Genomic DNA, 113,818 nt, shown 5'->3' with positions numbered 1-113,818 from the left:
TCTGAGTGAAGTGCGCGCCGCCGTCGACCCGGTACAGCCTGCCCGGCTCCGTCGACCCGGTGGGGCCGCGCAGGCCCACCAGGTCGCTGCCGAGCCCGGCGGGGTGCGACGTGCGGAACGCGGCGAACTCCACGCCGGTGATGCCGAGCCCGGCCAGCGCCTCGCGGGTCAGCGGGAACTCCGCGGGCACCTCCTCAAGCTCGCCGCACTCCGCCAGGCCCTCGGTGAAGGCGTCCATCCTGGCCGACAGCGCCGCGGGGTCCGCCCAGTCCCAGTCCACTCAGGACCTCCAGAGGACCGGGCAGTAGTCCGGGTCGGTGTAGTCGGGCAGCCCGTCGGCGTCGCGGCGGACCAGGACGTCGTGGTTGTAGCCGACCGGGGTGCCGTCGGGCTTGCGGTACGGGCGGTGCCGGTTCGCGCCGTCCTGCAGGTGCATCGACAGCGCCCGGCGCGGGACGTCGGCCAGGTTGGGCCCGCTGCCGTGGTAAGTCTTGCAGTGGTGGAAGCTCATGTGCCCCTTGGGGATCAGCATGGGCACCTTGCGCACCTCGGCGCCGTTGTGCGCGGCGTTGGCCGAGAGCAGCCGCTCCAGCTCGTCGCGGTCGCGGTGGGCGAAGTGGCGGGTGGAGTCGTCGCCGGGCAGCTCGGCCCACCGGTGGCTGCCGTCGACCATGGTGATGGTGCCGAAGCGCTCGTCGCAGTCGTGGAACGGGATGAACGCGGTGAGCATGTCCTCGGAGGTGCAGTTCTGCCAGTAGTGGCGGTCCATGTGCCAGGGCACCCGGTTGCTCGGCTCGTCCGGGCGCGGCGGCTTGTAGATCAGGGTGCACTGCCAGACGCGGATCTCCTCGGCCTGGGCCAGGCGGGCGGCCACGGCGCCGATCAGCGGCTTGCGCAGGATCGCGGCGATCTCGTCGTTCTCGTAGTGCACGTAGTCGTTGTGGCGCTGGACATCGCCGTCCTCCGGGGTCCAGTAGGCGAGGTTCGGCGGGCGCACGGGCAGCGTCCGGTCCGTGTGACCGGCGTAGAAGCGCTCGGTCGCCTCGACGAGGGCGTCCACCTCGTCGTCGGTGAACAGCTTGCGGGTCAGGTACCAGCCGTCGCGGGCGTACTCGGCGACCTCGGCGTCGGTCGGCAGCAGCGCCCGCTCCGCCGCGGTCAGGTCGAAGGTCAGCTCAGTGGTCATCGGGCTCCTCCTGCGGGCAGCGCCGCGCGGGCCTGCTCGCGTTCGACGGCTCGGTAGAGCGCCTTGATGTTGGCGCTGCCGAAGGTCAGCGCGCCCATGCGCTCGATCACCTCGAAGAACAGCGTGCGCCGCGGGTGGGTGGTCTGGGTGAAGATCTGGAACAGCTCGCCCTCGCTGTCGCGGTCGACCAGGATGTTCAGCTCGCGCAGCTGCTCCACCGGCACGCCCGCGCTCTCCAGTTCCTCGTAGTAGGCGGCCGGGGTGGCCAGGAACCGCACACCGCGCTCGGCCAGGGTGCGCACCGCCGTGGCGATGTCGTCGGTGCGGAAGGCCAGGTGCTGCACGCCCGGACCGGAGTGCGCGGCCAGGAACGCGTCGATCTGGCCGGGTTCGGCGGTCGCGTCCGGTTCGAGCAGGGTCACGGTGACCTCGCGGGAGGCGCTCTGCACCACCTTGGAGTTCATCGCCTGCCCGCCGACGACGATGCGCTCCTCGAAGATCTCCGTGAACCCCAGCACCTTCTCGTAGTAGGCGACCGTCGGGACCAGCTCGCCCGGCGGGACGCACGCGGCCACGTGGTCGACGGCCACCAGCAGGTCCAGCGGCGCCCCGCCTGCCACGGCCGGGCCCACCCGCTCCAGCAGCGCCCCAGGGCGGACGAACTCGTGCGCCACGTCGCCGAACCCGCGGATGCGGCCCGGTCCGACGACGGCGGCGCCGCGGCGCTCGGCCTCGGCGAAGGCCGCCACCGGGTTGTCGGTGGCCAGGGCGATCATGGCCAGGCCGTCGCCGTGGCGGTCGACGTAGCCGGTCGCGGGGTGGTCCGGGGCGCGGCCCTCGGTGAGCAGGATCAGGACGCGGCCCTGGCCCACCAGCACCGAGCGGCTGTCCGGCCGCTCGGGCAGGGCGCCCAGCGCCCGGAACCCGTACTCGGCGCACAGCTGGGCTGCCACGCCGTCGGCGTCGGCGACGTGGAACTCGACGTGATCGATGTCGTGTACGCGCATCATCAACCTCTGCTGTGCTGGAAGCGGGCCAGTCGGGTGGACGCGGGGCCGATCAGCAGGCTCACGTTGTGGCCGCCGAAGGCGAAGGTGTTGGTGAGCGCGGCGCGGACGGTGGTGGCGCGGGCGCCGCCGCGGACGTGGTCGAGGGCGCACCCCGGGTCGGGGTCGTCCAGGTTGTGGGTGGGCGGCAGCACCCCGGTGGCGACCGACAGCGCGGTCGCGGCCGCCTCCACCGCGCCGGAGGCGCCGAGCATGTGCCCGGTCAGCGCCTTGATGGAGCTGACGGCCGGGCCGCCGTCGGCGCCGAACACCGCGCGGATGGCCGTCGCCTCGGCGGCGTCACCGAGCTTGGTCGAGGTGCCGTGGGCGTTGACGTAGTCCACATCGGACGGGACGAGCCCGCCGTCGGCGATGGCGCGGCGCATGACCGCGGCGGCGCCGGAGCCGTCCGGGCGCGGTGTCGTCGGGTGGTGGGCGTCGGTGGTGACGCCCCAACCGAGCAGCTCGGCGTAGGCGGGGACGCCGCGGGCGTCGGCGTGCGCGGTCCGCTCGACGACGAAGACCCCCGCGCCCTCGCCGAGCACGAACCCGTTGCGGCCCGCGTCGAAGGGCCTGCTCGCCGCCGCGGGGTCGGCGAACCCCCTGGCCAGCGCCCAGGCGTTGGCGAAGGCGCCCGCGACGGTCGGGTGCAGGGCGGTGTCGCTGCCGCCGCAGACGACGACGTCGGCCTCGCCCGCGCGGATCAGCCGCACCGCCTCGGCGATGGACTGCGCGCCCGCCGCGCACGCGGTGGCGATGCAGGAGCTGTAGCCGCGGAAGCCGTGCTTGATGGCGATGCGGGCGGCCGCCATGTTGGCCAGCATCCCGGGCAGCAGGTACGGGCTTACCTGTTTGCCGCCGCGCCTGGCCGCGGCGTGGTTCTCGTAGGTCTCCAGGCCCGCGCCGCCGGTGGACACCACGACCGCGACCCGCTCGGGGTCGGCGTCGGCGGTGGTGAGCCGGGCGTCGGCGATGGCGTCGTCGGCCGCGGCCATGGCCAGGAGCACGAACCGGTCGACCCCGCGGGCCTCCCTGGCGGGCAGCACCTCGCTCGCGGCGATGTCCGGGGCGATCCCGGCCGCGGCGAGCACCCCGGCGAGCGGGTGGCCCTCCGGTGGCGCGGACAGGCCGGTGCGGCCCGTGCGCAGCGCGTCGAACACGTCATCGGGTTTGCGCCCGACCGGGGTGACCAGGCCGATCCCGGTGATCGCCGCGGTGGCCCTCATGGCCGCCGCGCCTGTGCGCGCAAGGCGACCTTGCGGACCTTGCCGGTGGGCCCCAGCGGGAGGTGTTCGTCGTCGACGACCAGGATTTGGCGGACGGTGGCGGCGACGTCCGGGCCCAGCGCGGCGCGGATCGCGGCGTCGCGGTCGGCGGCCGGATCGGCGGCGGCGTCGAGCTGGAGCAGCACGTCGGTGGCCACCGCGCCGTCCACCCTGACCGCGACGACCGTGCAGTCGGCCACGTCGGGGCAGGCCATGAGCACGCGCTCCTCGGACATGGCGGTGTGGAGGCGTTTCCCGCCGCCGAGGTCGACGGTGTCGACGAGCCGGTCGACGTGGTAGTAGTAGCCCTCCTCGTCGCGGTAGACGAGGTCGCCGGTCAAGAAGTAGCCGCGCACGCGGGTCCGGTAGGTGGTGGCCGAGTCGTTCCAGTACCCCAGGGACAGGGTGGGCGACTTGGTGCCCAGCTCCCCCACGGTGTTCGGCGGGAGCTCGGCGCCGTCGGGGTCGAGGACGGCGGTCTCGGCGAAGGCGTGCGGCTTGCCGATGCAGCGGCCGTAGCGGCTGGTCTCGGTGGTGTGGGTGATGAAGAAGTGCGAGTGGCCCATCTCGCTGGAGCCCAAGCCGTCGATGAACGCCGAGCCGGGCCTGCGCCGCCTGCCCTCCCTGGTGGCGACCTCGCGGTAGCCCAGGGAGATCAGCCTGCGGATGTGCGCCTCGTGCGCGCAGTCGCCGGTGTTCCACCACAGCGACACCGAGTCGAGGTCCCGGCCGCGCAGGTCGGCGCGGGCCAAGTCCGACCAGGTCGCGGCGAAGCCCAGCACGGCGCTCGGGCGCCAGCTCTCGACGGCGTCGACGACGGACGTGCCGCTCTGCTTGGACAGGGCCAGCAGCTGGCTGTCGATGGACAGCGCCAGGTTGAGCGCGATGAGGGTGGCCGCGTGCGGGGCGGGCAGCGCGGAGAGGATGCGCTCGGTGCCCTGGGCCTTGGGCAGGCGCAGGCGGTGGCGGTTGGCGGCGTAGAGGCTCGCGTGGGAGTGCACGACGGCCTTGGGCACGCCGGTGGTGCCCGAGGAGTGGGTGATGGCCACCGGGTCGTCGCCGTGGAAGCGGTACGGGGCGGGCGCGTCGTCGGGGTCGGCGGCGCCGAGGGTCTCGATCGGGGCCAGCGCGGTCATCCCGTGGTCGGCGAGCGCGGCGCGGCGCTCGGCGTCGGCGAGGAACCCCACGGCGTTGAGGCGTCCGATGTAGAGGGCGGCGATGTCGGCGGGGACCTTGGCGTTGACGAGCGCCGGGATCGCGCCGATGCGGGCCAGGGCCAGGAAGGTGAGGATGTTGTCCGCGGCGCTGGTCGCGGTGAGGGCGACCGGGTCGCGCCTGCGGATGCCCAAGGCGTGCAGGGCAGCGGCGCGGGCGCGGACGCGCTCGTCGAGGACCCCGACGGTGAGGGCGGTCCACGCGGGGACGCCGTCGGTGTCGGTGTCGAAGGTGAACGCGGGCCGGTCCAGGCCGACGCCGCGCTCGACCAGCGTGGTCAGCACGTTCCCCGCGCCCACGGTGGGGTCCTTGGCCAGGTGGGCCCTGGTGTTCGTCATGCGGCTCCCATCGCGGTGACCAGCAGCGCGTGCGCGTGGTCGGTTTCCCCGGGTTCGGCGGCCAGGTCGGCGACGATGACCAGGACGGCGTCGAGGTCAGCGCCCATGCCCGCGCCCATGTCAGCGCCCATGTCGGCGTCGGCGGCCAGCAGGTCGGCGCACGCCAGCGCGTCGGCCAGCGGGTCGCCGGTGGGACTGGTGCACACCAGCGGGCCGACCAGCCCGTGCAGCGCCGCGATGTGGCCGAGCACGGCGTTCGGATTGGACTGGAAGAACAGCAGCGGCGGCACCCGCCTGCCCGCCGTGACCGCCTCGGTGATGGCGCGCGCGGTCGCGGTGTCACCCCGGGCGCTGGCGAGGACGATGCCGGTCCGCGGGGTCGGCGGGGCCAAGCCGAGGCACCGGCGGGCCACCTCGGCGACCATCGGGCTGAAGGCAGAGACGACGAAACCCGCGATCGGCGGGACTGTGTTGCCCACGTGCTCTGGGTTGCCCACGTGCCCTGGGGTGCCCGGGTGTTCTGGGGTGCCCGGGTGTTCTGGCCAGTGGGCCTCGGCGAGGACGGCCCGGCCGGTGACGGTGGTGGTCATGGGGCACCGACCAGCAGGGCGGTGTTGGCGCCGCCGAAAGCGGTGTTGACCGTCAGCGCGTGCCCGGAGGTGGTGGTCCTCGGGGTGAGCACGACGTCGAGCGCGCAGTCCGGGTCCTGGCCCAGGTAGCCCGCGTTCACCGGCAGGCGGCCCGACCGCAGGGCCAGGATGGTGACCACCAGTTCCACCAGGCCCGACGCCTCCAGGGTGTGGCCGTGGACGGACTTGGTGGAGCTGACCGGGACCGTGCCGAAGACGTGGCGCAGGGCGGCGGCCTCGGCGGCGTCGTTGTGCCCGGTCCCGGTGCCGTTGGCGTTGACGTAGCCGATGTCCTCCGGGGACAGCCCGGCCCGCGACAGCGCGGTGGAGATCGCGCCCGCCAGGCCGGAGCCGTCGGGGCGGGGGCGGACCACGTGGTAGGCGTCGCCGCGCCTGCCCCAGCCCGGCAGGCGCGCCACCACGGCCGCGCCCCGGGAGCGGGCGGCGGGCGCGGACTCGACCACCACGGCGGCCACGCCGTCCCCCAGGACCATGCCCTGCCTGCCCAGGCTGAACGGGCGGACGCGGCCGTCGCGGGCCAGCGCGCGCCCGGCGTCGAAGGTGGCGAACATGTCCGGCTCGACCAGGTACCCGGCGGCCACGGTGACGCGGTCGGCGCGGCCGAGGGCGACCATCGCGGCCGCGTCGGCGACGGCGGTGCTCGCCGCCACGCAGGCGCCGGTGTACGTGCGCGCCACGCGGGTGCGGAGGCGGCCCGCCACCGCATCGGCGACGGCGGCGTTGTCCGCGCCCGCGTGGGCGGCCAGCAGCAGGGGGGTGTCCGCGGGCGGTCCCGCCTCCTCGATCACGCCGATCAGCTCGTCCACAAGGGACGATGGGGCGGGCATCACCGACGCCTGGTCGGTGCGGTACCCGGCCGTGTCGAACCGGGTGAGCGGGCCGAACGCGGGAATGCCCGCGAACCCGTCGGCCACCAAGGCGCCCTCGGCGAAGCCGGTGCGCAGCGCGGCGCCGGTCACGACCACCTCAGGCACCGGCGGCCTCCGTGATCGCCGCCCGCAGGGCGCCGACCGCCCCGCTGACGGTGGTCATGGCGGCGAACACCTCGTCGGTCAGGTCGAGTTCCACGCCGTAGCGGCGCTCGACCTGGGCCAGCAGCCAGGTCAGCTCAAGGGAGTCCAGCCGCTCGCCGACCTCGCCGGGGTCGCGGTCGCCGTACTCGGCGAGCATCGACACCACGTCGGCGCGCTCGGGAAGCATCTCAGGTCGCCGGGGCGAGCCGCGCCGCCAAGGCGCCGGTGAACTCGTCCAGGGTCATCAGGGCCAGCGTCTCCATGTCGTCGTCGCCGAACTTGATGTGGTACTCGTCCTCGACCTGCACGGCGAGGTCGGCCAGGGCCAGCGACTCGAGGTCCAGGCCCGCGGGGCCCAGCTCAGTGTCGCCGGTGACCTCGCTGACGTCGTAGTTCATCTCGGCCAGCGCGCTGACCACGAACTCGCGGAGCCGCTCGTTCATCGCTCACCCTCCATCCGGTCCTCCCGCGCCCGCAGCACCGCCGCGTCGCGGACGATCTTCCCCGTGGCCGTCCTTGGCAGCGCCGCCATCGCGACGATCTCGCGCGGGCGCTTGAACGGCGCCAGCTCGACGGCGAGCGCGGCGGCCACGTCGTCCACTGTGGAATCCCCGTCGAGCGCCACGTACGCCCGGATGCCGCCGTCGAACAGCACGACGGCCTCGCGCACACCCGCCAGCCCGGCCAGGGTCTGCTCCACCTCGGTGAGGTCGACCTTCAGCCCGCCGAGGGAGACCTGGGAGTCCAGCCTGCCCAGGACGGTGAGCCGGGACCCCTCGACCCGGCCCGCGTCCCTGGTCGCCAGCCAGCCCTCGGCGAACCGCGTCGGGTCGGACAGGCCGAGGTACGGGGACTCGGCCAGCGAGATCCACAGCTCGCCGCCGTCCACCCTGGCCCGCAGCCCCTCGGTCAGCTCGACCGAGGGCCACAGCCCGCCCGAGAGGTCGGTCGCGATGACCCCGACCTCGGTCATCCCGTACATCGTGCCCAGCGGGACACCGAAGCGCTCCCGGAACCGCGGCGGCACCTCGGGCCGCACGAGTTCCCCCGCGACGATCATCCGGCGCAGCGCGGGAACCGGCCCCGCGGCGCCCGAGGTCAGCAGCTCGGCGTGGAACGGCACGCCGATGACGGTGGTCGGGGCGCCATCGCCGACCGCGGCCAGGACGCCCTCCGCGGTGAGCCGCCGCGGCAGCACCAGCTCGGCGCCGGTGTGCAGGGCGTTGAGGAGCCCGCCCACCAGGCCGAGGACGTGCACCATGGACGCCAGCAGCACCACCCGCTCCCCGCGGCGGGGGAACTCCGGCAGCCGGTCGTAGCGGGCCAGTTCGGCGACCAGGTCCTCGGCGGTGCGCGCGATCACCTTCGACGGGCCGGTCGACCCGGAACTGAACTGCACCAGCGCGTGCGCGGTGGTCGCGGGCGAGCCGCCGGGACGGGCGCGGAGTTCGGTGTCGACGTCGGCGTAGCCGCACAGCCGGTGGCCGCGCACCGCCGTCGCCTCCACGACGTACTGAGCGCCGACCCGCTCCAGCGCGCGGTCGACCTCGCGCTGGGTGAGGCGGTGGTCGAGCAGGCTCACCTGCGCGCCCAGCCGCCAGGCGGCCAAGAGGGTGCCGACATAGGCCAGAGAGGGCGGGACGCGCAATGCGATTGTGCCGCCCGGACCCAGACCGGCACTTTTCAGGAATTGTTCCCTCTCGGCCACCAGTCGACGCAGTCCCGCCCGGTCGACGAAATCGCCGAGACGCAGGCAGCGGTCCTGACCAGGGCCGTCGAGAAGGGCGTCGTCCACCCATTCCCCCACGCGCGGCGGGATCGCCGGACAGATTAGACCGGCATTGTTCATCGCAGACCACGACCTTGTTCGACCGGTCGACAGGGGACAGCTGATTCGGTATCCATGCTGGTAGGAGGGAACACTTACATACCGGCGCACACCAGTCAATGCCAGCCGAAAGGACTAGCAGGCGCTCGTACGGTCGCCCCATTACCAGCCCGTAGGGACCTTCTTTTTCCGCACGCGCACAATGGGTGCGATAATTTCCTCGGCCATCGAACGGAACCGCCGGTACGACCGAATGGACCAGCCAAGGTGAATGCAGTGCGAATCGACGACTTCGCCGCCGCGGCCGAAAGCGCTCTCCACCCCGCCGTGTGGGACTACATTGCTGGTGGCGCGGGCGCGGAATGGACGCTGCGGGCCAACCGGGCGGCCTTCGAGCGCCACACCCTGCGCCCCCGGGTGCTGGTCGACGTGTCCGGGTGCGACACCGGCACCACGCTGCTGGGCGCCGAGCTGGCCGCCCCCATCGGCGTCGCCCCCATGGCGTACCACCGCCTGGTCGCCCCGGACGGCGAGCTGGCCACCGCCGCGGGCGCGGCGGGCGCGCTGTTCGTCGTCAGCATGTTCGCCAGCACCGGCCTCGCCGAGATCGCCGCGGCGGCGAGGGGTCCACTGTGGATGCAGCTGTACTGGCTGCGCCGCCGCGACGTCCTGCTCGACCTGGTGGCCGCGGCGGAGGACGCGGGCTACGGCGCCCTGGTGCTGACCGTGGACGCGCCCACGGTCGCGCGCAGGCCGCGCGACATCGCCAACGGCTTCACCATCCCCGCCGACGTCCGCGCGGTCAACCTCGACACCTCGGTGATGGCCGCCAGCCACCAGGCCGAGGCGGGCACCTCGGCCATCGAGCGGCACTCCCGCGAGCAGTTCGACCAGACGATCACCTGGGCGGACCTGGCCTGGCTGCGGGAGCGGACCCGCCTTCCCCTGGTGCTCAAGGGAATCCTCACCGCCGAGGACGCCGAGGCCGCGCTCGCCCACGGGGTGGACGCGATCGTGGTCTCCAACCACGGCGGCCGCCAGCTCGACGGCGCGCCCGCCACCCTGGACGTGCTGGCGGAGATCGCCGACCAGGTCGCCGACCGCGTGCCGGTCGTGGTCGACGGCGGCGTGCGCACCGGGGCCGATGTCGTCAAGGCCCTCGCGCTGGGCGCCCGCGCGGTCCTCCTCGGACGGCCGGTGCTGTGGGGGCTGGCGCACTCCGGGGCCGACGGCGTCGCCGCGGTGCTCGGCCTGCTGCGCGCGGAACTGGCCGAGTGCCTGGCCCTCTGCGGCAGGCCGACCCTCGCCGACGTCGACCGCACCCTGCTCAGGCCGTCTCCGCCGCGATGAACCCCGCCAGCCGGGAAACACCCGCCACCAGCTGCCCGGCGTCCACGTAGCTGCACGACAGGCGCAGCTGGTCGGCGCCGCCGCCGTCGAGGTGGAACGCGCTCATCGGGGTCCACAGGACGCCGTGCTCGCGCGCGCAGCGCTCCAGGGCGGCCTCGTCCGCGGTGAACGGGACCGTCACCACCACGAAGAACCCGCCGCCGGGGGCGTTCCAGCGCACACCGCCGCCCGGCGGGAAGTGCCGGGCCAGCTCGGCGAGCAGGAGCCTCATGTTGGCGCGGTAGAAGGCGATGGTGCCTGCGTTGGCCGCGCGCAGCCTGCAGCCGGAGCGCAGCAGCAGCCCGCCGATGACCGCCTGGCTCAGCGACGGCGTGTTCACCGTCGTCATGCTCTTGACCTTGGCCAGCTCGTCGGCGAGGAGGTGGTCGCCGACCGGCTGGTCGGCCAGCACGTAGCCGAGGCGGGCGCCGGGGAAGCAGGTCTTGGCGAAGGAGCCGACGTGGATGACGGCCTGGCGGGTGTCCAGCGCCTTGAGGGTCGGGACGGTGACGTCCCCGGCGGTGAAGAACCCGTACGGGTTGTCCTCGATCACCAGGATGCCCTCGGCGGCGCAGGCGTCGAGCAGCCGCCGCCGCTCCCGCACCGCCATGCTCGCGCCGGAGGGGTTGGCGAAGTCCGGGACCACGTACAGCGCGCGCGGGCGCTTCCCGTCCGCGCGGACCGCGGCGGCCGCGGCGGCGACCCGGTCGGCCGAGGGGCCGAGCGGCCCTTCCGGCACCGGCACGGGCACGATGTCCAGCAGCCGGGCCGCGCCGGTGATGCCGACGTAGCACGGCGAACTCACCAGCAGCACGTCGTCCGGGCCGGTGAACAGGGCGCGCAGCACCAGGAGCAGGCCCTCCTGCGCGCCGACGGTGACCACCACCGCCTCGGGCGGGACGTGGATGTCCTCGTCGTTGGCGACGGTGCGGGCGATGAGGCCGTGGATCTGGCCGTTGGTGCGGCCGTACTGGAACAGCGCCGTCCGCTCAGCCGCGGCGTCCATCCCCTGGTCCTGGCGCAGGTGGTCCCGGTAGGTCTGGAGGTACTCGACGATCAGGTCCGGGTCGAACAGTCCCTCGTGGGGCCTGCCCGGGGCGAGGGAGATGGCGTCGGGGAAGCGGTGGGTGACCTCGTTGAGGAAGGTCATGGCCGACAGCAGCGGGTCGGCGAGGCTGTGGTGCAGGTCCGCCGGGTCGATCACCCGAGCGCCGCCCGCAGCCGGGCGGCGGCGTCGGCGACCGCCTGCCGGGCGGTGTCGACCGTGCCGAACATGGCGAAGAAGCCGTGCGCCATCCCGGGGTACCGGGTCAGCGCGGTGGGCACCCCGGCGGCGGCGAGGCGCTCGGCGTAGCGCTCGCCCTCGTCGCGCAGCGGGTCGAACTCGGCGGTCAGCACGGTGGCGGGCGGCAGGCCGGACAGGTCGGCCGCGCGCAGCGGGGAGGCCAGCGGGTCGGCGCCGTCGGCCGGGCAGGCCAGGTAGTTGTCCCAGTACCAGGCGACGGAGGTGCGGTTGAACAGGTACCGGTCGGTGTTCTCCCGCATCGACTCGGTGTCCGCGCCGTACTCGGTGTTCGGGTACACCAGCAGCTGGTGGGCCAGGGTCGGGCCGCTGTCGCGGGCCAGCAGGGTCACCGCCGCGGCGAGGTTGCCGCCCGCGCTGTCCCCGCCGACGGCGATGCGGCCGCCGTCGAGGTCCAGTTCGTCGGCGTGCTCCGCGATCCACCGCACGGCGGCGTGGCAGTCGTGCACGGCGGCGGGGAACTTGTGCTCGGGGGCGAGCCGGTAGCCGACGGACACGGTCGCGCAGCCCGCCGCGACGGCCAGCCGCCGGGCGATCGGGTCGGCGGTATCGATCGTGCCCAGGGTCCAGCCGCCGCCGAAGAAATAGACCAGCACCGGCAGCCTGCCGGTTGTCGGCCGGTGGATTCGAATGCGCAGGGCGCCACCGGGTCCGGGAATATCGCGCTCGGTCACCTCGGCGACCGGTTCCGGTGCGCCTGCTCCGTCCTGAATGGACTTCAGGTCCGCGGCCCGCGCCTCGGCCAGCGTCATCTCGTAGAGCGGGGTGGCCCGGTCGCGGACCCGTCGCTCACGCATCAGGCTGACCTGCGGATTCAGCGGCATCAGGGCTCCTGCTGTGCAGGACGTGGCTACGAGGTCCGTAGCCACGTCCGGTGGTGGATCAGACCTCTCGCACATCGCGGGCTTCGACGCTGCGCATGACGAATCACCTCCCGCCCTGGGTAAGGCAAAACCGATGGCGAGAGCATAAGCGCGTCCCCGAGAGAGCGTCGATACGCCAAAGGAACGAACACTTTCACGGCAGGAAAAGCAAACCGGCACAAAGACCGGCACATTCCATTATAATATGTCCTCAGTGGACTCTTTCGTCCTCACCAGGTGACGGGCAGCGTCTTGGGGTAGTGGTTGAACGGGTTGCTCGCCATGACGACCTCGTCCGGGCGCACCGCAAGCCGCAGGTCCGGGAAGCGGCGCAGGAGGCGGCCGAAGCCCTCCTGCAGCTCGACGCGGGCCAAGGCCGCGCCGACGCAGAAGTGCGGGCCGCTGCTGAAGCCGAGGTGCCTGCGCGCGGAGTCCCGGTCGAGGTCGAGGCGCTCCGGGTGCTCGAAGTGGCCGGTGTCGCGGTTGGCGCAGTCGATGGAGACGTAGACGGTCGCCCCCTCGGGAATCCGCGCCCCGCCCAGCTCGACGTCCACCGTGGCGAAGGTGGCGCCGGAGTAGCCGGTGCCGGACTGGGCGTACCGCAGGATCTCCTCGACGCCGTGCTCGATCAGCGCGGGGTCGCGGCGCAGCCGGTCGAACTCCTCGGGGTGGTAGGCCAGCGCCAGCAGGGCGTTGCCGAACTGCACGGCGACGGTCTCGTACCCGGCGACCACCAGCAGCAGGACCGAGGAGACCAGCTCGTCGTCGGTGAGCAGGGTGCCGTCGTCGTCCGGGGTGCGCGTCAGGATGCTCAGCGCGTCTTCCCCCGGCTCGATCCGGCGCTTGGCGACCAGCTCGGCCGCGTACTCCCCCAGCGACTCCATCGCCGCGCCGAACCCGGCCAGCGAGCCGCTCGCCATGCGCAGGCCGTCGGCCCACGCCTCGACCTGCGGGCGGTCGGACTCCGGCACCGCGAACAGCGCGCAGATGACCCGCAGCGGGAGCGTGACCGCGAACTCGGCCATGAAGTCCACCGGCAGCGGCCGCGCGGCCATGTCCTCGATCACCTCGTCGACGAGCGCGCCGACCCTGGTCCGCATGGCCTCGGCGCGGCGGGCGCTGAACGCCTTGTTCACGATCCGCCGCCAGCGGGCGTGCCCGGCGCCCTCGGCGATGGACATGGTGAACCGGGCCGCGCCTCCGCCGCTCGGGCGGGCGCCCGGCGGACGGCGGCTGAACCGCGGGTCGCTGAGCACCGCCCGGACGTCGTCGTAGCGGGTGACCACCCAGACCTCGCGGCCGTCAGCGGTGCGCACCGGGCAGACCGGCGCCTCCCGCTGCATCGTGATGAACTCGGCGGGCAGGGTGAACGGGTGCTCGCGGGGGAACGGGTAGGTCGAGTCGACCGGGCAGCCGCTAGGCACTGCGCCTCCAGTAGACCGCGCAGTCGTCCACGCGGATGATCTCGTCGGTGATGCCCATGCGGTCGCGGAACTCGTGGGTCGCCTGGGCGCAGGCGGCGATCAGGTAGTCGTCGACGATCACGTACCCGCCCGGCGAGAGCTTCGGGTACAGGCTCTCCAGGGCATCCATTGTGGACTCGTACAGGTCGCCGTCGAGCCGCAGGACCGCCAGCCGGGAGATCGGCGCGGTGGGCAGGGTGTCGCGGAACCAGCCGGGCAGGAACCGGACCTGCTCGTCGAGCAGCCCGTAGCGCTCGAAGTTGGCCTTGACCTTCTCCACCGACACGCCCAGCACGTCGTTGGCGGTGTGCAGCCGCATTCCCCGGTCGAGCAGGTGCCCGTCCTCCCCCACCTCGGGGATGCCCTCGAAGGAGTCGGCCACCCAGACCGCGCGGTCGGTCATGCCGTGCGCGCGCAGGTAGCCGCGGGCGAAGATGCACGTCCCGCCCCGCCAGACACCGGTCTCGATGATGTCGCCGGGGACCCCGTCGAGGCGGACGCGGTCGAGGCAGTGGCGCAGGTTCTCGATGCGGCGCATGCCGACCATCGTGTGCGCCACGCTCGGCCAGTCGTTGCCGCGCTCGCGGGTGGCCAGCACGAAGTCCTTGACCGGCTGCCACTCCGAGGAGATCGGCGCGTCCTGGTAGATCAGGTTCGTGACCGTCCTGGCCAGCAGGTCGAGGTAGGCCTCCGCGGTGTCGGTCCGCGCCAATGTGGTCACTGCCCGTCCCTCCGCCCGGTGGGGATGCCGATGTGCTTCATCCGCACGCCGCCTTCCTGGTTGTGGCCCTTCTCGATGAACACGATGTTGTTGTAGAAGAAGACACCGGTGACGTGCCGGTCGGTGTAGCTGGGCTGGGGCCGGTGCTCCTCGTGGTGCAGGCCGTCGAGCAGGGTTTTCAGGAACCCCACCGTCGTCCTCGGCGAGGTGAGGTCGGTGTCGCCGCCGAAAGTGGGCCAGTACGAGGTGTGCAGGTCCTCGATGACGTAGTAGCCGCCCGGTCGGACCGCGGGGAACAGGTGGGTGAAGGAGGCGATGACGTCCTCGCTGCGGTGGCTGCCGTCGTCGACCACGATGTCCAGCGGCCCGAGGGCGGCGATGTCCCGCAGCGAGTCCGGGTCGCCCTGGTCGCCCTGGATGGTGCGCACGCGCAGGCTCTCGACAGCGGTCTTGTCCACGATGTCGAGCCCGTACACCAGGCCGCGCCGGAAGTAGCGCTGCCACATGCGCAGCGACGCGCCACCACTGGCCGGGTCGGTGTAGCCGCCGATCCCGATTTCCAGCATCCGCACGGGCTCCGCGCGCAGCCGCTCGAAGTGGCGCGCGTAGTGCGGGGTGTACCAGTGCATCCCGCCCCACTTGTCCGAGCCGTAGCGGGTGGCGAGCTGGTCGAGGTCGGCGCGGGTGTCCGAGGCCGCGGCCAGCAGCGCCGCGGTGGCCCGGCTGATGGCCTGGACCCCGGCGAAGCCGCCCGCGACCTTCTCGACCCGGAGCGTGCGGCTCACCGGGGGGCGGTCCAGCGGCGGGCCGTAGAGCGCGCGCAGGATGTCCTCCACGGCGAAGCTCAGCGTGCACAGCCCGTCGGCCCAGCCCGGCTCGGCGGCGCAGGCGCCGTCGCCGAAGCGGAACACGTGGGCGACGGTGTCCTCGCGGTGGGTCAGCTCGAACCCGATGGCGAACCCGTCGGGCAGCCCGGACGGCGGCTCGCAGCGCAGCAGCAGCTCGGCCACGACCACCTCGGCGGTCTGCTTCAGCCCGATCCCGTCGACCGCGGCCAGCAGCTGCTCGTCGCGGCCGCCGACGGCGAGCACCAGCTCCCCGACCGGTCCCCACGGGGTCATGAGACCTCCCCGCGGTAGGGCACCTCGACCGGCGGGGCCAGCGGCGGCCCGCCCTCGTAGGCCAGGCCGATCCCGGCGGCCAGCGCGCCGAGCGCGCTCGCGCCCTCGGTGGCGGCCTCGACGCTGAAGTAGCTGCGCCGGGTCGGCATGTAGCCGATCAGCTCCTTGACCCTGGAGACCCCGGGCGGGCGGCCGTAGATGGACTCGGCGTTCTCCCACAGGTACACCGCGCCCCAGGTCTCGCCGTCCGGGCCGGTGGAGGACACCCACACCTTCTGCCGCAGTCCCTCCACTGTGGAGTAAGCGTCGACGGCGTAGTCGCGCAGGTACTCGCGCAGCGATTCCACCGTCTGCTCGGACATCGACAGGTCCCAGAGGATGATCGTGCAGTACATCAGGCGTCCCCCTTGGGGAAGGTGTCCATCAGCTCGTCGTAGCTGCCGGGCATCCAGGGCGGCACCCCGCCCTCGGCGTTGTGGCCCTTCTCGACGAACGCGACGTTGTGGTAGACGTGCACGCCCACCACGCTCTGGGCGACCGCGCCCGGGTCGGCGCCCGCCGGGTGCTCCTCGTACTGGATGGCGTCCACAAGGGACTTGAGCAGGCCGACGGAGGTGTGCGGCGGGGAGTCCTGGCTGTCCGCGCCGCCCCAGCCCGCGCGGTAGGCCGTCCACAGGTCCTCGACCACGTAGAAGCCGCCCGGCCGCACGTGCGGGAACAGCGCGCGGAATGAGGTCAGCACGTGCTCGTTGACGTGGCTGCCGTCGTCGATGACCACGTCGAAGGGCCCGTGCTCGGCGGCCATCGCCGCCAGGTACGCCGGGTCGTTCTGGTCGCCGCGCAGCGTGCGCACGCGCGGCTCGTCCAGCCCGGACTTGTCGTGGATGTCCATGCCGAAGACCAGCCCGCGCGGGAAGTACCGCTTCCACATCTTCAGCGACCCGCCGCCCCAGGCCGGGTGGGTGTAGCCGCCGACGCCGATCTCCAGCACGCGCACGGCCTCGCCGCGCAGATCGCGCAGGTGGCGGTCGTAGTGCGGGGTGAAGTAGTGCATGCCGCCCCACTTGTCCGAGCGGTAGCGCACGGCGAGTTCACCGAGATCGGGGCGCTTGCCGGAGAACGCGGGCAGGACCGCCTCGGCCGCGGCGTTGCCCGCCGCCACCAGCTCGGGGCCGTCCTCGGCGCGCATCCGCTCGGGGTCCGGCCACATCCGGATGCGGCAGGCGCCCGCGGGGCGCTCCCTCGGCGGGCCGAACAGCTGGCCGATCAGGTCGGCGGCCTCGAAGGTCAGTCGCAGCGCGACGCTCTCCCCGGCGCCGTCGACCACGGCGACCGGCTCGTCGCGCACCACGCGGAGGCGGTGCACGAGCGTCTCGGCTCCGTGGGTGAGCGCGACCTCCACCAGCACCGGCAGCCCGTTGCGCGGGGCGTCGGCCCGGAAGCCCAGCTCGGCGGCCAGCACCGGGGCGAGGTCGGCGAGCCCGACGCGGCCCACCAGGTCCGCGATGTCGGCGGCCCCGCCGCCCGCGGCCCGGATCAGCTCCCCGGTCAGCCCGTTCACCACAGCCTGTTCCACATCGTCTCCTGGTCTAGTCGGCTCGCCCGATGTGGGCTTCGATCACGTCGGCGGCCCTCGGCGCGCCCCCGGCGGCCCTGGCGCGCCGCCGCATCTCCTGGACCCTGGCCCGGGTCGCGGTGTCGGCGGCCACCTCGGTGACCGCCGCGTACACCGACCCGGCGCTGACCTCCTCGGGCGGCAGCAGCCTGCCGAGGCCGAGTTCGGCCACCCGGGCGCCGGTGAGCTGGCGGTCCAGCGGGTGCTGGGCGACGACCATCGGCACCCCGGCGTACAACGACTCCATCACGCTGCCGACCCCGCCGTGGGTGAGGAACACCTGGGCGTGGTCGAGCACGTCGAGGTGCGGCACCCAGCGGCGCACCTCGACGTTGGGCGGGACCGGACCGAGGTCGGCGGGGTCGACGCGCTGCCCGACGGAGATCACCGCGTGCCACGGCGTGCCGGTGAACGCCTCGGCGCAGGCGCGGAAGAAGTCCGGCCTGCCGTTGAACATGGTGCCCAGCGAGATGAGCACCACCGGCACCCCGGCTGCAGGCGGGGTCCACGCGCCCAGGAACGCCCGGCGGCCCACCGAGGGGCCCACGAAGGCGAAGCGCTCGTCGAAGGTCTCCTCGGCGAGCTGGAACTCCCGGGGCAGGAACACCACGTTGAGGTCCTCGACCACCGGCCGCGGCGGCCGGACCGCGGGGGCGCCCGCCGTGACGCCCGCGGTGGCCATCATCCGCTCGGCCAGCGAGAACTGCTCGTTCGAGGCGAACACCGGGACCAGCTGGGCGGCCCGGCACCCCCATTCGGCGGCGAGCAGTCGGCCGGTGCGCGCGGCGAGCTGTTCATAGACGACCAAATCAGGACCGGGCACACCAGGTCGGGCGTGCGCCGCTCCGGTGGCGGTGATCGCCCTGGCGGCCTCGGCCATGGCCGCGCCCTCCCGCGCGAACAGCTCGAACGGTGGGGAGTCCCCGCCGCCGGTGGGGCCCATCCCGGCGAGCACCGAGTGGTAGCCGGCCACCCGGGCGCCGGTCTCGGCCACCACGTCGGCCAGCCCGTCGGCCACGACGCAGTCCACGCGGTGGCCGCGGGCAACCAATTCGGCGATCACCGCGAGTGCCGGAATCACCCGACCGTGTGCCGCCGAACTCAGAAACAGCAGATGGGCCATCGAGACGCTTTCCCTCGCGTGCGGAACGGTCTGTCGAACGACATTTCTCGAACTGGACAAAGCGTCGGAATTAGTTCACATCCCGACCCCGCCGACCGTAGCAGCGAAACGGCCGACGCCCGGAGAACGTTTATTGGACCCCCATCCGCCCGAGAGCGGTTTTAGAGCACGATTATATTGGCCGTATAAGCGTGATCCCGCGGCCAGTTGCTTGACGCCTCAAATACTTCTGCCTCACCGGGATTGCCCGACCGCCGTGATCCGACCCGGACGGTTTCGGTCCTGGATCACGCCCGCCAGGAACCGGCGGCCGTTGTCGTCTCGACCGGATGGGCGTTCCACGGCATCGCCGCGAGCTCGGGGGAGATTCCGCCGAAACGTCCGGTCGCGGGGGCGACCTGACGACCGCCCGCGCCTTGCCACAGATCGGTGAGGTCGGCCGAGCCCCGATCGGAGACCAGCATCGATCTGTGCAGTCTGCGCAGCGCGGGCGAGGGCTCCAGCGCCTGCTCGTCGACCATCCGCGCGTGCAGCCTGCGGTAGACCTCCAGCGCCTCGGGGCGCCTGCCCGAGCGGTACAGCGCGAGCATCAGGTGCGCGCACAGGCCCTCGTGCGTGGGGTGACGGGCGACCAGGGCGGTCAGCTCGCCGAGCAGCTCGTGGTGCCTGCCCAGCCGCAGGTCGACCTCGATCTTGCGGTCGAGCACGTTCAGCCAGGCCTCCTCGAGCCGCTTGACCTGGAAGGACAGCGACTCACCGGTCTGGATGTCGAGCAGCGGGCGGCCCTGCCACAGGCTCAGCGCCTCGGCGAAGTGCTGCGACGCCTCGGTCAGCTCACCCGCCTCCCTGGCCCGGTGGCCCGCGGCGGCGCGCTGGTCGAAGTTCCACATGTCGACGCTGGCCTCGTCGGCGTCGAGCATGTACCCGCCCGGGCGGGTGGCGACGAGCTTCTTGCCGACGGCGGCGCCCGGCAGCACCGAGTCGACCAGTTTCCGTAAATGCATGATATAGGTTTGAACGACCGGTTTCGCGCTCCGCGGAACCTCTTTACCCCAGAGTTCGGCGACCAGCGCGTCCACTGGAACAACGGTTTTCGCATGCACGGCCAGCAGTGCCAGGATTATCCGCGGCTTGGCCGCGGACGGAACGATGGCAACACCGCAATGGCGTACATCAAGCGGCCCCAGAATCTTGATCTCCAAAGCGCCCCCAACTCCCTCACGGCGACCCGCTGCGGCCGGTGGGCCCAGCGGCGATCCCGAGTCTGCCACAAAAAGTGGAAGTCGAGACGGCGGTTTGTGAACGCCTTTGACCGCAATCCCCTGCCTAGTGCATCCGGTTACACCGTGTCAACCCGTACAGTCGCGGGGTGCGTGGTTCGGGTGAAGGAGGTCACCAATTCAGCGGTCGGCTATTCCGCGTGGCCTGTTCCCGCACGGCGTCCGCCACACGCGGCGGTTGGGCACACCGCTCCCCCTACCTGCGGTACGGCATGGCCCGCAGCACTTGCGAGAAGCCGTCGTCGTCCATGGCCACGGGACCGATGCCGAGGGGGCCCGTCCCGGCCAGCGCGGTGAGGGCGGCGGCGACCTGCGCGCGGGCGCTGGTGGCGCCGAGGCAGTAGTGCGCGCCCTTGCCGAAGGTGATGTTGGCGCCGCGCCCCCGGACCGGGCAGAACTCGGTGGGCCGCTCGACGTGCTCGGGGTCGGTGTTGACCGCGGCGATGTCGACCAGGACCGGGGTGCGGGGCGGCAGCCGCACGCCGAGGCAGTCGCAGGTCTGCGTGGTCCACCCAGCAACGACCAGGAACGGCGGCGCCAGCCGCATGGCCTCCTCCGCGACCTGCTCGACGGTGACCTCGCCGCCGCGGACCCGCTCCAGCAGGCCGTCGGCGAACAGGGCCCTGATCGAGACGCCCACCCCGGTGTTGACCTGCGGCACCCCGGCGGCGAGCAGTTGCCCGATCGTGGCCACGTCGGCCCACACCGAGTCCTGGGCCGTCGCGGCGTAGTCGGTGAAGGCCCGGACCAGCGGCGTCGGCTCGGGCGCGGCCTGCGCGGCCAGCACCGCGGCCCGCAGGTAGCGCATGGTCGCGGTGAAGGCGTCCTGCTGGCGCCGCGGCAGCTCGAGCACGCCGCGGAAGCGCTGGCGGATCACGAACATGATCACGTGGTACGCCTTGCCCAGCCGCGGCCACTCGGCCTCGGGGAAGCCCATCAACGCGAACGTGCTGCCCAGGCAGTACGGGGAGATGAAGGACTCGACGAGGTCGCCTTCCGCGGGCAGCGCCGCGCCCAGGCCCCCGGCGATCCGCTCGAAGACCGGCGTGAACGGCGCGATCGCCGCGGCGCTGTACGCCCCGCGCAGCGCCTTGCTGAACGCCGGGTGGTTCGCCCCGCGCTGGTACCAGAGCTCGAAGAACTGCGCGACGGAGGGCACCTCGTCCGGTCCGGGCAGCGCGACGCCGCGCCGGTCGGGGTCCAGGGACATGCCGATGTGCGGGTCGCGCAGCGCGATGTCGGCCAGCGCCTGGGTGCGCACGACCCACTGGCCGGTGTCGGGGCGGTGCTCCAGCCCCTGGGGAAGGGTCCGCACGGTCACCTCACCGCCATGGGCATCGAGACGAATCCCCTCGTCATGAACTCCCCGAACGGCTGGGGCCCGGCCGCCGGGACGAGGTCGTGCTCCACAAGGGACGCGAGCATGTACCCCAGCGCGCGTCGCGACATCGCGGCCCCCAGGCAGGACGTCGCGCCGTGGCCGAAGGAGAGGTGCCTGCCGCTGGAGCGCAGCGGGCGGGTGACGTCGAAGCGCTCGGCGTGCGGCCACTGCCGCTCGTCGCGGTTGGCCGAACCGGTCACGCAGACCAGCAGGCTGCCCGCGGGGACGCGCACGCCGCCCAGCTCGGTCTCCGCGCGGCAGAGCCTGCCCAGGGCCTGCGTGGAGGAGTCGTAGCGCAGGCCCTCCTCGACCGCGGTGGGGATCAGCTTCGGGTCCGCGCGCACGGCGGCGTGCTGCTCCGGGTGGGCGAGCAGGGCGTTCAGCAGCGTGCTGAAGCTCAGGACGAGCCCCTGGTGGGTGACCATGGAGACCATCAGCCCGGTGCCCAGCACGAACTCCAGGTGTGCGCCGACCCCCGGGCGCCCGCCCGGGAGTTCGCCCGCGTTGGCGACCAAGTGGCCGACGAAGTCGTCGACCGGGTCGGAGATCCTGCTGACGGCCTGCTGCGCCAGCAGGTGCCGCACGTCGCGGACCGCGGTCCGCGACGGCGTCCCGCCGTAGCCGCTCTCGGCCCACGCGGCGAACACCGGCAGGTCCGCGGCCCCGACCGCCATCAGGTCGGCCAGCAGCCGGGTGGCCACCGGGATGGCGTAGTCGCGCACCAGGTCGGCGCCGGAGCCCGGGGAGAACAGCGTCGCGGCGGTGGCGAGGCAGTCCTCCTCGAAGCGCGGCCACAGCGTGTCCACGAACCGGCTGCCCAGCGCCCGGCCGGTGGTGCGCCTGCCCGCGGTGCGCGCGGCGCCGTCCGGGGACGGCGGCGCCGACGGCGTGCGCCACGACGTGCCGCCGCGCAGGACCTCGGCCTGGAGCATGCGCAGGAAGGGCTGGCCGACCGCGTCGAAGCGGGTCGCGTCGGAGAAGACCTCGTGGCACAGCTCGTGGCCGGTGACGAACCAGGCGTCCCAGCGCGACGAGCGGTGCAGGCCGCCGTCGGCGCGCAGGCGGGTGTACGCCGGGTACGGGTCGGCGATCAGCGCCGGGTCCGCCAGGTCGAGGGGTTCGGTGATGGCGTGGCTCACGGCCGCCTCGTCATGCGGTACCAGGTCGGCCCGGCGTCCGGGGTGCGCCGGACGCTGCCGGGGGTCGCCGAGACCAGGTCCCAGTGCGGGCCGAAGGCGGCGTCGACCTCGGCGGGGCGCACGCTGAGCGGGCCCTTGGTGAAGGCGTAGAGGACCAGCGTCGCGCCGGGCGCCGCCAAGCCCGCGATGCCCTCGGCGTAGCGGGCCTTGGCCTCGTCGCGCAGGCTGTGCGCGCAGCCGAAGTCCAGCAGGAAGTCGAACTCCCCGCCGATCGCGGCCGCGGGGTCGTCCAGCAGGTCGCACTGGAGGAACCGCACGTCCACTTCGGACTCGGCCGCCTTGGCCATCGCCTTCTTCACCGCCTCGGGCGACATGTCCACCCCGGTCACGGTCCAGCCGTGCTGGGCCAGGTACACCGACTTGGTGCCGGTGCCGCAGCCGAGGTCGACCGCGCGCCCCGGGGCCAGCCGGTCCGGCCCCTCGATGAGGTCGACCAGCTCGGGCATGATCGGGCCGGAGTCCCACGGCGCGTACCCGACCTTGTAGGCCAGGTCGTACGACTTGGACACCAGTTTCGACGACTGCGGTGGCTTGCTCATCGCGCTGGGCTCCCTCAGTTGGTGATCCGCACCGGGCGGTCGTCGGCGAGGACGCTGTCCTTCAGCTCGGTCCACGTCCTGGCCCGGTCGGCGACGGTGGTGAGCACGACGACGTAGCCGTCGGGGTCGGTGGCCTCCACGTCGATGGTGTTCCACGGCGTGGCCAGCGGGCCGTTGACGCTGCCCTGCGGCAGGGCGGCCAGCCGCTCGGCGATCTCGCGCATCGACGCCTCGGTCTCGGCGTTGACGGTGAAGCTGAGGCGGATGCCGCGCCCGAGCGGGCCGTCGAGCTCCTCCCGCGCCGGGCGCAGCAGCATGTCCCGGTACTGGGCGCGGCGCAGGTGCACCACGGCGAGCTGCCCGTCGGGGCCGGTGAGCTGCTTCTCGACCCAGAAGCCCAGGCCCTCGGTGTACCACCGCAGCGAGCTGTCCAGGTCGCTGACCAGGAGCACCGCGAAGTTGGGCATGTCCGGGATGTCGTCGAAGCCCACGCCCTCCGGCGCGGCCTCGTGGCTGGGGTGGTTGGCGTGCGTGGTCATGCTTCCTCCGTGGTGTAAGGCAGGGCGCGGACCTCTTTGAGGTTGTTGCGCGTGTCGACGCGCACCGCCGCGGGGTCGACGCGCACGCGCGGCTCCCGGCCGACGAGCGCGCGCAGGCCGGTGGCGACCTGCAGGCGCGCGCTGTTCGCGCCCAGGCAGTAGTGCGTGCCGCGGCCGAAGGTGAGCACGGCGCTCGGGCGCACGGGGCAGCCCTGCGCCGGGTCGGCCGCGGAGGCCTCGGCGAGGTTCACCGCAGCGGTGTCGATGGCCACGACGGTGCCCGGCTCCAGCCGGACGCCGAGGCAGTCGCAGGGCTCGCGGACGAACCGGAAGATGTTGCCGAAGGGCGGCTGCTGGCGCATGACCTCCTCGGCGACCTCCCCCGCGTCGACCTCGCCCGAGCGCAGTCGGGCGGGCAGGGCCTCATCGCGCCAGATCTCCCGGGTGGCGATGGCCGACGCGGTGATCATCGGCTCGATGCCCGCCATGAGCAGCTGGCCGACGAGCGCGGCGATCGGCCACGTCCCGTCCTGCATCGCGGTGAGCCCGCGGGCGGCCCGCAGGAACGGCGAGTCGTGCTCGGCGAGCAGCCGGTCGGTGAGCGACTTCAGGTACAGCATCACCGTCTCGAAGGCGGCCACCTCCGCGGCGCTGTGCTCGGTGACGCCCAGCAGCTGCTGCTTGAACAGGTGGATGACCAGCCTGGCCACCTTCGTCAGGTTCGGCCAGTCCGTCGCGGGGACACCGATCATGGCGAACGTGCTGTTCGTCAGGTATGGCCCGAAGTACTCCCGGGCGAGGTCGCCGTCGCCGGGCATGGCGCGCGCCTGGAGTTCGGCCAGCTCGCCGAACCTCGCGGCACAGTCGGCGGCCGAGCGGGCGGTGAACACCTTGCGCAGCTCGGTGTTGAAGGGCGTGTAGTTGTCGTTGACCGTGTACCACAGCTCGAAGAACTGCACGATCGACGGCGCCTCGTCCTCGGCGGGCACGAGCTTGGCCATCGACTCCTTGCTGCGGTCGACCCCGGTGATGATGTGCGGGTCGCGCAGCACGACGTCGGCCAGCTCGGGGGTCAGCACCTTGAGCCTGCTCCTGGTCGGGTCCCAGCGCAGTCCCGGCGGCACGGTCGGGGTGCTCACGGCAGCACCGGCAGCGCGCGCGGGTAGTAGGTGAACAGGTTGCTCGCCAACACGACGTCGTCGAGGTCGCCGTCGTGGCGCAGGTCCGGGAAGCGGGCGAACAGCCGGGAGATGCCCTCCTGCATCTCCGCGCGGGCCAGGGCGGCGCCCAGGCAGAAGTGCGGGCCGCTGCCGAAGGCGAGCTGGCGCACGGCGGCCTGCCTGCTCACGTCGAGGACGTCGGAGTCGGCGCCGAAGACGTCCTCGTCGCGGTTGGCCGAGCCGAGCGAGACGAACACCGTCGACCCGGCCGGGATCGTGGTCCCGCCCAGCTCGATGTCCTCGGTGGCGAACTTGGCCACCGCGAAACCGGTGCCCATCTGGGCGAAGCGCAGGACCTCCTCGACCGCGGTGCCGATCAGCGCGGGCCGCTGCTTGAGCAGGGCCAGCTGGTCGGGGTTGCGGAACAGGGCGTAGAAGGCGTTGCCGAACTGCACGGCGGTGCTCTCGTACCCGGCCATCAGCAGCAGGATGACGGTGGAGACCAACTCCTCGTTGGACAGCTGGGTGTCGTCCTCGTCGTGCAGGCCGATGAGGGTGCTGAGCAGGTCGTCGCCGAGGTCCTTGCGCTTGCGCACGATCAGCCCGATGGCGTAGCGCCCGATGCCCTGCAGCGCGGCGCCGAACTCGGCGAACCCGGACTGCATGTCCCTGCGGGTGAGCTTGGATGCCAGCTCGGCGAACTCCGGCCTGCCCTGCTCGTCGATGCCCAGCAGCTCGGCGATCACCCGGATCGGCAGCTGGTAGGCGAAGTCGGCCATCAGGTCGAACCCGCCGCCGCGCGCGGCGATCTCGTCGAGCACGTCCTCGGTGTGCGCGGCGATCCTCGCGCGCATGGCGTCGGCCTGGCGCTGGGTGAACGCCTTGTTGACGATGCGCCGCCACCGGGTGTGCCCCGGCGGCATGGAGATCGAGCCGCCGAAGTTGAACACCGGGCTGGAGCTGTCGGCCTTGAAGCCGGTGTCGACCCTGGCCGCGCCCTCCTGGTTGATCGAGCGGCTGAAGCGCGAGTCGGTCAGCGCCGCGCGCACGTCCTCGTACTTGGTGACCAGCCAGGCCGGGTCGCCGCTCTCCAGCTTGACCCTGGCGACCGGCTGGTTGCCGCGAATCCAGGCGAACTCCTCCGGCATGTCGAAGGGCCGCTCGCGCTTGAACGGGTAGGTCTTCGCAGTCAGGTCCACTTGCGCCTCCAGATCGTGCCCGCTCAGCTCGCGCCGAGCCGTTGTTCCCGGTGTCCCCGCACGGCCGCCGGCAGGTCGGGGTCCGGGGTGGTGCCCGCGCACTCGCTCAGCACGTGGTGGCCGAGGAAGCCCAGGAAGGACTCGTGCTCGGGGATCAGCCCGAGCCGGTTGTTGTGGGTGTGCAGGTAGCTCACGAGCAGCACCTGCTCGCGCCGCTCCGCCGGGGCGTCGGCCCCGGCCAGGGTGACCGCGTCCAGCACCTCGTCGCGGTCGGACCGGACCCTCCGCCACACCTGCCCGACCGCGTCGTGGAACGGCTCGCCCGCCAGGCTGTCCGCGTTGGCCAGCAGCGCCTCGGCGTGCGCGCGCAGGGCGGGGGCGCGGGCGGCGAGCAGCTCCGGCCAGGCGTCGAGGAACTGGTCGAAGGTGTAGGGCGACCAGAGCAGGCAGTAGTGCTTGAGGAACGCCGCCATCTGCGCCGGGGTGCGGCCCGCGGCGCACAGGCCGCGCAGCATCATCGAGAACCCGGCGCCGAGCCGCTTGCTGGAGCTGCCCGCCGCGCCGCGCAGGGCGTCGATGACGACGTCGCTGCTGCGCTCGAAGAACTCCTCGGCCGCGGCGACCCCGCGCGGGCCGCCGTACTTGGCCAGCTCGGGGGTGTACTCGGCGTGGCGGATGGTGTCCGGCGGCTGGACCTCCTCGACCCGCTCGTCCTCCAGCGCGGCCATCGTCGGCTGCGCCTCGGCGAACCCCGCGGCGTCGAAGTCCGCGCCGCTGGGGTACTCGGCCAGGTAGGAGCCCAGCTTGGCGGCCACCTCCTCGACCACCTCGCCGGTGGTGCGCAGGCGCAGGCGGATGTGGTGGCCGCCCTTCCAGTAGCGCAGGAAGAACCAGCCCGAGACCGCGCCGGAGTCCCGGTACGGGGCGAGCACCGGGGCCAGGCCGTCGACCAGGAACTCGTCCTGTCCGCCGTACCGGTGCACGTGCAGGCTGTGCCACCGCTCACCCGGCATGGGCGTCTCCTTCCAGGTTGTACTCGACGAAGAACTCCTCGGCGCTGTGCTCGCCGGGGCCGGGCAGGCACTCGTGGAAGACCACCGAGCCGCCGTCCTTGGCCTGCTTGGCCAGCACGTGCAGCAGGAACGGGTTGTGGGAGTCGAGGTGGTGCGGCTTGTGCAGCCGGGCGCTGCGGGCCTCCAGCGCCCACTGCCGGGTCTCGGCCAGCAGGTCGCGCTCGCCGGTGACGGGCCGCGGGTGCCAGACCCGGAAGAAGGTGTGGCGGGGCAGGCCGTGCTCCCGCCGCCAGCGGTCGAAGGCGGCCAGCGCGGACAGCTCCTGGCGCTCAAGGCCGTCGAGGGCGGGCAGGTCGGCGGCGGCGAAGCGCCAGGACCGCCGGTCGAGGACGAGGTCGCCGAGCAGGACCCTGGGGCGCCCGGTCGTGGCGGGCTCGACGCGGTCGAGCTGGTCCCAGAGCCCGCCGCGGTAGGTGCGGGTGGGGGCGAAGGCGCAGAGGAACCGGTAGAGCATCGGCGCGGCGGCCGGGTACAGGAAGTTGAGCGGGACGAGGTCGACGGGCTGGTCGTCCTGTATGGACACCAGGACCAGGCGCCGGGTGGCGGGGTCGGCGCGGACGACCAGGTCCGCCAGCGTCAGGGTGTTCTCGGCCCCGTCGCGGGCGACCGAACCGGGGTAGACCAGCTCGTGCGGGCTGAGCCGCGGGTGCAGGTTGAAGTTGAGGCCGAGGGCGGCGGTGATGTCGGTCTGGCGCGGCGAGGTGGCGGCGATGTGCGTGGCCAGCTCGGTGCGCAGGTTCCAGCCGTGCCCGGTTTCGAGCAGGTCGCAGTAGCGGGAGAAGAAGACGCCGTGCCCGGTGGTGACGCCGTTGACGACCAGGCGGTCGCCGACCTGGACCCGGTAGGCCGCCGAGCGCCACGGCACGACGGTCGCGGGCAGCGTGTCGGCGAAGGCGCGCAGCCGCTCGACGTCCAGGCGCACCTCGGGGCCGCCGTCGAGGTGCTCGCGCAGCATGGTGAAGAACTGGGCGCGGAGTTCGCGGACCCGGTCGGACTCGGGGTCGCCGACACCGCACATGACGGAACTGGCGTCCTGGGGCGCGAGGTCGGCGAAGGCGCGGTACAGGTCGAGGAACGGCACGTCCTGGTCACCGAAGCGGCTGGTGGCGAAGGCGTAGAGGCCCAGCTTCTCGATGGTGGCGTCGTCCAGGACGGGCACGACGCGCTGGAACAGGGCGAGGGCCGCGCCGTTGGCCTCGAACAGGTCGGGGCGCCAGGTCGCGGCGGGGGCGCGGGTGCCGACGTCCTCGTACATCGCCGCCCGCATGGCCTCCTTCGCCGGTGGCGGGCAGCCGAGGATGTCGACGTAGCGCGCGACGAGGGCGCGCAGGTCGGCGAGCAGGCCGGTGCGGCGCTCGGCGTCGGCGTCGGCGTAGCCGTCCTCGATGTCGCGCAGGCCCTCGAACACCTCCGCGCACCGCAGCGCCTGCGCGGTGCCCGCGGCGCGCAGGCGCCGGGCGATGGCGTCGGCCTGGCGGGTCTCCTGGTCGGGGAAGCCGAGGCCGCGGTGGCACAGCCCGAGCTTGACGAGCTGGTCGATGGTGTTCCGCGCGGCCTGCTCGGCCAGGCCCGCCTCGACCAGGCGCCCGCACAGGTCGCGCTCGGTGCGGTCGTGCTCGCCGAGCAGGGTCCTGAGCAGGGTGACGAGACCGGAGTTGCGCGCGGTGATCACCCGGTCGGGGGTGAAGCCGTCGTCGGCGCCCTCCAGCGGCCTGCGGGCGAAGGTCGCCTGCTCGCCGCGGACGATCAGGGAGTTGTTCAGGCGCACATGCAGGACGTCGGCGGCGCAGTCGAGCCGGTGGAGCTGGTGGGCCATCCAGGCGATCAGGCCGACGCTGAGCCGGGTCTGGGCCACCCGCCCGCCCGCCCGCTCCGGGGTCCACCCGTGCGCGCCGATCTCGGTGAACGAGCCGAACGGCGAGGGCTTGAACACCACGCGGTAGGCGAAGCTGGTGATCGTGCTCTCGGCGCGGCGGCGCCTGCTCGGCTTGCGGGAGGTGTCGAACGGGTCGGCGGCGTAGGCGCGGACCTCGCGGTAGACGTCCTCGCCGGAGAGCTGCACGCCGCGCTGGAAGTCCTCGGCGACGGCGACCTCGGCCAGCGCCTTGCGGGCGGCGTCCAGCTCGGCGGCGTACGCGGCGGCGGCCTCCTCGGCCAGGTGCTCGCCGCGGGCGCGCTGTTCCGTCCACTCGGCCAGGAGGTCGGCGCACTGCGCGGGGAGCGCGGTGGGGTCCGGCGGGGTGGGGACGCGGTCGTTGTGGACGTCGCGCTTGACCTTCAGCCAGGCGCGGCGGCTGTCCGCGGGCAGGGCGGGGATGGCCGCGTGCAGCGCGTCGGCCAGCCGCTCGCGCAGGGCGGCGCGCTCGGCCCTGGCGGCGTCGGCCTCCGCCATGAGCGCCCAGGTGCGCTCGGGGACGAGCCCGTCGAGCGCGGCGGGGGCCAGGGTGCCGCGCCGGAACAGGACGTAGGGGCTGAAGCTCATCGCGGCGTCACCGTCACTTCCACGGTCGCGGGCGGGCGCACGGCGCCGACGGAGACCTGCGCGTGCGTGCCGCGGCCGGTGCCGTCGAGGCCGTAGGCGCGGTCGACGCGGGGGGCGTCGAAGCCGAGGACGGGGTGACCGCCGAGCCCGGTGGCCGCGGCGGCCAGGGTGACGGCGTCGACGGCGGCGCCGATGGCGAGTTGCTGTTCGCGGTAGCCGCGCGCGCCGCGGCCTGCCCACTCATGACCTGCTCCGCCGTGGCCTGCCCCGTCGTGGCCTGCGCCTTCGTGGCCTGCGCCTTCGTGGCCTGCGCCTTCGTGGCCGGTGTCGGCGACGACGTGGACGGTGAAGGCGGCCAGGTCGAGGTTGACGGTCTCGGCGAACAGCGCGGCCTGGAGTTCGCGGGCGGTCTCGCCCGGGGTGCCGCTCAGGTCCCGGCGGTACCAGCCGCGGGGGACGCCGTCGACGTTGTGGACGGCCACGCACACCTCCACGCCGCCGCCCAGCAGGCCGTCGGAGGCCCAGCGGAGGAGGCCGACGGCGTCGGCGGCGTACGCCAGGACGGCGGTGAGGACGGCTTTCCCGACCGGCCGACCGGTGAACAGCCGTCCGTTCGAGGTCCGCCGGAGCATCGCGTCGCGGTCGGGTGCGACGGAGCTGGTCGAGGTGGGCGGCGTCGGCTTCGGGCCGAAGGGCACGGCTTCCGGCGTGCCCCGGTAGGCGTCCGTGCGCAGCGCGTCGAACCGGGGCGACGGGGTGACCACCGTGGACCGTTCCAGGGTGGCCGGTGGCCGGGCGGTCCCGCTGGCGGGCGCCGGGTCGGCGTCGGCCGGGGCGCCCAGGCCGAGGACCGCCAGCGCGGTCTCCTCGGCGCCGTCCAGGCCGAGCAGGGCGTTGAGGTCGGCGTCGGCGAAGTCGACCCGCAGGTCGACCCGGTCGTAGGCGGCCTGGCCCAGCCGCACGGCGCGGCCGAGGGCGACCCCGGCGTCGACCATGCCGAGGCGGGCGGCGAAGTCGCCGTACTTGGCGTAGTTCTTGGCGGGCCGGTTGGTGATCACCAGCAGCTCGGGCGGCAGCGCGCTGCCCGCGGGCAGGCCCAGCGCGTCCCGCAGCGCGGCGTGCGGGGCGGGGTGGCGCAGGTCGACCAGCTCGTGCCGGTAGGGGTCGTAGTGGTGGACCCGGCCGCCGCGCAGGACGTACACCTCGGTCGGGTACATCCCGCCGCCGGATGGGATCGGGCGGCGGCACAGGTAGCGCGGGTGCGCGGGCCTGGGGTTGGCCGGGGTGGGCGGCAGCCCGCCCGCCGGGTCGAACCGCACCCGGCTGACCCCGAAGGCCAGCCACAGCAGGCCGCCCAGCCGGTCGCCCGATGAGTCGCCCGATGAGTCGCTTAGCGGGTCGCCCACGCCGAGCGGGACGCGGTCGCCGCCGGAGTACACCTTGACCGGCCACGGCGCGCGGCTCCAGTCCACCCGCCGGCCCGGCGGGTTCACCGATTGCGGCGCGCACCGCAGCGCGGCGGTGAACTCCCCGGCGGTGAACTCCCCGGTGTCGGACTCTCCGGTGTCGGACTCTCCGGCGGTGAACTCCCCGGTGTCGGGCTCGGCGATCACGGGAACGGATGGGGAACGCACCCGATCTCCTCCCCCCGGGCGAGTCCGGAGTCGTACGGCAGGCCGGTGCCCTCGGTCAGGCGGGGCAGCCCGACCGTGCGGCGGTTGCGGTGGCCGAAGGTCATCGGGACGGCGCCGGGCACCAGGACGCGGACGCAGGTCAGCCCGTTGCGGCGCAGCTCGGGCATCGTCTGGTCGACGACGAGGACGTCCAGCCCCGCGGTGAGCACGCCGGAGACCGCCAGGTCCAGGTCGGCGCGCAGGTCGGGGTCGGTGGTCTGGAGCAGGCCGGGGACGTCGGCGAGCCGGACCCGACCGTGGGCGGCGTCGAGCAGGAAGGCGTAGCGGTCGCGGGCCTCGGGCAGGGCGCCGACGAGCGAGTGGTCCTCCATGCGCAGGATGCCGGTGGGGTCGGCGAGCATGGCCAGCCCGTGCGCGCGCTTGTTCTGGTAGCTGTGCGCGGTGGCCAGCACGCTGCCGATCAGCTCGTGCAGGCCGCCCGCGATGGCCTGCGCCGGGTCGGGGTGCGCGCCCGCGCCCGCGAGCACGCGCGGGCCGCTGTCACCGGTGTTCTCGGCGGTCAGCCAGAACGTCGGCATCCCGTATTCCATCGTGGACTGGAAGGCGCGGAAGTCGAAGCCGGTGAACAGCCTGGCCTTGCGCAGCAACTCCGCCAGCGGGGCGGGCGCGTCGGCGAGGTCGACCTCGGGCAGCGCCAGGCGCCGGTACCAGGCGAGCAGGAACGAGTCGCGCTCGGCGACCTCGCGCAGCCCGTGCAGGACCGCCTCCTCGACGGAGTTGCCCAGGGCGCAGCCGTTGGAGGTGTCGTAGGTGAAGGCGGTCTCGCCGTCGTGGCGCGGTCCCCAGAACGCGGCCCGCTCCGGGACCAGGACGCGGTCGGCGCGGCGGAAGGAGTACGCCCACACCCAGTCGACCACGGTGTCGGGGTGGAACTCCCGGTACCGGAAGCCGGGCTCGCGGTAGGACTCGCGGGGGTGGGTGCCGAGGTCGGGCGGGTGGATGGCCTGGTCGGCGAGGTCGGCGTAGCTGGCCCGGACCGGGGCGCGCCTGCCGCCGCGGTGCAGTCCCGCGTAGCGTTCGAGCCCTTCCAGCACGGCGATGGTGCGGCTGGTGCGGTAGGTCCGGCCGCGGCCGATGGCGGGTTCGCGCCTGCCCCAGCGGGTGGACAGCTCCACCGAGCAGGCGCCGACCGGACTCTGCAGGTCCTGGCGGACCTCGTTGAACAGGCCGAGGCCGCTGAACAGGTACTCGCGCTCGACGGTGTCGGGGTCGAGTTCCGCGGTGCGCAGGACGGTGGGGGCGAGCTTGGTCAGCGGTCCGTCGGTGAACGCCGGGACGGTGTCGCCGGTGGTGACCCCGCAGCTCGGGCACGTGGAGTCGGGCAGCAGCCGCTGGCGCTCCACGGTGCCGGTCTGCCCGTCGACCACGATCACCGACCCGTCGCGCTGCTCGCTCAGGCACGCCGTGGCGTAGACCTCGACCATGCCCAGCGCGGCCGGGCCGAGGGTGCAGACGCCGAGGTCGCGGGCCCCGGACTCGGCGAGCGCGTCGCCGTGGAAGTCCGGGCCGAACGGCGAGTTCGCCGCCCGGGTGACCAGGCAGTTCGGGCAGCCCGCCGCACCGGGGGTCCAGAACGGTCCGATGTAGACGAACGAGCGCCAGGTGCCGATGAACAGCAGCGGCCTGCCGGTGCCCAGGCACTCGACGATGGTGTCGTTGTGCTCGCCGAGGCGGTTCAGCTCGGCGACCAGCACGAGCGCGGTCGTGTCCGGGAGCCGGGACGCCAGGTGGGCGGCCAGGAAGCCCTCGCCGATGACGGTTGGGGCGGCCAGCTGCGGAGCGGCGGTCACGGGGCGGCCTCCAGCGCCACGACGGCGGCGTCCGCGCCCAGGAACGGCAGCAGCCCGGCCAGGTCCACCACGTCACCGTCCACCACGTCGCCGTCCGCCGCGGGCCACGCGGACCCGGGCGGGGCGAGGTGGGCGGTGCAACCGGCCTCTGGGGCCGTCACGGCGTGCAGGAGCGCGCCGCGGACGGCGTGGTCGGGGTCGACGCCGATCGCGGTGGCGACCTCGAAGTCGGTGGTGCGGACCCGGGCGCGGACCAGCCCGGTCGGCAGCACCTCCACGGAGGTGGCGCACCAGGCTCGGTTCTCGGCGCGCAGCGTCTCGGCGAGGAAGTCGGCGACGGTGTGCCCGGTGTCGCCCTGGGCGGGCCGCCACGACAGCGAGGTCGGGGGCAGCGCGGCGGACTGGGCCAGCCGGGCCCGGTACACCGCCTCGTCCCGGGTCCAGCCCGCGCCGATGGCCAGGCGCCCGACCGGCTCGCCCGCCAGCTCGGCGGTGCGCCGGGCCAGCCACTCCAGCGCGAACAGCACCGCCTGGTTGCGCGCCTCCCTGGCCGAGACCGCCCGGCACACGATGAGCCGGGTGGCCGGGGCGTCGGCGGTGCTCGCCGGGTCGGCGACCCGGCAGCCGCTGGCCGCGACCGGCAGCTGGTCCAGGTCGTCCTCACCCAGGGCGTGCAGGGGCCCGACGACGTGGTCGGTCCAGCGCGTCGAGGCCGCGACGACGCGGTCGGAGACGGCGATCAGCTCCGGCGGGTCGTTCGACGCGGCGATGTCGGGCCGCACGGGCTCGACATGGCCCGCGCCAGCCAGACCCGCGGGTTCGCGGACGGGCACCACCGGGTGCCCGGCGCACAGCGGGTGCCTGCGGGCGGTGTGCGTGCGCACGGCCGGGGCGAGCGGCTCCACCGAGGTGATGGTCTCGGCGTTGGGCAGGGCCACCCCCGCCAGCCGCGCGAAGGCGTGCTGGACCAGGTGCAAGGCGCCGATGGCCGCCGGGGCCGCCGCGACCGGCAGGCCCGCGGCGTCGCCGGTCACCGGGACCGCGATCGTCCGGTGCGCGCACTCCCAGCACAGCTCCGCCGAGGGCGGCAGGGCCACGACGTACTCGCCGCAGCGGCCGAGCACCCCCACCGGGACGCCCTCGGCGCGGTGGCGCCGCTGCAGTTCGGCGGTGGCGGCCACGTCGCCGTGGTCGGCGGCCAGCAGGACGACATCGGCGCCCGCCACGTCGCCGGTCTCCCAGCGGAACTGCGGATCACCGGCGGGCAGGTCCACCTCGTCGGAGGTCTGGACCCGGACGCGGGCGAAGCCGAACTCGGCGAGCGCGCCCAGCAGGCCGCGCAGTGCCACGCCCTCCCCCACGCAGCCGACCACGGCCGAGCGGGCCCGCAGGAACCGGCTGACCGGCCGGTCGGCGTGGTGCTCGATGAAGGCCAGGTGCGCGGCGTAGCGCTCGGACATCCAGGCGGGCACCGGCTCGGGCTCGTGGCGCACTTCGCGCAGGAAACCGTTGCCCGCCAGGGTGTCCACCAAACGCGACACCGACGAGCGGGCGCTGTCGGGCAGGCCCGCGCAGACGTCGGCGACCGTGCGCCTGCCGTCGAGGTTGGCGAACAGGGCGCCGACCAGCTCGTAGGCGCCCGCGCCGCGGATGGAGAACGAGCCGATGTTGTTGCGCAGCCAGACGCCGTCGTCGTGGCGCACGTAGAAGGCGTCGGCGCGCACGGCGAAGCGGCGCGTGTCGGTGGTGGTGGCGGCAGTCATCACAGCTTCCCGTTGGCGCTGTAGGCGGCCAGGGCCGCGGTCTCGGGGACGCACTCGATCCGGGCGTCGGCCAGTTCCGGGCAGTGCGCGCGGACGGCGGCGGCGTCGACGGCGCCCACCACCCTGACGGCCAGGTGCTCCAGGCCGGTGTCCGGGCGCTGGACGAGGACCCGCACGTCGGCGACCCCCTGCAAGGTGAGCAGGCGCCGTTCGATGGCGCGCGGGTAGACGAGGACGCCCTTGAGCTTCTCGCCGTCGTCGACGCGGCCCTCCAGGCACAGCCTGCCCCGCTCGTCGAAGCGGGCGTAGTCGGTGCCGGTCACGTAGCCGGGGTTGGGGGTGACGGCCTCCCCGGGGCGCCAGACGTACTGGCAGCAGTCGGGCCCGGCGACGGCGACCGCCCCGACACCGCGCTCGTCGCGGCCCGCGAGCCACACCGCCTTGCCCGGGATCGGCGTGCCGACGTGCTGGTTGTGGCCCGGGTCGTCGTCCACGGCGATGGCGCCGGTCTCGGCGGTCCCGTAGAGGTTGGCCAGGGCGACGCCGTCGAACCGCGAGCGGATGAGCCGCACGCGCTCGGCGCTGAGGTGCCCGCCCCCGAGGAACATGCGCACGCGGCGCGCGTCCGCCGGGGCGGTCATGCCCAGGGCCGCCGCCGCGGCCAGGGCGGGCACACCGAGCACGAAGACGTCCTCGCGGGCGGCGGCCCTGTGCACCGGCTCCCAGTCCTGCGTGGGGAAGACGACCAGGTCGCGGCGCAGCAGCAGGCTCGGCAGGACGGTCATGAAGAACGCCGCGGAGAACTGCAGCGGGAGGCAGGTGGCCAGCACCGGCGGCAGGCCATCGGGGAACATGGCGCGCTCATAGTGCAGCGCGACCAGCTCCCACGAGTCGGCGTGGCCGAGCGCCAGTTTCGGCGTGCCGGAGCTGCCCGAGGTCGCCACAGCCCACAGTGGACGCTCCACCGGACCGGGCACCGGGGACTCCACCTCGGACAGGGATGGGGCGAGCTGGCGGCCGGGCAGGCCCAGCGCCGACGCCCACACCAGCACCGTGTCCGGGACGGTCGCCACGGCGAGCAGCGACACGATCGCCTCCAGCCCGCCCGCGGGGTCCACCGCGTAGGCGCGGCCGGGCTCGACCGCCGAGGCGCGCTCGCGGCCCGAGCGCAGCAGCGCGTCCCAGGAGGCGAAGTCCGTCCCCCAGCGCACGCCCCGGGAATCCCCTGCGGTGCCTAGGAAACGAGTGAACGCTGGGCGGCCCATGCTCCCCATCCTTCGATCGTCGTGGGACGCTCGGGCATCGACTCGTCCGGCGCCAGGCCCAATCCCTTGAGGTAGGTCACGACCGTGATCGTCTCCAGCGAGTCGAGCGAGCGCCCGGAGTCCTTCTCCTGCAACAGGTTCCCCAGATCGGCGCGCAGCCAGAACTCCTCGACCGCCCGGGTGAACTGCTCGGGCGCGTCGTGGCTGGCGATGTGCCCCGCCCCGTCCAGCACCCGCCCGCGCACGCGGGGGCCGAGGTCGCCCGCGCGCTCGGCGGCCTCCCGCTCGACGGACTTGAGCGTGCCGTTGACCAGGATCGTGTCCGCGGCCAGCGCCCCGAGGCGCGCGCCGCGCACCAGTGCGCGCTCCTCGAAGGCCGCCTCGGCGTGCGCGCTGAACATCGCGAGGGTGTGCCGCCACCGGGGGGTGTGCAGCCGGTCGTACTCGCGGGCCAGCTCCGGGTTCGCCGCCACCAGTCGCGGGAAGTTCTCCAGCAGCCGCAGGAAGGTCTCCCGGTCCATGTCGGGGGCGAACCCGGTCAGCGCCAGCGAGGTGACCAGCTCCGGGTGCCGCTCCGCGCACCGCACGGCCAGCGGGCTGCCCAGATACGACGCCGCGACCATGCGGCCGGGGCCGAAGCGCGCCACCAGCGCGGCGAGGTACTCATACGCCTGGTCCAGGTACTCCTCCCCCGCGTCGAGCGGGCACCGGCCGTGCCCGGGGAGGTCGACGGGGACCACCTGGTAGCGGCCGTCCCACGCCCGAATCTGGTGGCTGAAGTGCCCGTACGCGGTGCCGAGCAGCCCGTGCAGGACGTAGACGATCGGTGCGCCGCGCATCGCCTCAGCCGATCGGGATGACCGCGGCCCCCACCGCCGGGTCGGCGAAGTGGGCCACCTCGGTGCCGCCCGCCTGGATGCGGCTCAGGATGTGCCGGGGCCTGCGCAGGTCGGCGACCAAGAACTGGGAGGTGTTCTCCTCGTTGCGCGCCTGGGAGTCCGCGCGGTACGGCGCGACGTCCGGGCTGCCGGGGCTGATCACCCCGGCCAGGCCCAGCGCGCGGTCCTGGAACTCCTGCGGCTCGCGGGTGGTGAGCACCAGCCGCTGCTCGGGGCAGACGAACGCGACCACCGCCATCATCCGCAGGTAGTCCTCGTCGTTGATCCGCGTGCTGTCCCGCGAGCTCATCGCCGGGCGCATCCTCGGCACCGACAGGTCCACGACCGCGCCGCGCTTGCGCAGGTGGTCGCCGTGGGCGACCAGCGCGACCAGCTCGGCCTCCACGTCGACGTGCAGCCCGACCAGGACGCCCGGGTTGACGTAGCGGAACCCGGCGTCGAGCCAGCGGTCGAAGGACACCACCCTGCGGTCGTAGTCGGCCTTGGGCACGCCGACGGCGGTCTCGCCCATGAACCGGCGGTAGGACTCGCGGTCGTAGGTCTCCTGGAAGACGCACATGGTGACCGGCTCGTCGTGGCGGACCCACTCGGCGAGCACGTCGATCTCGTCGGGCTCCATGCTGCCGATGTTGAAGTAGATGCGCTCGAAGCCCATGTCCAGCGCGGTCCGCATGGCCCAGCCGATGCGGAAGGCGGTGCTGAGGCGGGTGTACTTGTCCTCGTACTCGCCGGTGAGGAAGCCGATCCCGCGCACCCCCTCGTGGTGGTACAGGATCTCCATCTGCTCGATGATCTCGTCGCGGCCGGAGAACTTGCGCTCCATGCGGTCGTTCCCCTTGCGCATCGAGCACATCTTGCACTCGGAGTCGCAGTGGTTGGTCGTGTAGAGCGGCACGAACGTGTGCAGCCGCGGCGTGCGGGCCGCGCAGCGCTCCTCGGCGAGCGCCTGCAGCTCGGCGGTGCTGATCGACCGGTCCGCCCAGAGGGCGAGGGCGGCCGCGGCCCGCGACACCCCCGGCTCCTCGCCCGCCCCCAGGCCCAGAATCGCCCGGGTGTCCACCGCTGCGGCCTCGGCCCGAATGGCGGCCACGTCGGGGAGTACGAAGTCGCGCATTCCTGCCTCCGGATAAACGCTCATTGAGTTCCTTTCGATGGCACCCACCGAAGTCCTACCCGCACTGCCCGAACAGCGGCAAGGACCCCGAATTCCAGCCACAACGGCTTGACCTGCGCAGACGAGCGCCGGGATACTGCCACTTCAGGTGGCTTACAGACCCGTTGAGCGGTCTTTGCAGTGCTTCTATAGCGGCCTTCTACGGCACGCGCGGAGATGCGGACAAAGGAACCGGTTTCCTTGACACCGCTGGCCGCCGATCCATAACTTCGGTTGCGGGGCCAGGCTTCACAGTCATTGCGAACAAGACGGAAGAGGTGCGCACAATGGCAGCAGATCTGTCCGCGCTGAACATCGACTCCCTGGAGATCTCGGAGTTCCTGGACGACAGCAGGCTGGAGGACAGCGAGGTCGTGGCCAAGGTCATGTCGGCCTCCTGCACCACCTGCGAGTGCTCCTGCAGCTGCTCGTCCTGATTTCGCAGGCCGTTCGCGGCCGCTGATCAGCAGTAGTTCCTGAGGAGGCGGCTTCCGCGGGGTCCGGCCCCGACCGCGGAAGCCGCCTTCCCAGGTGTCATTGATCCTTGGCGAAAGGACCACCGATGCCGCCCATCGCGACCGCCACCGCCGAAGCGGCGCTGTCGGGCCTGCCATCAAGCACCGACGAGCGGCACATGCTGATGATCTACGTGCATGTGCCGTTCTGCCATTCCAAGTGCACGTTCTGCGACTGGGTGCAGGCGATCCCGACCAAGGACCTGCTGCGCAAGCCCGAGGACTCGGTGCGGCAGAACTACATCCGGGCGCTGTGCGCGGAGATCGAGGCCCGCGGCGCCGCGCTGGGCGGGCAGGTCCCCTATGTCCTCTACTGGGGCGGCGGGACGGCGAGCAGCCTCGACGAGAACGAGGCGACGCAGATCATGGAGTCGCTGCGGTCGGCCTTCGACCTCGGCGGGGTCGCCGAGGCGACCATCGAGTGCAGCCCGGACACCGTGGACCGGGCGAAGCTGGCGTTCTTCCGCGACCTGGGCTTCAACCGGGTCTCCAGCGGCGTGCAGTCCTTCAGCGACGCCCGGCTGCGCCAGCTGGGCAGGCGCCACACCGCCGACCAGGCGGGCCGGATCGTCGACGCGGCCCGTGACGCCGGGTTCGACGAGGTGTCCATCGACATCATGTCCGGCTTCCCCGACCAGGAGATCGACGAGCTGCGCGACACCGTCGAGCAGGCGCTGTCGCTGCCGCTGACCCACCTGTCGCTGTACTCGTTCCGCCCGACGCCGGGCACGTTCATGCGCAAGAAGATGAACGGCGAGGAGAAGCGCGGCTACCTGCGCCGCCAGCAGGTGCTATTCAGCGAGGCCCGCGCGATGATCAACGACGGCGGGCTGGCCGAGTACGCCTCCGGCTACTTCGGCAAGGTCTCGCCGTTCGCGGCGATGTACTTCCAGCTGCGCGCCGACACCGTCGGCCTCGGCTCCGGCGCGATCTCCCTCGTCGACCGCAAGTTCCTGTCCCACAAGAAGGGGATGCTGCACCAGTACATCAAGGACCCGCTGGCGTTCGACATCGACGTGCCCGCCAGCCAGGACCGGGTGCTCGTGTCGTTCCTGCAGGCGGGTCTGGCCATGTTCGACGGCATCCTGCGCGAGGAGTGGCGGGTCTCCACCGGCACCCACCTCGACGAGGTCCTGACACGGCCGAACATCGCCCCGCTCGCGGAGTTCCTGCGCAAGCGCGGCCTGGTCGAGGACGAGCGCGGCATCCGGCTGGACCCCCGGCTGGCCGGGCTGACGCTCATCGAGCTGGCCTTCGAGATGGCGATGTCGCAGCCGGAACTGGGATGAGCGCACCCTGGACGGAGTTCGCCCTGCCCGGCGACCGCCTCGCCGACGCCGTGGCGTTCCTGCGCGGCGCGCTCGCCGACGGCACCGTGACCGAGGGCCTGTTCCTGCGGGACCTGGCCGCGGGCGGGCGGCTGCTCGTCCAGGTGCGCGCCGCGGGCGAGTCCGCCTTCGAGCCCGCGAGTGAGGTCCCGCTGGCGGGTCCGGTGTTCTCCGGAGCGGGCCTGGCGCCCGTCACCCGCGGTTTCCTCGCCCGCTTCACCCCGGTCCTGCTGGAGGCGCTGCCCGAGGACCGCACGGCGATGATGGCCGCGGCGCTGGACCTGATGGCCGCGCACCTGCCCGCGGTGTCCCGGCGGGCGGCGCCCGGCGGCCCGCCGCTGAGCTTCCTGAGCTTCCGGTCCCACGCCGAGGCGTTCTTCGTGACCAGCCGTGACCCGGTGGCGACCCGCGGGGCCATGGACGAGCGCTACGCCGCGGTGCGCGAGTCCGTCGAGGAGCGCGTCGGCGCCGTCTTCGCCCAGGTCGCGGGCGAGGGCCCGGTCGTGGCCCCGGCGGCGCAGGCGTGGTACGAGCTGGCCACCGGGGATAAGCCCGCCATCGCCGAGCGGTTCCGAGCGGGTGACATCCGCGCCCACACCGAGTACGCGGGCGATCACCTGCGCGAGCGCGACGACTTCGCGGGCAGCCGCTTCCACCGGATCGCGGGCGCCTCGGCCGACCTGCAGGACTACCTCGGCGGCGACCCGGAGTTCCTGGCCACCCGGCTGCTGACCAGCCTGCTCTACCTGACCCTGCACAACATCGGCCTGTCCCTTGTGGAGCGCTACTTCCTCTGCCACGTGACGAGCCGGGCGTGTGAGGCCATCTACGGCGTCGAGAGCGAGGCCGTCCTGGCAGGCCTCACCGCAGGCCGGACCCCAGGCCGGTGAGCGAGCGGACCTCCATCTCGGCCTGCTTGCCCTGGTCGGCCCGCTCCTTGCTGAGCACGGTGCCGAGGTAGCCGAACAGGAACGACAGCGGGATCGAGACCAGCCCGGGGTTGCTCAGCGGGAACCACTGGAAGTCGGCGCCCGCGATGATCGACTGCGGGGTGCCGGAGACCGCGGGCGAGAAGGCGATCAGGACGACGCAGGAGCCCAGCCCGCCGTACATCGCACACAGGGTGCCCTGGGTGTTGAAACGCCTCCAGAACAGCGAGTACAGGATCGTCGAGAGGTTCGCCGAGGCGGCGATGGCGAAGGCCAGCGCCACCAGGAAGGCGACGTTCTGGCCGTTCGCCGCGATACCGCCGACGATGGACAGCACGCCGATCACGACCGCGGTCGTCCTGGCGACCCTGACCTCCGAGCGGGTGTCGGCGTCGCCGTTCTTGATGACGTTGGCGTACACGTCGTGGGCGAAGGACGCCGACGCGGTCAGGGTCAGGCCCGCGACCACCGCCAGGATCGTCGCGAAGGCCACCGCGGCGACGATGCCGAGCAGCACCGTGCCGCCGATCCGGAACGCCAGCAGCGGGGCGGCGGAGTTCTCCCCGCCGGGCGCAGCGGCGATCGCCTCGGGACCGACCAGCGCCATCGCGCCGAAGCCGATCACCAGCGTGCACAGGTAGAAGGTGGCCATCATCCAGATCGCCCAGGTCACCGACCGGCGGGCCTCGCGGGCGTTGGGCACGGTGTAGAAGCGCATGAGCACGTGCGGCAGGCTCGCGGTGCCGAGCACGAGGGCCAGCGACAGGGAGATGAAGTCCAGCTTGGTGGTGTCGGTGGCCCCGTACTTGGCCCCCGGGCTCAGCACGGCCTCGCCCAGCGGGCTGCGCTCGGCGGCGCCGCGCAGGATCGCCGAGAAGCTGAAGCCGAACTTGCCGAGCAGGAACACCGTGATCATGGTGACGCAGAGCAGCAGCAGGACGGCCTTGATGATCTGCACCCAGGTGGTGCCCTTCATCCCGCCGACGAGCACGTAGAACAGCATGACCGCGCCGACGACGGCGATGACGACGGCTTGCCCGCCCGGGGTGTGCACGTCGAGCAGCAGCGCGATGAGGCCGCCCGCCCCGGCCATCTGGGCGATCATGTAGACCAGCGAGATCACCAGGGTGGCGTTGGCGACCGCGGCGCGGACCGGGCGCTGGCGCATCCGGAAGGCCAGCACGTCGCCGAGGGTGTAGCGGCCGGTGTTGCGCAGCCGCTCGGCGATCAGCATGAGGCCCATCAGCCAGGCGACGACCCAGCCGATCGAGTACAGGAAGCCGTCGTAGCCGGTGACCGCGATCGCGCCGGAGATGCCCAGGAACGACGCGGCGGAGAGGAAGTCGCCCGCCAGCGCGATGCCGTTCTGCCTGCCGGTGAAGCCGCTGCCCGCGGCGTAGTAGTCCGACTGCGAGACGTTGCGGCTGCTCGCCCGGTAGACGACGTAGAGGGTGATCAGCACGAACACCGCGAAGACGCCGAGGTTCAGCGCCTGGTTGCCGGTGGGGGTCCCGGTGGAGGTCACCGCCGCTGCCCCGCGAGCGCGCGCACCGCGTCGGTCTGCGGGTCCAGGATGCGCCGGGCGTGGCGGCCGTAGAGCAGCGTGATGACCACAGTGGACACGAACTGGAGCACCCCGAACAGCAGTCCGATGTTGACCGCGCCGAACACCGGCCTGCTCATGAACTCCGGGGCGTAGGCGGAGAACAGCACGTAGGTCATGTACCAGAGCAGGAACAGCACGGTGGCGGGCAGCGCGAACCGCACGGCGCTCCTGCGCAGCCGCTGGAAGTCCGGACTCTGCTGCAGGGCAACGAAATCGGGCTCGCCGTTGGCGTCGAGGTAATCGGGGCCGGGGTCCGCGTCGAAGGTGGCGAAACCCGGGCGGGCGCCGGGCCGCGGGCGCGCGGGCGGCATCGACTTCGGCATCGACTTGGTCATCGACCCTCCATGCGAGACCCCGGGGGCGCGGACCGGGCGGAGCGATCAGCCTAACGATCGGCGTCGCCCAGTCAAGGAACGAGATATCCCAATGTTCGGAAAACAAGTTTCGAGCACTCATGTCGTTGTCGCCGAAGGATCTTTCACTTACTATGCCTGTCCGGTGGTGTGGCCGCGACATCCGGGAGGTTGGCCAGATAGTGGGATTCTCAGCGCCGTCCCGGTCCTGCGAGCCGCGGACGGGATGACCGTGGCAGCCCTGGAAGTTGATCAACAAAAGCGCGGTCGTCCCAGCTGGACAGCGGTCGCCGACTGGCGCAACTGGCGGCTCCCGGTGAAGCTGGCCGCCGTGCTCGTGGTGCCGGTGCTCGTCGCCATCGGCGCGGGGGCGCTGCAGATCCAGGGTTACGTTGCCCGCTCGGCCAACTACGCACAGATGCGGGACCTCGTCGCGGTGCGGACCGCGCTGATCCCGCTCACCGCCAGCGTGCAGCAGGAACGGACGATGGTCGCGCGCGGCGTGCCCGAACCGGAGGTGTTCCAGACGCGGGGCCGCACGTCGGAGACCCTGCGCCTGCGGCTGAGCGCGGCGAGCGCGGCGACCACCGGCTTCGGCGAGGTGTCGGCGAACCGCTACTACGAGGCGGCCAAGCTGCTCGACGGGCTCCCCGCGGCGCGCGTGGCCGACCCGACCACCGCGATCACCGCCTACACCCTCGCGGTGAAGGCCCTCCTCGATTTCGACCAGGCGCTGGTCAGTCAGTTCGGCGACCCCCTGCTCTCGGGCACGGCCACCGCGCTGCACCACGCCGAGGTCGCGCGCGAGCAGGTCACCCTGCAGCAGGCCGTGGTGCTGGCCGGGATCAGGCGCGGGAAGCTGCTCGGCGCGGAGATCAGGACGCTCGCCGAGTCCAGCCTGCGGCTCAGCGACCGGGAGAGCGATTTCCAGGCCGTGGCCACCCCGCGGCAGAACCGGGAGTACCAGGCACGCATGGAGGCGGGCGACGTGGCCGTGCGCGACGGCTTGGCGCTGTCGGCGGTCAACGCGGGCGGCGCGATCGCCATTGAGCCCGCGGAGTGGAGCCGCGTCTCGGAGACCACCGCGGCGCTGCTGTCCGATGTGGTCTCCGACCTCGCCACCGAACTGCGCACGACCGCCGACCGGTTGCAGGACCAGACCAGCGACCGGGCCGGGCTGGCCTCGGTGGTGCTGCTGGGCATGCTGTTCGCGGCGGGGGCCATCGGCTGGGTCGTCGGCAGGCAGCTGCTGCGCTCGCTGGGCGCGCTGCGCCGGGCGGCGCTCGAGGTGGCCGACCACCGCCTGCCCGCCGTCGTCGCGGGCATCCGCGCGAACGCCGCGCCGGACACCCACATCGAGCCGGTCCCGGTGCACACCACCGACGAGCTGGGCCAGCTGGCGCGCGCCTTCGACGCCGTGCACCGGCAGGCCGTGCACTCGGCGACCGAGCAGGCCGAGCTGCGCTCGGACATGCGCAACATCTTCGTGAACCTGTCCCGACGGAGCCAGGGCCTCGTCGAGCGCCAGCTCAAGCTCATGGAGGACCTGGAGCGCAAGGAGGAGGACCCCGACCAGCTGGCCAACCTGTTCAAGCTCGACCACCTGGCGACCCGGATGCGGCGCAACAACGAGAACCTGATGGTCCTCTCCGGAACCGAGGTCTCCCGCCGGTTCACCCGGCCCGTGCCGCTGGTGAGCGTGCTGCGCGCCGCGGTCTCGGAGATCGAGCAGTACCAGCGGGTGGTCCTGCGCCCCGCCCCGCCGGTGGAGGTCGTCGGGTACGCCGCGGGCGATCTCGTGCACCTGGTGGCCGAGTTGCTGGACAACGCGACGGCGTTCTCCCCGCCGCGCGCGCGGGTCGTCGTCGGGGCACAGCCGCACCCGGAGGGCGGGGTGCTGGTGGAGGTCGTGGACGAGGGCGTCGGCATGGCCGAGGCCGAGCTGGCCGCGGTCAACCGGCGGCTGGCCGAGGACGCGCCCACAGAGCTGCCGGTGTCGCGGCAGCTGGGCCTGTTCGTGGTGGCCCGGCTGGCGGCGCGGCAGGGCGTTCGGGTGCGGGTCCAGGAGACCGGGCTGGAGCACGGCCTGCGGGCCTCGGTGCTGGTGCCCGCGGAACTCGTGCGGACACCGGCCGTGCGCGTGGCGCCTGCCGCCCCACCGGCGCCCGCGAGGCCGCCGGTCCCCACCGTCGCGTCAGTGCCCGCGGCCAAGTTCACCGGCTCCGGCGGTCAGGACCCGGCGTGGTTCGGCTCGGCCCTGCCCAAGCGCCCGACCCGGTCGGTGTCCGCCTTCGCCGCGCCGTCGCCCACCGCGGCCCGGCGGCGCGATCCCGAGCGCGTCCGCGGGTTCCTGACCAACTACCAGTCCGGGGCACGCCGGAGCGCGCCCGAGGCCAACCACCGGAATGAGCAGTCATGAGCACATCCCCCTCGCGCCAGGTGAACGAGTTCGGGTGGCTGGTGAGCAACTTCGCCGACCGCGTTCCCGGGGTCGCGCACGCGGTGGTGATCTCGGTGGACGGCCTGCTGCTCACCAGCTCGGACCAGTTGCAGCGGGAGCGCGCCGAGCAGATCGCGGCCATCTCCGCGGGGGTCAACAGCCTCACCGAGGGCGCGTCGCGCTGCTTCGGCGGTGACCGGGTGCTGCGCACGATCATCGAGATGGACGGCGGCATCCTGCTTCTGCTGTCCATTCAGGACGGCTCTTGCCTCACCGTCCTCGCCGAGACGAGCTGCGATGTCGGCCAGGTCGCCTACGAGATGAACGTCCTGGTCGACCAGGTCGGCCAGCTGCTCACCCCCGAACTGCGCGCCGAGCTGCGCGGCGCCCGGCAGGCCGCGGCAGCCCACAGCGGGTGAGGGCGCGATGAGCCCAGCGGGACCGGACAGCGGGGACCACGCCTTCGCCGACCTGCTCAACGGGCTCACTCTGGACGGCGCCCGCCGCCGGACGCGGGAGGAGTCCCGACCGGACCGCGCCCCGGCTCCCGAACACCCGCCGACACAGCCGGAGCCGACCGCCGAGGAGTCCGCCGACCTCGTCCGCGCCTACGCGTGGACAGCCGGGCGAACACACCCGGCGGCGCGCCTGGAGGTCGAGACCCTGGTGTCGACCGCGGACATCCCGCCCCCGCTGCCTGCGCGGCTGCCCGCCGAGCACCACACGGTGGTGGAGCTGTGCCGCTCGACGCGCTCGGTCGCCGAGGTCGCCGCCCTGCTGTCACTGCCGCTGGGCGTGGCGAAGGTGCTGGTCGGCGACCTGGCGGAACGCGGGCTGGTGGTGGTGCACGAAATGGACGCGGGCGGCGCGGCGCCGGATCTCGGGCTGATGGAACGGGTGCTCAGCGGCCTGCGCGGGCTGTAGGCGGCGTTGTCCGAACCTGGGCGCGCGGGTCGGCCACCTCCTCGGCGAGCATCGGAAGTGGTGTTTCCCTGCAACGCCTGGACGTGCCGTCGAGCCACCGCTCCCACCCCACGGCTACGTGAGGAACTTGCCCCCGGTCACCGCCAGGGTCTCCCCGGTGATGTAGCCGGACTCCGGTGATGCCAGGAAGACGTAGGCGTGCGCCAGCTCGGCGGGCTGGGCCGCCCGGCCCATCGGGGTCTGCTCGCCGAAGCCTGCGACCTTCTCCTCGGGCATCGTCGCGGGGATCAACGGGGTCCACACCGGGCCGGGCGCCACGGCGTTGACCCGGATGCCCCTGCTGATCAGGTCGCCGGACAGGCCCTGGGTGGCGTTGAGGATGGCGGCCTTGGTGGCGGCGTAGTCCATCAGCTCCGGGGACGGGTCGCGGGCCTGGATGGAGGTGCTGTTGACGATCGTCGACCCCGGCGGCATGTGCGGCGCCGCCGCCTTGCACAGCCAGAACAGCGCGTACAGGTTGGTCTTGAACACCCGGTCCAGCTGCTCGGTCGGGATGTCGGTCACGCCCTCGCGGGACATCTGGTACGCGGCGTTGTTCACCAGGATGTCGAGTCCGCCCAGCTCGCTGACGGTGCGCTCGACCAGCTCGGCGCAGTGCGCCTCCTCGCGGATGTCCCCGCGGACGAGGACCGCCGTCCGGCCCGCCTGCTCGATCAGCGCGGCGGTCGCGGCGGCGTCGGCGTCCTCCTCCAGGTACGACACCACGACGTCGGCGCCCTCCCTGGCGAAGGCGATCGCGACGGCGCGGCCGATGCCGGAATCCGCCCCGGTGATCAGCGCCTTGCGCCCGAGCAGGCGGTCGCTGCCGCGGTAGGTGTTCTCGCCGTGGTCGGGCTCCGGCGACATCCCGGCCGTGCTGCCCGGCGCGGACTGCTTCTGCGGCTTCTGGGCGTCCGGTCCCGGGTACTGCGTCCGCGGGTCCTGGAAGGTGTACTGGTCCATTGTGGCCTTTCAGGTGGTGGAACGCCCGGCTCAGGGAACCCGCTTCTCCAGCGGCTTCGTCGCCGGGCCTTCGAGGACGGAACCGTCCACGTCGAACCGGGAGCCGTGGCACGGGCAGTCCCAGCTGTGCTCGGCGGTGTTGAAGCGCACGAGGCAGCCGAGGTGGGTGCAGCGCAGGGAGACCGCGTGCAGCGCGCCCTCGGCGTCGCGGAAGACGCCGGTCTTGCCGAGGCCGTCCCGGCGCACGCAGGACTCGCCGGGCGCCAGCTCGTCGAGGTTCGTCGTGCCGGTGGGCGCGAGGTGGTCGGTGACCATGTCCAAGCCGACCTTGCTGTTGACGCGGGCCAGCGTCGGCAGCCCGCGCAGGGTGAGCCGGTGCGGGGAGAACAGGTCGGCGGCCTCGCCGCCGGTGACCATCTCGGCGAGCAGCGCGCCGGCGAACGACCCGGTGGACAGCCCCCACTTGGCGAACCCGGTGGCCACGTACAGACCGCGCACGCCCGGCCGGTACGTGCCGATCATCGGCAGCCGGTCGTAGGGCACCGGGTCCTGGGCCGACCAGCGGTGGGTGATCTCCCTGACGTCCCAGTGCTCGCGGGTGAAGTCCTCCAGCGCCTGGTACCGCGTGGCGGAGTCGCCGCGCTCCCCGACGTGGTGGCCCTGCCCGCCGACGATCAGGCGCTCGCCCGCCGAGGAGACCGACCACGAGGGACTGCCCGCCCCGATCGCCATGCTCGACGGCGGCGCGCCCGCGCGCAGCGTCGCCGCGACGCAGTAGGACCGCGCCGGCTCCAAGCGGGCGAAGTACAGTCCGCGGTCGAGGATCGGGTAGTGCGTGGCGATGATGACGTGCTCGGCGCGCAGCTCGCCGTGCTCGGTGCGCACCGTCGCCGGTGACCCCTCGCGCACCTGCTGGACGCGGCTGTGCTCGAAGACCCGGCACCCGTCGCCGTCGACGGCGTCGGCCAGGCCGATGGCGTAGCGCAGCGGGTGCAGGCGGACCTGGTCGTCCAGCCGCACCGCGGCGTGGGTGGGGAAGGGCAGATCCGGCGCCGGGTCGCTGACGGCGGGCAGCCCGGCGCGCACCGCGGCGGCCAGCTCGGCCTCCACCGACTCGCGGTCCCGCGGGCTCATGGCGACGGTGTGCGCGGGCCGCCGCTCCAGGTCGCAGTCGATCCCCGCCGCCAGCTCGGCCACCAGCTCGACCCCGGCGGCGCTGGCCGCGGCGTACCCGGCGGCGGCCTCGGCGCCGTGCAGGCGCTCCAGGTCGGAGTACACAGTGGCCTGCAGGGCGGTGACCTTGGCGGTGTTGTTCCCGGTGACCCCGCGCCCGACCTGCGCGGCCTCCACCACGGCCACGCGCAGCCCCGCCCGCTTGAGCAGCAGGGCGGCGGTGAGCCCGGTGATCCCGGCGCCGACGACGGCGACGTCGAACAGCGCGCCCCCGGCCTCGGCCACCGTGGGGAAGCCAGTGGGCGCGACGGAGTCCAGCCACAGCGACTGGCGAGCGGTCGTGGTCTGCATGCGGCGGGGATACCCGCAGGTAGCACCCGCAAAACTCGGCGCGGGTCAGCGTCCACCCGGCCATCCCTTGACAGGGGCCCAGGCAGGCGGATCAATAAAGGATCACTCGGCTGACGGGGGCGACGTGCGCGACGACGACGAACGCAGGCTGCACGAGCTGGGGTACGCCCAGGAGCTCTCCCGGTCGATGTCGGGATTCTCCAACTTCGCGGTGTCGTTCACGATCATCTCGGTGCTCTCCGGCTGCCTGACCCTCTACGGGTTCGGCATGAACACCGGCGGCCCCGCGCTGATCGTCTGGGGCTGGCCGCTCGTCGGGCTGATGACGCTGCTCGTCGGCCTGGCGATGGCCGAGGTGTGCTCCAGCTACCCGACAGCGGGCGGGCTGTACTACTGGGCGGCCAAGCTGGCACCCCGCAACGGGCCCGCGTGGTCGTGGTTCACCGGGTGGTTCAACCTGCTCGGCCAGGTCGCGGTCACCGCGGGCATCGACTTCGGGGCGGCGTCGTTCATCAACGCGTTCCTCGACCTGCAGTTCGGGTTCGACGCCACGCCCGGCAACACCATCCTGATCTTCGGGATCGTGCTGGCGGTGCACGGGCTGCTCAACACGTTCGGGGTGCGGCTGGTCGCCCGGCTCAACCAGGTCAGCGTGTGGTGGCACCTGGGCGGCGTGGCGGTCATCGTGGGCGTCCTCGCGCTGGTGCCCGCCAAGCACCAGTCGGCGGACTTCGTGTTCGGGACGTTCGTCAACAACACCGGCTGGGAGTCGGCGTTCTACGTCGGGCTGCTGGGGCTGCTGCTGGCCCAGTACACCTTCACGGGGTACGACGCCTCCGCGCACATGACCGAGGAGACCCGCAACGCGGCCCGGTCCGGGCCGCGCGGGATCGTCATGTCGATCGTGGTCTCGCTGGTGGCGGGCTGGGTCCTGCTGGTGGGCATCACCTTCGCCATCCAGGACTACGACGGCGCGCTGAACAGCGAGACCGGCGTGCCGCCCGCCCAGATCTTCATCGACGCGCTGGGGCTCACCGGGGGCAAGCTGCTGCTGCTCATCGCGATCGGCGCGCAGCTGTTCTGCGGCATGGCGTCGGTGACGGCCAACTCGCGGATGATCTACGCCTTCGCCCGGGACGGGGCGCTGCCCGCGGCGGGCTTCTGGCACCGGATCAACAAGCGCACCCGCACGCCCACCAACGCCGTCTGGCTGGCCGCGGGCGGGGCGTTCCTGCTCGGCCTGCCGTACCTGTGGAACGAGACGGCCTACGCGGCGGTGACCTCGATCGCGGTCATCGGCCTCTACATCGCCTACGTGCTGCCAACCCTGCTGCGGCTGCGCCAAGGCGACCGGTTCGAGCCCGGGCCGTGGAGCCTCGGGCGCTGGAGCAGGCCGATCGGGATCGTCGCCGTGGTGTGGGTGGGGTTCATCGCGGTGCTGTTCATGCTGCCGCAGGTCAGCCCGGTGACAGCGGAGACGTTCAACTACACCCCGGTCGCGGTGCTGGTGGTGCTGGGCTTCGCCGGGATCTGGTGGCTGGTCTCGGCCCGGCACTGGTTCACCGGCCCCAAGGTGGAGGGCACGCCGGAGGAACTGGCCGCCATCGAGCGCGACCTCGACGCCATCTGAGGGTTTCGGCGGGCCGCTGGCCGGGAACAAGTCCCAGGACGACCAACGGAGGCCCGCCATGCCCGCACGGGAGGAACTGCCGAGCACGGTCCGCCGCTCGTCCAAGAAGGCGCAGCGGACGTGGGGCAAGGCGCACGACTCGGCCGTGGACAGCTACGGCGAGGGCGAGCGCGCCCACCGCACGGCGTATTCCGCGCTCAAGCACACCCACGAGAAGGTGGGCGACCACTGGGAGGCCAAGGACGAAGCCGGTCCGTCGGACGCCCAGGCCGCCCGCGGCGCGGGCGCCAAGACCGGGAAGACTGCGGGCGGCGTGGACGCCAACGCCAGCAAGAAGCACCTCTACGACCTGGCCAAGCGCCTCGGCGTGCCGGGGCGCTCGACGATGACCAAGTCCGAACTGGTGGACGCCCTGGAGAAGGCGAACCGCCGGGCCACGGACCGGGCCCGGCGCCAGCGGTGATCACTGGACGGTATTTCGACTGGGGGACACACGGCCGGGCCGTGTACCCCACAGCCGGAACACCGTCGCGGCTACTCGCGCCCGCGCACGATGGTCGGTTCGAATCCCTCGTCCTCGGGCGGAGCCGGATCGGCCCACGTCAGCGCCCGGCCGCCGATCAGCTCAGCGGTGACGGCCTCCCGCGGGGCCGGGACCAGGCTCATCTCCTGGGTGGTCTCCATCATCTCAAACGCACCTCCGTTGTTCCCCTCGGCGTACCCCGTATCGGCCAGGGAAAACATCAGCCTCCCAGCAGCCGCAGGACCGCGCGCTCGATGGCGGTGCGGGTCACGACGTCGGCGAGGTCGGCGCCCGCGCGGTCCAGGGTGCGCCGGATCGTGCGGCCCTCGCTGAAAGCGTCGACCACCCGAGAGTCCACATAGGACTTACGCGCGATGGTCCTGGTGTTGCCCAGCTCCTCGGCCACCTCGTCCATCACCGCGACCTCGACGCGCTTGTGGGCGCGCTGGGTGCCCGGCGGCTCGGCGCGGGCGAAGGCGATGGCGGCCACCACGGTCGCGTGCCAGGTGCGCAGGTCCTTCACCGTGTACTCCGAGCCGGTCAGCTCCTTGAACCGCTCGTTGATCTCCCCGGAGCGCACGTCCTGCCAGGCACCCCGGCCCAGGCGGTAGGCCAGCAGCCGGTCGGTGCCGGTGCGGGCCCGCTTGAGGCCGCGGATGAGGTTGGCCAGCTCGGCGTCGGTCAGCCGCAGGTCGCGGTGGACACCGCTTTTCGCCGGGTAGCTGAACACGATCGCGCCGCGATTGAGGGTCACGTGGTCGCGCTGCAGGGTGGCGACGCCGAAGCTGCCGTTCTCCTCGGCGTACTCCTCGCCGCCGGTGCGGAAGACACCGTGGTCGAGCATGCGCAGCGCGCCGCTGACCACGCGGCGGCAAGTCAGGCCCGGGGAGGACAGGTCGTCGTGGACGGCGGCGCGGAACCTGGGCAGCCGGACGGCCAGCTCCCGCACCCGCTCGTGCTTGGCCTCGTCGCGCTCCTGGCGCCACCGCTCGTGGTAGAGGTACTGGCGCCTGCCCGCGTCGTCGGTCCCCACGGCCTGGATGTGCCCGCCCGCGTGCGGGCAGATCCAGACGTCGCGCCAGGCCGGGGGAATGGCCAGGTGGCGCACGCGCTCCAGCGTCTCCCGGTCGGCCACCGCGGCGCCGGTCGGGTCGAGGAACCGCCAGCCGCGGCCGTACCGCCTGCGGGTCAGCCCTGGCCTGTGGGGATCGCTGCGTCGCACGACCCCAGGTACCCGGTTTGGCCCATGTCACGCCGGGTAGCTCGTGTGGGTGGACCCCTTTCCCGATGTGCGCCGCGTCGCCGTGCTCCGCGGCGGCGGCCTCGGTGATCTCCTGTTCGCCTATCCCGCGATGGACGCGCTGGCCGCCGCCTACCCCGACGCCGAGATCGTGCTGCTCGGCTCCCCGCTGCACGCCGAGCTGCTGGCCGAGCGCCCCGGCCCGGTCGACACCGTGATCCCGCTGCCCCGCACCGAGGGCGTGCACGGGGGCGGCGGCACCGATGACGAGGAGGTCGAGGCGTTCCTCGAGCGCGCGGGGAGCTTCGACCTCGGGGTGCAGGCGCACGGCGGCGGGCGGTGGTCCAACCCGTTCCTGCTGCGCCTGCGCCCGACGTGGACGGTGGGCAGCCGCACCGGGGACGCGCCCGCGCTCACCCGCTCGCTGCCCTTCCGCTACCACCAGCACGAGGTGCTGCGGGCGCTGGAGGTGGCGAGCCTCGCCGGGGCGCAGCCGATGGTGTTCGAGCCCAGGGTCGCCGTCACCGCCGCCGACCTCACCGAGGCCAAGGCGGCACTCGGCCCGTCGGAGCGCCCGCTGCTGGTGGTCCACCCCAGCGCCACCGACCCGCGCAGGCGCTGGCAGCCCGAGCGGTTCGGCCGGGTCGCCGCCGAGGTGGCCGAGCTGGCCGACACGGTGGTCGTCGGCACCGCCGAGGAGGCCGACCTCGCCGAGGACGTGGTCCGCCACGCCCTCGCCGCCCGGCCGGACACCCCCATCAGGTCCCTGGCGGGCAAGCTCACCCTGAGCGGCCTCGTCGGCGTCCTCGCCTCGGCGCGAGTCGTGCTGGCCAACGACAGCGGCCCCCGCCACCTCGCCCAGGCGGTCTGCACCGCCACGGTGTCGGTCTACTGGATGGGCAACGTCATCAACGCCGGGCCCTTCGGCAGGCTCCGGGACCGGGTCCACATCTCGTGGACCTCCAGCTGCCCGGTGTGCGGCGTCGGCTGCACCCGCCCCGAGGTGGCCCGCTGCTCCCACGACATCACCCATGTGGGCGACGTCGAGGTCGGCGACGTGCTGGCCGACACCCGGGAGCTGCTGGCGTGATCCTGGTCCTGCGCGCCCTCAAGCTCGGCGACCTGCTGGTCGCCGTCCCCGCCCTGCGCGGGCTGCGGGCCCACTGGCCGGACGAGGAGATCGTCCTGGCCTGCCTGCCCTGGCTCAGCCCGATCATCGACCTCACCGGCGCCGTCGACCGCGTCCTGCCCGTGCGCGGCTTGGAACCCCTGCCACCCGAGGCCGCCCGCCCCGCCGTCGCGGTCAACATGCACGGCGCGGGCCCCACCAGCACCGCGATCCTGGACGACCTCGACCCGGGCCTGCGCATCGGCCACGAGGGCCACGGCTGGCAGGGCCCGGCCTGGCGCGACGACCTGCCCGAGCGCGAGCGGTGGTGCGGGCTCCTGAGCGCCCACGGCATCCCCGCCGAACCGAACGACCTGCGCCTGCGGCGCCCGCCCGTCCCCTCCCCCGCTCCCGGCGCGGTGGTCATCCATCCCGGCGCCGCCTACGGCAGCAAACGCTGGCCGCCCGCCCGTTTCGCCGAGGTCGCCACCTGGTTCGGCGACCGCGGCCACCGCGTGGTGATCACCGGCACCGCCGCCGAGCACGACCTGGCCGCGGCGGTGGCCGAACCCAGCGGCGCGGAAGTGCTGGCGGGAAAGACTTCCCTGCACGAGCTGGCGGCCCTGATCGCCGACGCGGCGGTGGTCGTCACCGGCGACACCGGCACCGCGCACCTCTCCTACGCCTACGCCACGCCCTCGGTGGTCCTGTTCGGACCGGTCGGGCCGGAGATCTGGGGCCCGCCCGCCACCGGCCCGCACACGCCCCTGACCGTCGCCCACCTGAGCCGCCCTGACGAACCCTTCGCCGACGACCCGGACCCCGCCCTGCTGGCGGTCACGGTGGACGACGTGCTGGCCGCTCTCCCGGTGACGACAACGCGCTGAGCCATCACCGGCGGCGACGGCAGGGCGCCGGGTCACTCGGTCACGGAAGTCTCCTCGTCGGCGGGCTCGCGGGTCGGCGGGCTCACAGCACGAGCCGCACGGCGTCCAGGATCGTGGGGGCCACCAGCGGCGCGCTGTCCACCTCGGCGGGCAGCGTCCGTGGCGTGGGGACCAGCACGGCCCGCGCCCCCGCGGCCGCGGCGGCCTCGACGTCGGCGCCGATGTCGCCGATCACCACCGCCTCCGCGGGCGAGACGTCGAGGTCGGCACAGGCCGACAGGACCATCCCGGGCGCTGGCTTGCGGCAGTCGCACCCGTCGGCCGGACCGTGGGGGCAGAACCGCCAGGTGTCGAAGCACCCCAGCAACTCCTCCACCCTGGCGTTGACCGCCGCCACCTGCGCCAGGCTCAGCAGCCCCCTGGCGACACCCGACTGGTTGGACACCACCCCGGTGCGCACGCCACGCAGCCGGACCTCGTCCAGGGCCTCCCGGGCGGAAGGCATCAGCCGCACCAGCGCTGGATCACCGTTGTAGGGCACGTCGTGCACCAGGGTGCCGTCCCGGTCGAACAAGACCGCCATCGTGCGCATACGGCGACATACCCCGATACGCCGCTGCCTAGACATCGGCGTTGCCCTACTCGGTCACCGCGCCGCCCTGGTGACGATGCGATCGATCACCGCGGAGGTGGACTGGTCGGGCACGTAGTCCACGATGCGCACCTCGCCGCCGCAGGCGCGCACGACGGCGGCCTCGTCCAGCATCGACTCGGTGTAGTCGCCGCCCTTGACGTAGCAGTCCGGGCGCAGCGCGCGGATCAGCTCGGCCGGGCTGTCCTCGTCGAAGACGGTCACGTGGTCGACGCAGCTGAGCGCCGCCAGCACCTCGGCGCGGTCGGCCGCCGGGTTGACCGGCCTGCCCTCGCCCTTGAGCCTGCGCACGCTCGCGTCGCCGTTGACCGCGACGACCAGCACGTCACCGAGGCGGCGGGCCTGGGTGAGGTAGGCGACGTGGCCCCGGTGCAGGACGTCGAAGCAGCCGTTGGTGAACACCACCCGCCTGCCCTCGGCGCGGTCGCGGGCCACCCTGGCGCCCAGCGCCTGCGCGCCGATGGCGGCGCCCTGGTGGATGCCGAGGCGGGCGACCAGGTCCGCCGTCGTGCACACCGCCGTGCCCGGCCGGTGCACCACGATGTCGGCGGCGGCCTGGGCCAGCTCGGCGGCGGTGGACAGCGGCAGGCCAGCGGCGGCGGCGATGGTCAGCGCGGCGCAGAAGGTGTCCCCCGCGCCCGCGGCCTGGCTCTCCGGGGCCGGGTCGGCCCAGGTGCGGTGGCCGGGCCCGTCGTCGAGCAGCACCGAGCCGTCGCGGTCGAGGGTGACCACGACGGCCGCGCCGCCGGCCGCCGCGCGCACCTGGTCGCGGGCCTCGATGAGCACCCGGACGCGCTCGTCGGCGCCGTCGGGCAGCGCGGCGCCGAGCAGGTCGGCCAGCTCGCCCGCGTTCGGGGTGAGCAGGTCGGGCCGCACCACGGCCCACCGCGCGGGCTGGTGGGCGTCGACCACCAGCAGCGGGATGGAGTCGCGGCGCTCGGCGAGGAACCGGGCCAGGTGCGGGCCGCAGACCCCGAGGCCGTAGTCGCAGACGACCACGGCGTCGGCGCCCGCGATGGCCCGGCCCGCCGCCTCGGTGAGCGCGTCGGCGGTGTCCTGGCCGTGGTTCTGGGCCTCCCCCTCGTCGTAGCGGACCATGAGGTGGTCGGCGGCGAGCACCCGGTGCTTCACCACGGACTGGTGGCAGGCGACCAGCTCGCTCGTGTCCACACCGGACGCCTGAAGCAGCTCGCGCAGCTCGGCGCCTGCCGCGTCGGCCCCGACCGCGGCGACCAGGGCCGTCTCGGCGCCGAGGGCGGCGAGGTTGACGGCGGTGTTCGCCGCCCCGCCCGCCGCGGCGTGCCGGGAGTGCACCGACACCACCGGCGCGGGCGCCTCCCGGCAGAGCCTGCCCGCCTCGCCTTCGAGCCAGACGTCGAGGATGGCGTCGCCGAGCACGACGACCTTCGGCCGGCGCGCGGCCAGGGCGCGCGGCAGGTCCGGGGTGAGCGAGTGGGTGCTCACGACGCGCTCCCCGGCGGGCTGAGGTGGACGACCTTCGTCGTGGTCATCTCGTCCAGCAGCTCCGGGCCGTAGCCGAACCCGGTGCCGCTGAGGCGCCGGGGCTGGGCCGCGCCGCCGGGCGCGCCGCCGAAGACGGCGTTGACCTTGACCGTGCCGACGTCCAGGGTGCGCCAGGCCAGCTGGGCGTTCGCCATCGACGCGGTCAGGACGCTGCCCGCCAGGCCGTGGCGGTCCTCCGCTGCCAGGGCGAGCCCCTCGGCGAAGTCGGCGACCACCGCGACGGGCGCCACCGGGCCGAAGGTCTCCTCCGACATCACCGACATCGCCGGGGAGCAGTCGGAGAGCACCGTGGCCGGGTACCAGGAGCCCTGGCCCGAGGGCAGCACCCCGCCGGTCTGGAGCGTGGCGCCCGCGTCGATGGCCTCGGTGACGTGGCGGTGCACGCCCGCGCGGTGGTCCACGTCGACCAGCGGGCACAGCCGGTCGTTCCAGCGCTCGGCCTCGGCGACCAGCGCGGCCGTGAACGCCGCGGCGATGGCCTCGTGCGCGAAGACGCGCTCCACCGACGTGCACACCTGGCCCGCGTTGGCGTACGCGCCCAGGGCGACCTGTTCGGCCGCCCAGCGCGGGTCGACGTCGCCGTCGACCACGACCGCGTCGTTGCCGCCGTTCTCCAGCAGGGCCTTGGCCCCGGTGGCGACCGCCGCCGCGGCGATCGCCCGGCCGGCGTGGGTGCTGCCCACGTGGGCGACGACGTCCACGCGCGGGCTGCCCGCCAGCGCCGCGCCGGTGTCGCCGCCGCCGAAGACGGTCTGCAGGACGCCCTCGGGCAGGGCGTCGGCGAGCAACTCGCCGAGCAGCGCCCCGGTGCGGCAGGCGCGCTCGCTGGGCTTGTGCACGACGGTGTTCCCGGTGACCACGGCCGCGCCGAGCAGTCCGCAGGCGGTGGGCACGGGGTCGTTCCACGGCGTCAGCGCCACGACGACACCGCGCGGCTGCGGGATCATCAGGTCGGTGGCGTTCCACCCGCCCTGCAGCGAGCGCCCGCGGTGGACCGGGCCCAGTTCGGCGTACTGGTAGAGCGTGCCGATGCCCGCGCGCACCGACGCCTCGGCCTCGTCCAGCGGCCTGCCGGTGTCGTCGTGGTTGGCCTGAGCGAGGTCGCCCGCGCGGGCCGACAGCGCGTCGGCCGCCGCGCGCAGCGCCGCGCCGCGCTCGGCGGGCGCGGTGGCCGCCCACGCCGGGTACGCCCGGCGGGCGCGCTCGAGCACGTGGGCGGGCTCGGTGTCGATGACGGTGGGGACGAGGTCGGTCACGGCCACGACGGCTCCTGGTCCGGGCAGACGACCAGTTCCCTGATCTCGCACCCGGGCGGCGCGGTGAGCGCGTGCAGCACGCTGGCGGCCACGTCCTCGGGCCGGTTGAGCACGGCGTCGGCGCCCGGGCGGTACTGCTCGGGGCGGTCGTCGAAGAAGTGGGTGCGCATCCCGCCGGGGATCAGCAGCGTCACCCCGACCCGGCCCGCGGTCTCCATCGCCAGCGCCCGGGTGAACCCGACGACGCCGAACTTCGAGGCGCAGTAGGCGGTCGCGTCGCCCGCCGGGCGCAGGCCCAGGGTGGAGGCGACGGTGACGACCCGGCCGTGCGAGCGCAGCAGCGCGGGCAGCGCGGCGCGGACCACGGCGGCGGTGCCCATCAGGTTGACCCGCACCACCCGCTCCCAGTCCGCTGTGGACACCTGGTCCAGCCCGCCGCACGCGTCGGTGCCCGCCGCGGTGACCACGGCGTCGAGCCCGTCGGCCGAGAGCTCGGTGACGGCCCGCTCGGTTTCGACGCTGTCGGTCACGTCGACGGTCCGGTAGTCCCCCGCGGCCAGCGCGGGCGCCTGCTTGTCGAGCACCAGCGCCACACCGCCCGCGGCGGTGACCGCCTCGGCGACGGCGGCGCCCAGGCCGGACGCCCCGCCGCTGACCAGAACGCGGCCAGGATTGGTTGTCACGTCGTGTCCTCCCTCTTTGTCAGCCCGCCTCGGCCAGCGCGCAGGCCAGGCGGGTCGTGGAGCGGCCGGGCAGCAGCGGGGTGGTGACGATCCGGCCGCCCCAGCCGCGCACCAGGTCCGCTTCGGGCAGGTCGTCGGGGGCGTAGTCGCCGCCCTTGACCCAGATGTCGGGCCGCAGCCGGGCCAGCGCCCTGCGCGGGTCGTCCTCGCCGAAGACCACCACGGCGTCCACACAGGCCAGTGCCCGCAGCAGCGCGGCGCGGTCGGCCTCGCCCATGATCGGCCTGCGCGGGCCCTTGAGCCTGCGCACCGAGTCGTCGGAGTTCAGGCACACGATGAGGCAGTCGCCCAGCGCGCGCGCCGCGGCGAGGGTCTGGGCGTGGCCCGCGTGCACCAGGTCGAAGCAGCCCCCGGTGGCCACGACGGTCCCGCCGCGCGCCCGCACGGCGGCGATGAGCGCTTCCGGCGACGGCTCCGGCCCGCGCGCGGCCGACCCATTCCCAGCCGACCCATTCGCGGCCAAGCCGTTCCCAGCCAAGCCATTCGCGGCCAGGCCATTCGCCGACAACCCGCCAGCGGCCAACCCGCCAGCAGCCAGGCCGCCCCCAGCAAATCCAGCAGCAGCCAGCCCGCCCGCAGCCAGGGCCCGCGCGGACAGTCCACCCGCGGCCAAGGGGCCAGCGGACAGGCCGCCCGCGGCGAGGAACCGGCTCGCGGCGGCCACAGCGGCCGCCGTCGCCTCGCGGACGTCGGCGCCGTGGCGCAGCGCCTCGGCCGCCGCGGCGGCGAAGCGGTCACCGGCGCCGCAGGTGTCGCCCGCGTCCACCGCGGGCGCGGGCAGCGGTTCGGTGCCCAGCCCCCGCTCCAGCAGCGCGCCCCGCGCGCCGGTGGTCACCGCGACCGCGTGGGCCTGCCAGCGCTCGCGCAGCAGCAGGGCCGCCTCGGGCCCGGCGGTGCCCGCGAAGGCCGCCGCCTCGGCCTGGTTGGGCGTCACCAGCGTCACCCCCGGCACGGGCGCGGGTCCGCGCGGGTGCGGGTCCCACACGATCGGCACCGTGGACCGGGCGAGCAGCGCGCGCACCCGTTCGCAGGCGGCCAAGCCGCGCCCGTAGTCGGACACGAGCACCGCGTCGGCGTCCCGGATGGCGTCGAGCATCTCGTCGGTGGCCCGCGGCGGCGGCCCGTCGCCGCCGCGGTCCAGGCGCACCAGCGACTGGCCCGAGCAGCGGACCCTGGCCTTCACCGGGGTGCTCGACGCTTGCCCCGCCACGACGTCGATGCCCTGGAGAGCCGCGCGCAGCCGGGCGCCGTCGGCGTCCCCGGCGATCGCGGTCACCAGGCGCACGTCGGCGCCGTCCACGGCGGCCAGCGTCGCGGCCAGGCCCGCGCCGCCCGCGCGGTCGGTCTCCTGGGACACCTCGACCACCGGCACCGGCGCGTCCGGGCAGAGTCGGGTGCTGGTGCCGATGATGTCGATGTCCAGCAGGCAGTCCCCCACCACCACCAGGCTCATGACGCCCGCACCGCCTTCCGCGGCAGCGGCACGTCCAACGCCTGCTCGAACGCCGAGCACAGCAGGTGCACCAGGACCAGGTGCATCTCCTGGATGGTCGCCGTGCAGCCCGGCACGCACACCGCCTCGTCGCACATGGGGACCAGCGGGTTGGGCGCGGGGCCGGTCAGCCCCCACACCAGCGCCCCGGCCCTGGTGCCCGCCACGGCGGCGCGGCGCAGGTTCTCGCTGCGGCCGCTGGTGGACAGCAGCACCAGCACGTCGCCGGGGCGGGCGTGCGCCTCGACTTGGCGGGCGAAGACCTCGGCGTAGCCGTAGTCGTTGCCGATGGCGGTCAGGGTGGAGGTCTCGGCGTGCAGGGCCAGCGCGGAGAACGGCCTGCGGTCGCGGTCGAAGCGGCCGACCAGCTCGGCGGTCAGGTGCTGGGCCTCCGCGGCCGAGCCGCCGTTGCCCGCGGCCAGCAGCCGCCCGCCCGCGTCGAGCCGGGCGGCGAGGGTGCGGCCCCACCGGGTCAGCGTGTCGACCTGGCCGCGCACCGCGCTCAGCGCGGTGGCGATCTCGTCGAGGCGATCGCCGATCATCGTCCCTCCGCCACGGCTTCGCGGACGGCGGGGGTGCTCGGGCGCGCGCAGCGCTCGTAGACGCGCTCGGTGTCGGCGGCGACGCGGTCCCAGCCGTAGCGGGCGTGGGCGCGGTCGGCGCCCGCGATGCCGAGCATGGCGCGGCGCAGGTCGTCGGGCAGCAGCTCGCGCAGGCGCGCGGCCAGCGCCCTGGGGTCGCGCGGCGGCACGAGCACGCCGGTGATCCCGTCGACCACGGTGTCGGTCAGCCCGCCGACCGCGGCGGCCACCACCGGCACCCCGCAGGCCATCGCCTCGAGCGGCACGATCCCGAACGGCTCGTACCAGGGCACGCAGGCCACCACGTCGGCCGAGCGCAGCAGGGCGGGCATGTCCGCGCGGGAGACCTGTCCGATGAGGTGGACCCGGTCGGCCACGCCGAGCTGCCCGGCCAGCGCCATCAGCCCCCGCGCCCCGGGGTCGTCGGGCCTGCCCGAGCCGCCCGCGATGACCAGCTCGGTGTCGGGCACCAGGGGCAGCGCCCGCACCAGCGTGCCGTAACCCTTGCGCGGCACCAGCCTGCCGACGCTGACCACGCGGTGGGGCAGCCAGCGCGGCGCGCGCGGCCCCTCGGAGGTGAACCGGGCGAGGTCGACCCCGCACGGCACCACCGAGATCCGCTCGCGCGGCACCCCCATGCGCACCAGCTCGAACACCTCGTCCGAACAGGTCGCCGCGACCCGGTCGGCGCGGGCGCCGACCATGCGCTCCACGCGCAGCCGCTCGGGCGGGCTGGTGTCGGCGGCGCCCTGGTGGCGGCGCTTCACCACGCCGAGGGCGTGGAAGGTCTGCACCGTGGAGGTGGGCAGGTCGCCGGCGGCGACCACCGTCGCCAGGCCCGACATCCAGAAGTGTCCGTGCGCGACGTCCGGTGGTCGGCGCTGCCACCGGTCCCGCAGGCACTGGGCGAAGTCGCCCATGTGCGGGAGCAGGTCGTCCTTGGGGACCGGGCGGGGCGGACCCGCCGGGACGTGGACCACCCGGTACCCGGCGCCGGTGTCGACCTCCTCGGCGCTGTCCGGGTCGTCGCGCCGGGTGTAGACGGTCACGTCGTGCCCGCGCCTGGCCAGCGCCGCTGACAGTTCGGCGACGTGCAGGTTCTGACCACCCGCGTCCACCCCGCCGAGCGCGGCCAACGGGTTGGCGTGCTCGGACACCATGGCGATCCTCATGCTGCACCTCCGGTTCCGGCCACGGCGTGGCGGAGCACGCCGTTCCATGCGTCAAGGAAGGGGGCCAGCCCGTGGTGGGCGAGCGCGTGCTCGCGGGCCCGTGCGCCGGTGTCGGCTGCCAGGACTTGGTCCCCGATGAGTTTCGTGGCGGCCTCGACCAGGTCGGCGACCCGCGTGGAGACGAACCCGGCACCGGGCGGCACCGCCCGCGCGGCCTCGGTGGTGCCGAGCACGACCGGCGGCAGGCCCGCGTGCATCGACTCCAGCAGCGACAGGCCCAGCGAGGTCCACCGGTTGACGTGCAGGTAGACCCGGCGGCGGGCGAGTTCGGCGTGCAGCCGCGCGCTCGGCAGGTCCCCGACCGCCCGCAGCGCGTCGGTGTCGAGGCCGACCAGGTCGTTGAGCCCGGCCAGGCCCATCCCGAACACGTCGAGCCTGCCCGCCTCGGCGAAGCGGGGCAGCAGGTCGGTGCCGGTGACCCGGCCGCGCCGGACGGGCTCGTTGAGCACGACCGCCGCGGCGGGCAGCTCCCCGGTGAACAGGTGCCCGGGGTCGGGCACGCCGTGCTCGACGACGGTGGTGGGCGTGCTCCCGCAGTCCCACATCAGGTCGTTGAAATGGGTGACGTGCACCAGCGGCAGGTCGGGCCGGTCGGCCAGCGGGTGCCGGGTGTCGGGCACCGTCCCCTTGGGCGTGTTGTGCTCCAGGAACACCGCGGGCAGGTCGTGGCCCGGGGTCCGGCCGGTCAGCCCGCGGACCAGCTGCTCCTCCTCGGGGCGCTGCAGGACGACGACGTCGATCGGCTCGTCGGCCAGCGCGGCGAAGGGCACCTCGCGCACGGCGGCGGGCCAGTCCCGCCCCGCGCGGCCCAGCCCGTAGGCCCCGGCGCCGGGGGCGGTCGGCAGCAGGTACTCGTGCTCCCCCCGGACGAAGCCCTCCATCCAGCCGCCGTGCACGTGCCAGAGCAGGACCCTCACGCCGCCACCCCCACGAGCGCGTCGACCGCGTCGACCACCTCGGCCGCGCTCACCCCGTCCAGGCAGGGGTGTCCTGGCACCGGGCACTCCCGCGCCCGAGTGCCCGCGCACGGCGCGGCCTGGTCGCCGAGCAGGACCACGCGCCCCCGGTAGGGCGCCCACTTCACCGCGGGCACCACCGGCGCGAACAGCGAGACGATCGGCGTGCCGACGGCCGCGGCCAGGTGCGCGGGCCCGGTGTTGCCGACCACCACGGCGTCCGCCCCGGCCAGCACCCCGGCCAGCCGCGGGTACGACGTCCGGCCACCCAGGTCGAGCCCGTCGCGCCCGGCGACCCGCGCGGTGAGCTCCCGTTCGTCCGGCCCGCCGGTGACCACGACCCGGCGGCCCCGCGCGGCCAAGGCGGAGACCGCCTCGGCGCAGCGCGGCGGCGACCACGCCCGCGCGGGCGCGGCGGCTCCGGGGTGCACCACGACGTACGGATCAGCGCCCACCAGTTCGCCCACGTCCTCGATGCCCCGCACCCGCAGCCCGCCGTCGTCGCCGGGGGGCAGCGCGAACCCGGCCGCAGCGGCCACGGCCAGCGCCCGCTCGGGCTCCGGAACGCACTCCTCCACATCGGACCCGGGCCGCAGCCGCACGTCCAACAGCGACCCCGGGTAGTCCTCCGACACCGCCGCGATGAACCCGACGCCCGCCATCCGCAGCATCAGCGCCACCGGCAGCGGCGACTGGTGGAACGAGGTCAGCACCAGCGCGACGTCATACCCACCAAGCCTTTCCACCATTCCGGGCACATCAGACAGCTCCACCGCCTTCGGCCGCGCCGAGATCCACGGGCAGTCCCAGACGACGACCTCGGCGACCCCCGGCAGCATCCGCGCCGCCCGCTCCCCCGCGGGTCCACACAGCAGGGTGACCCGCCCACCGGCGGCCGCCGCCCGCACCGCGGGCCCGGCCGTCAGCACGTCCCCGTCGCTGTCCAGCCGGACCACAAGCACCTTCCGCTCCATGGTCGGCCGGATTGCCGCCGGAGGAGAAGTCGAAACATTGAGTAGCAACTACTACGGAACGTGACGCCCCGAGCCTCAACGCGACAGAAGTTGCCGATCGCCACCTCGACCCGAATGGCTCAGGCACCGCCCGGGGACACGGATGGTCGAGGCATGACCCCCGTCCCGGGAGGCCGATCCGACCAGCACGACAGGCCCTGCTGGGCGCGCTGTCCGCCGCCGACATGCGGGCATCATCGTGCGGCGTCATCGTTCTGGCGCCCTCGGGCGGTCATTACCGGACGGGCATCACCGGGCGGGGTCATCTGGCGAGGTCATCTGGCGGGCGGGGTCACGGGCGGCTGGCCTCACCGGGCGGTCAGCCTGGCGGTCACCTCCGCGATCATCTCCGGGGGGTCGGGCAGGGCGGCGTTCTCGGCGGCGACCTCGGCCACCGTGGCGTGCAGGTCGGTGTCCGCCAAGAGGGTGCGCATCGCGGACCTGAGGGTGTCCACAGTGGCCTCATCCGGCATCTGGACCAGGCCGACGCCGCGGCGGTGCAGGGCGTCGGCGATGTCGAACTGGTCGGCCATGTGGGGCAGGGCGAGCTGGGGCACGCCCGCGGCCAGGGCGTTCGCCGCCGAACCCGGGCCGCCGTGGTGCACGACCGCCGCGCACGTCGGCAGCAGGGCCGAGAGGGGGACGTACCCGGCGAGGCGGACGTTGTCCGGCAGGTCGATGGCCGAGAGGTCGGCGTGGCCGTTGGCGACCACCACCTCGACGTCCAGCTCCGCCGCGGCGGACAGGAGCCGGGCGAACATGCCGGTGCCCGAGGCCCACGGGACGACGGTGCCCAGGGTGACGCACAGCCGTGGCCGGGCGGCCTGGTAGATCCAGCCCGGCAGCTCGCCACCGCCGTTGAACGGGATGAAGCGGCACGGCACCACCGCGTCCGGGGTCGACGGGCGCAGGCTGCGCGGGCCGGGGTCGACCACGGCGAGCGGGGTGACCGGGTCGTCGGCGATGTTGTGCTTGCGGCGGAAGGGGTCCAGCTCCCGCCAGACGCCTCCGATCATCGCCGGGCCGGTCTGGCCCATGGCGAAGGTGTGCTGCACCAACGGGATGCCGTGCGCCTTGGCGGCCAGCGGTCCCGCGCCGTCCAAGGCCGAGTGCACGACGCAGTCTGGGCGCCAGTCGGCGGCGAGGTCGACGGCGGCCTCGGCCATGTCGGCACTGCACGCGCCGAACAGGCGGACCACCAGTGCCTCGGGGGTTCCGCGGGCGCCGTCGGCGGCGGGGGCGGGCATGGGCGGGGGCGCCTGTGCGCGGAAGCGGGTCATCGGGTTCTGGCCGTCGGCCAGGTCGACGGCGGCCAGGCCCGCGCCCCGGGCGGCGGCGAGGGCGTCGCCCGCGGTCGCCACCACGACCTGGTGCCCGGCGGCCGAGGCGGCCCACGCCGAGGCCACCAGCGGGAAGACGTGGCCGACGAGCGGGGAGGCGACGAACAGCAGCTTCATGCCCGCGCCTTCCGCCAGTACACCGCGTCCTCGTCGATGACCTCCAGCTTGGGGTCCTCCTCGACCGACTTGAGGTAGTCGTGGACGGCCCTGCGGCACTGGTCGACCGACTGGTAGTCGTCGATGATCACGTACCCGCCGGGCGACACCTTGGGGTACAGCGCTTCCAGCGCGACGTGGGTGGAGTCGTAGAGGTCGGCGTCGACCCGCAGGACGGCCAGGCGCTCGACCGGGGCGGCGGGCAGGGTGTCGTCGAACCAGCCCGGCAGGAAGCGGACCTGGCCGTCGAGGAGCCCGTAGCGCTCGAAGGTGTCGCGCACCTCCTGCTCGGAGGTGCCGACGAGGAACTGGCCGTAGAGGTCGTCGCCGGTCACCTCGCGGCCCGCCATGGCGTCCTGGAACTTCTCGAAGTCCTCGGCCAGTTCCGGGTAGAAGGTCTCCAGCGGCTGCATCTGCTCCGCCGACGGCTCGGGGAAGCCCTGGAAGGAGTCGGCCAGCCAGACCACGCGGTCGGTGACGCCGTGGGCGAGCAGGACGCCCCGGGCGTAGACCATCGCGCCGCCGCGGGCGACACCCGCTTCCAGCAGGTCGCCGGGAACCCCGTCGGCCAGCACGCTTTCCACCAGCGTGCGCAGATTCTCCAGGCGGCGGAACCCGATCATCGAGTGGGCCTGGCTCGGCCAGTCCCTGCCCAGCTCGCGGGTGGCCAGGTCGAAGGTGTCGTCGGGGCGCCACGGGGTGGGGATCGGCGGGTCCTCGTAGATCGTGTTGGTCACCGTGCGCTTGAGCAGATCGAGATACATCTCGCGGCTGCTGTCCATGCCCGTCCTCCTGCTTCGTCTGCTCAGGCCCGCGCGACCGCGGTGCACGTGAGTCGGATGCCTTGCGCCAGCGGGGTGGTCGGCAGCCACCCCAGGGTGGCCCTGGCCAGCCCGATGTCCAGCCACACCTGCCGCCGGTCGACCGCCCGCGCGCCGTCGCGGTCGACCACCGGCTCGTCCTGGCCGGTGGCCGCGGCGACCAGCCGGGCCACGTCGCGCAGCGCGGTCGGCTCGCCGCTGCCGACGTTGAGCACCGGCGCCGCGGGCCGCCCGCGCCGGTGCAGGCGCAGCAGCAGGTCCATGAGGTCATCGATGTAGAGGTAGTCGCGGACGGTGTCGAGGCTGCCGAACACCCGCAGCGGCTCGCCGCGGCCCGCGGCGTCCAGCCAGTGCGCGATCACGCCCTGGCCGGTGCCCGCGCGCTGGCCCCGGCCGTAGAGGTTGGCCAGCCTCAGCACGGTGGCGGGCAGCGCGGACTCGGTGATCAGCCGCTCCTGGGCCAGCTTCACCCTGGCGTAGGCCGTGGTGGGCCGGACCGGGTCCGACTCCCGGTAGGGCGGCAGGCCCTCCGGGTCGTAGCAGGCGCCCCCGGAGCCTGCCAGCACCACGTGCGGCGCGGCCGTGCCGCCGAGCCGGTCGAGCACCCGGCGCACCAGGTCCACGTCCTCGGCGCAGCGCTGCGGGCTGGTCTCCGCCGACAGCGGGGTGACGCTGCCCGCCATCAGGTACACCGTGGCGGCCGCGCGCAGCTCCCGCGCCGAGGGCAGCGGATCGGAACGGGTGACCGCGCGCACCGGAACACCGTGTGAGGTCAGCGCCGCGCACAGGCGGGCGCCGAGGAAACCAGCGCCGCCTATCACGACTGCCGACTGATCACTGGTCATGGTAGCCCATTTCCACCCGCCGTCCGGACGCCGAATTCACCCAGAACACAAATATCACCGACCACCAGGACAGCCGGGTCCCCGGCACACCCCGCAGCCATCACCGCGCACTGAACCACCAGCTCAGAGCCCATGGGCACACCGCACATACATCGCGGTTCCAATGACCCGACAGTCAATTTATAGAGCACTTCCAGCGTCCTTTCAGAGATGCTATTCGACGTCGGAGTACTCCTTGACAACACCTGGCGGCAAAAGCATCCTCGGACCTGAGCTGAATCGACGAGCCGGGGTAAGGACACCATTTACATGACAACGGAAGCGCCCCGCGAGGCGACCGCCGCCTACCCGTTCCCCGCCCGCTGCCCGTTCCAGCAGCCCGAGGAGCTGGCGTGGCGGCGGCGCAACGCCCCGGTCGCCCCGGTCGTCCTCGGCACCGGCGCCCGCGGCTGGCTCGTCACCCGCCACGACGACGTGCGCGCCGTGCTCGCCGACGAGCGCTTCAGCAGGCGCCCGGTCCGCGACGCCGCCGTCAGCAGGCAGCGGGGACCGGCGCCCGCCTTCGACTTCGGCGCCTCGATCGCCGATCCCGAGCAGCACGCCCGCTGGCGCAGGCTGACCGCGCGGGTGTTCAACCCCCGGCAGGCCGAGGCCATGCGGCCCCGGGTCGCCGCCGTCGTCGAGGACCTGCTCGACGAGACCGAGGAGCGGGGCAGGCCCGCCGACCTGATGGACACGCTGGCGTTCCCGCTGCCCCTGCGGGTCCTGCTCGCGCTGTTCGACGTCCCGGACGACCTGCGGGTGGGCTTCCTCGACTGGGCCACCGCCCTGCGCACCTCCGGCGCGTCGATGGCCGCGTTCAGCGAGGCCATGAACGCCCTGCACGCGTCGGTGCGGGAGCTGGTCGCCCGCGCCGGGACCGAGCCGCGCGGCGTCGTCGGCGAGCTGCTGGCCGTCCGGGGCGAGGACGGCGAGTCCTGCTCGGAGGACCTGGCCGTCTCGACGATGATGCTGATGACCGTCGCCGGGTACGAGACGGTCGCCACCCAGTTCGGCAACGGGCTGCTGGCCCTGTTCCAGCACCCCGACCAGCTCGACCTGCTGCGGCGCGGCGGGGTCGGCGTCGAGCCCGCGGTCGAGGAGGTTCTGCGCTACGCCCAGGCGGGCACCGGCTTCGCGGGCATGACCTTCCCCTCGACCGAGGTCACCCTCGGGACCACGACGATCCCGGCGGGCGAGCCGGTGCTCATCTCGATCGACTCCGCGGGCCGCGACGAGGACCAGGTGCCCGACCCGGACACCTTCGACCTGACCCGCGGCGCCGCCCGCCACCACCTGACCTTCGGCTTCGGCGCGCACTTCTGCCTCGGCGCCCCGCTGGCCCGCGTCGAGCTCCAGGAGGCGCTGGGCCGGACCCTGCGCCGCTTCCCCGGGCTGCGCGCCGAGTGCGATCCCGCCGCTCCCGAGATGACGGCGAACCGGTTCACCCGCTACCCGCTGCGGTTGCCGGTCAGCTGGTGACGCGCAGTTGTTATCGCTAACAAGCATCGCTGCGCGACCCGGTTTCCGCCTGTTGAGTTAACACAACCCTGCTGTTAGCGTTAACAGTCAAGTCGCGGCCCGACGGGAAACGTCCGCAAGCACCCCGCCACGGGACCGCTGTGCCCCACGCACGGCGGTCCCGTGCTCGGAGCTGCACAGGAGGGCCCCGATGCCTGCTCGCGATCGCCGACGTCCGCTCCGCACCTGCCTCGCCGTGACCGCCGCCGCGGTCGCCGCGGCCGTGCTGGTCCCCGCCCCCGCCGCCGTGGCGGCGGGACCCGCGCCGCACTACCTGATGACCGCGTTCACCAACAGCAGCGAGTCGAACATGTACGTCTACGACTCCGCGAACGCCACCACCTTCGACCTCGTCCGCGCCAACGCCTACCAGCCGCCGTCCGGGCTCATCCGCGACCCCAGCGTCATCCGGCACAGCGACGGCTACTACTACCTCGTCTACACCACCGGGTGGACCGGCAACACCATCGGCTTCGCCCGCAGCGCCGACCACACGAACTGGACGTTCCTGCGCACCGTCACCGTCGGCCTCAACGGCTCCACCGGCAGCACCTGGGCGCCGGAGTGGTTCAAGGACAGCGACGGCAGCGTGCACGTCGTCTACTCCGCCTCGACCGCCGGGACCGGCGGGCAGTTCCGCCCGTACCGGATCACCGCGACCAACGGCGACCTCTCGGCGTGGAGCGCGCCCGCCCTGCTGGGCATCCCCGCCAACTACATCGACAGCTTCATCGTCAAGGTCGGCGGCACCTACCACAACTTCCTCAAGAACGAGAACACCAAGTACATCGAGCACGCCACCGCCACCTCGCTGACCGGTCCCTGGCGCTTCGTCGGCACGGGCAACTGGGCGGGCTGGGGAGCGGGCCTGGAGGGCCCGGCCCTGGTGCGGCTGCCGGACGGGCGCTGGCGCCTCTATTTCGACCAGTACGGCAACGGCCGCTACTACTACACCGACAGCGCCGACCTGAACTCCTTCTCCGCCAAGGTCGAGCTGCCCGGCCTGTCCGGCACCGCGCGCCACTTCACCGTGCTGCGCGAGGACGTCGGCGACAGCACGGCCGTCCCCACGGGCAGCCGGTCCCTGCGCTCGGCGAACTTCCCCGACCGCCACCTCAGGCACCGCGACTCGGCCGCCCGCATCGATCCACTGGGCACGTCCAGCCCGCTCGCCGACCGCCGCGACGCCACCTTCACCATCAGCGCGGGACTGGCCAACAGCGGCTGCTATTCCCTGCAGTCGGCCAACGTCCCCGGCCACTACCTGCGCCACTTCGACCGGCGGCTGGTCCTGGCCGCCAACGACGGCTCGGCGACCTTCCGCAACGACGCCACGTTCTGCGGGCGCGCCGGGCTGAGCGGGGCGGGGACCGTCTCGTTCGAGTCCTACAACTACCCCGGCTTCTACTTGCGGCACTACAACTACGAGCTGCGCCTGGACCCCCGCGCGAGCGGCTCGGTGTTCGCCGGGGACGCCTCGTTCACGGTGACCTCGCCCCTGTCCTGACCCCTCGCTGTCCTGCCCCCTCGCTGCCCTGACCCCTCGACCAAGAGGACCAGCCATGCCCAGATCCCAATGGATCGGCGTGCTCGCGCTGACGTTGCTCGCCACGCTCGTCTCCCCGCTACCCGCCGCCCAGGCCTCCCCAGCCGTCCAGCACACCAACCCGATCGCCAACAACCGGGCCGACCCGCACATCGTCAAGCACACCGACGGCTACTACTACTTCACCGCCACCGCACCGGAATACGACCGGATCATCCTGCGCAGGGCCACCACCATCCAGGGCCTGTCGAGCGCGCCGGAGACGGTGATCTGGCGCAAGCACGCCAGTGGCGAGATGGGCGCGCACATCTGGGCGCCGGAGATCCACTTCATCAACGGCAAGTGGTACGTCTACTTCGCCGCGGGCAGCACCAGCGACGTCTGGCGCATCCGGATGTACGTGCTGGAGACCTCCGCCGCCAACCCGCTCACCGGCGCGTGGACCGAGCGCGGCCGGATCACCACGCCGTGGGACACGTTCTCCCTCGACGCCTCGACCTTCGTGGCCAACGGCGTGCGCTACCTGACCTGGGCCCAGGCCGAACCCGGCATCTCGACCAACTCCAACGTCTACATCGCCAGGATGGGCGCGAACCCGTGGACCATCACCGGGACGACGACCCGGCTGACGGTCCCGACCCTGGCCTGGGAAACCCGCGGCGGCGTCCGGGTCGCCGAGGGGCCGTCGGTGATCCAGCGCAACGGGCGCGTCTTCATGACCTACTCGGCCAGCGCCACCGACGCCAACTACTGCCTGGGCATGCTCACCGCGTCGGCCTCGGCGAACCTGCTCAGCGCGTCGTCGTGGACGAAGTCCCCGAACCCGGTGTTCGAGAGCAACGCGGCGACCGGGCAGTACGGCCCCGGCCACAACTCCTTCACCGTCTCCGAGGACGGCCAGAGCGACATCCTGGTCTACCACGACCGCAACTACCGCGACATCTCCGGTGACCCGCTGCGCGACCCGAACCGCCGCACCCGGGTGCAGAAGGTCTACTGGAACCCCGACGGCACGCCGAACTTCGGCATCCCGGTCGCCGACGGCGTCACCCCGGTGCGACTGAAGGCTTACAACGTCGCCAACGGCTTCGTGCGCCACTGGGAGTACCAGGGCCGGGTGGAGGCCAACCCGCTGCCGCTGGCCGACTCCCAGTTCCGGATCGTGCCCGGCCTCGCCGGTTCCGGCACGGTGTCGCTGGAGTCGACCAACTTCCCCGGCTACTTCCTGCGCCACCGCGCCTACGAGATGTGGGTGGAGCGCAACGACGGCTCCGCGGTCTTCCGCGGCGACGCCAGCTTCACCCGCCGCGCCGGGCTGGCGAGCGGCTCCGCGGTGTCCTTCGAGTCGCAGAACTTCCCCGGCCGCTACCTGCGCCACAGCGCAGGCAGGCTGTACCTGCAGGCGACCCCGGACACCCAGTCCCGCGCCGACGCCACGTTCATCCTGGAGTAGGCGAAAGGCCCTCGGGAGGCGCGCCTCCCGAGGGCCTTCGCGGCACAGCGGTCAGCGGGTGGCGCCGCCGCGGCGCTTGGTCCACACGTCGTAGGCGACCGCGGCCAGCAGCACGATGCCCTTGACCAGCATCACCTGCTCGCTCGGCGCGCCGATCAGCGACATCCCGTTGTTGATGACGCCCATGATGAGCCCGCCGGTGATCGCGCCGATGACCTTGCCGACGCCGCCCTGCACCGCGGCGCCGCCGATGAACGCCGCCGCGATGGCGTCGAGCTCGAAGGACGTGCCCGCGGTCGGACCGGCCTGGTCGAGCCTGCCCGCGAACACCACGCCCGCCAGCGCGGCGAGCACGCCCATGTTGACGAACACCCAGAACGTCACCTTCGGCACCCGCACGCCGGAGAGGGTCGCCGCCTGGATGTTGCCGCCGATCGCGTAGATGTGGCGGCCGAACACCGACCGGTTGGCGAGCAGGGTGTACCCGAGCACCAGCACCGCGAGCAGGACCAGCACCCACGGGAGGTTGTTGAACCGGGCCAGCTGCACGACCACGAACAGCACCACCGCGGCGGCGAACAGGATTCGGGCCAGGAACAGCGGCATCGGGTCGACGTTCTGCCCGTAGCCCAGGCGGGCCAGCCGGGTGCGCCACTGCGCGGCGGCGAAACCGGCCACCACCAGCACGCCCACGACCAGGCTCACCAGGTCTGCCCCGCCCAGCGGGCCGAGGCCGACGTTGCCGAGGTAGCCGCCGGTGAAGCCGTTGGCCAGGGTGCTGATCTCCTCGGGGAACGGCCCGATGCCCTGGTTGCCCAGCACGCTCAGGGTGAGCGCGCGGAAGACCAGCATGCCGCCCAGGGTCACGATGAACGCCGGGATGCCGAAGTACGCCACCCAGTACCCCTGCGCCGCGCCGATGAGCCCGCCCGCCGCCAGGGTGGCCAGCACGGCCAGCCACCACGGCAGTCCCATTTGGACGGTCAGCACCGCGCAGATCGCCCCGGTGAGGGCCACCACCGAGCCGACCGAGAGGTCGATGTGCCCGGCGATGATCACCAGGATCATGCCGATCGACAGGATCAGCACGTAGGAGTTCTGCACGATGATGTTGGAGATGTTCTGCGGCTGCAGCAGGTCGCCGTCGGTGAGGACGGCGAACAGCGCGACGATGATCCCGAACGCGACGTAGATGCCGCTCTGCCGCAGGTTGACCTTGAACCTGCGGGGCGCGGCGGCGGCGGGCTCGGTGGGCCGGGTCGCGAGGTCGGCGCTCATCGGCGGGCCTCCTGCCCCTGGGTCATGTACCGCATCAGGCGCTCCTGGGTGGCTTCCGCTCGGGGCAGCTCGCCGGTGATCCGGCCCCCGGACAGCGCGTAGACGCGGTCGCAGAGCCCGAGCAGCTCCGGCAGTTCCGAGGAGATGACCAGGACCGCCTTGCCCTGGTCGGCGAGGGAGTTGACGATGGTGTAGATCTCGTACTTCGCGCCGACGTCGACCCCGCGGGTGGGCTCGTCGAGGATCAGCACGTCCGGCTCGGTGAACATCCACTTGGCCAGCACGACCTTCTGCTGGTTGCCGCCGCTGAGCGTGCGCGTGGAGGTCAGCACGTCCGGGGCCTTGATCCGCAGCGCGCCGCGGAACCGCTCGGCGGCGCGGTACTCGGCGTGCTCGTCGACCCAGCCGCGGCGGGCCAGCGAGCGCAGGCCCGCCGCGGAGACGTTGCGCCGGATGTCCTCGACCAGGTTGAGGCCGTAGCGCTTGCGGTCCTCGCTGACGTAGGCGATGCCGTTGCGGATCGCCGCGCGCACGGTCCGCACGTCGATCTCCCGGCCGTCCTTGATGACCCGCCCGGAGATGCCCACCCCGTAGGAGCGGCCGAACACGCTCATGGCCAGCTCGGTGCGCCCGGCGCCCATCAGGCCCGCGAGGCCGACGATCTCCCCGCGCCGCAGGCTCAGCGTGGCGTTGTCGACCACCACCCGCCCGGGGATGCTCGGGCTGTGCACCGTCCAGTCCTCGATGCGCAGCACCTCCTCCCCCACCCGCGGCTCGCGGGGCGGGAAGCGGTGTTCGAGGTCGCGGCCCACCATCCCGGCGATGATCCGCTGCTCGGTCACCTCGCCCGCGTGCACGTCGAGGGTCTCCACGGTCCGCCCGTCGCGCAGGATGGTGACGCGGTCGGCGATCTCGGTGATCTCGTTGAGCTTGTGGGAGATCACCACGCAGGTGATGCCGTCCTCGCGCAGGCCGCGCAGCAGGTCGAGCAGGTGCGCGGAGTCGTCGTCGTTCAGCGCGGCGGTCGGCTCGTCCAGGATGAGCAGGCTGACCTTCTTGGACAGGGCGCGGGCGATCTCCACCAGTTGCTGCTTGCCCACGCCCAGCTCCCCGGCCGGGGTGACCGGGTTCTCCCGCAGGCCCACCCGGCGCAGCAGGGCCTCGGCCGCGTGGTTGGTGCGGTTCCAGTCGATCAGCCCGCGGGTGGCGCGCTCGTTGCCGAGGAACAGGTTCTCGGCGACGGAGAGCGCGGGCACCAGCGCCAGCTCCTGGTGGATGATCACGATGCCGCGGGCCTCGCTGTCGCGCACGGTGGAGAACGCGCACACCTGCCCGTCGAAGTCCACCTCGCCGCTGTAGGACCCGTGCGGGTACACGCCGGAGAGGATCTTCACCAGGGTGGACTTGCCCGCGCCGTTCTCCCCGCAGATGGCGTGGATCTCGCCGCGGCGCACCGACAGCTCGACCTCGGCCAGCGCGGTCACGCCGGGGAACGTCTTGGTGATCCCGCGCATCGACAGGATGTCGGCGCTCACCACTACCTCAGCTGCTCGGCGGTGTAGTAGCCGGAGTCCACCAGCACCTGCTTGTAGTTGGCCTTGTCCACGGTCACCGGCTGCAGCAGGAAGGACGACACGACCTTGACGCCGTTGTCGTAGTCCTTCTCGTTGTTGACCTCGGGCTTGGTGCCCTTGAGGACCGCGTCGGCCATCGCGACCGCGACCTTCGCCAGCTCGCGGGTGTCCTTGTGGATGGTGGAGTACTGCTCACCGGCGATGATCGACTTCACCGAGGCGACCTCGGCGTCCTGCCCGGTCACCACCGGGTGGGGCTGCGCCGATGAGCCGTAGCCGCTGCTCTTGAGCGCGGAGAGGATGCCGATGGAGAGCCCGTCGTACGGGGAGAGCACGCCGTCCACCCGCGAGCCCTGGTAGGTGGAGGTGAGGACGTCCTCCATGCGCCGCTGCGCGGTGGCCGGGTCCCAGCGCAGGGTGGCCACGGTGGCGAAGTCCTTCTGCCCGCTCTTGATCACCAGCGTGCCCTTGTCCACGTACGGCTGGAGCACCGACATGGCGCCGTTGAAGAAGAAGGTGGCGTTGTTGTCATCCGGCGAGCCGCCGAACAGCTCGATGTTGAACGGGCCCTTCGCCTCGCCTTCGCCCCCGTCGGCGTTGCGCAGCTTCAGGCCCGTCAGCAGCGAGTTCGCCTGCTCGACGCCGACCTTGAAGTTGTCGAAGGTGGCGTAGTAGTCGACGTTGGGGCTGTTGCGGATGAGCCGGTCGTAGGAGATCACCGGGATCTTGGCGTCGGCGGCCTGCTGCAGCTGGGAGGTGATCGCCGTGCCGTCGATGGAGGCCACGATCAGCACCCTGGCGCCCTTGGTGATCTGGTTCTCGATCTGGTTGGCCTGCGTCGGGATGTCGTTCTCGGCGTACTGCAGGTCGACCTTGTAGCCCTTCTCCTCAAGGGCGGCCTTGATGTTGTCGCCGTCGTGGATCCAGCGCTGCGAGGACCGGGTGGGCATGGTCACCCCGACCAGGGCGCCCTCGGTCGACTGCGGCGCCTCGTCGGCGGTCTTGACCGACGAGCCGCAGCCCGCCAGCACCAGCCCGGCCGCGAACAGCGCGGCGATCGGTGCGGGCCTGGGTGGAAACCTCATTGTTTCTCCTCGTCCTTCAACGTCGTCCTTCAACGTTGTAATCCAGCGCTGAGCATCGGTGGTCCCGTGGTGCCGTCTTCCAGCGTGTCCGCCTGCGTGGTCGCGCGACACCGTCATTCAGCGCCGTTCGTCAGCGCCGTTCGTCAGCGCAGGCCCTGCGCCAGTCGGTGGTACGCCTGGTTCCAGCGCAGCCGGTCGGCGAAGTCGTCGGTGGTGGTGGCGCCGTCGATGAGCAGCAGCTCGGTGTGCGCCATCTGGGCGAAGTCGCGCAGCACCGACGCGTCCACCGCCTTGCTGAGCACCGTGTGGTGCGGTCCGCCCGCGGTGAGCCAGCACTCCGCCGACGTCGACAACGACGGGCTCGGCCGCCACACCGCGCGCGCCACGGGCAGGTTCGGCAGCGGCTCGTCCGGGGCGACGACCTCGATCTCGTTGGCGACCAGCCGGAAGCGGTCGCCGAGGTCGGCGAGCCCGACGACGACGGCGGGGCCCGGCTCGGCGTCGAAGACCAGCCGCACCGGGTCCTCGCGGCCGCCGATGCCCAGCGGGTGGATCTCGCAGGACGGCCGGTCGGCGGCGATGCTGGGGCAGACCTCCAGCATGTGCGCGCCGAGGATCTTCGGCTCGCCGGGGCCGAAGTGGTAGGTGTAGTCCTCCATGAACGACGTGCCCGCCCCGGTGCCCGCGCCCATCGCCTTGACCGCGGCGAGCAGGGCCGCGGTCTTCCAGTCGCCCTCGCCGCCGAAGCCGTAGCCGTCGGCCATCAGCCGCTGCACGGCCAGGCCCGGCAGCTGGCGCAGCCCGCCGAGGTCCTGGAAGTTGGTGGTGAACGCGCCGAAGCCGCCCTCGGTGAGGAAGCGGCGCAGCCCGGCCTCGATGCGCGCGGCGTAGCGCAGCGACTCGTGCCGCCCGCCGCCGCGGGCCAGCTCGGGGGCGAGCCGGTAGGTGTCGGCGTAGTCGGCCACCAGCAGGTCGATCTCGTCGTCGGCCACCCCGTCGACCAGGGCGACGAGGTCGTTGACGCCGTAGGTGTTGACGCTGACCCCGAAGCGCAGCTCGGCCTCGACCTTGTCGCCCTCGGTCACCGCGACGTCGCGCATGTTGTCGCCGAAGCGGGCCAGGCGCAGGCTCTTCATGTGGTGGTGGCCGACGGCGGCGCGCACCCACCCGTCGATGCGGCCCGCGAGGGCGGGGTCGGAGGCGTGGCCCGCGACGGTCTTGCGGGCGACCCCGATGCGGGTCTGGATGTAGCCGAACTCGCGGTCGCCGTGCGCGGCCTGGTTGAGGTTCATGAAGTCCATGTCGATGGACGACCACGGCAGCGCGGCGTTGAGCTGGGTGTGCAGGTGCAGCAGCGGCTTGCGCAGCACGTCGAGCCCGGTGATCCACATCTTGGCGGGCGAGAACGTGTGCATCCAGGCGATCACGCCGACGCAGTCCGGGTCGGTGTTGGCGGCCTGCATCACCGCGCGGATGGCGGCGGCGTCGGTGAGCACCGGCTGCCACACCAGCTCCGCGCCGATGCGCCCGGACTCGGCGAGCATCCGCTGGATCTGCTGGGACTGCTCGGCTACCTGGGCCAGCGTCTCGGCGCCGTAGAGGTGCTGGCTGCCGGTCAGGAACCAGACCTGGGGCTTGGACGACATGCGGGTTCCCCCTCGTGGGCTCACTGCCCGTAGACGTTCTGGTAGCGCTCGTAGAGGTGGTCGACGTGCGCGGGATCGATGGGCGCGGGCGTGCCGAGCTGCTGTGCGAAGTGGACGGTGCGGGCCACGTCCTCCACCATCACCGCGGCCTTCACCGCCGCGCGCGCGTCGCGGCCGATGGTGAACGGGCCGTGGTTGCGCATCAGCACGGCCGGGGACCGGCTGCCGCGCAGGGTCTCCACGATCCCCCTGCCGATCGAGTCGTCGCCGATGAGCGCGAAGGGCCCCACCGGGACCTCGCCGCCGAACTCGTCGGCGATCATGGTCAGCACGCACGGGATCGGCTCGCCGCGCGCGGCCCAGGCCGTGGCGTAGGGCGAGTGCGTGTGCACGACCCCGCCCACCTCCGGCATGTGCCGGTAGACGTAGGCGTGCGCGGCGGTGTCCGACGACGGGGCCAGCTCGCCCTCGACGAGGACGCCGTGCAGGTCGGTGACGACCATCGCGTCCGGGCCGAGGTCGTCGTAGGACACCCCGGAGGGCTTGATGACCATGAGGTCGGCGCCGGGGACCCGCGCGGAGACGTTGCCCGCGGTCCAGATCACCAGCCCGTAGCGGGTCAGCTCGCGGTGCAGGTCCGCGACCGTGCGGCGCAGGGCCGCCAGTGCCTCCGGCATCTACTTCCCCCCGTCCACCGCGGCCCGGCGGATCGCGCGGAGCCTGCGCATCACGTCGTTGCCACCCCGGCCGAAGTGGTCGTGCAGGTCGGCGTACTCGGCGAAGAGCCCTTCGTACGCCTCGACATTGGCCGGGACGGGGTGGTGGACGGTCTCGCCGAGCGAGCCCATCGACGCCGCCGCGGCGCGGATGTCGGGATGGGCGCCCGCGGCGACCGCGGCGTGCATGGCCGAGCCGAGCGCCGGGCCCTGCGCCGAGCCGATGGTCGACAGCGGCAGGTTGGTGACGTCGGCGTAGATCTGCATCAGGAACGGGTTGCGCACCAGGCCGCCCGCCACGATCAGCTCGGTGACCGGCACCCCCGAGTCGGTGAAGGCGTCGATGATGACGCGGGTCCCGAAGGCGGTGGCCTCCAGCAGCGCCCGGTAGACGTCCTCGGCGCGGGTGGCCAGGGTCTGGCCCAGGACCAGGCCGGAGAGCTCGTGGTCGACGAGCACCGAGCGGTTGCCCGAGTGCCAGTCCAGCGCGACGAGGCCGTGCTCGCCGACGTTCTGCTCGGCGGCCAGCTCCGAGAGCAGCTCGTGCACCGAGAGCCCGCGCTCGCGCGCCAGGTCGTGGTAGCGCGGCGGGACCTGGTTGTCGATGTACCAGGCGAAGATGTCGCCGACCCCGCTCTGGCCCGCCTCGTAGCCCCACAGGCCGGGCACGATGCCGCCGTCGACCACCCCGCACATGCCAGGGACCTCGCGGAGCACGTCGCTGCTCATCACGTGGCAGGTGGAGGTGCCCATGATCGCCACCATCTGGCCGGGCTCGACGGCCCGCGCCGCGGGGGCGGTGACGTGCGCGTCGACGTTGCCGACCGCGACCGCGATCCCCTCCGGCAGCCCGGTCCAGGCCGCGGCCTCGGCGGTGAGCCCGCCCGCGCGGTGGCCGAGCTGCCCGATCGGGTGCTCGACCTTCTCGGCGACGAAGCCCGCGAAGGCCGGGTTCAGCTCGGCCAGGAAGTCCGCCGACGGGTACTCGCCGTCCTGGAGGATGCCCTTGTACCCGGCGGTGCAGGCGTTGCGGACGTAGGTGCCGCTCAGCTGCCAGACGATCCAGTCGGCGGCCTCGACCCAGCGCGCCATCGCCGCGTAGACCTCCGGGGCCTCCTCCAGGACCTGCAGGCCCTTGGCGAACTCCCACTCCGAGGAGATCAGGCCGCCGTAGCGGGGCAGCCACTTCTCCCCGCGCCGGGCGGCGAGGCGGTTGATCCGGTCGGCCTGCGGCTGGGCGGCGTGGTGGCGCCACAGCTTGACGTAGGCGTGCGGGTCCTCGGCGAACTCGGGCAGCTCGCACAGGGGCGTGCCGTCGGCCGTCGTCGGGACCATGGTGCAGGCGGTGAAGTCGGTGCCGATGCCGACCACGTCCCGCGCGTCCACCCCGGCGTCGGCGATCGCGGCGGGGACCGCGGCGCGCAGGACGTCGCGGTAGTCCTGGGGCACCTGCAGCGCCCAGTCCGGCGGCAGGGCGCGGCCGGAGCCGGGCAGGGCCCGGTCGATGACGCCGTGGCGGTAGTCGTGCACCGCGGTGCCCAGCTCCGCGCCGTCGCGCGCGCGGACCACGACGGCGCGGCCGGAGAGGGTGCCGAAGTCGACACCCACCACGAGCGCGTCGGAGATGTTGGCCATGAAGCCACCTTGTCAGGCGGGGAACGTCGGTCCAGCCGAGTGTTATCGTTAACATCGATCGCGTCAAGAGGGCGGCTCGGCTAGGAGATAACTGGTTGGTGAACGTGAACAACGAAGGCCCCGTGACAGCGTCACGGGGCCTTGGGGCTCCCTGGCGTCCTAACGGGACGGCGGTGGTGCCACGCTAGCCCGTTCGACAAGCGCGGGGGCGATGGTGCGCTGGCTCATCGGGCTGATGTCGCCGCTGGTGATCTGGGCGAGCAGCAGGGCCAGCGTCTCCGCGGCGACCGCGTCGAAGTCGGGGCGCACGGTGGTCAGCGGCGGGATGAAGTACGCCGCCTCGGGGACGTCGTCGAACCCGACGACGCTCACCTCGCCGGGCACCGACCGCCCGCGCTCGCTCAGCGCCCGCAGGATGCCCAGCGCGAGGTGGTCGTTGGCGGCGAACACCGCGGTCACCTCGGGCATCCGCGACAGCATCTGCCCGACCAGGTAGCCCGACGCGGCGCTCCAGTTGGCCGCGGTCAGCGGCGGGACCTCGGCGCCCGCCTCGACCAGCGCGGTCTCCCAGCCGCGCACCCGGCCCGCGCTGTCGAACCAGTCCGCGGGCCCGGAGACGTGCCAGACCGTGGCGTGCCCGGCGTCGAGGAGGTGCCTGGTGGCGGCGTAGGCGCCCGCGACCTGGTCCACGGTGACCAGCGGCGTCTCCCGGGTGGGGTCGCCGTCCACAGTGACCATCGGGACCCCCGCGGGGACGTCGGCCAGCGCCTCGTTGGCCGACGCGGTGGGGGCTATGGCGACGATGCCCGCGACCCGCTGGTCGCGGTGGTGCTCCACGGCCGCGGCGATCGACTCGCGGTCGAGCACCTTGACCCGGCGCACGCTCACCGCGAACCCCGCGGCGGCGGCGGCCAGCTCGAAGGCGGCCAGCAGCGAGGACGGGCCGTAGAGGGTGGACGCCTGCGCCACCACGCCGATCAGCTGGGAGCGCCCGGTCACCAGGGCCCGCGCGGCCTTGTTCGGCCGGTACCCCAGCTCCTCGACCGCGGCGCGCACGCGCAGCCGGGTCTGCTCCCGGACGTTGGGGTGGCCGTTGAGCACGCGGGAGACCGTCTGGTGGGAGACACCGGCGAGCCGGGCCACATCCGTCATGGCCGGGTCGCGCGCCACCCGTCCCACCGCCGTGTTCTCCACTGCCTGAACCTCGTCTCGGATCATGACGACACCACTGGTTGTTAACGATAACACCGTTTCGGCCATCCTCCGTGGACGACCGCCAGCAGTGTCCCACTGTCCTGCTCAGACGGTCCGCATTTGGCCCCCACTTGCGTCAATGTGCCGCAGGCCATCAAAGTGAGCGTTAACATTACTGACCCATGCCCGATGTGTCAATGATGCAAAATCGTGCTTTGGAGAGGGTTGACGGGTCGATTGTGAACGCTCACTCTTGCTGCCAGTGACCGCGATCACGCGCCCCGCCGTCCGCGGGCGCCACGGTTCGACCATGGAGGAAACGCAGTGTTGAAAAAGATCACGGCGGCCGTCGGCGCGGTCCTGCTCTCGGCGCTGGCCGCCTGCGGCGGCGGCCAGCAGGGCGGCGAGCAGAACGCCGCCGCACCCGGCGACGACAAGATCACCATGGGCTTCGCCCAGGTCGGCGCCGAGAGCGGCTGGCGCACGGCCAACACGAAGTCGATCCAGGAGTCGGCCACCGCCGCGGGCATCGACCTGCGCTTCTCCGACGCCCAGCAGAAGCAGGAGAACCAGATCAAGGCGATCCGGTCCTACATCCAGCAGAAGGTCGACGTCATCGCCTTCAGCCCCGTGGTGGAGACCGGCTGGGACACCGTGCTGCTGGAGGCCAAGCGCGCCAACATCCCGGTCATCCTGACCGACCGCTCCATCGACTCCGACGACACCACGCTCTACAAGACGTTCCTGGGCTCGGACTTCGTCGAGGAGGGCCGCAGGGCCGGCCAGTGGCTGGTCGACAACAGCCAGGGCGCGGTCAACGTCGTGGAGCTGCAGGGCACCACGGGCGCGGCGCCCGCCATCGACCGCAAGAAGGGCTTCGAGGAGGTCGTCGCCGCCCGCCCGGACATCAAGGTGGTGGCCACCCAGAGCGGTGACTTCACCCGCTCCGGCGGCAAGCAGGTCATGGAGGCGTTCCTCAAGTCCAACCCGGACATCGACGTGGTCTACGCCCACAACGACGACATGGGCCTGGGCGCCATTGAGGCGATCAAGGCCGCGGGCAAGAAGCCGGGCGTCGACATCAAGATCATCACCGTGGACGCGGTGAAGGACGGCATGACGGCGCTGGCCGCGGGCGAGATCAACTTCATCGTCGAGTGCAACCCGCTGCTGGGCGAGCAGCTGATGGACCTGGCGAAGAAGGTCGTCGCCGGTGAGGAGGTTCCCGCGCGGGTGGTGACCGAGGAGGGCACGTTCACCCAGGAGCAGGCCAAGGCCGCGCTTCCCGAGCGCAAGTACTGATCCCCGGCGACCATGGGGCCGCGGTCGCCGGACCGCGGCCCCACCCCCACGACGAAGGCAGGCACATGAGCGAGTCCCCGGTGGTGGAGCTGCGGGGCGTGTCCATCGAGTTCCCCGGCGTCAAGGCGCTGCAGGCCGTCGACTTCCGCCTGTTCCCCGGTGAGGTCCACGCGCTGATGGGCGAGAACGGCGCGGGCAAGTCCACGCTGATCAAGGCGCTCACCGGCGTGCACACAGTGGACTCCGGTGAGATCCGCCTGCACGGCGCGCCGGTCTCGTTCACCGCTCCCGGGCAGGCCCAGGACGCGGGCATCAGCACGGTGTACCAAGAGGTGAACCTCTGCCCGAACCTCTCCGTCGCCGAGAACATCCTGCTGGGCCGCGAACCGCGCCGCCTCGGCCGGATCGATGGGCGGGCGATGCGCGCGCGGGCAGCCGAGCTGCTGGCCCGCATCGGCCTGGCCGTCGACCCGGCCTCGGTGCTGGGCAGCCACCCGATCGCCGTGCAGCAGCTGGTGGCCATCGCCCGCGCCCTCGCCGTCGACGCGCGGGTGCTCGTGCTCGACGAGCCCACCTCCAGCCTGGACACCGACGAGGTCGACGAGCTGTTCCGCATCATGCGGGTGCTGCGCGAGGACGGCGTGGCGATCCTGTTCGTCTCCCACTTCCTCGACCAGGTCTTCCGGATCTCCGACCGGATGACCGTGCTGCGCAACGGAAAGCTCGTCGGCGAGTACGACACCGCGACGCTGGGTCGAATCGAGCTGGTCTCGGCGATGATCGGCCGCGAGCTGGGCGTGCTGGCCGAGGTCGAGCGCCGCGCCGAGCGCCGGGTGCCGGGCACCGAGGCCGTGCTGCGCGCCGAGAAGCTGGGGCGCGCGGGCGCGATAGCGCCGTTCGACCTGGAACTGCACGCGGGCGAGGTCGTCGGGCTCGCCGGGCTGCTCGGCTCCGGGCGCACCGAACTGGCCCGCCTGCTCTTCGGCGCCGACCGCCCGGACACCGGCAGGCTGCTCATCGACGGTGTCCCGGTGCGCTATCGCGGGCCGCGCGCGACGATCGCCAAGGGTGTCGCGTTCTCCTCGGAGGACCGCAAGGCCGAGGGCGTGGTGGCCGACCTCAGCGTCCGCGACAACCTGGTCCTGGCCCTGCAGGCCGCCCGCGGCTGGGCCCGCCCGCTCCCCCGCCGCGCCGCCGACGCGCTGGTCGAGGAGTACGTGGCCAAACTCGACATCCGGCCCGCGAACCCCGACGCCATCGTGGGCACGCTCTCCGGCGGCAACCAGCAGAAGGTGCTGCTGGCCAGGTGGCTGGTGACCAAGCCCCGGCTGCTCATCCTGGACGAGCCCACCCGCGGCATCGACATCGGCGCCAAGGCGCACATCCAGAAGGTGGTGGCCGACCTGGCCGCCGAGGGAATGGCGGTCCTGTTCATCTCCGCCGAGCTGGAGGAGGTGATCCGGGTGTCCGACCGGGTGGTCGTGCTGCGCGACCGGCACATCGTGGCCGAGCTGTCGGGCCAGGAGGCGGGCGTCGACGAGGTCATGGCCCTGATCGCCGCGCACACCGAGCCGCGGGAACAGGCGGTCGTGTCGTGAGGAACCGACTGCTCTGGCCGCTGGTCGCCCTGCTCGCGCTGATCGCGCTCAACGTCGCCGTCACCCCGTCCTTCCTGGAGATCCGGCTGCAGGACGGGCACCTGTTCGGCAGCCTCATCGATGTCCTGCGCAACGGCGCGCCGACCCTGCTCATCGCCGTCGGCATGACGCTGGTCATCGCCACCCGCGGCATCGACCTCTCCGTCGGCGCGGTCGCCGCGATCGCTGGGGCGCTCACGTGCACCTACATCGCCGCCACCGGGGACGCGGTCACCGGGATGGTGCTGGCGCTCGGCCTGTGCGTGCTCCTGGGACTGTGGAACGGGTTCCTCGTCTCCGTGCTCGGCATCCAGCCGATCATCGCCACCCTGGTGCTCATGACGGCCGGGCGCGGGGTCGCCATGCTGATCACCGAGGGCCAGATCGTCACCGTCGACAGCGACCTGTTCCGCCAGGTCGGCACCGGCTTCCTGGTGCTGCCCATCGCCATCATCATCAGCCTGGCCGTGCTGGTCGGCGTCGCGCTGCTGACCCGGCGGACCGCGCTGGGCATGCTGATCGAGGCGGTCGGGGTCAACCCCGAGGCGAGCAGGCTCGCCGGGGTGCGCTCGCGGACGATCATCTGGACGGTCTACGTCTTCGCCGCGCTCTGCGCCGGGGTGGCCGGGCTGATGATCAGCTCCAACGTCAGCGCCGCCGACGCCAACAGCGCGGGGCTGTGGATCGAGATGGACGCGATCCTGGCCGTCGTCATCGGGGGCACCTCGCTGGCGGGCGGGCGGTACTCCCTCGCGGGCACCCTGGTCGGGGCGCTGGTGATCCAGACGCTGACCACCACGGTCTACACCATCGGGGTGCCGACCAACGTCACGCTCGTGTTCAAGGCGATCGTGGTGATCGCGGTGTGCCTGCTGCAGGCGCCGCGGATCGCCCGGCGTCGTCGGCCAGTTCTGGAGGTCAGCCAGTGACCGCATTGGCGCCCGCGCGGCTGCCCGCGCGCTTCCTGCCGGTGATCGCCACCTTCGTGGTGTTCGTGGTGACCTTCGGCGCGGGCTCGATCCGCTACGAGGGGTTCGCCTCCGGGCAGGTCGTGGCGAACCTGTTCATCGACAACGCCTTCCTCATCGTGGTCGCGGTCGGGATGACCTTCGTGATCCTCACCGGCGGCATCGACCTGTCGGTCGGGTCGGTGGTGGCGCTGTCGACCATGATCGCCGCGGCCACGCTGCAGGCCGGGTGGCCCGCGTGGCTCTCGGTGCTCACCGTGCTGGCCGCCGGGTCCACCCTCGGGCTGCTCATGGGGCTGGTGATCCACCACTTCCAGGTCCAGCCGTTCATCGTGACCCTGGCGGGGATGTTCCTCGCCCGCGGGCTGTGCTTCGTGATCAACGTGGAGTCGGTGTCCATCAAGGACCCGGCGTTCCGCGCGGTGGCCACCGAGGTCGTCACCCTGCCGGGCGGGGTCACCCTGACCTACAGCGTGCTCATCGCCGTCGCGGTGGTCCTGGCCGCGGTCTACGTGCTGCACCTGACCCGCTTCGGGCGCACGGTGTACGCCGTGGGCGGCAGCGAGTCCTCCGCCCGGCTGATGGGCCTGGCGACCGGCCGGACCAAGGTCGGGGTGTACGTCGTCAGCGGGCTCTGCTCGGCGCTGGGCGGGCTGCTGTTCAGCCTCTACATGCTCTCCGGCTACAGCCTGCACGGCGTCGGCCTCGAACTGGACGCCATCGCCGCGGTGGTGATCGGCGGGACGCTGCTGGCGGGCGGCTTCGGCTACGTCGTCGGGTCCGTCGTCGGGGTGCTGGTGCTGGGCACCGTGCAGACCCTGATCTCGTTCGAGGGCACGCTCAGCTCGTGGTGGACCAAGATCGTGATTGGCGTGCTGCTGCTCGCCTTCATCGCGCTGCAGCGGCTCATCGTCCGCCGCAACGGCAAGCTCGGTTAGCGCTAACACGAGTACTGCCCAGTAAGACCTTGATTGTTTCAGGGAAGTGTTGTTAGCGTTAACACATCCTGAGCACCCAAGGAGGGCAACGATGCCCGCTCGTGTTCACCGACGTCTCCCGCACATCCTCGCCGCCGTGCTGGCGGGCTTGACGGTGCTCATGGCGCCGCCGAGCCCGCCCGCCGCCGCGGCCCCCGGCAGCCCGGCCGTGACGCCGCCGCTGGGGTGGAACACGTGGAACACCTTCGGCTGCAACATCAATGAGACGCTGATCCGCCAGGCGGCGGACGCGATGGTCAGCTCCGGGATGCGCGCGGCGGGCTACCAGTACGTCGTCGTCGACGACTGCTGGTTCGACCCGCAGCGCGACGCCCAGGGCAACCTGCGGGCGCACCCGACCCGCTTCCCCAGCGGCATGAAGGCCCTCGGCGACCACATCCACGGCCGTGGCCTGAAGTTCGGCCTCTACCAGGTCCCGACCGAGCGGACCTGCGCGCAGCGCGTGGGCACCCACCCCGGTTCCACCGGCAGCGCGGGCCACGAGGCGCAGGACGCCCGGCAGTTCGCCGCGTGGGGCGTGGACTACCTCAAGTACGACTGGTGCTCCCCCGAGGGCACCCGCGACGAGCAGGTCGCCCGCTTCACCCTGATGCGCGACGCCCTGCGCGCCACCGGCCGCCCGATCGTCTACAGCATCAACCCCAACAGCTTCCACGCCATCACCGGCGACAAGTACAACTGGGGCCAGGTCGCCGACCTCTGGCGCACCACAGAAGACCTGCTCGACATCTGGCAGAACGCCAACACCAACAGCTACCCCATGGGCGTCGGCAACGTCATCGACATCAACGCCCCCCTCGCCGCGCAATCCGGACCGGGCCACTGGAACGACCCCGACATGCTCGTCGTCGGGCGGCCCGGCCTCAGCCTCACCGAGTCGCGCGCCCACTTCGCCCTGTGGTCGCTCATGGCCGCGCCGCTCATGGCGGGCAACGACATCCGCACCATGTCCGCCGACGTCAGCGCCATCCTGCGCAACCCGCGGCTGCTCGCGGTCAACCAGGACCCGCTGGGCGCGGGCGGGCGCCGCGTGCGCGACGACGGCCAGACCGAGGTCTTCGCCAAGGCGCTCGCCGATGGCTCGGTCGCCGTCGGCCTGTTCAACCGCGGCGGCGCGAGCACGACCATCAGCACCACCGCGGCGCAGATCGGCCTGAGCGGCGGCTCCTTCACCGTGACCGACCTGTGGACCGGCTCCGCCACCACCACGAGCGGCCAGGTCTCGGCGAGCGTCGCGGCGCACGGGGTCGCCGCGTTCCGGGTCAGCGGCGGGAGCACCCTGGCCAACACCACTTCCAGCCTGCGCGGTACCGCGTCCGGGCGCTGCGTCGACGTCGACAACGCCAGTTCCGCGCCGGGGGCGACCACCCTGGTCTGGGACTGCCACGGCGCGGCCAACCAGCTGTGGACCAGGTGGGCGGGCGGCGAGGTGCGGGTGTTCGGGAACCTGTGCCTGGACGCCGAGGGCGCGGCCACCGCACCCGGCACGCGGGTGATCACCTGGTCCTGCAACGGGCAGGCGAACCAGCGCTGGACCTTCGGCGGCGACGGGACGATCCGCTCCGTCCAGTCAGGACTCTGCCTGGACGCCTTCGACGGCGGGACCGCCAACGGCACCTCCCTCGTCCTGTGGAACTGCAACGGCCAGGCCAACCAGCGCTGGACGTGGTCCTAGATGGGAGCGAGCGTGACAGTCCGTTCCCTCTCCCGGCGCCTGCGCGCGGGCATGGTCCTCGCCACGACGGCGGCCATGCTCGGCACCGGCCTCGCCCTGACCGCGCCCGCCGCGTCCGCCGCCGTGGTCGACCCAGCCGCCTGGTACGTCCTGGTGAACCGGAACAGCGGCAAAGCCCTGGACGTCTACAACCTGTCCACAAGTGACGGTGCGCAGATCGTGCAGTACGCCCGCAACGACGGCGCCTGGCAGCAGTGGCAGTTCGTCGACTCCGGCGGCGGCCACTACCGGCTCAGGTCCCGCCACAGCGGCAAGGTGCTCGACATCTCCGGCGGCTCGACCGCCGACGGCGCGAACCTCGTCCAGTGGGCCGACAGCAACGCCACCAACCAGCAGTTCCGGCTCGCCGACAGCGCCGACGGGCACGTGCGCCTGATCAACCGCAAGAGCAGCAAAGCCCTCGACGTCTACAACTTCTCCACCGCCGACGGCGCCCGGGTGGTGCAGTGGGCCGACCTCAACGGCGCCAACCAGCAGTGGCGGCTGGAGCGCGTGGGAGGGACCACCCCGGCCGGGACGTTCGCCAACCCCATCAAGCGCAACGGCCCGGACCCGTGGTTGCAGCACCACAACGGCTACTACCACCTCGCCACCACCACCTGGAACTCCACCATCACCATGCGCCGGTCAAGGACGCTGGCCGGGCTGGCCACGGCGCCGGACACGGTGGTGTTCAACCTGACCAGGCCCAACGGCTGCTGCAACATGTGGGCCCCGGAGTTCCACCTCGTCAACGGCCGCTGGTACCTGTACTACGTCGCCGGGCAGAACGTCCCGGACTTCAACCCGACCCAGCGGCTGCACGTGCTGGAGAGCGCGGGCTCGGACCCGATGGGCCCCTACAGCTTCAAGGCCGACCTCGGCAGCACCTGGGAGCTCGACCCGAGCATCCTGCGCGTCAACGGGAACCTGTACCTGATGGGCAGCGCGATCGACGGCAGCCAGAGCCTGACCATCACCCCGCTGAGCAACCCGTGGACCATCAGCGGCGCCCGCAGGACGATCAGCCAGCCCACCCTGGCCTGGGAGCGCCAGACCCACCCGGTCAACGAGGGCGCCGAGCCGCTGTACCGCGACGGCCGGGTGATGATCGTGTACTCGGCCAGCGCGTGCTGGGGCCCGGACTACAAGCTCGGCCTGCTCACCCTGACCGGCGCCGACCCGCTCAACCGCGCCCACTGGACCAAGTCCGCCAACCCGGTCTTCCAGCGCAGCGACGCCAACGGGGTCTTCGCGCCCGGCCACAACGGGTTTTTCACGTCCCCCGACGGCACCGAGGACTGGATCGTCTACCACGCCAACGACTCCGCGGGCGGCGGCTGCGACATGAACCGCTCCACCCGCGCCCAGAAGTTCACCTGGAACGCCGACGGCACCCCCAACTTCGGCACGCCCGTGCGGCTCGGCGCCGTCCTCGCCGCCCCCTCCGGCGAACCGGCGAGCTGAGTCCCCCGCGCCGGTGGCGGCCACCGCCACCGGCGCCCTCCCGGAAGGCCCCCCATGCTGCAACGACGCACCCTGCTGGCGGGCGGAATGTCCGCGCTCGCGCTCGCGGGCCTGGCCAGGACCGCCACGGCCGCCCCGGTGTACGCCGGATACGTGATGGGCTACTTCACCGAGTCGCCCTCCCGGACCGCCAACCGCTACGCCCTGCACCTCGCCGTCAGCCCGGACGGCCTGACGTGGACCCCGCTCAACCAGAACAACCCGGTCGCCACCCCCACCGCGGGGACCCGCGGGCTGCGCGACCCGTTCATCCTGCGCAGGCAGACCGGCGGGTTCGTCGTCCTGGCCACCGACCTGACCGGCACCGACTTCACCCAGCAGAACCAGTACATCCACGCCTGGGACTCCGCCGACCTGCGCTCCTTCACCGGCTACCGGCGCCTGCGGATGCACTCGATGCCGACGCACACCTGGGCGCCGGAGGCGTTCTGGGACGCCGCGCGCGGCCAGTACGGCATCGTCTACTCCGCCAACAGCGGCGGCCGCGACGCGCTGTGGGTCAACTACACCAGCGACTTCGTCACCATCGGCGCCCCACAGGTGTTCTTCGACCCCGGCTTCAACGTGCTCGACGGGACGGTGCACGTCGGCGCGGGCGCGAACTACCTGTACTACAAGAGTTTCGTCGACGGGCGCCTCTACGGCGCCCGGTCCAGCACGCTGAACCCCCGCAGCTTCACCACCTACACCCGGGGCGTGGTCACCGGCGGCATCGAGGCGCCGATCGTGGTCAAGGCCAACGACCGCACCGAGTGGCACCTGTGGGGCGACAGCTTCTCCCCCGTCAACGGCGAGCTGTACGCCTGGCGCAGCGGCGACATCAACGCCGACGCCTGGACCCCGCTCACCAAGGCCCAATACACCCAGCCGCTCAACGCCAAACACCCCACCATCGCGCCGATCACCGCCACCGAGCACGCCAACCTGCTCTCCCACTGGGGCGCGCCCGCGTGGCACCGGATCAAGTCCTACAACTACCCCGACCACCTGATCCGCCACGCCAACAACGCCGCCCGCATCGATCCCTACCCCTTCGACCCCCACGCCGACTCCCAGTGGCGCCTCGTGCCCGGCCTCGCCGACGCCGCGGGCGTCTCCTTCGAGTCGGTCAACTTCCCGGGCCGCCACCTCCGCCACGCCGACCACGCCATCGTCCTCGCCCCGAACGACGGCACGGCGGCCTTCCGCGCCGACGCCACCTTCCACCGCGTCCCCGGCCTGGCCGCGTCGTCGTGGACGTCGTTCCGCTCGCACAACTTCCCCACCCACCACCTCCGCCACGCGGGCTTCGCCCTGCGCATCGATCCCATCTCCACCGCGACCGACCGCCAGGACGCCACCTTCGGGATCGGCCACTGACGGATTCACCATTGACAGGTCGGCCGCCGGCAGGTCGGCCACTGAGGAAATTCGGTCGCCGCCGCGTCGGGCCACTGCCACCATTGCCGGATGGGTGAACTCCGGCAGTGGCTTGACGGGCGGGTAGGACGGCACGAGTTCAGCGGTGTCGTCCTGGTGTGGCGCGACGGCGCGCCCGTGTTCTCCTACGCCGGTGGGACGGCGCACCGGGGTCACGGGGTCCCCGTGCGGGAGGACACGCGGTTCGCCGTCGCGTCGGTGACGAAGATGGTGACGGCGGCGGCGGCCCTGAAGCTGGTCGAGCGGGGGGCGCTCGGGCTGCGGCAGCCGCTGGTGGAGATCCTGCCCGAGGAGCACCGGCCCGCGGCCCTCACCGACCGGCACACCCTGCACCACCTGCTCTCCCACACCTCCGGCCTCACCAACTACTTCGACGACGAGGACGAGACCCACGACTCGTTCATCGCGTGCTGGGACCGCGTCCCGACCTATCACATCCGGCGGGCCGCGGACATGCTCCCGCTCTTCGCCGACCTGCCCGCGCAGTCCGAGCCGGGTGAGCGCTACCAGTACAGCGACGTCAACTTCCTCCTCGCCGGCCTGGTCATCGAGGCCGTCACGGGCAAGCCGTACGCCGAGGTGGTCGCGGCGGAGGTGCTGTCCCCCGCGGGCATGTCCGACTCGGCCTTCGACGCCCTCGACGAGGACCCCGTCCGCCTCGCCACCGGCTACCTGCACAGCGACGCGCCCTACGAGACCTGGCGCTCGAACATCTTCAGCGTCACCGCGACCGGCATGCCCGACGGCGGGATGATCACCACGGCCCCCGACCTCGCCCGCCTCGTCGACGCCATCCTCGGCGACACCCTGGTGGGCGCGGACCTGCGCGGGCAGATGACCAGGCCGCAGGGCCCGCCGTCCGACGACGACGAGCAGTACGGCTACGGGATGCTCCTCAACCTCGACGACGGCGAGGTCGCCGTCCTCGGCCACGGCGGCGGCGACCCCGGCGTCTCCGCGGTCGTGGCCCACCACCGCGCGGCCGCCACCACCGTCGTCGTCATCAGCAACCACGACCGCGGCGCGTGGGCGGCCTACCTGGGAACCACCCAGGAGTTCGGTCTGCGCGACCCGCGGGCGTGAGGGCCCGGCGCCGGTCACACGGGCCTGACGCGCCCCTCCCCGCCGGGGCGCATCGCCGGTAGCCTCACGGCGACCGGCGAAAGGGGAGGTGGCCAGTGGGGCTGACCGAGATCGGCGACGGCGTTCACGCCTGGGTGCAGTCCGACGGCACGTGGTGGATCAACAACGCGGGCGTGGTGCGGGGGCGTGACGGGGTCGCGCTGGTGGACACCTGTGCCACCCGCAAGCGGACCGAGCGGTTCCTCGCCGCGGTGCGCGAGGTCGCCGGGGCCGCGCCGATCCGGTTCGCGGTGAACACCCACCTGCACGGCGACCACTGCTACGGCAACGCCCTGCTGCCCGCGGAGACGGCGATCATCGGGCACGAGAAGACCCGGGAGGGCCTGCTCGCCGACACCCTGCTGACGGTCACCCCGCCGGTCTGGTCGCCGACGCCGGAGTTCGGCGTGGCCACTGTCCGGGCGCCGAGCGTCGTCGTGCACGACCGGCTCACCCTGCACCTCGGTGAGCACCGCGTCGAGCTGCGCCACCCCGGCCACCCCGCGCACACCGAGGGCGACGTCGTGGCCTGGCTGCCCGACAGCGGCGTGCTGTTCGCGGGCGACCTGCTCTTCCACGGCATCACCCCGATGGTCCTCATGGGCTCCCTCGACGGCGCGCTGCGCTCGCTGCAGTGGCTGGACGACTTCGGCGCGAGCACGGTCGTGCCCGGTCACGGCCCGATCATCGAGGACTTGGCGCCGGTGCTGGCCGCCCACGAGCGCTACTACCGCTTCGTGCTGGCGACCGCCGAGGCGGGCAAGGCCGAGGGCAAGTCGCCGCTGGAGGCAGCGACCGGGGCCGACCTCGGCGAGTTCGCCGACTGGCCCGACCCCGAGCGCCTCGTCCTCAACCTCCACCGCGCCTACGCGGGCGCCGGGCCCGTCGACCTGCTCGCCGCCTTCGCCGACGCCATGACCTGGAACGGCGGCCCGCTGCGGTGCGCGGTCTGAGATACCGCTAGGCCCGCTTCTGGCCGCTGATCACCTTGGCGTACCAGTCGAAGCTGGACTTCGGGGTGCGTTCCAGAGTGGAGTAGTCCACGTGGACGAGCCCGAAGCGCGGGCCGTACCCGTGCGCCCACTCGAAGTTGTCCAGCAGGGACCAGTGGAAGTACCCGCGCACGTCGACACCGGCCGCGATCGCCTCCCGCAGCGCGGTGAGGTGGGCCGCCAGGTAGGAGACGCGCTCCGGGTCGTCGTACGGGGGTCCCTCCGGCGACGGGTACGCGCAGCCGTTCTCGGTCAGGTAGACCGGCGGCAGGTCCGGGTACCGGGCGGTCAGGTCGGTCAGCGCCTCGACCAGCCCGTGCGGCTCGATCGGCCAGCCGAGCCCGGTCCGGGGCACCTCGGGCAGCCGGGTCACGTCGACGCCGAGGTCGTCGGCGGTGCGCCGGGACGGGTCGGGCTCGGCGGCGGGGGCGGCGGCGACGTGGCGCCGGTAGTAGTAGTTGATGCCGACGTAGTCCAGCGGCGTGCCGATCACCGCCAGGTCGCCGTCCTGGCGGAAGGACAGGTCGCTGATCGCCCCGAACGTCTCGGCGTAGTCGGCCGGGTACGCCCCGCCGAACAGCGGCTCGGTGAACTGCCTGCGCAGCAGCAGGTCGAAGCGGCGGGCCGCGTCCGCGCCGCCGGGGCCGACCGGCACGGTGGGCGACTGGTTCAGCACGATGCCGAACGCGTGCCCGGCGGGCGCCTGCTCCCGCATGGCCCGCACCGCCAGGCCGTGGCCCAGCTGCAGGTGGTGCGCGGCGGCGAGGGAGCCGTGCCCCTCGCGCGCCCCGGGCGCGTGCCGTCCCTCGGCGTAGCCCGCGACCGCCGAGACGAACGGCTCGTTCATCGTCGTCCAGAACCGCACCGAGTCGCCCAGCTCACCGTGGACGTGGGCGGCGTAGTCGGCGAAGCGGTGGGCGGTGTCCCGCGCGCGCCAGCCGCCGGTGTCCTCCAAGCCCTGCGGCAGGTCCCAGTGGTACAGGGTCACGAACGGCTCGATGTCGCGGCGGCGCAGCTCGTCGACCAGCCGCCGGTAGAAGTCGATGCCGCGCCGCTCCGGGGTGCCCCGCCCGGTGGGCTGCACCCGCGTCCACGCGATCGAGAAGCGGTAGCCGCCCACCCCCAGCCTGCTCAGCAGGGCGAGGTCCTCGGGCCAGCGGTGGTAGTGGTCGCAGGCCACCTCGCCGGTGCGGCCGTCCTTGGTCGCGCCCGGCCGCGCGGCGAAGGTGTCCCAGATGGACGGTCCACGGCCGTCCTCGGCCACCCCGCCCTCGATCTGGTAGGCCGAGGTGGCCACGCCCCACACGAAGTCGGCGGGGAAGTCGTCGGGGGCGGATGCGTCGATGCTCACGTGGTCTCCAAGAAAGAGGGTCTCCAAAGGGGGTCAGCCCTTGATCGCGCCTTGCATGATGCCGCCGACGATCTGCCGCCCGAAGAGCAGGAAGATCGCCAGGACCGGCACCGTGGCGAGGGTGGCCGCGGTCAGCACGAGGGTGTAGTCGGTGGTGTAGCCCGATGCCAGCTCCGACAGCGCGGTCTGCACGGTCGGGTTCTCCGGCGTTAGCACCACGAGCGGCCAGAAGAAGTCGTTCCACGCCTGCATGAACGTGAACAGCCCGAGGACGGCGGCGGCGGGCCGGGCGGCGGGCAGCACCACGTGCCACACCAGCCGCAGCGTCGAGCAGCCGTCCATGCGCCCGGCCTCCAGCAGCTCCATCGGGATCGCCCGGTCGAGGTACTGGCGCATGAAGAACACCCCGAAGGCGGTCACCAGGCCCGGCACGATCACCGCGTGGATCTCCCCGGCCCAGCCCAGTTCGCTCATCATCATGTACAGCGGGATGACGCCCAGCTCGTGCGGGATGGCCTGGCTGGCCACCACCAGCACCAGCAGCGCCGAGCGCCCCCGGAACGGCAGCCGGGCGAAGGCGAACCCGGCCAGGGTGGAGAACGCCACCACCGAGACGGTGATCGTGCCCGAGATGACGAACGAGTTCAGCATCGCCACCGCGAAGTCGGTCTGGTCGAAGACGCGGGAGATGTTGGCGAACAGGTGCCCGCCGGGCACCAGCACCGGCGGCAGCGAGTCCACCTTGTCGTTGGTCTGCGAGGAGACGACCAGCGACCAGTACACCGGGAAGGCCGAGCCCGCGAGCACCGCGAGCAGCCCGGCGTAGACCCACGGGCTCACCCGGGGCAGCCGTGGCCGCCGCCGGGCCCTCGGCGGCGCTGGAGCGTCCTGCAACAGGGTCATGACTGTCCTATTCGGTCCGGATGCGGCGGGTGATCAGGTAGTTGATCCCGGTCACCAGCAGCGTCGCGGCCAGCAGCAGCCAGGCGATGGCCGAGGCGTAGCCGAACTCGAAGAGCTGGAACCCCTGCTCGTACAGGTACAGCGCCACGGTCTGGAACTGCCGGTCGGAGCCGCCGGTGTAGGCGCCCGCGCCGGGGGCGAACAGCAGCGGCTCGGCGAGCAGCCGCATGTTGCCGGTGGTGGCGATGATCGTGGAGAAGATCAGCACGGGGCGCAGCATCGGCAGGGTGATCGAGCGGAACTGCTGCCACGCCCCGGCCCCGTCGATCGTGGCCGCCTCGTACACGCTGCGCGGGATGGCCTGCATACCGGCGAGGAAGATCAGCGCGTGGTAGCCGGTCCAGCGCCACACCACCATCGCCGCGATGGCCACGTGCGAGCTGGCCGTGCCCGCGTGCCAGTCGATCTCCCCGGCGCCGAAGATGCCCAACACCCAGTTGACCAGGCCGAAGTCGCGGCCGAACAGCTGGGCGAAGATGAGGGTCACCGCCGCCACCGAGGTGACGTTGGGCAGCAGGACCCCCATCCGGAACATCGTGCGCGAGCGGATGCGGTGGTTGAGCAGGTTCGCGATTGCCAGGGCCAGCACGATCTGCGGGACGGTGGTGAGCAGCCACAGGCTCAGCGTGTTGCCCATCGCGTTCCAGAAGTACGGGTCCTCGAACAGCAGGCGGGCGTAGTTGTCCAGGCCCGCCCAGGTCCCGCCGCCCTCCTCCAGCAGGGTGCGCTCGTGCAGCGACACCCAGCCGGTGTAGAGCAGCGGGAACAGGACGAAGACACCGAAGATCAGGAAGTACGGGGCGACGTAGAGGTACGGCGAGAGCTTGACGTCCCAGCGGTGTGCCCGACTCATTTCTCCAGCCGCGACACGTCGTTGACGACCTGCGCCCAGGACTCGTCCGGGGCCTGGTTACCCTGCTCGACGCGCTGGACGGCCTGGCCGAGCGCGGTCTGGATGTCCCCGGCGCGCGGGCCCTGGTACTGCGGCTTGAGCGCGCGGGCCGCCTGGGTGAACAGGCTGCCGACGGGGGCGTCGTTGAAGAACGGGTCGGTGTGCCCGGCGATGGACTGCTCGCCGTAGAGCGAGGGCGCCGAGGGCAGGTTGCCCGCGGTGACGAACACCTTGGCCTGCTGCTCGGGGGCGGTGAGCCAGTCGGCCAGCGCGACGGCGGCGTCGATGTTCTCCCCCTGCGCCGGGACGGTCAGGTAGGAGCCGCCCCAGTTGCCGCCGCCACCGGGGACCGGCGCGACGTCCCACTTGCCCGAGGTCTCGGGGGCCTGGTCCTTGATCTTGGTCATCTGCCAGGCCGGGCAGGTGACGGTGGCGAACTGGCCCTGCTTGAACCCGGTGTTCCACGGCGGGGTGCTGTAGAGCAGCCCGGCGGACAGTCCACTGTCGACCGCCGACATGGTCAGCTCCCAGGCCTTCCTCATCTCCGGGTTGTCGCCCAGGACGATCTTGTTGGTGGTGTCGTAGTAGCCGACCGTGGCCTGGCCGACGATGGCGTTGAGCATCGACGGGCCGCCGTCCATCCACCGCACGCCGTCGGGCGCCTTGGCCTGGAACCGCTTGCCCGCGGCGATGTAGGCGTCCCAGGTGGGCCAGAGCTTGGCGACCTCGGCGCGGTCGGCGGGCAGGCCGGCGGCTTCGAGCAGGTCGCGGCGGTAGCAGATGGCCAGGCCGCCGACGTCGGTGCCGTAGCCGATCTGCTGGCCGTCGCGCCCGAGCGAGCCGGACCACTTCCAGTCGAGCCAGCGGTCCTGCAGCCGGTTGCCGCCCTTGGAGTTGAGGTCGACGAAGCGCTCCGGGGTCTCCTTGAACTGGTTGATGTAGCCGACGTCGACGGCCTCGACGTCGGCGGCGCCGCTGCCGGTGGCCAGGTGCGCGGCCAGGTTCTTGTGGTGGTCGGAGTAGGACGCGGTGCGGTCGACGATGTCGATCTCGGGGTGGGCCTGCTCGTACTCGGCGAAGAGGTCGGCGTAGCCGAAGTTGCCGAACAGGCCGACGGTGATCTGGGTCTTGTCGGAGGAGTCGCCGCCGCACGCGGCGAGCGTTCCCGAGACGAGCAGGCCGACCGCCGCCGCGCCCAACGCGCGGCGCAGCCGGGTGAGGGAAACCATGGGACGGGTGTCTCCATTCGTTTTCCGGCAGGACGGAATGGCGCTTGTGCGCCGATTCTTCGGACTCGCACGGCGAATGCGCCACCCGGTCCCAGCGGCGGCCGTGTCCTCACCATGAGAGTCGGGCGACGGCCCGAAGTCAAGTAACAGAACGGTAACGACCGTGATGCGTTGACGCTGCTGGGACCCCTGGCTACGGTGATGTAACCGGTTACAGTGAGGGGAAGGGCCATACTGGGCGCATGACGACGATCCGAGACCTCGCCCAGCTGTGCGGAGTGTCGCTGGCGACGGTGTCCCGGGTATTCAACAATCCGGCCTCGGTCAGCGAGAAAACCCGCGAACTGGTCGAGCGAATGGCCAGGGAGGTCGATTACCGCCCCAACGAGTCGGCCCGCGCGCTGGCGACCAAGCGCTCCACGATGGTCGGGCTCGTGTGGGACACCGACCACCGGCGGGCGGGGTGGCGGCACCCGTTCCTGCAGGACCTGCTGATCGGGCTGAAGTCCGCGCTGAGCGTGCGCGGCTACCACCTGCTGATGCTGGCCACCAGCGAGCGGCGCGCGGTGGGCGCGTCCCTGGCCGATCCGGTGGGCTACGTGAACATGGTGCGGCGGCACCACCTGGCCGGGCTGGTGCTGATCGACAGCGGCGGCGACGGGCCCGCGTTCTCGGCGTTCGCGCAGTCCGGCTTGCCTTGCGTGGCCTTGGATGTGCCCGTCGTCGGCGACCAGGCCACGTACGTCACCTCCGACAACGCCTCGGGCGCGGGGGAAGCCGTGCGCCTGCTGCACCGGCTCGGCCACGACCGGATCGCCACGATCACCGGGCCGCGCGGCAACCTGCCCGCGGCGGAACGGCTCGCGGGGTACGCGAAGGCGTTGACGGAACTGGGAATCCCGCCGCGCCCGGAGTACATTGTGGAGGGTGACTTCTACCGCGCGGGCGGGGAGTCGGCCATGCGCGGCCTGATGGCCCTGCCCGTGCCGCCGACGGCGGTGTTCGCCGCGGGCGACGAGATGGCCGTCGGCGCGATCACCGCCGTCACGGCGGCCGGGCTGCGGGTGCCGGAGGACATGGCGGTGGTCGGCTTCGACGACATCGAGATCGCCGGGCTCATGAGCCCGGGGCTGACGACCGTGGCCCAGGACAAGGCGGGCTTCGGCTCGGCCGCCGCGGCCGCGATCCTGACCATGATCGACGGCGGTCCCCCGCCGCCGCCGGTCCACCTGCCGACGCGGCTGGTCGTCCGCCGCTCCTGCGGGACGGGACGGGAACCGATCACGGGCGCGGACATCGGGTGAACACTTCGTCTGGCCGATGGACCAACTGGTGACATTGGTCGTAAACATGTCACATGAGCCGACTGCATCGACGGACGTTCCTCATCGGCGGTCTCGCGGGCGCGGGAGCCACCCTGGTCAGCGCCACCGCGGCCCGGGCCGCCGCCTACCCGTTCACCCTCGGCGTCGCCTCCGGCGAGCCCGCCGCGGACGGGTTCGTGCTGTGGACGCGCCTGGCGCCCAGCCCGCTCAACGGCGACGGGCTGGGCGGGATGTCCAGCGCGCCGGTCACCGTGGAGTGGCAGGTGGCCACCGACCAGCACTTCACCCAACTGGCCCGCACCGGGTCGGTGACCGCCACCCAGAGCTGGGCGCACAGCGTGCACGTCGAGGTCGCGGGCCTGCAGCCGGGCCGGGAGCACTGGTACCGCTTCCGGGCAGGCGGGCACATCTCCCCCGTCGGCCGGACCCGCACCGCCCCCGCCGTCGGCACCAGCCCCGCGCTGACGATGCTGTTCGCGTCCTGCTCGCACTACGAGGCCGGGTACTTCACCGCCTACCGGCGGATGGCCGAGGAGCGCCCGGACCTGATCCTGCACCTGGGCGACTACCTCTACGAGGGCGGCGCGGGCTCCTCCGGCGTCCGCGCGCACGCGCCGAGCAGCGAGATCAGCTCCCTGGCCGACTACCGGGTGCGCCACGCCCAGTACAAGACCGACGTCGACCTCCAGGCCGCGCACGCCGCCGCGCCCTGGCTGACCGTATGGGATGACCACGAGGTCGAGAACAACTACGCGTCCCTGATCCGCAACGACAGCAGCCCGGCCGGGGACTTCCGGGCGCGGCGGGCCGCGGCGTACAAGGCGTACTACGAGCACATGCCGCTGCGCCCGGCCCAGGCGCCGGTCGCCGAGAACCTGCTGCTCTACCGGCGCGTGCGCTGGGGCAGCCTGGCCACGCTGCACATGCTCGACACCCGCCAGTACCGCAGCGACCAGGCGTGCGGCGACGGCACCAAGGTGTGCCCGGCCGCCGACGACCCGGCCCGCACGCTGACCGGCGCGGCGCAGGAGTCGTGGCTGCTCGACGGGCTCGGCCAGCGGCTCGGCACCTGGGACCTCATCGGCCAGCAGGTGTTCTTCGCCCAGCGCCTGGCCTCGGCCGACGGGGCCAAGAGCATGGACTCCTGGGACGGCTACACCGCCAGCCGGACCCGCATCCAGCGGGGCTGGCAGGCCCGCGGCAACACGAGCACCGTCGTGCTCACCGGCGACGTGCACCGCTCGTGGGCAGGCGACATCATGGACGACTACACCACCCAGAACCGGGTCATCGGGACCGAGCTGGTGACGACGTCGATCACCTCGGGCGGGGACGGCAGCGCCACCGAGACCGGCCTGTCGAGCCGCAACCCGCACGTGAAGTTCTACCGCAACCAGCGCGGCTACGTCCGCACCGTCGCCACCCCGACCCAGCTGACCGTGGACTTCCGCGCGCTGGACCGGGTCACCGCGCGCGACTACCCGGTCAGGACCGTCCAGACCTATGTCATCGAGGCCGGGAACCCCGGCCTCCAGGCGCCGTGAACGGGAGAACCATGCGCAGCACGCTCATCGCCCTGGCGTTCACGCTCGCGTTCGCGGGGACCGCGGTCGCCGACGGCGCCACGGCCGCCGACATCACCTGGACGGCGGCCAACAGCGTGGCCACCGGCGACCAGGACAACGCGGCGCTCTCGTCAGTGCGCACCGGCTACACCGCCGTCGTCTGGGAGGACGACCGCGACTCGACGAACCCGGGCGACCCGGTGCACAGCGAGGTGTTCCTGCGCCTGTTCCGCGACGGGGTGTCCCTCTACGAGAAGAAGCTGTCCACCGGCGGCAGCGGGAACTGGCGGCACGTGCGGCCCGACGTCGCGCTGCACGAGAACGGCAACGCGGTCGTCACCTGGGCCGAGGACCCCGACGGCAACGGCTTCTACAACATCACGGTGCGCACGGTGAACACCGCGGGCACCGTCACCGGGTCGGCCCGTGCCAACGCCGACGCCGCGGGCCAGCAGCTCGACGCGGCGGTCGCGGCCGACCCGGACGGGACCGGGTTCGCCGTCGCCTTCGAGGACGTGCAGGACACCACCGCGCCGACCGTGCGGGTGGCCGGGTTCGCGTCGGTGGCCTCGAAGTCCTACGAGGTCCAGGCGCACGCCGCGGGCGGCACGCACCAGCGGCCCGACGTGGCCATGGGGGCGGCGGGCAACGCCATCGTCGCCTGGGACGAGGACGGCGACGGCAACGGCGTGTTCAACGTCGCCCGCAAGGCGATCACCCCCACGGGCGGGGTCAAGCTCGCCCAGGCGGTGGCCAACGCGTCCTCCGGCGGGCACCAGCGCCGCCCCGCGGTGGCGGCGAACTTCAACGGCGACTTCGCCATCGCCTGGGAGACCGACCACACCGGGACCGCGCAGGTCGGCGCGCGCTCGTTCACCGCGACCGGGTCGGCCGGTCCGGAGACCGTCGTGCCCGGCGCGGACCCGCAGGTGGGCATCGACGACCAGCGCTCGGCGGTCGTCGCCTGGGCCGAGGGCGGCGACATCCACGCCCAGGGCCTGAACCCCGACGGCACCGTGGCGGGCAGGCTGCCCCGCCTGCGGGTGCACACCGTCGTCACCGGCCGCCAGGACGAGCCCGCGATGGCGGTCACCCCGTGGGGGCAGGTCGTGCTGGCCTACACCGACGACAACGACGGCAACGAGTTCGACCAGGTGTACCTCGGCACCGGCTTGGTCAACAGCACCTGGTGAGGGTCACCCGACCGGCTGGTGGGCGAATTGGTTCAGTGGGCCCGGGGCGGGGTATCCACTCGGTAGCCAATGCCTGTCGAGAGGAACATTCGAGATGACCAGGGCAGATATCGAAACCACGCACCGAGAGGACGTGGGACGGGTTCCTCGGCGGCGGGGAGTTGTCAACGGGTTCCTCGTGGTCCTGCTGGGCCTGTGGGGAGCGACGGTCCCGCTCTTCGGGCCGTACTTGGGAATGTCCTACGGCACGGACTCGCCGTGGCAGTTCACCGGCGGCTGGTTCCTGCTGAGCCTGGTGCCCGGTGTGGCCGTCGTGCTGGGCGGGCTGGGCCTCATCGCCACCGCGCAGCGCGCCGGCGGTGTGTTCTGGGGCTGGATGGCGGCGCTGGGCGGCGCCTGGTTCGTCCTCGGTCCCATCGTGAGCACGATGTGGAACGGCGGGCAGCCCGCCGCCGGTGAGCCGCTGGCCGCTGCCACCGGGGTCCGCGTGGCGACCGACCTGGTGTTCCACAGTGGACTCGGCACGCTGATCGTGTTCCTGGCCGCGGTGGCCCTCGGCCGCTTCACCGCCGGGACCGGGCGCACGGTCGTCGCCGCCCCGGGCGACCACGCCGACAACACCAACACCACCGAGGTGCCCACCCAGGACCACGGCCGCCACGACGCCGAGAAGCTGCGCCGCGACCCGGCCGACCGGTCGAACCACGAGGGCGTCTACGCCCAGGGCGCCCGCACCGACGCCAACGGTTACGGCACCGCTGGTGATGGCACCGTCCGGCACGGCGCCCCGCGTGAGGACACCTACCGCGACAGCTCCCACCGGGACAACACCTTCCGGGACGGCACTGTCGGGGACACCCCCGTCCGCGACAACTCCCTTCGCGACAACCCCGTCCGCGACAACGGAGTGCCCGGCGACCACCACCACACCCGTGGTCCCGGCATGACCAACCGCTGATCCATCCCCGCCAAGGGCCCGCCGCTGCACGCGGTGGGCCCTTGGCGCGTGTGCCCCTGGCGCGTGTCCCTTGGCGCGTGTTCGAGGTGCGGAAGCGGCCGAAGCGGGTTGACTGTGGGCATGACCGATGACGCTCTGCTGGACCTGCTCCGCACCCGCCCCTTCGGCGCGCTCGTCACGCTCAAGAAGGACGGCCGCCCGCAGCTGTCCAACGTCCTGCACCACTACGACGCCGAGAGCCGCACCCTGCGCGTCTCGGTGACCGACGGTCGGGCGAAAACCGCCAACCTGCGCCGCGACCCGCGCGCGTCGTACTACGTCACCGCCGAGGACGGCTGGTCCTACCTGGTCGTCGAGGGAACCGCGGAGTTCTCCGAGGTGGCCGCCGAGCCCGACGACGCCGCCGTCGAGGAGCTGGTGCGGCTCTACCGCGACCTCCGGGGCGAGCACCCGGACTGGGCGGAGTACCGCGCGGGCATGGTCGCCGAGAAGCGGATGGTGCTGCGGCTGCGGATCGAGCGCCACTACGGCATGGCCGCGTCCTAGGCTCCAGGGACGTTGGGCCACGTGATGGCGTCGTAGAGGGCCGACCAGCTCTCCCGGCCGCGGCCCGCCACGATCGTACGGTCGTACAGCGACAGGACCGCGGCGGGCAGGGCGGTGTCCACCCCCGCCGCCCGGCTCGTGCCGACGATGTGCGCCGCGGTGGCGCCCATCATGATCACGTTGGCCTCCTCCCCCGGGTGTTCCCCGGAGAGCACGTTGCGCAGGGTCTCCTCGATGTACATCGGCATCGAGGTGAAGTTCTCGGCGGCGTAGGGGGCGAACTCCTTCGGGGACACGCCCGCGGACTCGACCAGGGCGAAGGCGTGCAGGGTCACGGCCAGGCTGGTCAGGAAGATGTCGAGCTGGGCCTGGTAGAACAGCTGGGCCAGGCCGTGGGCGGCGCCGCGGTAGTCCGGCCTGCCGATGACCGCGAGCGCGGCGGCGTGGGCGTCGAACACCGCGCGCGGTCCACTGTAGAACACGTACGCCGCGTCGTCGCCAACCAGCGGCGCGGGCACCATCACGCCGCCGACGATCAGCTCGGCCCCGCGCTGGGCGAGCCACGCGGCCGCGACCTCGGAGGCGGCCGGGGTGTCCGAGCTGAGGTTGACCACGGTGCGGCCCGCCAGCTCGACGCCGTCGAGGATGTCGTACATCGCCTGGTAGTCGGTCAGGCTCAGCAGCACCAGCGTGCTCGCCGCGACCGCGTCGGCGGCGGTCTCGGCCCGGATCGCCCCCTTGGCGACCACGCCGTCCGCGCGGCCCGCGGTGCGGTTCCACACGGTCACCCGGTACCCGGCCTCCAGGTACCTGCCCACCATCGCCTGGCCCATCGGGCCGAGGCCGATCAGGGTCAGCTGCTTGCCAGTCATTTGTCCGTCCCACTTCCTTCTGTCCTGCCTTGAGCACCACTGTCCCCATCGCCGCGCACGGATCGCTGCGGGTCGGCGCACGTGTCGGTGGGCGGCGCTACGGTGGCCGCGTGCGATTCGGGGTGCTGGGGCCGCTCGCGGTGTGGACGGCGGACGGGCGGCCCGTGGCCGTCCCCGAGCGCAAGGTCCGGCTGCTGCTGGCGGCCCTGCTGGTGCGCGACGGACGGCCGGTCCCGCCCGAGCGGCTCGTCGAGGACATCTGGGGCGCGCATCCGCCCGGCAACCCGGCCAACACGCTGCAGACGAAGGTGTCCCAGCTGCGCAGGGCGCTGGCCGCCGCCGAGCCCGGCGCCGTGGTCGAGCACCGGCCCGGCGGGTACGCGCTGGCGGTGGCGGACTCCGACGTGCGCGAGTTCCGGGCGCTGCTGGCCCGGGCGGCCGGGCGGGTGGACCTGCTCGGCGCGGCTCTGGCGCTGTGGCGCGGCCCGGTGCTGGCCGACGTCGCCGACGAGCCGTTCGCGGTGGCGTACGCCCGTGAGCTGGACGGCGAGCGGCTCACCGCCGTCGAGGACTGGGCGCTGGCCCGGCTGGAGTCCGGCGACCCGGGGGTGGCCGACGACCTCGCGGCCGAGGTCGCCAGGCACCCGCTGCGCGAGCGGCTGCGCGGGCTGCACATGCGCGCGCTCTACGAGGCGGGCCGCCAGGTCGACGCCCTCAACAGCCACGCCGACCTGCGCCGAGCCCTCGCCGAGGATTTGGGCCTGGAACCCGGCCCGGCCCTGGCCGAGCTGCACCAGGCGATCCTCAGCCACCGCCTCCCGACGCGCCCGCGGCGCCCGCGCACCAACCTGCCCGCGCCGGTGGCCGAGCTGGTCGGCCGCGCGGAAGCGCTGCGGCAGGTGGACAAGCTCCTCACCGGGTCGCGGCTGGTGACGCTCACCGGGCCGGGCGGGGTCGGCAAGACCAGCCTCGCCCTGGAGGCCGCGCGGCAGGCGGCGGACAGCGGGCAGGCCGACAACCCGGTCCCGACACGGGAGGCGGACGACGGCGTGTGGCTGGTCGAACTGGCAGGCCTGGACCGCGCCGAGAGCGACCCGGCCGACGCGGTGGCGCGAGTCCTCGGCGTACGCGGGGACAGCACGGTCACCGACGCGGTGCGCGGACGCCGAATGCTGCTGGTGCTGGACAACTGCGAACGGGTCGTGGACACCCTCGCCCCCCTGGTGTCGACGTGGCTGGGCGCCGCGCCAGGACTGCGGGTGCTGGCCACCAGCCAAGAGTCCCTGGGCCTGGCCGCGGAGACCCTGTACGTCGTCCCCCCGCTGGAGGTGCCCGACCCGGACAGTCTCACCGGGGAATTCAGCGCCGAAGGGCCCAACACCGCGAAGCCTGGCACCACGCGATTCAGCGCTGCGGAGCCCAGCGCTGCGCAGTCCAACACGGCGCAGACCAGCACCGCGGAGTTGAGGGCCATCGGGGAGTTCAGCGCGGTGCGGCTGTTCCTGCGGCGGGCGGGGCTGGAGCTGACGGCGTCGAACGCGCGGGCCGTGGGGGCCGTCTGCCTGCGGCTTGACGGGCTGCCGCTCGCCTTGGAGCTGGCCGCGACGCGGGTGCGGGCGCTGGGTGTCGACGTCCTGCTGGAGCGCTTGGACGACCGGTTCCGGCTGTTGGACACCGGGCACCGCGACGCCCCGGCCCGTCAGCGCACGCTCCGGGCGATGATCGACTGGAGCTGGGACGTGCTGCCCGCCGCCGACCGGGCCGTGCTGCGCAGGCTGGCCGTGCACGTCGACGGGTGCGCGCTGGACGCGGCCGAGGCGGTGTGCGCGGGGGCCGGGGTGGAGGCCGCGGACGTGCTGGGCCTGCTGGCCCGGCTGGTGGACCGGTCGCTGGTCGTGGGCGGGCCGCGGTTCCGGCTGCTGGAGTCGGTGGCGGAGTACAGCCGCGCCCGGCTGGCCGAGGCGGGGGAGGACGCCGGGGTCCGGCTGCGGCACGCGGAGTTCCACCTGGGCCTGGCTGAGCGGGCCGACCCACTGCTGCGCGGCGCGGACCAGCGGGAGTGGTTGCACCGGCTCGACGCGGACGCGGCGAACCTGCGGCTGGCCGTGGAGACGTTCGTGGACCTGGGCGCGGCTGACGAGGCGCTGCGGCTGGTGGACGCCCTGGCGTGGTACTGGTTTCTGCGCGGTCGGTTCGCGGAGGGGCGGCGGCTCTTCGCCGCGGCCCTCGCGCTGCCCGGCGGCTCGGCCGACGCGCGGGCGGGCGTGGCGGCGTGGGCCGCCGGGTTCGGCGTCCTCGCGGGCGTCCGCGCGGAGCAGGAGACCCTGTCCGCCGCCCTGGCCATCGCGGACCCGGCGCCGCGGGCGCGGGCCTGCTGGTTCCTCGGCTACGTGCAGTCCACAGTGGGCGACATGGCAGGCGGCGAGCGGCTCACCTCGCGGGCGGCGGCGGATTTCGCCGTGCTCCAAGACGACTGGGGGATCGCGGCGGCCCTCATCGACGGCATGAGCCACGCCATGACCAAAGGCGACCTCACCCTCGCCCGCACCTGCGCCGACCGCGCCACCGCGTTGTTCGACGCGGTCGGCGACCGGTGGGGCCGGTTGCAGGCCACGTTCACCCAGGGGGTCCTCGCCCAGCTCAGGGGTGACTACGAGCGGGCCGCCGAGGTCCACCGGGCGGGGCTCGGGCTGGCCGGGGAGCTGGAGCTGTGGCCGGAGATGTCGTACACGCTGTCCTGGCTGGGTCGGGTGGCGCTGCTGATGGGCGACATCGCCGAGGCCGACGCCCACCACGAGCGCGCCCGCGCCATGGCCGCCGAGTACGGGTGCACGCCCGCGGAGATGTACGCCGAGACCGGCCTGGCCCTCGCCGACCGGCGCGCGGGACGCTTGGCCGACGCCGAGCGCCGACTCCACCGCATCCTCGCCTGGCACCGCGACGTGGGGTTCGAGGCAGGCGCCACCCTGATCCTCGCCGAACTGGGCTTCGTCGCCGAACTCCGCGGCGACGCCAGGGAAGCGCTCCGGTACCACCAGGCAGGTCTGGCCGCCGCGCGAGAGGTCGGCGACCCACGCGCGATAGCCCTGGCCACGGAAGGGCTCGCGGGCACCGCCGCGCTCGCGGGCGACCACGAACGCGCCGCCCGCCTGCTCGGCACCGCGGCCGCCGCCCGCGCCTCGGTCGGTGTCCCCCTCCCCCCTGCCGAACGCGGCGACGTCGACCGCGTCACCGCCACGGCAACCGCCGCCTTGGGCGAACCCGCCTTCACCGCCGCCCACACCGCGGGCTCAGCCGAATTCCAGTGACGCGCCGAGCAGTCAGTCCGCCGACGCCAACCACAGCCGCCATCGCTCAGCGCCTCGGCGAACCGCTTCACCACCGCCAGACCGCGGATTCGGCTGACGTTTATCGATGGGGTGAACCCGCGAAGCATCGGTCGGGCATCGCGGCGGCCGGAGAGCGAGGGCCGGGCTCAGGTCGATTGGGGCAGTTTGCGGCCGCCGCGGCGGGGAGCGCCTGCCGAGGGTGGGGGGACCATGGGTCCGATGTCGCCGTCGGGCGCCTCGTCGAGGTCGACGATCACCGGGGCGTGGTCGCTGGGTTTGGTGCCCTTGCGGGCCTGGCGGTCGACCCAGGCGGCGCGGACGCGCTCGCGCAGCGGGGTGCCCGCGAGGATGAGGTCGATGCGCATGCCGAGGTTCTGGTGGAACATGCCCGCCCGGTAGTCCCAGTAGGAGAACACCCGCTCCTCCGGCCAGCGCTCGCGCACGACGTCGTGCAGGCCCAGCGCCTGGAGTTCGGCCAGGGCGGCGCGTTCCGGGGCGGTGACGTGGGTGTGGCCCGCGAAGGCGGCCGGGTCGAAGACATCGGCGTCGGTGGGGGCGATGTTGACGTCGCCGCAGACCATTGTGGACTCGACATCCGGGGCCACGGCCACGCGCAGGGCGGCCAGCCAGGCGAGTTTGTAGTGGTAGTGGTCGGAGTCGGGGTCCCGGCCGTTGGGCACGTACACCGAGTGGACGCGCACGCCCGCGCAGGTCGCCGAGACCGCGCGGGCTTCCTGGTGGGGGAAGCCGGGCGCGCCGGGCAGGCCGAGGACCACGTCGTCGAGGCCGACCCTGGACAGCAGGGCCACGCCGTTCCACTGGCCCTCGCCGTGGCCGGCCACGGCGTAGCCGCGGGTGGCGAACTCCGCGCCGAGCAGGTCGGTGAACGCCTCGTCGGAGAGCTTGGTCTCCTGCAGGCACACCACGTCGGGCTCGCGCTCGTCGAGCCAGGGCAGCAGCCGGGGGACGCGCTGCTTGACCGAGTTGACGTTCCAGGTCGCTATCCGCACTCACCCAACTTACTGGCGCGCGTCCATCTTGGCCGCGAGGCCGCGCGGGCGCAGGTCGGTCCAGGTGGCCTCGATGTGGTCGAGGCAGGACTGGCGGGTGTCGGGGCCGAAGGCGACCGTCCAGCCCTGCGGGGCGGGGGCGAACGTCGGCCAGAGGGAGTACTGGCCCTCGCCGTTGACCAGCGCGGTGAAGGTGCCGTTCTCGTCGTCGAAGGGGTTGGTGCTCATGTGGCGCTCCTCGTGCCGTCGGACAGGTGGATGAGGCGCGGGAGGCGGGCGATGGTGGCCTCCCGGTGGGCGATGACGATGAGGGTGCGGTCGCCGTGCAGCCGGTCGACGGCGCGTTCGAGGCGAGCGGCGGTGGGCGGGTCGAGGTCGGCGGTGGCCTCGTCGAGGATGAGCACCGCGGGGTCGACCAGCGCGGCCCGCAGCAGGCCGATGATCTGCCGCTCGCCCGCGGAGAGCCGGTCGCCGCGCCTGCCGACGGGGGTGTCCAGCCCGTCGGGCAGGGCCGCGACCCAGTCGGTGAGGTCGAGGTCGCGCACGGCGCGCTCCATCGCCGCGCGGTCGGGCCCCGTGGGGGCCAGGGCGAGGTTGTCGGCGACGGTGCCCTCGACGAGGTGGACCTGCTGGGGCACCAGCACCACCCGCGCGCGCAGGTCGGTCTCGGCCAGGTCGGCGAGGTCGACGCCCGCGTAGCGCACGGTGCCGCTGTCGGGTTGGTACAGGCCGCTGAGCAGCTTGGCCAGCGTGGTCTTGCCCGACCCGGTCTGCCCGACGAGCCCGGCCCGCTCCCCGGCGGCCAGGTCGACGCCGATGCCGCGCAGCACGTCCGCGCCGTCCACGTAGGAGTAGCGCAGGCCGGTGGCGGTGAGCTGCCCGCGCGGCGGCAGCGCGCCGCCCGCGGGCTTGGGCTCGACGTCGGTGGCCTCGATCAGGTCGTGCAGCCGGGCCAGGCCGGTCTGCACCATGCGCAGCTCGGCCAGCAGCTCCGAGAGGCCGAGCATGTTCTCGAACAGGTTGCGGGTGGCCAGCACGAACACCACGACGGTGCCCACGCTGATCGCGTCGGTGGTGACCAGCCAGACCCCGAGCCCCAACAGGGCGGCGGTGGCCAGGCCCTCCAGCAGGGTCACGCCCTCCAGCCGGTTGCGGACCGCCACCGCGCGGCCCGCGGCGGCCAGCACGGCGTCGTTGGCCCCGGCGAAGCGGCGCTGCCGCGGCAGGAGCCCGCCGCCGAGGCGCAGCGTCTCGCGGGCGGTGGCGAACTCGGTGAACTGGGCGGTCGCGGTCGCCTCGGCGGCGGCCTTGGCGGCGAAGGCGGCGTCGGCGTCGCGGCCGAACCAGCGCAGCACCAGCACCACGGCCGGGACGAACACCACCAGCAGCACCCCGGTCAGCAGCCAGGAGTGCGCCGCGAGCACGGCGACGGTCATGGCCAGCGCGATGGCGATGCCGAGCAGGTCGGGCAGGCTGGCCCGGACGAACTGGGCGAGGTCGGCGATCTCCCCGGTCCCCCGCCGCAGCAGGTCCCCGGTGCGGTGCGCCTCGACGAACCGCAGCGGCGCCCGCGCCAGCCTGACCACGACCAGCTCGCGCAGCTCCCGCACCACCCGCTCGCCGACGCTGGTCAGCTGCAGCTCCGCGGCGGCGAGCAGCCCCAGCCTGGCCAGGATGAGCCCGCCGAGGACGAGCACCGCGGTCCACAGCCCGCCGCGGTCGCCCGCCAGCACCGCGTCCACGGCCCGCCCGATCACCGGCGCGATGAGGACCACGGCCGCCGTGCTGGCCGCCGTGGTCAGCAGCGCCAGCCCGATCCGGCCGCGGAAGGGTCGCAGGTACGGCCGGAAGCGCCGGTAGACGCCGCGGGTGGGCGGGGCCTCCGACAGCACGCGCACCTCAGCCACCGACGACCACCCCGACGCCCAGCTCCACGATCCGGTCGGCGGCGGCCAGCACGGCGGGCCGGTGGGAGACGAACACGATCGCCGTGTCCGGGGCGTGCTCGCGCAGCCGGGCCAGGATCAGCCGCTCGGTCTCGACGTCCACCGCGGAGGTGACGTCGTCCAGCAGCAGCACCGCGGGCCGGGCCAGCAGGCCGCGCGCGAGGGCCAGGCGCTGGACCTGGCCGCCGGAGAGGGTGGTGCCGCGCTCGCCGACGGCGGTGTCCAGGCCGTCGGGCAGGGCGGCGAGGTAGTCGTCGAGGGCGGCGACCCGGCAGACCTCGGCCATGGCGGCGGGGTCGGCGCCGCCGTCGAGGGCGAGGTTGTCGGCGATGCTGCCGGACAGGACCAGCGGGCGCTGCGGGACGAGGCCGACGCGCGGCCAGGGGTCGGCGGCGGCGAGGTCGACGCCGCCGAAGGTGACGGTGCCGGTGGTGGGGGCGTCCACCCCGCACAGCAGCCGCACCAGGGCGGACTTGCCCGAGCCGGTCGGGCCGGTGACCGCGACGAACTCCCCGGGCGCGACCGCGATGTCCAGCGGGCCGAGCACCGTGCGGTCGTCGCGGACGACGGTCAGGCCGGTGCCTGCCAGGGTGCCGGTCTCGGGCAGGACGACCGGGGACGACGGCGCCACGGCGTCGAGCACCTCGGCGACCCGACCGGCGGCGACCCGGGCCTGGCCGCGGTTGACCAGCAGGTCGACCAGCACCGACACCGCGACGGTCAGGGTGGTCATCCAGGAGATGAACGCGACCAGGCCGCCGACGGTGATGCGGCCGTCGATGGCCGCGAAGCCGCCCACCGCCAGCCCGACGGCGATGGCGGCGCGCAGCACCGCGGGCGGCGCGGAGACCCACCACGCGGCGATCCGCGCCACGCCCAGGGTGTGCCGGGTGACGTGGGCACTGACGGCGTGGTGGCGGCGCACCAGGACCTGCTCGCCGCCGAGGCCGCGCACCGCGGCACTGGCCGAGAGCAGGTCCTCGACGGCGTCGGCGCGGTCGCCGTGCGCGGCGGAGAGCCGCTCGCTCGCGCGGTGGTACCGGCCGGGAAACTGGGCGTTGACCAGGCCCAGCAGCGGGATCGAGACCACCAGCACCACCAGCAGCATGGGATCGAGCAGGGCGACAGCGGGGATCACGGCGACGATGGTCACCAGGACGCGGGCCCACCGGGCCAGGCCCTGCACCCAGGTGGTCACCGCCTCGACGTCGCGGGTGGCGCGCATGGCCAGGTCGCCGTGGCCGAACGGCGCGGAGCGGTCCAGCCCGGCCACCGCGGCGAGCAGGTCGGCGCGCAGCCGGTGGGCGATCCGGTTGGCCGCCAGGTTCGACCACCAGGTCCCGACGAGCGCGGCCACGACCATGACGACGGAGACACCCGTGGCGATCCCGGCCCACAGCGCGGTCCTGGCGCCGTCGCCGGGGGTGATGCCCTCGTCCAGACCGTGCTGGACGCACCAGGGCAGCGCCAGCACCGCGGCCTGCTGCACGCCGGAGGCGGCCACCCCGACTCCGATGGCCACCCGCTCGTGGAGCAGCAGTCGTCGAAGGAACTCCACACGGCCTCCAAGTTAGGGTAGCCAAACTTAAACGCCCGCGAGGTCCCGGTGTCAACGCGGTCGAGGCCACGGCGGCCCTCGCGTGGCGCACGACACGGTGACGCGGGAACTCCGGCGCCCGTCGATCCGACTACTGGGGCGTCCGCAGCCACCGCCAGCCATGGCCCGCCCAGAGGTGAACCCGCACAGATGACACGCAGCAAGAACCCCGCGCCCGGGGTGTCCATGAACGTGATCATGACGGCGGTGGTGGTCGTGGCGGCCGTCCTGGTCGTCGGTGGCCTCCTGCTGTTCAACCGCTCCCCGGACCCCGCCCCCGGCGCGGCGCCCGCCGACGTGCTGTCCCCGCCCGGCAGCCACAAGCTCACCGAGGCGCCCGACGGCAAGGTGACCGTGACGGAGTTCCTGGACTACCAGTGCCCGGCCTGCGCCGGGTACTACGTCAACGTCATCAAGACGCTGGAGAAGGACTACGCGGGGCGGGTCACCTTCGTGGTCCGGAACTTCCCGCTGACCTCGCACCCGCTGGGGATGCCCGCCGCCCGCGCCGCGGAGGCCGCCGCCGAGCAGGGCAAGTTCGGCGAGATGTACCACGCGCTCTACGACAACTACGGCACCTGGGCGCTCGCCCCGGATGGCCAGTCGCTCAGCGACGACACCGCCCGCGCGGCCGGGGTGTTCGAGACCCACGCCCGGGACATCGGCCTCGACCTCGCGCGGTTCACCGCGGACCTGGACAACCCCGCCGTCCAGGCGCGCGTCGACAAGGACATCGCCGACGGCAAGGCCGCGGGCGTCTCCGGCACGCCGTCGATCTTCGTCAACGGCGGGAGGTTCACCCCGTCCGGGGAGACCTTCGCCGATGCCGACCGCGCGCTGCGCGAGCTCCTCGACCGGGAACTGGCCGCGTGAACAGGGCCCTGGCCTGGCTCTACGTCGTCGGCGGCTGCCTGGGGCTGGCCGCGGCGGTGGCGCTGACCCTGGAGAAGCTGGCCGTCTTGGCCGACCCCGACCACGTGCCGCTGTGCTCGATCAACCCGATCGTCTCGTGCGGGTCGGTGATGGAGAGCCCGCAGGCCGCCGCGTTCGGCTTCCCCAACCCGCTGCTGGGCATCGCCGCGTTCGCCGTCGTGGTGACCGTCGGCGTGGTCGGGCTGGCCGGGTTCCGTCCGCCGCGCTGGTTCCGGCTGGGGATGCAGGCCGGGGTCACCCTCGGGGTGCTGTTCACGCACTGGCTGATCGTGTCCAGCCTGTACGACATCCGCGCCCTGTGCCCGTACTGCGTGGTCGTGTGGGTCGTCATGATCCCGCTGTTCTGGTACACGACCCTGGACACCTTCGAGCTGCCGACGCTGCGTCACGTGCACAGCGTGGTGCTGGCCCTGTGGTACGTGGTCATCGTGGCGCTCGCCCTCCAGGCGTTCTGGGAGTTCTGGACCGGCTGACCTCCACACAACGTTCACACCTCGCCCCGGGCTCGCCCACAACCGCTGCTTAGAGTCGGCGGCATGGGCAACAAGCGGGTGCTGGTGGTCGAGGACGAGCAGACCATCGCCGAGTCGCTGGCCGCGCGGCTGCGCGCGGAGGGGTTCACCGTCGAGGTGGCCTGTGACGGGCCGTCCGGGGTGGCCGCCGCGGCGGCGAACCCGCCGGACGTGGTGGTCCTGGACGTCATGCTGCCCGGTTTCGACGGCCTGGAGGTGTGCCGACGCGTGCAGGCCGAGCGCCCGGTGCCGGTGCTCATGCTCACCGCCCGCGACGACGAGACCGACATGCTGGTGGGCCTCGGGGTGGGCGCCGACGACTACATGACCAAGCCGTTCTCCCTGCGCGAGCTGGCCGCCCGCGTCCACGCCCTGCTGCGCCGCGTCGAGCGGACCACCAGCGCCACCGCCCCGGTCGTCGTCGGCGACCTGGAGGTCGACCCCGTCGAGCGCCGGGTGCGGCGCGCGGGCGTCGAGGCGCACCTGACCCCCATCGAGTTCGAACTCCTCGCCTACCTCGCCGCGCGCCCGCGCGCCGTGCAGCCCCGCGAACGCCTGCTGGCCGAGATCTGGAACTGGTCGGACGCCGCGGGCACCCGCACCGTCGACAGCCACGTCAAGGCACTGCGCCGCAAACTGGGCGCCGACCTGATCCGCACCGTCCACGGCGTCGGCTACGCCTTGGAGATGACCCGGTGACCGCGCGGCTGCAGGCGATGGCGGAGCTGCTGCCCCGCCCGCTCGACCCGGTCCGGTCGATCAAGGTGAAGATCGGCATCCTGCTGGTCGCCTCGGGCAGCGCGGCCCTGGTCTTCTTCTGGTGGAACATCGGCTGGATACCCCCGGGCACCTCGCTCACCGCGATCGTCGGCGCCCTGCTGACCTCGCAGGTCCTCGCCCACGGCATGACCCGCCCGCTGCGCGAGATGACCGCCGCCGCCCGCGCGATGGCCCGCGGCGACTACTCCCGCAGGGTGCGGGTCACCGCCCGCGACGAGGTGGGCGAGCTGGGCCGGGCGTTCAACCAGATGAGCGCCGACCTCGCCGCCGTCGACCGGACCCGCAGGGAGCTGATCGCCAACGTCTCCCACGAGCTGCGCACCCCGATCACCGCCCTCCAGGCGGTCCTGGAGAACATCGTCGACGGCGTCAGCCCCGCCGACCCCACCACCATGCGCACCGCGCTCGCCCAGACCGAGCGCCTCGGCCGCCTGGTCGCCGAGCTGCTCGACCTCTCCCGCATCGACGCCGGCGCCCACCCGCTGCGCCTCGGCCCGGTCGCGGTGGCCCCGCTGCTGGCCGACGTCGTCGCCGAGGCCGAGGTCAACGCCGTGGCCACCGGCCGCACCCCCACCTTCCACACCAGCGTCAGCCCGGCCGCGGCCACCGTCAACGCCGATCCCGAGCGCCTGCACCAGGTCCTGGTGAACCTCCTCGACAACGCCGTCCGCCACGGGCCTGCCGACGGCGAGGTGCGGGTGCTGGCCACCGCCGACCACAGTGGACTCCGCCTGGAGGTCGCCGACGACGGCCCCGGCATCGACCCCGCCGAGCGCGCCCTGGTCTTCGGCCGCTTCACCCGGGGCGAGCGCGCCCCCGGCGGCGGGACCGGACTCGGTCTGGCCATCGCCCGCTGGGCCGTCGACCTCCACGGCGGCACCATCGCCGTCGTCGACTCCGACCGCGGCTGCCGCATCCGCATCACCTTGCCCGCCTGACCCACCCCCGAACCACGCACTCGGGGCGCTCAACCCTGCCCACCCACCGCACCCGCCACTTTCCACATCACCCCGCGTGCGGTCGCGGCTGCCGCGTCAACCGTCCGTCCGCCCCACCGAGCCCCTGCTCCGAACCGCGCGCCCAGGGCGCTCGACCCTGCCCGAACCAGGAGAACCCATGCCCGAAACCACCTCCACCCAGTCCTCTTCGGACACGACGACCGGGAAAGTCGGCTCCGGGCCGATGGTGAAGGACCGGGAGTGGGCAACGCCCGGCGCGCCCGCGTCCCGGCGGGTGCTCGCGATTGTCGGCGGCGCGGCGCTGGTGGCGGCGGCCG

Annotated in this window: 101 protein-coding genes (2 of these 101 running past the window's edge); 34 read left to right on the top strand and 67 right to left on the bottom strand. The window is 73.0% G+C overall.

What is annotated here, in order from left to right:
• The 10 genes in view from ACTG9Q_RS25780 to ACTG9Q_RS25735 are tightly spaced (at most 1 nt apart) and all read right to left on the bottom strand, a layout consistent with a single transcriptional unit that may run on beyond the window.
• Positions 1 to 280, bottom strand: partial view of a class I SAM-dependent methyltransferase gene (locus tag ACTG9Q_RS25780; protein WP_455575474.1) — the start only. 482 nt of this gene lie to the left of the window's left edge; the window shows 280 of its 762 coding nt (coding positions 1-280); its start codon is at positions 278 to 280; its stop codon lies beyond the left edge, outside the window.
• The gene (locus ACTG9Q_RS25775; RefSeq protein WP_455575473.1) at positions 281 to 1,186 is read right to left on the bottom strand and encodes a phytanoyl-CoA dioxygenase family protein; all 906 of its coding nucleotides are present in this window, start codon (positions 1,184 to 1,186) and stop codon (positions 281 to 283) included.
• Entirely contained in the window at positions 1,183 to 2,196 is a 1,014-nt protein-coding gene (hppD, locus tag ACTG9Q_RS25770; RefSeq protein WP_455575472.1) for a 4-hydroxyphenylpyruvate dioxygenase, read from the bottom strand. The genes ACTG9Q_RS25775 and hppD overlap by 4 nt, the downstream gene beginning before the upstream one ends.
• A complete protein-coding gene (locus tag ACTG9Q_RS25765) occupies positions 2,196 to 3,458 on the bottom strand; it encodes a beta-ketoacyl-[acyl-carrier-protein] synthase family protein (protein ID WP_455575471.1) in 1,263 nt (420 codons plus the stop codon). The genes hppD and ACTG9Q_RS25765 overlap by 1 nt, the downstream gene beginning before the upstream one ends.
• Positions 3,455 to 5,050 carry a class I adenylate-forming enzyme family protein gene (locus ACTG9Q_RS25760; protein WP_455575470.1) on the bottom strand — a complete coding sequence of 532 codons (1,596 nt, stop codon included), beginning with the start codon at positions 5,048 to 5,050 and terminating at the stop codon, positions 3,455 to 3,457. The genes ACTG9Q_RS25765 and ACTG9Q_RS25760 overlap by 4 nt, the downstream gene beginning before the upstream one ends.
• Complete coding sequence (locus ACTG9Q_RS25755; protein WP_455575469.1) at positions 5,047 to 5,640, bottom strand: hypothetical protein; 594 nt, start codon at positions 5,638 to 5,640, stop codon at positions 5,047 to 5,049. Before ACTG9Q_RS25755 ends, ACTG9Q_RS25760 begins: the two co-directional genes overlap by 4 nt.
• Positions 5,637 to 6,674, bottom strand: a complete 1,038-nt coding sequence (locus ACTG9Q_RS25750) for a beta-ketoacyl-[acyl-carrier-protein] synthase family protein (protein WP_455575468.1) — start codon at positions 6,672 to 6,674, stop codon at positions 5,637 to 5,639. Before ACTG9Q_RS25750 ends, ACTG9Q_RS25755 begins: the two co-directional genes overlap by 4 nt.
• A complete protein-coding gene (locus tag ACTG9Q_RS25745) occupies positions 6,667 to 6,900 on the bottom strand; it encodes a hypothetical protein (protein WP_455575467.1) in 234 nt (77 codons plus the stop codon). Before ACTG9Q_RS25745 ends, ACTG9Q_RS25750 begins: the two co-directional genes overlap by 8 nt.
• A gap of 1 nt (position 6,901) precedes the next feature.
• Positions 6,902 to 7,156, bottom strand: a complete 255-nt coding sequence (locus tag ACTG9Q_RS25740; RefSeq protein ID WP_455575466.1) for a phosphopantetheine-binding protein — start codon at positions 7,154 to 7,156, stop codon at positions 6,902 to 6,904.
• On the bottom strand, positions 7,153 to 8,508 hold the full coding sequence (locus tag ACTG9Q_RS25735) for a class I adenylate-forming enzyme family protein (RefSeq protein ID WP_455575465.1): 1,356 nt from the start codon (positions 8,506 to 8,508) through the stop codon (positions 7,153 to 7,155). The genes ACTG9Q_RS25740 and ACTG9Q_RS25735 overlap by 4 nt, the downstream gene beginning before the upstream one ends.
• A gap of 309 nt (positions 8,509 to 8,817) precedes the next feature.
• Here ACTG9Q_RS25735 and ACTG9Q_RS25730 point away from each other — a divergent pair, with 309 nt between their 5' ends.
• Positions 8,818 to 9,891, top strand: coding sequence for an alpha-hydroxy acid oxidase (locus ACTG9Q_RS25730; RefSeq protein WP_455575464.1), 1,074 nt, complete (start codon positions 8,818 to 8,820; stop codon positions 9,889 to 9,891).
• Here the strand turns inward: ACTG9Q_RS25730 and ACTG9Q_RS25725 are convergent.
• The 23 genes from ACTG9Q_RS25725 to nocL all read right to left on the bottom strand — a co-directional run bounded on the left by ACTG9Q_RS25725 (position 9,869) and on the right by nocL (position 37,540).
• Positions 9,869 to 11,134, bottom strand: a complete 1,266-nt coding sequence (locus tag ACTG9Q_RS25725) for an aminotransferase-like domain-containing protein (protein WP_455575463.1) — start codon at positions 11,132 to 11,134, stop codon at positions 9,869 to 9,871. The genes ACTG9Q_RS25730 and ACTG9Q_RS25725 overlap by 23 nt on opposite strands.
• On the bottom strand, positions 11,131 to 12,057 hold the full coding sequence (locus ACTG9Q_RS25720; protein ID WP_455575462.1) for an alpha/beta hydrolase: 927 nt from the start codon (positions 12,055 to 12,057) through the stop codon (positions 11,131 to 11,133). Before ACTG9Q_RS25720 ends, ACTG9Q_RS25725 begins: the two co-directional genes overlap by 4 nt.
• A gap of 269 nt (positions 12,058 to 12,326) precedes the next feature.
• Positions 12,327 to 13,520 (bottom strand): cytochrome P450, encoded by a 1,194-nt coding sequence (locus ACTG9Q_RS25715; protein WP_455575461.1) that lies wholly within the window; start codon positions 13,518 to 13,520, stop codon positions 12,327 to 12,329.
• On the bottom strand, positions 13,513 to 14,280 hold the full coding sequence (locus ACTG9Q_RS25710; protein ID WP_455575460.1) for a TylF/MycF family methyltransferase: 768 nt from the start codon (positions 14,278 to 14,280) through the stop codon (positions 13,513 to 13,515). The genes ACTG9Q_RS25715 and ACTG9Q_RS25710 overlap by 8 nt, the downstream gene beginning before the upstream one ends.
• Positions 14,277 to 15,401, bottom strand: coding sequence for a class I SAM-dependent methyltransferase (locus ACTG9Q_RS25705; protein WP_455575459.1), 1,125 nt, complete (start codon positions 15,399 to 15,401; stop codon positions 14,277 to 14,279). Before ACTG9Q_RS25705 ends, ACTG9Q_RS25710 begins: the two co-directional genes overlap by 4 nt.
• Positions 15,398 to 15,796 (bottom strand): hypothetical protein, encoded by a 399-nt coding sequence (locus ACTG9Q_RS25700; protein WP_455575458.1) that lies wholly within the window; start codon positions 15,794 to 15,796, stop codon positions 15,398 to 15,400. The genes ACTG9Q_RS25705 and ACTG9Q_RS25700 overlap by 4 nt, the downstream gene beginning before the upstream one ends.
• Positions 15,796 to 16,977: a class I SAM-dependent methyltransferase gene (locus ACTG9Q_RS25695; RefSeq protein ID WP_455575457.1), complete on the bottom strand. Its 1,182-nt coding sequence runs from the start codon at positions 16,975 to 16,977 to the stop codon at positions 15,796 to 15,798. Before ACTG9Q_RS25695 ends, ACTG9Q_RS25700 begins: the two co-directional genes overlap by 1 nt.
• A 13-nt stretch (positions 16,978 to 16,990) precedes the next feature.
• Positions 16,991 to 18,097 (bottom strand): macrolide family glycosyltransferase, encoded by a 1,107-nt coding sequence (locus ACTG9Q_RS25690; protein ID WP_455575456.1) that lies wholly within the window; start codon positions 18,095 to 18,097, stop codon positions 16,991 to 16,993.
• A gap of 329 nt (positions 18,098 to 18,426) precedes the next feature.
• A complete protein-coding gene (locus ACTG9Q_RS25685) occupies positions 18,427 to 19,410 on the bottom strand; it encodes an AfsR/SARP family transcriptional regulator (RefSeq protein WP_455575455.1) in 984 nt (327 codons plus the stop codon).
• A 205-nt stretch (positions 19,411 to 19,615) separates the two neighbouring features.
• Positions 19,616 to 20,734, bottom strand: a complete 1,119-nt coding sequence (locus ACTG9Q_RS25680) for a cytochrome P450 (RefSeq protein ID WP_455575454.1) — start codon at positions 20,732 to 20,734, stop codon at positions 19,616 to 19,618.
• Positions 20,735 to 20,736: 2 nt separating this feature from the next.
• Positions 20,737 to 21,939, bottom strand: a complete 1,203-nt coding sequence (locus tag ACTG9Q_RS25675) for a cytochrome P450 (protein ID WP_455575453.1) — start codon at positions 21,937 to 21,939, stop codon at positions 20,737 to 20,739.
• Complete coding sequence (locus ACTG9Q_RS25670) at positions 21,936 to 22,538, bottom strand: class I SAM-dependent methyltransferase (protein ID WP_455575452.1); 603 nt, start codon at positions 22,536 to 22,538, stop codon at positions 21,936 to 21,938. Before ACTG9Q_RS25670 ends, ACTG9Q_RS25675 begins: the two co-directional genes overlap by 4 nt.
• A 14-nt stretch (positions 22,539 to 22,552) precedes the next feature.
• Positions 22,553 to 23,077: a VOC family protein gene (locus ACTG9Q_RS25665; RefSeq protein ID WP_455575451.1), complete on the bottom strand. Its 525-nt coding sequence runs from the start codon at positions 23,075 to 23,077 to the stop codon at positions 22,553 to 22,555.
• On the bottom strand, positions 23,074 to 24,216 hold the full coding sequence (locus ACTG9Q_RS25660) for a cytochrome P450 (RefSeq protein WP_455575450.1): 1,143 nt from the start codon (positions 24,214 to 24,216) through the stop codon (positions 23,074 to 23,076). Before ACTG9Q_RS25660 ends, ACTG9Q_RS25665 begins: the two co-directional genes overlap by 4 nt.
• Positions 24,213 to 25,436 carry a cytochrome P450 family protein gene (locus ACTG9Q_RS25655; protein ID WP_455575449.1) on the bottom strand — a complete coding sequence of 408 codons (1,224 nt, stop codon included), beginning with the start codon at positions 25,434 to 25,436 and terminating at the stop codon, positions 24,213 to 24,215. The genes ACTG9Q_RS25660 and ACTG9Q_RS25655 overlap by 4 nt, the downstream gene beginning before the upstream one ends.
• A 23-nt stretch (positions 25,437 to 25,459) precedes the next feature.
• Positions 25,460 to 26,449: a thiopeptide-type bacteriocin biosynthesis protein gene (locus ACTG9Q_RS25650; protein ID WP_455575448.1), complete on the bottom strand. Its 990-nt coding sequence runs from the start codon at positions 26,447 to 26,449 to the stop codon at positions 25,460 to 25,462.
• On the bottom strand, positions 26,439 to 28,991 hold the full coding sequence (locus ACTG9Q_RS25645) for a lantibiotic dehydratase (RefSeq protein WP_455575447.1): 2,553 nt from the start codon (positions 28,989 to 28,991) through the stop codon (positions 26,439 to 26,441). The genes ACTG9Q_RS25650 and ACTG9Q_RS25645 overlap by 11 nt, the downstream gene beginning before the upstream one ends.
• On the bottom strand, positions 28,988 to 30,625 hold the full coding sequence (locus ACTG9Q_RS25640) for a nitroreductase family protein (protein ID WP_455575446.1): 1,638 nt from the start codon (positions 30,623 to 30,625) through the stop codon (positions 28,988 to 28,990). The genes ACTG9Q_RS25645 and ACTG9Q_RS25640 overlap by 4 nt, the downstream gene beginning before the upstream one ends.
• Positions 30,601 to 32,475: a TOMM precursor leader peptide-binding protein gene (locus ACTG9Q_RS25635; protein ID WP_455575445.1), complete on the bottom strand. Its 1,875-nt coding sequence runs from the start codon at positions 32,473 to 32,475 to the stop codon at positions 30,601 to 30,603. The genes ACTG9Q_RS25640 and ACTG9Q_RS25635 overlap by 25 nt, the downstream gene beginning before the upstream one ends.
• Entirely contained in the window at positions 32,472 to 34,238 is a 1,767-nt protein-coding gene (locus tag ACTG9Q_RS25630) for a hypothetical protein (RefSeq protein WP_455575444.1), read from the bottom strand. Before ACTG9Q_RS25630 ends, ACTG9Q_RS25635 begins: the two co-directional genes overlap by 4 nt.
• Positions 34,238 to 35,449: an AMP-binding protein gene (locus ACTG9Q_RS25625; protein ID WP_455575443.1), complete on the bottom strand. Its 1,212-nt coding sequence runs from the start codon at positions 35,447 to 35,449 to the stop codon at positions 34,238 to 34,240. The genes ACTG9Q_RS25630 and ACTG9Q_RS25625 overlap by 1 nt, the downstream gene beginning before the upstream one ends.
• Positions 35,450 to 35,472: 23 nt before the next feature.
• Complete coding sequence (locus ACTG9Q_RS25620; protein WP_455575442.1) at positions 35,473 to 36,342, bottom strand: alpha/beta fold hydrolase; 870 nt, start codon at positions 36,340 to 36,342, stop codon at positions 35,473 to 35,475.
• A 4-nt stretch (positions 36,343 to 36,346) separates the two neighbouring features.
• The gene (gene nocL, locus ACTG9Q_RS25615) at positions 36,347 to 37,540 is read right to left on the bottom strand and encodes a 3-methyl-2-indolic acid synthase (protein WP_455575441.1); all 1,194 of its coding nucleotides are present in this window, start codon (positions 37,538 to 37,540) and stop codon (positions 36,347 to 36,349) included.
• Positions 37,541 to 37,842: 302 nt separating this feature from the next.
• Between nocL and ACTG9Q_RS25610 the strand changes: the two genes are divergently transcribed.
• From ACTG9Q_RS25610 to ACTG9Q_RS25600, 3 genes are all read left to right on the top strand, one after another.
• Positions 37,843 to 37,992, top strand: coding sequence for a thiocillin/thiostrepton family thiazolyl peptide (locus ACTG9Q_RS25610; protein ID WP_189212688.1), 150 nt, complete (start codon positions 37,843 to 37,845; stop codon positions 37,990 to 37,992).
• A 125-nt stretch (positions 37,993 to 38,117) separates the two neighbouring features.
• Positions 38,118 to 39,359, top strand: a complete 1,242-nt coding sequence (locus tag ACTG9Q_RS25605) for a coproporphyrinogen-III oxidase family protein (RefSeq protein WP_455575440.1) — start codon at positions 38,118 to 38,120, stop codon at positions 39,357 to 39,359.
• Positions 39,356 to 40,288 (top strand): hypothetical protein, encoded by a 933-nt coding sequence (locus ACTG9Q_RS25600; protein ID WP_455575439.1) that lies wholly within the window; start codon positions 39,356 to 39,358, stop codon positions 40,286 to 40,288. The genes ACTG9Q_RS25605 and ACTG9Q_RS25600 overlap by 4 nt, the downstream gene beginning before the upstream one ends.
• Here the strand turns inward: ACTG9Q_RS25600 and ACTG9Q_RS25595 are convergent.
• Both ACTG9Q_RS25595 and ACTG9Q_RS25590 read right to left on the bottom strand, forming a co-directional pair.
• The gene (locus tag ACTG9Q_RS25595; protein ID WP_455575438.1) at positions 40,260 to 41,852 is read right to left on the bottom strand and encodes a solute symporter family protein; all 1,593 of its coding nucleotides are present in this window, start codon (positions 41,850 to 41,852) and stop codon (positions 40,260 to 40,262) included. The genes ACTG9Q_RS25600 and ACTG9Q_RS25595 overlap by 29 nt on opposite strands.
• On the bottom strand, positions 41,849 to 42,268 hold the full coding sequence (locus ACTG9Q_RS25590; RefSeq protein WP_455575437.1) for a DUF485 domain-containing protein: 420 nt from the start codon (positions 42,266 to 42,268) through the stop codon (positions 41,849 to 41,851). The genes ACTG9Q_RS25595 and ACTG9Q_RS25590 overlap by 4 nt, the downstream gene beginning before the upstream one ends.
• A 244-nt stretch (positions 42,269 to 42,512) precedes the next feature.
• On the opposite strand from ACTG9Q_RS25590, the gene ACTG9Q_RS25585 reads away from it, so the two are divergent.
• The 3 genes from ACTG9Q_RS25585 to ACTG9Q_RS25575 are packed head-to-tail and all read left to right on the top strand — an operon-like array spanning position 42,513 to position 45,650.
• Positions 42,513 to 44,705, top strand: coding sequence for a nitrate- and nitrite sensing domain-containing protein (locus ACTG9Q_RS25585; RefSeq protein WP_455575436.1), 2,193 nt, complete (start codon positions 42,513 to 42,515; stop codon positions 44,703 to 44,705).
• Positions 44,702 to 45,145 (top strand): roadblock/LC7 domain-containing protein, encoded by a 444-nt coding sequence (locus tag ACTG9Q_RS25580; protein ID WP_455575435.1) that lies wholly within the window; start codon positions 44,702 to 44,704, stop codon positions 45,143 to 45,145. The genes ACTG9Q_RS25585 and ACTG9Q_RS25580 overlap by 4 nt, the downstream gene beginning before the upstream one ends.
• Positions 45,146 to 45,152: 7 nt before the next feature.
• Positions 45,153 to 45,650 carry a DUF742 domain-containing protein gene (locus ACTG9Q_RS25575; RefSeq protein ID WP_455575434.1) on the top strand — a complete coding sequence of 166 codons (498 nt, stop codon included), beginning with the start codon at positions 45,153 to 45,155 and terminating at the stop codon, positions 45,648 to 45,650.
• A gap of 114 nt (positions 45,651 to 45,764) precedes the next feature.
• Here ACTG9Q_RS25575 and ACTG9Q_RS25570 read toward each other — a convergent pair whose 3' ends face one another.
• Positions 45,765 to 46,652, bottom strand: coding sequence for a glucose 1-dehydrogenase (locus ACTG9Q_RS25570; protein ID WP_455575433.1), 888 nt, complete (start codon positions 46,650 to 46,652; stop codon positions 45,765 to 45,767).
• Positions 46,653 to 46,682: 30 nt separating this feature from the next.
• Positions 46,683 to 48,176 (bottom strand): FAD-dependent oxidoreductase, encoded by a 1,494-nt coding sequence (locus ACTG9Q_RS25565; protein ID WP_455575432.1) that lies wholly within the window; start codon positions 48,174 to 48,176, stop codon positions 46,683 to 46,685.
• Positions 48,177 to 48,363: 187 nt separating this feature from the next.
• Between ACTG9Q_RS25565 and ACTG9Q_RS25560 the strand changes: the two genes are divergently transcribed.
• Both ACTG9Q_RS25560 and ACTG9Q_RS25555 read left to right on the top strand, forming a co-directional pair.
• Positions 48,364 to 49,806 (top strand): amino acid permease, encoded by a 1,443-nt coding sequence (locus ACTG9Q_RS25560; protein WP_455575534.1) that lies wholly within the window; start codon positions 48,364 to 48,366, stop codon positions 49,804 to 49,806.
• Positions 49,807 to 49,864: 58 nt separating this feature from the next.
• On the top strand, positions 49,865 to 50,269 hold the full coding sequence (locus ACTG9Q_RS25555; protein ID WP_455575431.1) for a ChaB family protein: 405 nt from the start codon (positions 49,865 to 49,867) through the stop codon (positions 50,267 to 50,269).
• Between the two features lie 71 nt (positions 50,270 to 50,340).
• On the opposite strand, the gene ACTG9Q_RS25550 is transcribed toward ACTG9Q_RS25555, so the two are convergent.
• On the bottom strand, positions 50,341 to 50,493 hold the full coding sequence (locus tag ACTG9Q_RS25550) for a hypothetical protein (protein ID WP_455575430.1): 153 nt from the start codon (positions 50,491 to 50,493) through the stop codon (positions 50,341 to 50,343).
• A gap of 56 nt (positions 50,494 to 50,549) precedes the next feature.
• The gene (locus ACTG9Q_RS25545; protein ID WP_455575429.1) at positions 50,550 to 51,551 is read right to left on the bottom strand and encodes a DNA topoisomerase IB; all 1,002 of its coding nucleotides are present in this window, start codon (positions 51,549 to 51,551) and stop codon (positions 50,550 to 50,552) included.
• 49 nt (positions 51,552 to 51,600) lie between these two features.
• On the opposite strand from ACTG9Q_RS25545, the gene ACTG9Q_RS25540 reads away from it, so the two are divergent.
• Together ACTG9Q_RS25540 and ACTG9Q_RS25535 are read left to right on the top strand one after the other, a co-directional pair.
• A complete protein-coding gene (locus ACTG9Q_RS25540; RefSeq protein ID WP_455575428.1) occupies positions 51,601 to 52,659 on the top strand; it encodes a glycosyltransferase family 9 protein in 1,059 nt (352 codons plus the stop codon).
• Positions 52,656 to 53,564, top strand: coding sequence for a glycosyltransferase family 9 protein (locus ACTG9Q_RS25535; RefSeq protein ID WP_455575427.1), 909 nt, complete (start codon positions 52,656 to 52,658; stop codon positions 53,562 to 53,564). Before ACTG9Q_RS25540 ends, ACTG9Q_RS25535 begins: the two co-directional genes overlap by 4 nt.
• Before the next feature lie 82 nt (positions 53,565 to 53,646).
• Here ACTG9Q_RS25535 and ACTG9Q_RS25530 read toward each other — a convergent pair whose 3' ends face one another.
• The 12 genes from ACTG9Q_RS25530 to ACTG9Q_RS25475 all read right to left on the bottom strand — a co-directional run bounded on the left by ACTG9Q_RS25530 (position 53,647) and on the right by ACTG9Q_RS25475 (position 66,175).
• Positions 53,647 to 54,147 (bottom strand): D-glycero-alpha-D-manno-heptose-1,7-bisphosphate 7-phosphatase, encoded by a 501-nt coding sequence (locus tag ACTG9Q_RS25530; protein WP_455575426.1) that lies wholly within the window; start codon positions 54,145 to 54,147, stop codon positions 53,647 to 53,649.
• 63 nt (positions 54,148 to 54,210) lie between these two features.
• Positions 54,211 to 55,680, bottom strand: a complete 1,470-nt coding sequence (rfaE2, locus tag ACTG9Q_RS25525) for a D-glycero-beta-D-manno-heptose 1-phosphate adenylyltransferase (RefSeq protein ID WP_455575425.1) — start codon at positions 55,678 to 55,680, stop codon at positions 54,211 to 54,213.
• Positions 55,677 to 56,996 carry an aldehyde dehydrogenase family protein gene (locus ACTG9Q_RS25520; protein WP_455575533.1) on the bottom strand — a complete coding sequence of 440 codons (1,320 nt, stop codon included), beginning with the start codon at positions 56,994 to 56,996 and terminating at the stop codon, positions 55,677 to 55,679. Before ACTG9Q_RS25520 ends, rfaE2 begins: the two co-directional genes overlap by 4 nt.
• The gene (locus ACTG9Q_RS25515; protein WP_455575424.1) at positions 56,993 to 57,679 is read right to left on the bottom strand and encodes an SDR family oxidoreductase; all 687 of its coding nucleotides are present in this window, start codon (positions 57,677 to 57,679) and stop codon (positions 56,993 to 56,995) included. The genes ACTG9Q_RS25520 and ACTG9Q_RS25515 overlap by 4 nt, the downstream gene beginning before the upstream one ends.
• Before the next feature lie 19 nt (positions 57,680 to 57,698).
• Complete coding sequence (locus tag ACTG9Q_RS25510) at positions 57,699 to 59,192, bottom strand: PfkB family carbohydrate kinase (protein ID WP_455575423.1); 1,494 nt, start codon at positions 59,190 to 59,192, stop codon at positions 57,699 to 57,701.
• The gene (locus ACTG9Q_RS25505; RefSeq protein WP_455575422.1) at positions 59,189 to 59,773 is read right to left on the bottom strand and encodes a D-sedoheptulose-7-phosphate isomerase; all 585 of its coding nucleotides are present in this window, start codon (positions 59,771 to 59,773) and stop codon (positions 59,189 to 59,191) included. The genes ACTG9Q_RS25510 and ACTG9Q_RS25505 overlap by 4 nt, the downstream gene beginning before the upstream one ends.
• Positions 59,770 to 60,984 (bottom strand): glycosyltransferase, encoded by a 1,215-nt coding sequence (locus tag ACTG9Q_RS25500; protein WP_455575421.1) that lies wholly within the window; start codon positions 60,982 to 60,984, stop codon positions 59,770 to 59,772. The genes ACTG9Q_RS25505 and ACTG9Q_RS25500 overlap by 4 nt, the downstream gene beginning before the upstream one ends.
• On the bottom strand, positions 60,981 to 61,961 hold the full coding sequence (locus ACTG9Q_RS25495; RefSeq protein ID WP_455575420.1) for a glycosyltransferase: 981 nt from the start codon (positions 61,959 to 61,961) through the stop codon (positions 60,981 to 60,983). Before ACTG9Q_RS25495 ends, ACTG9Q_RS25500 begins: the two co-directional genes overlap by 4 nt.
• A complete protein-coding gene (locus ACTG9Q_RS25490) occupies positions 61,958 to 62,974 on the bottom strand; it encodes a glycosyltransferase family 9 protein (RefSeq protein WP_455575419.1) in 1,017 nt (338 codons plus the stop codon). Before ACTG9Q_RS25490 ends, ACTG9Q_RS25495 begins: the two co-directional genes overlap by 4 nt.
• A gap of 347 nt (positions 62,975 to 63,321) precedes the next feature.
• The gene (locus ACTG9Q_RS25485; protein WP_455575418.1) at positions 63,322 to 64,470 is read right to left on the bottom strand and encodes a nucleotide disphospho-sugar-binding domain-containing protein; all 1,149 of its coding nucleotides are present in this window, start codon (positions 64,468 to 64,470) and stop codon (positions 63,322 to 63,324) included.
• On the bottom strand, positions 64,467 to 65,291 hold the full coding sequence (locus tag ACTG9Q_RS25480; protein WP_455575417.1) for a TylF/MycF/NovP-related O-methyltransferase: 825 nt from the start codon (positions 65,289 to 65,291) through the stop codon (positions 64,467 to 64,469). The genes ACTG9Q_RS25485 and ACTG9Q_RS25480 overlap by 4 nt, the downstream gene beginning before the upstream one ends.
• A 23-nt stretch (positions 65,292 to 65,314) precedes the next feature.
• Positions 65,315 to 66,175: an NAD-dependent epimerase/dehydratase family protein gene (locus ACTG9Q_RS25475; RefSeq protein WP_455575416.1), complete on the bottom strand. Its 861-nt coding sequence runs from the start codon at positions 66,173 to 66,175 to the stop codon at positions 65,315 to 65,317.
• Between the two features lie 309 nt (positions 66,176 to 66,484).
• On the opposite strand from ACTG9Q_RS25475, the gene ACTG9Q_RS25470 reads away from it, so the two are divergent.
• From ACTG9Q_RS25470 to ACTG9Q_RS25460, 3 genes are all read left to right on the top strand, one after another.
• Positions 66,485 to 67,696 carry a cytochrome P450 gene (locus tag ACTG9Q_RS25470; protein ID WP_455575415.1) on the top strand — a complete coding sequence of 404 codons (1,212 nt, stop codon included), beginning with the start codon at positions 66,485 to 66,487 and terminating at the stop codon, positions 67,694 to 67,696.
• A gap of 190 nt (positions 67,697 to 67,886) precedes the next feature.
• Positions 67,887 to 69,242, top strand: coding sequence for a glycoside hydrolase family 43 protein (locus tag ACTG9Q_RS25465; protein ID WP_455575414.1), 1,356 nt, complete (start codon positions 67,887 to 67,889; stop codon positions 69,240 to 69,242).
• Between the two features lie 55 nt (positions 69,243 to 69,297).
• Entirely contained in the window at positions 69,298 to 70,734 is a 1,437-nt protein-coding gene (locus ACTG9Q_RS25460) for a family 43 glycosylhydrolase (protein ID WP_455575413.1), read from the top strand.
• A 51-nt stretch (positions 70,735 to 70,785) separates the two neighbouring features.
• On the opposite strand, the gene mmsB is transcribed toward ACTG9Q_RS25460, so the two are convergent.
• From mmsB to ACTG9Q_RS25425, 7 genes are all read right to left on the bottom strand, one after another.
• The gene (gene mmsB, locus ACTG9Q_RS25455; RefSeq protein ID WP_455575412.1) at positions 70,786 to 72,012 is read right to left on the bottom strand and encodes a multiple monosaccharide ABC transporter permease; all 1,227 of its coding nucleotides are present in this window, start codon (positions 72,010 to 72,012) and stop codon (positions 70,786 to 70,788) included.
• Entirely contained in the window at positions 72,009 to 73,526 is a 1,518-nt protein-coding gene (mmsA, locus tag ACTG9Q_RS25450; RefSeq protein ID WP_455575532.1) for a multiple monosaccharide ABC transporter ATP-binding protein, read from the bottom strand. The genes mmsB and mmsA overlap by 4 nt, the downstream gene beginning before the upstream one ends.
• 23 nt (positions 73,527 to 73,549) lie before the next feature.
• Complete coding sequence (gene chvE, locus ACTG9Q_RS25445; RefSeq protein WP_455575411.1) at positions 73,550 to 74,671, bottom strand: multiple monosaccharide ABC transporter substrate-binding protein; 1,122 nt, start codon at positions 74,669 to 74,671, stop codon at positions 73,550 to 73,552.
• Positions 74,672 to 74,814: 143 nt separating this feature from the next.
• Positions 74,815 to 76,317: an L-arabinose isomerase gene (gene araA / locus ACTG9Q_RS25440; protein ID WP_455575410.1), complete on the bottom strand. Its 1,503-nt coding sequence runs from the start codon at positions 76,315 to 76,317 to the stop codon at positions 74,815 to 74,817.
• Between the two features lie 20 nt (positions 76,318 to 76,337).
• Positions 76,338 to 76,994: an L-ribulose-5-phosphate 4-epimerase gene (locus ACTG9Q_RS25435; RefSeq protein ID WP_455575409.1), complete on the bottom strand. Its 657-nt coding sequence runs from the start codon at positions 76,992 to 76,994 to the stop codon at positions 76,338 to 76,340.
• The gene (gene araB, locus ACTG9Q_RS25430; RefSeq protein ID WP_455575408.1) at positions 76,995 to 78,668 is read right to left on the bottom strand and encodes a ribulokinase; all 1,674 of its coding nucleotides are present in this window, start codon (positions 78,666 to 78,668) and stop codon (positions 76,995 to 76,997) included.
• A gap of 159 nt (positions 78,669 to 78,827) precedes the next feature.
• Positions 78,828 to 79,886, bottom strand: coding sequence for a LacI family DNA-binding transcriptional regulator (locus ACTG9Q_RS25425; protein WP_455575407.1), 1,059 nt, complete (start codon positions 79,884 to 79,886; stop codon positions 78,828 to 78,830).
• Positions 79,887 to 80,186: 300 nt separating this feature from the next.
• Here ACTG9Q_RS25425 and ACTG9Q_RS25420 point away from each other — a divergent pair, with 300 nt between their 5' ends.
• The 9 genes from ACTG9Q_RS25420 to ACTG9Q_RS25380 all read left to right on the top strand — a co-directional run bounded on the left by ACTG9Q_RS25420 (position 80,187) and on the right by ACTG9Q_RS25380 (position 91,502).
• Entirely contained in the window at positions 80,187 to 81,164 is a 978-nt protein-coding gene (locus ACTG9Q_RS25420; protein ID WP_455575406.1) for an ABC transporter substrate-binding protein, read from the top strand.
• A gap of 65 nt (positions 81,165 to 81,229) precedes the next feature.
• On the top strand, positions 81,230 to 82,762 hold the full coding sequence (locus tag ACTG9Q_RS25415) for a sugar ABC transporter ATP-binding protein (RefSeq protein WP_455575405.1): 1,533 nt from the start codon (positions 81,230 to 81,232) through the stop codon (positions 82,760 to 82,762).
• Positions 82,759 to 83,730 carry an ABC transporter permease gene (locus ACTG9Q_RS25410; protein ID WP_455575404.1) on the top strand — a complete coding sequence of 324 codons (972 nt, stop codon included), beginning with the start codon at positions 82,759 to 82,761 and terminating at the stop codon, positions 83,728 to 83,730. Before ACTG9Q_RS25415 ends, ACTG9Q_RS25410 begins: the two co-directional genes overlap by 4 nt.
• Positions 83,727 to 84,707: a galactofuranose ABC transporter, permease protein YjfF gene (gene yjfF / locus ACTG9Q_RS25405; RefSeq protein WP_455575403.1), complete on the top strand. Its 981-nt coding sequence runs from the start codon at positions 83,727 to 83,729 to the stop codon at positions 84,705 to 84,707. Before ACTG9Q_RS25410 ends, yjfF begins: the two co-directional genes overlap by 4 nt.
• A gap of 91 nt (positions 84,708 to 84,798) precedes the next feature.
• Positions 84,799 to 86,442 (top strand): glycoside hydrolase family 27 protein, encoded by a 1,644-nt coding sequence (locus tag ACTG9Q_RS25400; RefSeq protein WP_455575402.1) that lies wholly within the window; start codon positions 84,799 to 84,801, stop codon positions 86,440 to 86,442.
• Positions 86,443 to 86,454: 12 nt separating this feature from the next.
• Entirely contained in the window at positions 86,455 to 87,948 is a 1,494-nt protein-coding gene (locus tag ACTG9Q_RS25395) for a family 43 glycosylhydrolase (protein ID WP_455575401.1), read from the top strand.
• A gap of 54 nt (positions 87,949 to 88,002) precedes the next feature.
• Positions 88,003 to 89,367, top strand: a complete 1,365-nt coding sequence (locus ACTG9Q_RS25390) for an AbfB domain-containing protein (RefSeq protein ID WP_455575400.1) — start codon at positions 88,003 to 88,005, stop codon at positions 89,365 to 89,367.
• 90 nt (positions 89,368 to 89,457) lie between these two features.
• The gene (locus ACTG9Q_RS25385; protein ID WP_455575399.1) at positions 89,458 to 90,510 is read left to right on the top strand and encodes a serine hydrolase domain-containing protein; all 1,053 of its coding nucleotides are present in this window, start codon (positions 89,458 to 89,460) and stop codon (positions 90,508 to 90,510) included.
• 95 nt (positions 90,511 to 90,605) lie between these two features.
• Positions 90,606 to 91,502, top strand: a complete 897-nt coding sequence (locus tag ACTG9Q_RS25380; RefSeq protein ID WP_455575398.1) for an MBL fold metallo-hydrolase — start codon at positions 90,606 to 90,608, stop codon at positions 91,500 to 91,502.
• 7 nt (positions 91,503 to 91,509) lie between these two features.
• On the opposite strand, the gene ACTG9Q_RS25375 is transcribed toward ACTG9Q_RS25380, so the two are convergent.
• From ACTG9Q_RS25375 to ACTG9Q_RS25360, 4 genes are read right to left on the bottom strand one after another with little or no spacing between them, the layout of a single operon-like run.
• Positions 91,510 to 92,886, bottom strand: a complete 1,377-nt coding sequence (locus ACTG9Q_RS25375) for a GH1 family beta-glucosidase (RefSeq protein ID WP_455575531.1) — start codon at positions 92,884 to 92,886, stop codon at positions 91,510 to 91,512.
• A gap of 39 nt (positions 92,887 to 92,925) precedes the next feature.
• A complete protein-coding gene (locus ACTG9Q_RS25370) occupies positions 92,926 to 93,795 on the bottom strand; it encodes a carbohydrate ABC transporter permease (protein ID WP_455575397.1) in 870 nt (289 codons plus the stop codon).
• Positions 93,796 to 93,802: 7 nt separating this feature from the next.
• Positions 93,803 to 94,708: a carbohydrate ABC transporter permease gene (locus tag ACTG9Q_RS25365; protein ID WP_455575396.1), complete on the bottom strand. Its 906-nt coding sequence runs from the start codon at positions 94,706 to 94,708 to the stop codon at positions 93,803 to 93,805.
• Positions 94,705 to 95,976, bottom strand: coding sequence for an ABC transporter substrate-binding protein (locus ACTG9Q_RS25360; RefSeq protein ID WP_455575395.1), 1,272 nt, complete (start codon positions 95,974 to 95,976; stop codon positions 94,705 to 94,707). Before ACTG9Q_RS25360 ends, ACTG9Q_RS25365 begins: the two co-directional genes overlap by 4 nt.
• A 242-nt stretch (positions 95,977 to 96,218) precedes the next feature.
• Between ACTG9Q_RS25360 and ACTG9Q_RS25355 the strand changes: the two genes are divergently transcribed.
• The 5 genes from ACTG9Q_RS25355 (at position 96,219) to ACTG9Q_RS25335 (ending at position 101,563) form a co-directional block, all read left to right on the top strand.
• Complete coding sequence (locus tag ACTG9Q_RS25355; RefSeq protein ID WP_455575394.1) at positions 96,219 to 97,280, top strand: LacI family DNA-binding transcriptional regulator; 1,062 nt, start codon at positions 96,219 to 96,221, stop codon at positions 97,278 to 97,280.
• Positions 97,281 to 97,333: 53 nt separating this feature from the next.
• Positions 97,334 to 98,845 (top strand): alkaline phosphatase D family protein, encoded by a 1,512-nt coding sequence (locus ACTG9Q_RS25350; protein WP_455575393.1) that lies wholly within the window; start codon positions 97,334 to 97,336, stop codon positions 98,843 to 98,845.
• Between the two features lie 11 nt (positions 98,846 to 98,856).
• A complete protein-coding gene (locus ACTG9Q_RS25345; protein WP_455575392.1) occupies positions 98,857 to 100,059 on the top strand; it encodes a hypothetical protein in 1,203 nt (400 codons plus the stop codon).
• A gap of 94 nt (positions 100,060 to 100,153) precedes the next feature.
• Positions 100,154 to 101,017 (top strand): hypothetical protein, encoded by an 864-nt coding sequence (locus tag ACTG9Q_RS25340; RefSeq protein ID WP_455575391.1) that lies wholly within the window; start codon positions 100,154 to 100,156, stop codon positions 101,015 to 101,017.
• A gap of 120 nt (positions 101,018 to 101,137) precedes the next feature.
• Positions 101,138 to 101,563, top strand: coding sequence for a PPOX class F420-dependent oxidoreductase (locus ACTG9Q_RS25335; protein WP_455575390.1), 426 nt, complete (start codon positions 101,138 to 101,140; stop codon positions 101,561 to 101,563).
• On the opposite strand, the gene ACTG9Q_RS25330 is transcribed toward ACTG9Q_RS25335, so the two are convergent.
• Positions 101,560 to 102,516, bottom strand: a complete 957-nt coding sequence (locus ACTG9Q_RS25330) for an NAD(P)-dependent oxidoreductase (protein WP_455575389.1) — start codon at positions 102,514 to 102,516, stop codon at positions 101,560 to 101,562. The two genes, ACTG9Q_RS25335 and ACTG9Q_RS25330, sit on opposite strands and share 4 nt — an antisense overlap.
• Before the next feature lie 29 nt (positions 102,517 to 102,545).
• Here ACTG9Q_RS25330 and ACTG9Q_RS25325 point away from each other — a divergent pair, with 29 nt between their 5' ends.
• A complete protein-coding gene (locus tag ACTG9Q_RS25325; protein ID WP_455575388.1) occupies positions 102,546 to 105,743 on the top strand; it encodes a BTAD domain-containing putative transcriptional regulator in 3,198 nt (1,065 codons plus the stop codon).
• A gap of 167 nt (positions 105,744 to 105,910) precedes the next feature.
• Here the strand turns inward: ACTG9Q_RS25325 and ACTG9Q_RS25320 are convergent, their stop codons facing one another.
• From ACTG9Q_RS25320 to ACTG9Q_RS25305, 4 genes are read right to left on the bottom strand one after another with little or no spacing between them, the layout of a single operon-like run.
• Positions 105,911 to 106,774: an exodeoxyribonuclease III gene (locus tag ACTG9Q_RS25320; RefSeq protein WP_455575387.1), complete on the bottom strand. Its 864-nt coding sequence runs from the start codon at positions 106,772 to 106,774 to the stop codon at positions 105,911 to 105,913.
• A gap of 9 nt (positions 106,775 to 106,783) precedes the next feature.
• Positions 106,784 to 107,002: an MbtH family protein gene (locus tag ACTG9Q_RS25315; RefSeq protein ID WP_455575386.1), complete on the bottom strand. Its 219-nt coding sequence runs from the start codon at positions 107,000 to 107,002 to the stop codon at positions 106,784 to 106,786.
• Complete coding sequence (locus tag ACTG9Q_RS25310) at positions 106,999 to 108,681, bottom strand: ABC transporter ATP-binding protein (protein WP_455575385.1); 1,683 nt, start codon at positions 108,679 to 108,681, stop codon at positions 106,999 to 107,001. Before ACTG9Q_RS25310 ends, ACTG9Q_RS25315 begins: the two co-directional genes overlap by 4 nt.
• Positions 108,674 to 110,278, bottom strand: a complete 1,605-nt coding sequence (locus tag ACTG9Q_RS25305) for an ABC transporter ATP-binding protein (RefSeq protein WP_455575384.1) — start codon at positions 110,276 to 110,278, stop codon at positions 108,674 to 108,676. The genes ACTG9Q_RS25310 and ACTG9Q_RS25305 overlap by 8 nt, the downstream gene beginning before the upstream one ends.
• A gap of 189 nt (positions 110,279 to 110,467) precedes the next feature.
• Here ACTG9Q_RS25305 and ACTG9Q_RS25300 point away from each other — a divergent pair, with 189 nt between their 5' ends.
• From ACTG9Q_RS25300 to ACTG9Q_RS25280, 5 genes are all read left to right on the top strand, one after another.
• Positions 110,468 to 111,190, top strand: a complete 723-nt coding sequence (locus ACTG9Q_RS25300; protein ID WP_455575383.1) for a DsbA family protein — start codon at positions 110,468 to 110,470, stop codon at positions 111,188 to 111,190.
• Positions 111,187 to 111,723, top strand: coding sequence for a vitamin K epoxide reductase family protein (locus ACTG9Q_RS25295; protein WP_455575382.1), 537 nt, complete (start codon positions 111,187 to 111,189; stop codon positions 111,721 to 111,723). Before ACTG9Q_RS25300 ends, ACTG9Q_RS25295 begins: the two co-directional genes overlap by 4 nt.
• 63 nt (positions 111,724 to 111,786) lie before the next feature.
• Positions 111,787 to 112,461, top strand: a complete 675-nt coding sequence (locus tag ACTG9Q_RS25290; protein ID WP_455575381.1) for a response regulator transcription factor — start codon at positions 111,787 to 111,789, stop codon at positions 112,459 to 112,461.
• A gap of 17 nt (positions 112,462 to 112,478) precedes the next feature.
• On the top strand, positions 112,479 to 113,480 hold the full coding sequence (locus ACTG9Q_RS25285; protein WP_455575530.1) for a HAMP domain-containing sensor histidine kinase: 1,002 nt from the start codon (positions 112,479 to 112,481) through the stop codon (positions 113,478 to 113,480).
• 178 nt (positions 113,481 to 113,658) lie between these two features.
• Positions 113,659 to 113,818 carry the 5' end (the start) of a DUF4153 domain-containing protein gene (locus ACTG9Q_RS25280; RefSeq protein ID WP_455575380.1) on the top strand. The gene runs 1,343 nt beyond the window's last position, so the window shows 160 of its 1,503 coding nt (coding positions 1-160); it begins with the start codon at positions 113,659 to 113,661; the stop codon falls past the right edge of the window.

This window comes from Actinokineospora lacus (assembly GCF_053813445.1).
The sequence above is the reverse complement of the archived record's forward strand: the minus strand, read 5'-3'. Positions and strand labels throughout refer to the sequence as shown.

Bases quoted from the DNA above. Each gene is read 5' to 3' on its own strand.
- ACTG9Q_RS25670 (WP_455575452.1), bottom strand. From the start codon at position 22,538: ATGAGCAAGCCACCGCAGTCGTCGAAACTGGTGTCCAAGTCGTACGAC.
- ACTG9Q_RS25335 (WP_455575390.1), top strand. From the start codon at position 101,138: ATGACCGATGACGCTCTGCTGGACCTGCTCCGCACCCGCCCCTTCGGC.
- ACTG9Q_RS25705 (WP_455575459.1), bottom strand. From the start codon at position 15,401: ATGACCCCGTGGGGACCGGTCGGGGAGCTGGTGCTCGCCGTCGGCGGC.
- ACTG9Q_RS25630 (WP_455575444.1), bottom strand. From the start codon at position 34,238: ATGACTGCCGCCACCACCACCGACACGCGCCGCTTCGCCGTGCGCGCC.
- ACTG9Q_RS25620 (WP_455575442.1), bottom strand. From the start codon at position 36,342: ATGCGCGGCGCACCGATCGTCTACGTCCTGCACGGGCTGCTCGGCACC.
- ACTG9Q_RS25400 (WP_455575402.1), top strand. From the start codon at position 84,799: ATGCCCGCTCGTGTTCACCGACGTCTCCCGCACATCCTCGCCGCCGTG.
- ACTG9Q_RS25600 (WP_455575439.1), top strand. From the start codon at position 39,356: ATGAGCGCACCCTGGACGGAGTTCGCCCTGCCCGGCGACCGCCTCGCC.
- ACTG9Q_RS25755 (WP_455575469.1), bottom strand. From the start codon at position 5,640: ATGACCACCACCGTCACCGGCCGGGCCGTCCTCGCCGAGGCCCACTGG.
- ACTG9Q_RS25365 (WP_455575396.1), bottom strand. From the start codon at position 94,708: ATGAGTCGGGCACACCGCTGGGACGTCAAGCTCTCGCCGTACCTCTAC.
- ACTG9Q_RS25500 (WP_455575421.1), bottom strand. From the start codon at position 60,984: ATGAGGATCGCCATGGTGTCCGAGCACGCCAACCCGTTGGCCGCGCTC.
- ACTG9Q_RS25315 (WP_455575386.1), bottom strand. From the start codon at position 107,002: ATGAGCACCAACCCCTTCGACGACGAGAACGGCACCTTCACCGCGCTG.
- ACTG9Q_RS25590 (WP_455575437.1), bottom strand. From the start codon at position 42,268: ATGACCAAGTCGATGCCGAAGTCGATGCCGCCCGCGCGCCCGCGGCCC.
- mmsA (WP_455575532.1), bottom strand. From the start codon at position 73,526: ATGCGCGGGATCACCAAGACGTTCCCCGGCGTGACCGCGCTGGCCGAG.
- ACTG9Q_RS25485 (WP_455575418.1), bottom strand. From the start codon at position 64,470: ATGAAGCTGCTGTTCGTCGCCTCCCCGCTCGTCGGCCACGTCTTCCCG.
- ACTG9Q_RS25490 (WP_455575419.1), bottom strand. From the start codon at position 62,974: ATGGAGCGGAAGGTGCTTGTGGTCCGGCTGGACAGCGACGGGGACGTG.
- ACTG9Q_RS25580 (WP_455575435.1), top strand. From the start codon at position 44,702: ATGAGCACATCCCCCTCGCGCCAGGTGAACGAGTTCGGGTGGCTGGTG.
- ACTG9Q_RS25470 (WP_455575415.1), top strand. From the start codon at position 66,485: ATGACAACGGAAGCGCCCCGCGAGGCGACCGCCGCCTACCCGTTCCCC.
- ACTG9Q_RS25585 (WP_455575436.1), top strand. From the start codon at position 42,513: ATGACCGTGGCAGCCCTGGAAGTTGATCAACAAAAGCGCGGTCGTCCC.
- ACTG9Q_RS25370 (WP_455575397.1), bottom strand. From the start codon at position 93,795: ATGACCCTGTTGCAGGACGCTCCAGCGCCGCCGAGGGCCCGGCGGCGG.
- ACTG9Q_RS25605 (WP_455575440.1), top strand. From the start codon at position 38,118: ATGCCGCCCATCGCGACCGCCACCGCCGAAGCGGCGCTGTCGGGCCTG.
- ACTG9Q_RS25665 (WP_455575451.1), bottom strand. From the start codon at position 23,077: ATGACCACGCACGCCAACCACCCCAGCCACGAGGCCGCGCCGGAGGGC.
- ACTG9Q_RS25345 (WP_455575392.1), top strand. From the start codon at position 98,857: ATGCGCAGCACGCTCATCGCCCTGGCGTTCACGCTCGCGTTCGCGGGG.
- ACTG9Q_RS25645 (WP_455575447.1), bottom strand. From the start codon at position 28,991: ATGAGCTTCAGCCCCTACGTCCTGTTCCGGCGCGGCACCCTGGCCCCC.
- ACTG9Q_RS25465 (WP_455575414.1), top strand. From the start codon at position 67,887: ATGCCTGCTCGCGATCGCCGACGTCCGCTCCGCACCTGCCTCGCCGTG.
- ACTG9Q_RS25570 (WP_455575433.1), bottom strand. From the start codon at position 46,652: ATGGACCAGTACACCTTCCAGGACCCGCGGACGCAGTACCCGGGACCG.
- chvE (WP_455575411.1), bottom strand. From the start codon at position 74,671: ATGAGGTTTCCACCCAGGCCCGCACCGATCGCCGCGCTGTTCGCGGCC.
- ACTG9Q_RS25760 (WP_455575470.1), bottom strand. From the start codon at position 5,050: ATGACGAACACCAGGGCCCACCTGGCCAAGGACCCCACCGTGGGCGCG.
- ACTG9Q_RS25355 (WP_455575394.1), top strand. From the start codon at position 96,219: ATGACGACGATCCGAGACCTCGCCCAGCTGTGCGGAGTGTCGCTGGCG.
- ACTG9Q_RS25505 (WP_455575422.1), bottom strand. From the start codon at position 59,773: ATGATCGGCGATCGCCTCGACGAGATCGCCACCGCGCTGAGCGCGGTG.
- ACTG9Q_RS25460 (WP_455575413.1), top strand. From the start codon at position 69,298: ATGCCCAGATCCCAATGGATCGGCGTGCTCGCGCTGACGTTGCTCGCC.
- ACTG9Q_RS25775 (WP_455575473.1), bottom strand. From the start codon at position 1,186: ATGACCACTGAGCTGACCTTCGACCTGACCGCGGCGGAGCGGGCGCTG.
- ACTG9Q_RS25385 (WP_455575399.1), top strand. From the start codon at position 89,458: ATGGGTGAACTCCGGCAGTGGCTTGACGGGCGGGTAGGACGGCACGAG.
- mmsB (WP_455575412.1), bottom strand. From the start codon at position 72,012: ATGAGCGCCGACCTCGCGACCCGGCCCACCGAGCCCGCCGCCGCCGCG.
- ACTG9Q_RS25390 (WP_455575400.1), top strand. From the start codon at position 88,003: ATGCTGCAACGACGCACCCTGCTGGCGGGCGGAATGTCCGCGCTCGCG.
- ACTG9Q_RS25290 (WP_455575381.1), top strand. From the start codon at position 111,787: ATGGGCAACAAGCGGGTGCTGGTGGTCGAGGACGAGCAGACCATCGCC.
- ACTG9Q_RS25560 (WP_455575534.1), top strand. From the start codon at position 48,364: ATGTCGGGATTCTCCAACTTCGCGGTGTCGTTCACGATCATCTCGGTG.
- ACTG9Q_RS25360 (WP_455575395.1), bottom strand. From the start codon at position 95,976: ATGGTTTCCCTCACCCGGCTGCGCCGCGCGTTGGGCGCGGCGGCGGTC.
- ACTG9Q_RS25745 (WP_455575467.1), bottom strand. From the start codon at position 6,900: ATGCTTCCCGAGCGCGCCGACGTGGTGTCGATGCTCGCCGAGTACGGC.
- ACTG9Q_RS25610 (WP_189212688.1), top strand. From the start codon at position 37,843: ATGGCAGCAGATCTGTCCGCGCTGAACATCGACTCCCTGGAGATCTCG.
- ACTG9Q_RS25565 (WP_455575432.1), bottom strand. From the start codon at position 48,176: ATGCAGACCACGACCGCTCGCCAGTCGCTGTGGCTGGACTCCGTCGCG.
- araA (WP_455575410.1), bottom strand. From the start codon at position 76,317: ATGTCGTCCAAGCCCCAGGTCTGGTTCCTGACCGGCAGCCAGCACCTC.
- nocL (WP_455575441.1), bottom strand. From the start codon at position 37,540: ATGAGCGTTTATCCGGAGGCAGGAATGCGCGACTTCGTACTCCCCGAC.
- ACTG9Q_RS25340 (WP_455575391.1), top strand. From the start codon at position 100,154: ATGACCAGGGCAGATATCGAAACCACGCACCGAGAGGACGTGGGACGG.
- ACTG9Q_RS25720 (WP_455575462.1), bottom strand. From the start codon at position 12,057: ATGCCGCTGAATCCGCAGGTCAGCCTGATGCGTGAGCGACGGGTCCGC.
- ACTG9Q_RS25300 (WP_455575383.1), top strand. From the start codon at position 110,468: ATGACACGCAGCAAGAACCCCGCGCCCGGGGTGTCCATGAACGTGATC.
- ACTG9Q_RS25285 (WP_455575530.1), top strand. From the start codon at position 112,479: ATGGCGGAGCTGCTGCCCCGCCCGCTCGACCCGGTCCGGTCGATCAAG.
- araB (WP_455575408.1), bottom strand. From the start codon at position 78,668: ATGGCCAACATCTCCGACGCGCTCGTGGTGGGTGTCGACTTCGGCACC.
- ACTG9Q_RS25480 (WP_455575417.1), bottom strand. From the start codon at position 65,291: ATGGACAGCAGCCGCGAGATGTATCTCGATCTGCTCAAGCGCACGGTG.
- ACTG9Q_RS25475 (WP_455575416.1), bottom strand. From the start codon at position 66,175: ATGACCAGTGATCAGTCGGCAGTCGTGATAGGCGGCGCTGGTTTCCTC.
- ACTG9Q_RS25550 (WP_455575430.1), bottom strand. From the start codon at position 50,493: ATGATGGAGACCACCCAGGAGATGAGCCTGGTCCCGGCCCCGCGGGAG.
- ACTG9Q_RS25350 (WP_455575393.1), top strand. From the start codon at position 97,334: ATGAGCCGACTGCATCGACGGACGTTCCTCATCGGCGGTCTCGCGGGC.
- ACTG9Q_RS25555 (WP_455575431.1), top strand. From the start codon at position 49,865: ATGCCCGCACGGGAGGAACTGCCGAGCACGGTCCGCCGCTCGTCCAAG.
- ACTG9Q_RS25650 (WP_455575448.1), bottom strand. From the start codon at position 26,449: ATGCCGGGTGAGCGGTGGCACAGCCTGCACGTGCACCGGTACGGCGGA.
- ACTG9Q_RS25435 (WP_455575409.1), bottom strand. From the start codon at position 76,994: ATGCCGGAGGCACTGGCGGCCCTGCGCCGCACGGTCGCGGACCTGCAC.
- ACTG9Q_RS25510 (WP_455575423.1), bottom strand. From the start codon at position 59,192: ATGAGCCTGGTGGTGGTGGGGGACTGCCTGCTGGACATCGACATCATC.
- ACTG9Q_RS25765 (WP_455575471.1), bottom strand. From the start codon at position 3,458: ATGAGGGCCACCGCGGCGATCACCGGGATCGGCCTGGTCACCCCGGTC.
- hppD (WP_455575472.1), bottom strand. From the start codon at position 2,196: ATGATGCGCGTACACGACATCGATCACGTCGAGTTCCACGTCGCCGAC.
- ACTG9Q_RS25575 (WP_455575434.1), top strand. From the start codon at position 45,153: ATGAGCCCAGCGGGACCGGACAGCGGGGACCACGCCTTCGCCGACCTG.
- ACTG9Q_RS25425 (WP_455575407.1), bottom strand. From the start codon at position 79,886: ATGATCCGAGACGAGGTTCAGGCAGTGGAGAACACGGCGGTGGGACGG.
- ACTG9Q_RS25740 (WP_455575466.1), bottom strand. From the start codon at position 7,156: ATGAACGAGCGGCTCCGCGAGTTCGTGGTCAGCGCGCTGGCCGAGATG.
- ACTG9Q_RS25415 (WP_455575405.1), top strand. From the start codon at position 81,230: ATGAGCGAGTCCCCGGTGGTGGAGCTGCGGGGCGTGTCCATCGAGTTC.
- ACTG9Q_RS25700 (WP_455575458.1), bottom strand. From the start codon at position 15,796: ATGTACTGCACGATCATCCTCTGGGACCTGTCGATGTCCGAGCAGACG.
- ACTG9Q_RS25530 (WP_455575426.1), bottom strand. From the start codon at position 54,147: ATGGCGGTCTTGTTCGACCGGGACGGCACCCTGGTGCACGACGTGCCC.